The organism is Streptacidiphilus sp. PB12-B1b, from assembly GCF_014084125.1.
Taxonomy (GTDB): domain Bacteria; phylum Actinomycetota; class Actinomycetes; order Streptomycetales; family Streptomycetaceae; genus Streptacidiphilus.
The window spans coordinates 6,558,316-6,673,658 of sequence record NZ_CP048405.1 but is presented as its reverse complement, the minus strand read 5'-3'; the positions used below and the strand labels follow the sequence as shown (position 1 = coordinate 6,673,658).

Annotated in this window: 90 protein-coding genes and 2 pseudogenes (2 of these 92 only partly in view); 43 read left to right on the top strand and 49 right to left on the bottom strand. The window is 71.5% G+C overall.

Translation table 11 applies throughout. From position 1 onward, the window contains the following. From GXW83_RS28980 to mce, 3 genes are all read right to left on the bottom strand, one after another. Positions 1-176: the 5' portion of a cellulose-binding protein gene (locus GXW83_RS28980; RefSeq protein ID WP_182446001.1), read on the bottom strand. It extends 757 nt beyond the left edge of the window; only the first 176 of its 933 coding nucleotides appear in the window; its start codon is at positions 174-176; its stop codon lies off the left edge, out of view. A gap of 111 nt (positions 177-287) precedes the next feature. Beyond that, complete coding sequence (locus GXW83_RS28975; RefSeq protein ID WP_182446000.1) at positions 288-4,937, bottom strand: hypothetical protein; 4,650 nt, start codon at positions 4,935-4,937, stop codon at positions 288-290. 374 nt (positions 4,938-5,311) lie between these two features. Then, the gene (gene mce, locus GXW83_RS28970; RefSeq protein WP_182445999.1) at positions 5,312-5,752 is read right to left on the bottom strand and encodes a methylmalonyl-CoA epimerase; all 441 of its coding nucleotides are present in this window, start codon (positions 5,750-5,752) and stop codon (positions 5,312-5,314) included. A gap of 205 nt (positions 5,753-5,957) precedes the next feature. Here mce and GXW83_RS28965 point away from each other — a divergent pair, with 205 nt between their 5' ends. Beyond that, a complete protein-coding gene (locus GXW83_RS28965; protein WP_182445998.1) occupies positions 5,958-7,160 on the top strand; it encodes an acetyl-CoA C-acetyltransferase in 1,203 nt (400 codons plus the stop codon). 127 nt (positions 7,161-7,287) lie between these two features. After that, the gene (gene meaB / locus GXW83_RS28960) at positions 7,288-8,244 is read left to right on the top strand and encodes a methylmalonyl Co-A mutase-associated GTPase MeaB (protein WP_182445997.1); all 957 of its coding nucleotides are present in this window, start codon (positions 7,288-7,290) and stop codon (positions 8,242-8,244) included. A gap of 45 nt (positions 8,245-8,289) precedes the next feature. Here meaB and GXW83_RS28955 read toward each other — a convergent pair whose 3' ends face one another. Next, entirely contained in the window at positions 8,290-8,802 is a 513-nt protein-coding gene (locus tag GXW83_RS28955; RefSeq protein WP_182445996.1) for a MarR family winged helix-turn-helix transcriptional regulator, read from the bottom strand. 130 nt (positions 8,803-8,932) lie between these two features. Beyond that, a complete protein-coding gene (locus tag GXW83_RS28950; protein WP_182445995.1) occupies positions 8,933-9,724 on the bottom strand; it encodes a DUF2127 domain-containing protein in 792 nt (263 codons plus the stop codon). A 130-nt stretch (positions 9,725-9,854) separates the two neighbouring features. Here GXW83_RS28950 and GXW83_RS28945 point away from each other — a divergent pair, with 130 nt between their 5' ends. From GXW83_RS28945 to GXW83_RS28930, 4 genes are all read left to right on the top strand, one after another. Next, on the top strand, positions 9,855-10,172 hold the full coding sequence (locus GXW83_RS28945) for a DUF3817 domain-containing protein (RefSeq protein WP_182445994.1): 318 nt from the start codon (positions 9,855-9,857) through the stop codon (positions 10,170-10,172). Between the two features lie 86 nt (positions 10,173-10,258). Continuing rightward, positions 10,259-10,795, top strand: a complete 537-nt coding sequence (locus GXW83_RS28940) for a MarR family winged helix-turn-helix transcriptional regulator (RefSeq protein ID WP_182445993.1) — start codon at positions 10,259-10,261, stop codon at positions 10,793-10,795. Between the two features lie 160 nt (positions 10,796-10,955). Then, the gene (locus GXW83_RS28935; RefSeq protein ID WP_182445992.1) at positions 10,956-11,300 is read left to right on the top strand and encodes a DUF3817 domain-containing protein; all 345 of its coding nucleotides are present in this window, start codon (positions 10,956-10,958) and stop codon (positions 11,298-11,300) included. 135 nt (positions 11,301-11,435) lie between these two features. After that, positions 11,436-13,115: a methylmalonyl-CoA mutase gene (locus GXW83_RS28930; RefSeq protein WP_370466900.1), complete on the top strand. Its 1,680-nt coding sequence runs from the start codon at positions 11,436-11,438 to the stop codon at positions 13,113-13,115. A 58-nt stretch (positions 13,116-13,173) separates the two neighbouring features. Here GXW83_RS28930 and GXW83_RS28925 read toward each other — a convergent pair. Further along, positions 13,174-13,796 (bottom strand): annotated as a pseudogene (locus tag GXW83_RS28925) (TetR/AcrR family transcriptional regulator). A 326-nt stretch (positions 13,797-14,122) separates the two neighbouring features. Between GXW83_RS28925 and GXW83_RS28920 the strand changes: the two are divergent. The 4 genes from GXW83_RS28920 to GXW83_RS28905 all read left to right on the top strand — a co-directional run bounded on the left by GXW83_RS28920 (position 14,123) and on the right by GXW83_RS28905 (position 18,681). Next, positions 14,123-15,106: a tetratricopeptide repeat protein gene (locus GXW83_RS28920; RefSeq protein ID WP_182445990.1), complete on the top strand. Its 984-nt coding sequence runs from the start codon at positions 14,123-14,125 to the stop codon at positions 15,104-15,106. A 629-nt stretch (positions 15,107-15,735) separates the two neighbouring features. Then, positions 15,736-16,368, top strand: coding sequence for a DUF6230 family protein (locus GXW83_RS28915; protein WP_182445989.1), 633 nt, complete (start codon positions 15,736-15,738; stop codon positions 16,366-16,368). 134 nt (positions 16,369-16,502) lie between these two features. Beyond that, positions 16,503-17,126: a DUF6114 domain-containing protein gene (locus tag GXW83_RS28910; protein WP_182445988.1), complete on the top strand. Its 624-nt coding sequence runs from the start codon at positions 16,503-16,505 to the stop codon at positions 17,124-17,126. After that, positions 17,116-18,681, top strand: coding sequence for a hypothetical protein (locus GXW83_RS28905; protein ID WP_182445987.1), 1,566 nt, complete (start codon positions 17,116-17,118; stop codon positions 18,679-18,681). The genes GXW83_RS28910 and GXW83_RS28905 overlap by 11 nt, the downstream gene beginning before the upstream one ends. A 105-nt stretch (positions 18,682-18,786) precedes the next feature. On the opposite strand, the gene pyk is transcribed toward GXW83_RS28905, so the two are convergent. From pyk to GXW83_RS28880, 5 genes are all read right to left on the bottom strand, one after another. Next, the gene (gene pyk, locus GXW83_RS28900; RefSeq protein ID WP_182445986.1) at positions 18,787-20,214 is read right to left on the bottom strand and encodes a pyruvate kinase; all 1,428 of its coding nucleotides are present in this window, start codon (positions 20,212-20,214) and stop codon (positions 18,787-18,789) included. Between the two features lie 76 nt (positions 20,215-20,290). Then, positions 20,291-21,448 (bottom strand): acetate kinase, encoded by a 1,158-nt coding sequence (locus GXW83_RS28895; protein WP_182445985.1) that lies wholly within the window; start codon positions 21,446-21,448, stop codon positions 20,291-20,293. Further along, a complete protein-coding gene (pta, locus tag GXW83_RS28890; protein WP_182445984.1) occupies positions 21,445-23,571 on the bottom strand; it encodes a phosphate acetyltransferase in 2,127 nt (708 codons plus the stop codon). Before pta ends, GXW83_RS28895 begins: the two co-directional genes overlap by 4 nt. 80 nt (positions 23,572-23,651) lie before the next feature. Then, positions 23,652-24,626, bottom strand: a complete 975-nt coding sequence (locus tag GXW83_RS28885; RefSeq protein ID WP_182445983.1) for a hypothetical protein — start codon at positions 24,624-24,626, stop codon at positions 23,652-23,654. Between the two features lie 162 nt (positions 24,627-24,788). Continuing rightward, positions 24,789-26,216 carry an APC family permease gene (locus tag GXW83_RS28880; protein ID WP_182447625.1) on the bottom strand — a complete coding sequence of 476 codons (1,428 nt, stop codon included), beginning with the start codon at positions 26,214-26,216 and terminating at the stop codon, positions 24,789-24,791. A gap of 468 nt (positions 26,217-26,684) precedes the next feature. Between GXW83_RS28880 and GXW83_RS28875 the strand changes: the two genes are divergently transcribed. Then, positions 26,685-27,365 (top strand): pyridoxamine 5'-phosphate oxidase family protein, encoded by a 681-nt coding sequence (locus GXW83_RS28875; protein ID WP_182445982.1) that lies wholly within the window; start codon positions 26,685-26,687, stop codon positions 27,363-27,365. Positions 27,366-27,384: 19 nt separating this feature from the next. On the opposite strand, the gene aroA is transcribed toward GXW83_RS28875, so the two are convergent. The 5 genes from aroA to GXW83_RS28850 form a co-directional block, all read right to left on the bottom strand. Then, positions 27,385-28,623 carry a 3-phosphoshikimate 1-carboxyvinyltransferase gene (gene aroA, locus GXW83_RS28870; RefSeq protein WP_182445981.1) on the bottom strand — a complete coding sequence of 413 codons (1,239 nt, stop codon included), beginning with the start codon at positions 28,621-28,623 and terminating at the stop codon, positions 27,385-27,387. Between the two features lie 148 nt (positions 28,624-28,771). Then, a complete protein-coding gene (gene glgB, locus GXW83_RS28865; protein WP_225447314.1) occupies positions 28,772-31,120 on the bottom strand; it encodes a 1,4-alpha-glucan branching enzyme in 2,349 nt (782 codons plus the stop codon). A gap of 114 nt (positions 31,121-31,234) precedes the next feature. Next, positions 31,235-32,989: a maltokinase gene (locus GXW83_RS28860; protein ID WP_225447313.1), complete on the bottom strand. Its 1,755-nt coding sequence runs from the start codon at positions 32,987-32,989 to the stop codon at positions 31,235-31,237. Between the two features lie 345 nt (positions 32,990-33,334). Then, the gene (treS, locus tag GXW83_RS28855) at positions 33,335-35,047 is read right to left on the bottom strand and encodes a maltose alpha-D-glucosyltransferase (protein WP_182445980.1); all 1,713 of its coding nucleotides are present in this window, start codon (positions 35,045-35,047) and stop codon (positions 33,335-33,337) included. After that, a complete protein-coding gene (locus GXW83_RS28850; RefSeq protein WP_182447622.1) occupies positions 35,044-37,029 on the bottom strand; it encodes an alpha-1,4-glucan--maltose-1-phosphate maltosyltransferase in 1,986 nt (661 codons plus the stop codon). Before GXW83_RS28850 ends, treS begins: the two co-directional genes overlap by 4 nt. Positions 37,030-38,012: 983 nt before the next feature. Here GXW83_RS28850 and glgP point away from each other — a divergent pair. Continuing rightward, positions 38,013-40,790 (top strand): alpha-glucan family phosphorylase, encoded by a 2,778-nt coding sequence (gene glgP, locus GXW83_RS28845; protein WP_182445979.1) that lies wholly within the window; start codon positions 38,013-38,015, stop codon positions 40,788-40,790. 91 nt (positions 40,791-40,881) lie between these two features. Here glgP and GXW83_RS28840 read toward each other — a convergent pair whose 3' ends face one another. The 3 genes from GXW83_RS28840 to GXW83_RS28830 all read right to left on the bottom strand — a co-directional run bounded on the left by GXW83_RS28840 (position 40,882) and on the right by GXW83_RS28830 (position 42,694). Continuing rightward, positions 40,882-41,649, bottom strand: coding sequence for a GntR family transcriptional regulator (locus tag GXW83_RS28840; protein ID WP_182445978.1), 768 nt, complete (start codon positions 41,647-41,649; stop codon positions 40,882-40,884). A gap of 71 nt (positions 41,650-41,720) precedes the next feature. Further along, on the bottom strand, positions 41,721-41,933 hold the full coding sequence (locus GXW83_RS28835; protein WP_182445977.1) for a DUF397 domain-containing protein: 213 nt from the start codon (positions 41,931-41,933) through the stop codon (positions 41,721-41,723). Positions 41,934-41,938: 5 nt separating this feature from the next. Further along, the gene (locus GXW83_RS28830; RefSeq protein WP_182445976.1) at positions 41,939-42,694 is read right to left on the bottom strand and encodes a DUF5753 domain-containing protein; all 756 of its coding nucleotides are present in this window, start codon (positions 42,692-42,694) and stop codon (positions 41,939-41,941) included. A gap of 108 nt (positions 42,695-42,802) precedes the next feature. Between GXW83_RS28830 and GXW83_RS28825 the strand changes: the two genes are divergently transcribed. After that, entirely contained in the window at positions 42,803-43,438 is a 636-nt protein-coding gene (locus tag GXW83_RS28825; protein ID WP_182445975.1) for a hypothetical protein, read from the top strand. Positions 43,439-43,514: 76 nt separating this feature from the next. On the opposite strand, the gene GXW83_RS28820 is transcribed toward GXW83_RS28825, so the two are convergent. Beyond that, complete coding sequence (locus GXW83_RS28820) at positions 43,515-45,488, bottom strand: ABC transporter ATP-binding protein (protein ID WP_182445974.1); 1,974 nt, start codon at positions 45,486-45,488, stop codon at positions 43,515-43,517. After that, the gene (locus GXW83_RS28815) at positions 45,485-47,416 is read right to left on the bottom strand and encodes an ABC transporter ATP-binding protein (RefSeq protein WP_182445973.1); all 1,932 of its coding nucleotides are present in this window, start codon (positions 47,414-47,416) and stop codon (positions 45,485-45,487) included. The genes GXW83_RS28820 and GXW83_RS28815 overlap by 4 nt, the downstream gene beginning before the upstream one ends. Positions 47,417-47,721: 305 nt before the next feature. On the opposite strand from GXW83_RS28815, the gene GXW83_RS28810 reads away from it, so the two are divergent. Next, a complete protein-coding gene (locus GXW83_RS28810) occupies positions 47,722-49,365 on the top strand; it encodes a metallophosphoesterase family protein (protein ID WP_182445972.1) in 1,644 nt (547 codons plus the stop codon). A gap of 15 nt (positions 49,366-49,380) precedes the next feature. Here GXW83_RS28810 and GXW83_RS28805 read toward each other — a convergent pair whose 3' ends face one another. From GXW83_RS28805 to glgX, 3 genes are read right to left on the bottom strand one after another with little or no spacing between them, the layout of a single operon-like run. Then, a complete protein-coding gene (locus GXW83_RS28805; RefSeq protein WP_182445971.1) occupies positions 49,381-50,088 on the bottom strand; it encodes an anti-sigma factor in 708 nt (235 codons plus the stop codon). Then, entirely contained in the window at positions 50,085-50,606 is a 522-nt protein-coding gene (locus GXW83_RS28800; RefSeq protein WP_225447312.1) for a sigma-70 family RNA polymerase sigma factor, read from the bottom strand. The genes GXW83_RS28805 and GXW83_RS28800 overlap by 4 nt, the downstream gene beginning before the upstream one ends. A gap of 60 nt (positions 50,607-50,666) precedes the next feature. Further along, on the bottom strand, positions 50,667-53,114 hold the full coding sequence (gene glgX, locus GXW83_RS28795; protein WP_182445969.1) for a glycogen debranching protein GlgX: 2,448 nt from the start codon (positions 53,112-53,114) through the stop codon (positions 50,667-50,669). Positions 53,115-53,618: 504 nt separating this feature from the next. Between glgX and GXW83_RS28790 the strand changes: the two genes are divergently transcribed. The 7 genes from GXW83_RS28790 (at position 53,619) to GXW83_RS28760 (ending at position 59,597) form a co-directional block, all read left to right on the top strand. Beyond that, entirely contained in the window at positions 53,619-54,833 is a 1,215-nt protein-coding gene (locus GXW83_RS28790; protein WP_225447311.1) for an Ig-like domain-containing protein, read from the top strand. Positions 54,834-54,949: 116 nt separating this feature from the next. Beyond that, a complete protein-coding gene (locus GXW83_RS28785; protein ID WP_182445967.1) occupies positions 54,950-55,723 on the top strand; it encodes an enoyl-CoA hydratase/isomerase family protein in 774 nt (257 codons plus the stop codon). Positions 55,724-55,844: 121 nt separating this feature from the next. After that, the gene (locus GXW83_RS28780; RefSeq protein WP_225447310.1) at positions 55,845-56,462 is read left to right on the top strand and encodes an ATP-binding protein; all 618 of its coding nucleotides are present in this window, start codon (positions 55,845-55,847) and stop codon (positions 56,460-56,462) included. A 130-nt stretch (positions 56,463-56,592) separates the two neighbouring features. Then, on the top strand, positions 56,593-57,747 hold the full coding sequence (locus tag GXW83_RS28775) for an inorganic phosphate transporter (protein ID WP_225447309.1): 1,155 nt from the start codon (positions 56,593-56,595) through the stop codon (positions 57,745-57,747). Between the two features lie 37 nt (positions 57,748-57,784). Next, positions 57,785-58,078: a hypothetical protein gene (locus tag GXW83_RS28770; protein WP_182445966.1), complete on the top strand. Its 294-nt coding sequence runs from the start codon at positions 57,785-57,787 to the stop codon at positions 58,076-58,078. A gap of 43 nt (positions 58,079-58,121) precedes the next feature. Continuing rightward, positions 58,122-58,433: a DUF3349 domain-containing protein gene (locus GXW83_RS28765; RefSeq protein WP_182445965.1), complete on the top strand. Its 312-nt coding sequence runs from the start codon at positions 58,122-58,124 to the stop codon at positions 58,431-58,433. 168 nt (positions 58,434-58,601) lie between these two features. After that, a complete protein-coding gene (locus tag GXW83_RS28760) occupies positions 58,602-59,597 on the top strand; it encodes a DUF6528 family protein (RefSeq protein ID WP_182445964.1) in 996 nt (331 codons plus the stop codon). A 32-nt stretch (positions 59,598-59,629) separates the two neighbouring features. Here the strand turns inward: GXW83_RS28760 and GXW83_RS28755 are convergent, their stop codons facing one another. The 7 genes from GXW83_RS28755 to GXW83_RS34565 all read right to left on the bottom strand — a co-directional run bounded on the left by GXW83_RS28755 (position 59,630) and on the right by GXW83_RS34565 (position 67,406). Further along, positions 59,630-60,973 carry a lipopolysaccharide biosynthesis protein gene (locus tag GXW83_RS28755; RefSeq protein ID WP_182445963.1) on the bottom strand — a complete coding sequence of 448 codons (1,344 nt, stop codon included), beginning with the start codon at positions 60,971-60,973 and terminating at the stop codon, positions 59,630-59,632. Between the two features lie 275 nt (positions 60,974-61,248). Beyond that, positions 61,249-62,040 carry an alpha/beta fold hydrolase gene (locus tag GXW83_RS28750; protein ID WP_182445962.1) on the bottom strand — a complete coding sequence of 264 codons (792 nt, stop codon included), beginning with the start codon at positions 62,038-62,040 and terminating at the stop codon, positions 61,249-61,251. A gap of 46 nt (positions 62,041-62,086) precedes the next feature. Beyond that, positions 62,087-63,298: an ATP-grasp domain-containing protein gene (locus tag GXW83_RS28745; RefSeq protein WP_182445961.1), complete on the bottom strand. Its 1,212-nt coding sequence runs from the start codon at positions 63,296-63,298 to the stop codon at positions 62,087-62,089. Beyond that, positions 63,295-64,533 (bottom strand): MFS transporter, encoded by a 1,239-nt coding sequence (locus tag GXW83_RS28740; protein WP_182445960.1) that lies wholly within the window; start codon positions 64,531-64,533, stop codon positions 63,295-63,297. The genes GXW83_RS28745 and GXW83_RS28740 overlap by 4 nt, the downstream gene beginning before the upstream one ends. Positions 64,534-64,538: 5 nt before the next feature. Continuing rightward, positions 64,539-65,792 (bottom strand): ATP-grasp domain-containing protein, encoded by a 1,254-nt coding sequence (locus GXW83_RS28735; RefSeq protein WP_182445959.1) that lies wholly within the window; start codon positions 65,790-65,792, stop codon positions 64,539-64,541. Between the two features lie 70 nt (positions 65,793-65,862). Then, on the bottom strand, positions 65,863-66,789 hold the full coding sequence (locus tag GXW83_RS28730; RefSeq protein WP_182445958.1) for a phytanoyl-CoA dioxygenase family protein: 927 nt from the start codon (positions 66,787-66,789) through the stop codon (positions 65,863-65,865). 233 nt (positions 66,790-67,022) lie between these two features. Then, entirely contained in the window at positions 67,023-67,406 is a 384-nt protein-coding gene (locus GXW83_RS34565; protein ID WP_225447308.1) for a hypothetical protein, read from the bottom strand. On the opposite strand from GXW83_RS34565, the gene GXW83_RS28725 reads away from it, so the two are divergent. The 3 genes from GXW83_RS28725 to GXW83_RS28715 all read left to right on the top strand — a co-directional run bounded on the left by GXW83_RS28725 (position 67,290) and on the right by GXW83_RS28715 (position 70,872). Continuing rightward, a complete protein-coding gene (locus GXW83_RS28725; protein ID WP_370466899.1) occupies positions 67,290-69,170 on the top strand; it encodes a methylaspartate mutase subunit E in 1,881 nt (626 codons plus the stop codon). The two genes, GXW83_RS34565 and GXW83_RS28725, sit on opposite strands and share 117 nt — an antisense overlap. A gap of 70 nt (positions 69,171-69,240) precedes the next feature. Beyond that, positions 69,241-70,131, top strand: coding sequence for a TauD/TfdA family dioxygenase (locus tag GXW83_RS28720; protein ID WP_182445956.1), 891 nt, complete (start codon positions 69,241-69,243; stop codon positions 70,129-70,131). Positions 70,132-70,206: 75 nt separating this feature from the next. Further along, positions 70,207-70,872 carry a cyclase family protein gene (locus tag GXW83_RS28715; RefSeq protein ID WP_182445955.1) on the top strand — a complete coding sequence of 222 codons (666 nt, stop codon included), beginning with the start codon at positions 70,207-70,209 and terminating at the stop codon, positions 70,870-70,872. 79 nt (positions 70,873-70,951) lie between these two features. On the opposite strand, the gene ectB (GXW83_RS28710) is transcribed toward GXW83_RS28715, so the two are convergent. After that, a complete protein-coding gene (ectB, locus tag GXW83_RS28710) occupies positions 70,952-72,205 on the bottom strand; it encodes a diaminobutyrate--2-oxoglutarate transaminase (RefSeq protein WP_182445954.1) in 1,254 nt (417 codons plus the stop codon). Between the two features lie 213 nt (positions 72,206-72,418). Here ectB (GXW83_RS28710) and GXW83_RS28705 point away from each other — a divergent pair, with 213 nt between their 5' ends. Both GXW83_RS28705 and GXW83_RS28700 read left to right on the top strand, forming a co-directional pair. Beyond that, the gene (locus GXW83_RS28705; protein WP_182445953.1) at positions 72,419-73,453 is read left to right on the top strand and encodes a 4-hydroxy-2-oxovalerate aldolase; all 1,035 of its coding nucleotides are present in this window, start codon (positions 72,419-72,421) and stop codon (positions 73,451-73,453) included. A 58-nt stretch (positions 73,454-73,511) separates the two neighbouring features. After that, a complete protein-coding gene (locus GXW83_RS28700) occupies positions 73,512-74,789 on the top strand; it encodes an ATP-grasp domain-containing protein (protein ID WP_182445952.1) in 1,278 nt (425 codons plus the stop codon). A gap of 78 nt (positions 74,790-74,867) precedes the next feature. Here the strand turns inward: GXW83_RS28700 and GXW83_RS28695 are convergent, their stop codons facing one another. The 12 genes and pseudogenes from GXW83_RS28695 to GXW83_RS28645 all read right to left on the bottom strand — a co-directional run bounded on the left by GXW83_RS28695 (position 74,868) and on the right by GXW83_RS28645 (position 88,398). After that, on the bottom strand, positions 74,868-75,740 hold the full coding sequence (locus GXW83_RS28695) for a fumarylacetoacetate hydrolase family protein (RefSeq protein WP_182445951.1): 873 nt from the start codon (positions 75,738-75,740) through the stop codon (positions 74,868-74,870). Between the two features lie 30 nt (positions 75,741-75,770). After that, positions 75,771-77,180, bottom strand: coding sequence for a helix-turn-helix domain-containing protein (locus GXW83_RS28690; protein WP_182445950.1), 1,410 nt, complete (start codon positions 77,178-77,180; stop codon positions 75,771-75,773). A gap of 180 nt (positions 77,181-77,360) precedes the next feature. Further along, positions 77,361-77,954 (bottom strand): GTP cyclohydrolase I, encoded by a 594-nt coding sequence (gene folE / locus GXW83_RS28685; protein WP_182445949.1) that lies wholly within the window; start codon positions 77,952-77,954, stop codon positions 77,361-77,363. Positions 77,955-78,039: 85 nt separating this feature from the next. Beyond that, positions 78,040-78,402, bottom strand: coding sequence for a 6-carboxytetrahydropterin synthase (locus GXW83_RS28680; RefSeq protein ID WP_182445948.1), 363 nt, complete (start codon positions 78,400-78,402; stop codon positions 78,040-78,042). A 39-nt stretch (positions 78,403-78,441) separates the two neighbouring features. Further along, positions 78,442-79,155, bottom strand: coding sequence for a 7-carboxy-7-deazaguanine synthase QueE (locus tag GXW83_RS28675; protein WP_182445947.1), 714 nt, complete (start codon positions 79,153-79,155; stop codon positions 78,442-78,444). 52 nt (positions 79,156-79,207) lie between these two features. After that, complete coding sequence (locus tag GXW83_RS28670; protein WP_182445946.1) at positions 79,208-79,888, bottom strand: 7-cyano-7-deazaguanine synthase; 681 nt, start codon at positions 79,886-79,888, stop codon at positions 79,208-79,210. Then, the gene (locus tag GXW83_RS28665) at positions 79,885-80,886 is read right to left on the bottom strand and encodes an isopenicillin N synthase family oxygenase (protein WP_182445945.1); all 1,002 of its coding nucleotides are present in this window, start codon (positions 80,884-80,886) and stop codon (positions 79,885-79,887) included. Before GXW83_RS28665 ends, GXW83_RS28670 begins: the two co-directional genes overlap by 4 nt. Positions 80,887-80,898: 12 nt before the next feature. After that, a complete protein-coding gene (ectB, locus tag GXW83_RS28660; RefSeq protein WP_182445944.1) occupies positions 80,899-82,158 on the bottom strand; it encodes a diaminobutyrate--2-oxoglutarate transaminase in 1,260 nt (419 codons plus the stop codon). After that, complete coding sequence (locus GXW83_RS28655) at positions 82,155-82,910, bottom strand: class I SAM-dependent methyltransferase (RefSeq protein ID WP_225447571.1); 756 nt, start codon at positions 82,908-82,910, stop codon at positions 82,155-82,157. Before GXW83_RS28655 ends, ectB (GXW83_RS28660) begins: the two co-directional genes overlap by 4 nt. Positions 82,911-83,634: 724 nt before the next feature. After that, on the bottom strand, positions 83,635-85,920 hold the full coding sequence (locus GXW83_RS35150) for an Ig-like domain repeat protein (RefSeq protein WP_182445942.1): 2,286 nt from the start codon (positions 85,918-85,920) through the stop codon (positions 83,635-83,637). A 214-nt stretch (positions 85,921-86,134) separates the two neighbouring features. Next, a pseudogene (locus GXW83_RS34555) lies at positions 86,135-86,278 on the bottom strand (prevent-host-death protein); the annotation flags it as partial. A 431-nt stretch (positions 86,279-86,709) separates the two neighbouring features. Beyond that, positions 86,710-88,398 carry a DUF6119 family protein gene (locus GXW83_RS28645; RefSeq protein WP_182445941.1) on the bottom strand — a complete coding sequence of 563 codons (1,689 nt, stop codon included), beginning with the start codon at positions 88,396-88,398 and terminating at the stop codon, positions 86,710-86,712. A gap of 127 nt (positions 88,399-88,525) precedes the next feature. Here GXW83_RS28645 and GXW83_RS28640 point away from each other — a divergent pair, with 127 nt between their 5' ends. The 5 genes from GXW83_RS28640 (at position 88,526) to GXW83_RS28620 (ending at position 98,575) form a co-directional block, all read left to right on the top strand. Then, entirely contained in the window at positions 88,526-90,262 is a 1,737-nt protein-coding gene (locus GXW83_RS28640; protein ID WP_182445940.1) for an N-6 DNA methylase, read from the top strand. Next, on the top strand, positions 90,259-92,289 hold the full coding sequence (locus tag GXW83_RS28635) for a class I SAM-dependent DNA methyltransferase (protein WP_182445939.1): 2,031 nt from the start codon (positions 90,259-90,261) through the stop codon (positions 92,287-92,289). Before GXW83_RS28640 ends, GXW83_RS28635 begins: the two co-directional genes overlap by 4 nt. After that, entirely contained in the window at positions 92,282-93,619 is a 1,338-nt protein-coding gene (locus GXW83_RS28630; RefSeq protein WP_182445938.1) for a hypothetical protein, read from the top strand. The genes GXW83_RS28635 and GXW83_RS28630 overlap by 8 nt, the downstream gene beginning before the upstream one ends. Before the next feature lie 11 nt (positions 93,620-93,630). Then, the gene (locus tag GXW83_RS28625; protein WP_182445937.1) at positions 93,631-96,849 is read left to right on the top strand and encodes a type I restriction endonuclease subunit R; all 3,219 of its coding nucleotides are present in this window, start codon (positions 93,631-93,633) and stop codon (positions 96,847-96,849) included. 73 nt (positions 96,850-96,922) lie between these two features. Next, positions 96,923-98,575 carry a protein kinase gene (locus GXW83_RS28620; RefSeq protein WP_182445936.1) on the top strand — a complete coding sequence of 551 codons (1,653 nt, stop codon included), beginning with the start codon at positions 96,923-96,925 and terminating at the stop codon, positions 98,573-98,575. Between the two features lie 89 nt (positions 98,576-98,664). On the opposite strand, the gene GXW83_RS28615 is transcribed toward GXW83_RS28620, so the two are convergent. The 4 genes from GXW83_RS28615 to GXW83_RS28600 form a co-directional block, all read right to left on the bottom strand. Beyond that, positions 98,665-100,014, bottom strand: a complete 1,350-nt coding sequence (locus GXW83_RS28615; RefSeq protein WP_182445935.1) for a site-specific integrase — start codon at positions 100,012-100,014, stop codon at positions 98,665-98,667. A 102-nt stretch (positions 100,015-100,116) separates the two neighbouring features. Further along, complete coding sequence (locus GXW83_RS28610) at positions 100,117-100,398, bottom strand: AlpA family transcriptional regulator (RefSeq protein WP_182445934.1); 282 nt, start codon at positions 100,396-100,398, stop codon at positions 100,117-100,119. A 743-nt stretch (positions 100,399-101,141) separates the two neighbouring features. After that, complete coding sequence (locus GXW83_RS34550; protein ID WP_370466898.1) at positions 101,142-101,615, bottom strand: 2'-5' RNA ligase family protein; 474 nt, start codon at positions 101,613-101,615, stop codon at positions 101,142-101,144. 262 nt (positions 101,616-101,877) lie between these two features. Continuing rightward, positions 101,878-103,269, bottom strand: a complete 1,392-nt coding sequence (locus GXW83_RS28600; RefSeq protein ID WP_182445933.1) for a helix-turn-helix transcriptional regulator — start codon at positions 103,267-103,269, stop codon at positions 101,878-101,880. Positions 103,270-103,468: 199 nt separating this feature from the next. On the opposite strand from GXW83_RS28600, the gene GXW83_RS28595 reads away from it, so the two are divergent. Further along, positions 103,469-104,095: an HAD family phosphatase gene (locus GXW83_RS28595; RefSeq protein WP_182445932.1), complete on the top strand. Its 627-nt coding sequence runs from the start codon at positions 103,469-103,471 to the stop codon at positions 104,093-104,095. Here GXW83_RS28595 and GXW83_RS28590 read toward each other — a convergent pair. After that, positions 104,081-105,364, bottom strand: a complete 1,284-nt coding sequence (locus tag GXW83_RS28590; protein WP_182445931.1) for a helix-turn-helix transcriptional regulator — start codon at positions 105,362-105,364, stop codon at positions 104,081-104,083. The two genes, GXW83_RS28595 and GXW83_RS28590, sit on opposite strands and share 15 nt — an antisense overlap. 556 nt (positions 105,365-105,920) lie before the next feature. On the opposite strand from GXW83_RS28590, the gene GXW83_RS28585 reads away from it, so the two are divergent. The 11 genes from GXW83_RS28585 to GXW83_RS28535 form a co-directional block, all read left to right on the top strand. Then, a complete protein-coding gene (locus tag GXW83_RS28585; protein ID WP_182445930.1) occupies positions 105,921-106,376 on the top strand; it encodes an ATP-binding protein in 456 nt (151 codons plus the stop codon). Between the two features lie 82 nt (positions 106,377-106,458). Next, the gene (locus GXW83_RS28580; RefSeq protein WP_182445929.1) at positions 106,459-106,938 is read left to right on the top strand and encodes a hypothetical protein; all 480 of its coding nucleotides are present in this window, start codon (positions 106,459-106,461) and stop codon (positions 106,936-106,938) included. Positions 106,939-107,100: 162 nt separating this feature from the next. Beyond that, the gene (locus tag GXW83_RS28575) at positions 107,101-107,289 is read left to right on the top strand and encodes a DUF5999 family protein (RefSeq protein WP_182445928.1); all 189 of its coding nucleotides are present in this window, start codon (positions 107,101-107,103) and stop codon (positions 107,287-107,289) included. Further along, the gene (locus GXW83_RS28570; protein ID WP_182445927.1) at positions 107,286-107,945 is read left to right on the top strand and encodes a hypothetical protein; all 660 of its coding nucleotides are present in this window, start codon (positions 107,286-107,288) and stop codon (positions 107,943-107,945) included. The genes GXW83_RS28575 and GXW83_RS28570 overlap by 4 nt, the downstream gene beginning before the upstream one ends. Continuing rightward, positions 107,942-108,667, top strand: a complete 726-nt coding sequence (locus tag GXW83_RS28565; protein ID WP_182445926.1) for an HAD family hydrolase — start codon at positions 107,942-107,944, stop codon at positions 108,665-108,667. The genes GXW83_RS28570 and GXW83_RS28565 overlap by 4 nt, the downstream gene beginning before the upstream one ends. Further along, positions 108,637-110,475 (top strand): hypothetical protein, encoded by a 1,839-nt coding sequence (locus GXW83_RS28560; protein WP_182445925.1) that lies wholly within the window; start codon positions 108,637-108,639, stop codon positions 110,473-110,475. The genes GXW83_RS28565 and GXW83_RS28560 overlap by 31 nt, the downstream gene beginning before the upstream one ends. Then, positions 110,475-111,443, top strand: coding sequence for a thymidylate synthase (locus tag GXW83_RS28555; RefSeq protein ID WP_182445924.1), 969 nt, complete (start codon positions 110,475-110,477; stop codon positions 111,441-111,443). Before GXW83_RS28560 ends, GXW83_RS28555 begins: the two co-directional genes overlap by 1 nt. Continuing rightward, on the top strand, positions 111,440-113,164 hold the full coding sequence (locus GXW83_RS28550; RefSeq protein WP_225447306.1) for a carbamoyltransferase C-terminal domain-containing protein: 1,725 nt from the start codon (positions 111,440-111,442) through the stop codon (positions 113,162-113,164). The genes GXW83_RS28555 and GXW83_RS28550 overlap by 4 nt, the downstream gene beginning before the upstream one ends. Then, a complete protein-coding gene (locus GXW83_RS28545; RefSeq protein ID WP_182445923.1) occupies positions 113,161-114,228 on the top strand; it encodes a hypothetical protein in 1,068 nt (355 codons plus the stop codon). Before GXW83_RS28550 ends, GXW83_RS28545 begins: the two co-directional genes overlap by 4 nt. A gap of 90 nt (positions 114,229-114,318) precedes the next feature. Further along, positions 114,319-114,822: a topology modulation protein gene (locus GXW83_RS28540; protein ID WP_182445922.1), complete on the top strand. Its 504-nt coding sequence runs from the start codon at positions 114,319-114,321 to the stop codon at positions 114,820-114,822. A 34-nt stretch (positions 114,823-114,856) separates the two neighbouring features. After that, positions 114,857-115,343, top strand: the 5' portion of a protein-coding gene (locus GXW83_RS28535) for a phosphotransferase (RefSeq protein WP_182445921.1). Its footprint extends 272 nt past the window's final position; the window shows 487 of its 759 coding nt (coding positions 1-487); it begins with the start codon at positions 114,857-114,859; its stop codon lies off the right edge, out of view.

Genomic DNA, 115,343 nt, shown 5'->3' with positions numbered 1-115,343 from the left:
GCCTGCGCGTTCTGGGTTTCGAGGTGCAGCTCCTCGATCCGCTTCTCGAGCGCGGTGATGCGGGCGAGGGCGCTGTCCCGGTCTGCAATCAGCTTGCTGATGCGTTCGTCGACCTGAGCACGCTCGTACCCACGGCGCACGGTGTCGAAGCCGTGCGGAGAGTGTGGATCGCTCATGGGGTTCGGTTCCTGTCGTATGCCCGGTGAGGTGTGAGGTGATAGGGCGAATCCTGGCACGGATTCGGAGTGTCATCGGCCGAAAGCCGATGAAGAGTGGAGAATGACCGCTCAATCGGGTGGTGCAACGTCACTTCTTTTGCCACCCGCGCGGGTGGGGCCTGCGCCGACGCCCGCCGGGGCACTGCCCCGGCCGCCGCCCGGCCTGCCGCTCCCGTTGCCCCCGTTGCCCCCGTTGTTCTTGCCCGATGCGGTCCCTGACGGAGCCTCGAAGGACTCCAGGGCCTGCAGGACGTCCTGCACCCGGGCGATCTCGGTGTTGATGTCCTTGCGGCGGTTGACGAGCTCGTCCAGGTCACGGCGCCCCTCGTCGGTGATCCGCTGAGCCTCGTTCAGAGCCTCGTCGGTGAGCTGCTCGGCCTCCTCGCGGGCCCGGGTCAGCTCGGCCTCGGCGGCCTGCACGGCCTCCTTGCGGATGCGCTCCGCTGCTTCGGCGGCAGCCGCGCGCAGCTGCTCCGCCTCCTCCTTCGCGGTCTTCAACTGCTCCGCCGCCTCGGCCCGCAGGGCCGCCCCCTTGGCGGTGTCGTCGGCGAGCTTCTGCTCCGCCTCCTTGAGCAGCCCCTCCGCCTTCCGCACGGCGGCGATCCGGACCCGGCTCGCCTCCGTCGAAGCTTCCGACTGCGTCTGCGCAGCCTCGCGTTCGGCCGTGGAGAGCAGCTCACCGGCCTTCTCCTCGGCGTCGGCCACCAGCTTGGCCGCACGCTCCTGGGCCTCGCCCAGGGCCAGCGCGGCCTCCCGCTTGACGTCCTCGACCTGCTCGGTCGCGGCCGACACCAGCTTGTCGACGCGCTCGCCGGCCGCCTTCATCGCCTCGGCGGACTCCTTGCGGGCCCGCTCGTGCAGCGCGGTGGTCTCGACGTCGGTCCGCTCGCGCAGCTCCTCGGCGCGCTCGCGGATGGCGGTGGAGTCCCGGCGGGCCTCCACCAGCATCACGTCGGCGTCCTTGCGGGCCTGCTCGACCAGGGCCGCGCCCTCGGCCGCGCCCTCGGTGACCAGCCGGTCGGCCTCCTTGCGGGCGGCGGACACCATGGCGTCGGCCTGCTCCTCGGCGGCGGCGGTGGTCGCCAGCGCGGCGGTCTCGGCCTCGGTGGTGATCTGCTCGGCGGTCTCGGCCGCGGCGATCCGCACCGCGCCGGCCTCCTTGCGCAGCCGCGCGGCCTCGGTCTCGGCCTCGGCGCGCAGGGCGTCGGCGGCGGTCTCCGCCTCGGCGGCGATCCGCTGGGCGTCCTCGCCCGCGGCGGTCCGCACCGCCTGCGCCTCGGCGCGCAGCCGGGCGGCCTCCGCCTCGGCGTCGGCCAGCAACGCGCGGGCGGCGGCCTGGGTGTCCGCCCGCAGCCGGGCGGCGGCCTGCTCGGACTCCACCCGCAGCGCCTCGGCGGCGGCCGCGGCCTCGGCGCTGATCCGCTGGGCCTCCTCGTCGGCCGCGACCCGCACCGCCTGCGCCTCCGCCCGCAGCCGGGAGGCGGCCTGCTCGGTCTCGGCCCGCAGCGCCTCGGCGGCGGCGGTGGCCGCCGCCCGCACGGACTCCGCCTCGGCCTCGCCCTCGGCCAGCGCCCGCTCGGCCTCCGCGCGCAGCCGCGCGGCCTCGGTCGTCGCCAGGTCCCGCACCTGCCCGGCCTCGGTGGCGACGCTGTCGCGCACCTCCTGGGCGTGCTCCTCGGCCTGGCTGCGGACCAGCGCGGCCTCGCGCTCGGCGTCCGCCCGCAGCTGGGTGGTCTGCGCCTCGGCGGCCTCGTACATCCCGGCGACCGACTGGCGCACCTCGGCGGCCTCGTCCTCGGCGGCGGCGATCGAGGCGATCGCGTTCTGCTCGGCCTCGGCCCGCAGCCGCGCGGCCTCGGTCGTCGCCAGCTCGCGGACCTGCCCGGCCTCGCGCTCGGCGTCGGCGAGCAGCTTGCGGGATTCGGCCTGGGCCGTCCGCAGCTCCTCGGCGGCGTCGCCGCGCTGGCGCTGCGCCTCGGCCAGCTCGGCCTCGGCGGCGGCCTCGTCCAGGGCCCGCTGCCGCTCCAGCTCCGCGGTGACCTCGGCGGCCTCGGCCTGCGACTCGGCCCGGACCCGGGCCGCCTCCTCCGACGCCTCGGCGCGCAGCCGGGCGGCCTCCTCCCGTGCCGCGCCCAGGAGTTCGCCGCGCTCGGCCTCGGCTTCGGTGATCTGCCGGTCGAGTTCGGCGAGGCGTTCGGCGGCCCGGGCTTCGGTCTCGGTGTGCAGGCGTGCGGCTTCTTCGCGGGCGGCGTCCAGGAGTTGGACGCGTTCGGCCTCGGCCTCGGCGCTGTGCCGGTCGAGTTCGGCGAGGCGTTCGGCGGCCTGGGCTTCGGTCTCGGTGTGCAGGCGTGCGGCTTCTTCGCGGGCGGCGTCCAGGAGTTGGACGCGTTCGGCCTCGGCCTCGGCGCTCTGCCGGTCGAGTTCGGCGAGCCGCTCGGCTGCCCGGGCCTCGGCCTCGGCGCGCAGCCGGGCGGCCTCCTCCTGCGCCGCGCCCAGCAGTTGCGTGCGCTCGGCCTCGGCCCGGGCGTTCTGCCGCTCCAGCTCCAGTACGCCCTCGGCGACCTGCGCCTGCGCCTCCACCCGGGCCGCGGCCACCTCGGCGGTGACCTGCTCGCGCAGCTCCGCCGCGAACGCCTCGGCCTCGGTCCGGGCCCGGGCGGCGGCGGCCTCGTCGGCCTCGGCCAGGGCCCGACGGCGCTCCAGCTCCTCGGTGGCCCGCGCGTACGCCTGCCGGGACTCCTCGGACAGCCGCTTGGCCTCGGCCGACGCCCGCTCGCGGACCTCCCGGGCCTCGCCCTTGAGGTGCTCGGCGGTGGCCGACGCCTCCTCCACCCGGGTCGAGGCCAGCTGCTCGGCCGCCCGCAGCACCTCGTCCCGCTCGCGCGCGGCCTGGGCGCGCAGCTCGGCGCTCTCGCTCTCGGCCAGGGCCAGCCGCTCGGCCGCCGCCTGCTCCGCGGCCCCGGCCGTGGAACGCTCGATCTCGGCGACCCGCTCGCGGTGCTCGTTCTCGGCGTCCGTACGGCGCTTCCGGGCCTCGGCCACCTCGGTCTCGGCCTCGGTGCGCAGCCGCTCGGCCTCGGCGCGGGCGCGGGCCAGCACCGCCTCGGCCCTGGCCTGCACCTCGGTGGCCTGCTCGGTGGCGCGCTCCCGCAGCTTGGCCAGCTCCACGGCGGCGCCGCCGCGCAGCTCGTCCGCGTCGGCCTTGGCCCGGACCAGCAGCTCCTCAGCGGTGCGGGCGGCCTCCTCGATCTGCGTGACGGCCTGGCGGCGGGCGTCGGCCCGGACCCGCTCGGCCTCCTTCGCGGCCTCGGCGCGCTGCTCCTCGGCCTCGGCCCGCAGCCGCGCCGCCTCGTCCTGGTGCGCCTGGATCTCGTCCAGGGCGCTGCCCTGGGCGCGCTCCGCCGCCGCGCGGCTCTCCGCGCGCAGCCGTTCGACCTCGGCCCTGGCCTCGGCCCGGACCCGCTCGGCCTCCTCGGCGGCGGCGGCGCGCAGCTGCCCGGCCTCCTCGGTGGCCCGGCCGATGACGTCCTCGGCGGTGCGGGCGGCCTTGGCCAGGTGGACGGTGGCGTTGGCGGCGCCCTCGGTGCGGCCGGCCTCGACGGCCTCCACCCGCAGCTGCTCGACCTGCACCTCGGCGTCGTCCAGCAGCTGCTGGGCCTCGGCCTTGAGCTGTTCGGCGGCGGCCTTGACCTGCTCGGCCTCCTTGGTGGCGGCCGCGACCATCCGGGCGACCTCGGCCTTGGCGGTCGCCGCGCGCGCCTCACCGGCGGTCTCGGCGTCGGTCAGCCGCTTGGCGGCGGCGGCCTCGGCGTCCGCCCGCAGCTCCTCGGCGGCCTGCTCGGCGGCGGCGCGCAGCTCCTCGGCCTCACGGCGGTAGCGCTCGGCCTCGGCGACCAGCTCGGCGCGTTCGCGCTCGGCGGCGGCCTGGGTGTCGGCGGCGGCCCGGCGCAGCGCGTCGATCTCGGCCTGGGCCTGCTGCAGCTGCTCCCCGGCCTCGCTGTGGGCGCTGCTCTTGACCCGCTCGGCGCCTTCGGCGGCCTGCTGGGCCTGGGCGGCGGCGGCCGTCAGCAGCCGTTCGGCCTCGGTCCGGGCGCGCTGCAGCACCTGGTCGGCCTCGGCCCGGGTGGACTCGACGTCCGCGGCGACCTGCGAGGTGGCCTGCTCGGAGACGGCCATGGCCTCGGCCCGGGCCACGGCCAGCAGCCGCTCGGCCTCGGCCCGGGACTCGTCCAGGACGCGGCGGGCCTGCTCCTCGGTGCCCACGCGGGCCTGCTCGGCCCAGGAGACGTTCTCGTTGACGTGCCGTTCGGCGTTGCGGCGCAGCTCGGCCAGTTCGGCTTCCAGGTGGCGGCGCCGGTTGTCGGCCTCGGCCTGCCACTCGGCCTGGAGCCGGGCGCTGCGCTCGGCCGCCTCCTGCATGACCCGCTGGGTGATGTTCTGGGCTTCCAGGCGCATCCGCTCGGCGTCCGCGCGCAGCTGCTCGGCCTGCATCTCGGCGTTGCGGAGGATCTGCTCGGCCTGGCCGGCGACGGAGTCGAAGGCGCGCGGCTGGGCCAGCTGCCGCCGTGCCTCGTGCAGCTTCGCCCGAAGGACCTCGACCTGGTAGGCGAGGTCTTCGGCATGCGTGACGGCCTTCTCCCGCTCCGTTCGCAGCCGATCCATCTCGGCCTCGAACTTGGAGAGGTGATCGTCAACCTCGTAGCCGTCGTAGCCCCGCACGCCGCGGTCCCATCCGTCTCCTGGTCGGGTCGCCACTCACGTACGGAACGGGTGAGTCCCGTTCCGCCGTCCGAGTGAGCTCCATGATGAACTCGTGCTCTGCGGTTAATGGTGACAGATCACGGCGAAGCCCGACGCCGCCCCCACCTTCCCCCGGCCGTCGGACGGGGAGCCCCTCGCCGCGGCCGCCCTGACAAGGGCACGCTATCGCGTCCTGCGCAGCCGCTCCGCCGCCGAGGGCAGCGGGCAGCGGTCACGGACCGTGGCACTGGCGCATTTTCTCACGTCACGAGGCCGATGTGCAGGGGGGTGCGGCGGTTGGCTCAGGTTACCGACGGGTTCGTTCGTACGGGGTCGCACGCCGGGGGCACGGCTCAGGCGTGCTCGTGGCCGCCCGGCTCGGCCGTCACCAGCTCGGTCAGCACCCCGCCGCAGTCCTTGGGGTGCAGGAAGGTGATCCGCGAGCCCATGGAGCCGATTCGGGGCTGCTCGTAGAGGACCCGCACGCCCTTGTCCCGGATGGCCTCGGAGTCGGCGTCCACGTCGGCGGTGCCGAAGGCGATGTGGTGCACGCCCTCGCCGTTCTTGGCCAGCCACTTGCCGACGGCCGAGTCCTCCCGGGTGGGCTCCAGCAGCTGGAGGTAGGAGGCGCCGCCGTCACCGGTGTCGTTGATCTTCAGCATGGCCTCACGCACGCCCTGCTCCTCGTTGACCTCGGTGTGGTACACCTCGAAACCGTAGGTGGCGCGGTAGAACTCGACGGTGCGGTCCAGGTCGAAGCAGGCGATGCCGATGTGGTCGATGCGTGTGAGCATGTAAGCCTCCTAGGGGTGTGCCTACCAGTGCACCGTAGGCGGGCCGTTCGGGGAAACCCGTGCCGACCGTGCCCGTGATCACACCGTTCGGCCCGTGACGACCACGTTACGCATTAGTACATTGAGCGGAAAACCTCCACCTGGATCGCCGTGACCGTGGCAGCGCAGCGCCCCAGGACCGTCGCAGCAAAGGGGCTCGACCACCATGAGCAACAGGGCTAACAACGCCACCACCTCAGTGATCGTCGCCGGTGCGCGCACCCCCATGGGGCGCCTGCTCGGCTCGCTCAAGGGCTTCTCCGGCGCGGACCTCGGCGGCATCGCCATCAAGGCGGCGCTGGAGCGGGCCGGGATCACCGGCGAGCAGGTCCAGTACGTGATCATGGGGCAGGTGCTGCAGGCCGGCGCCGGTCAGATCCCGGCGCGCCAGGCCGCCGTCAAGGCCGGCATCCCGATGAACGTCCCGGCGCTGACCGTGAACAAGGTCTGCCTCTCCGGCCTGGACGCCATCGCCCTGGCCGACCAGCTGATCCGCGCGGGCGAGTTCGACGTCGTCGTCGCCGGCGGCCAGGAGTCCATGACCAACGCCCCCCACCTGCTGCCCAAGTCCCGCGAGGGCTACAAGTACGGCGCGGTGGAGCTGCTCGACGCCATGGCCTACGACGGCCTCACCGACGCCTTCGAGAACATCCCCATGGGCGAGTCCACCGAGACCCACAACGGCCGTCTCGGCATCGGCCGCGAGGAGCAGGACGCGGTGGCCGCCCGCTCGCACCAGCTGGCCGCCGCCGCCCAGAAGAACGGCGTCTTCGACCAGGAGATCGTCCCGGTCGAGATCCCGCAGCGCAAGGGCGACCCGGTGCTGTTCAGCAAGGACGAGGGCATCCGCGGCGACACCACCGTGGAGACCCTGGCCAAGCTGCGCCCCGCCTTCACCCGGGACGGCACCATCACCGCCGGCACCTCCTCGCAGATCTCCGACGGCGCGGCCGCGGTCGTGGTGATGAGCAAGGCCAAGGCCGAGGAGCTGGGCCTGGAGTGGATCGCCGAGATCGGCGCCCACGGCAACGTCGCGGGCCCGGACAACTCGCTGCAGTCGCAGCCGTCCAACGCCATCAGGCACGCCCTGCAGAAGGAGGGCATCGGCGTCGACGAGCTGGACCTGGTCGAGATCAACGAGGCGTTCGCGGCCGTGGCCGTGCAGTCGGTCAAGGACCTCGGCATCTCCTTCGACAAGGTCAACGTCAACGGCGGCGCCATCGCCCTCGGCCACCCGATCGGCATGTCCGGCGCCCGGGTCGTGCTGACCCTGGCCCTGGAACTGAAGCGGCGCGGCGGCGGCACCGGCGTGGCGGCCCTGTGCGGCGGCGGCGGCCAGGGTGACGCGCTGATCGTCCGCGTGCCGTAGCCGGTAGCGGTAGCCGGTGCCCGGGGTGGGGAGTGTGCGGACTCCCCGCCCCGGGCTGTTCCCTCCTGACCGATCCCGCTCCGAACGATCCCGCTCCGAACCGAAGCCCTCCGGGAGAATCGCGCTGATGATGGACGTCGCCACGCTGGTCGAGCAGGCGAGGCAGGGCCGGCCGCGTGCCGTGGCCCGGCTGATCTCCCTGGTCGAGGGCGCCTCCCCGCAGTTGCGCGAGGTGATGGCCGCGCTGGCCCCGCTGACCGGCAACGCCTACGTGGTCGGGCTGACCGGCTCGCCCGGCGTCGGCAAGTCCACCTCGACCTCGGCCCTGGTCACCGCCTACCGCAAGCTGGGCCTGCGGGTCGGGGTGCTCGCGGTCGACCCCTCCTCGCCGTTCTCCGGCGGCGCGCTGCTCGGCGACCGGGTGCGGATGCAGGACCACGCCACCGACCCGGAGGTGTTCATCCGCTCCATGGCCACCCGCGGCCACCTGGGCGGCCTGGCCTGGTCGGCCCCGCAGGCGATCCGGGTGCTGGACGCGGCCGGGTGCGAGGTGGTGCTGGTGGAGACGGTCGGCGTCGGGCAGTCCGAGGTGGAGATCGCGGCCCAGGCCGACACCACCGTGGTGCTGCTGGCCCCGGGCATGGGCGACGGCATCCAGGCCGCCAAGGCGGGCATCCTGGAGATCGGCGACGTCTACGTGGTCAACAAGGCCGACCGGGACGGCGCCGACGCCACCGCCCGGGAGCTGAACCACATGCTGGGGCTGGGCGAGGCGCGCGGCGCGGGGGACTGGCGTCCGCCGATCATCAAGACCGTGGCCGCGCGCGGCCAGGGCGTGGACGAGGTGGTCGAGGCGCTGGAGAAGCACCGCGCCTGGATGGCCGAGCACGGGGAGCTGGCGGTGCGCCGACGGCGCCGGGCGGCGCAGGAGGTGGAGACCATCGCGGTCACCGCGCTGCGGCAGCGCTTCGGCGACCTGCGCGGCGACCAGCGGCTGGACGCGCTGGCGGCCCGGGTCGCGGCGGGCGGGCTGGACCCGTACACCGCGGCGGACGAGCTGGTGGCCGGGGTGACCGGCGCCTGACCGATCCGGTGCCTGACCGCCTGGCTCACCAGGGCTGGGGCCCGCTCAGGCGCGGCCGCGCAGCTCGCGCAGGTGCTCGGCGATGGGGGCCAGCGCCTCGTACATGGAGGCGATCTGGTCGGCGTCCAGCCGGTCGATGAAGTGGTTGCGGACGCTGCGCACATGGGTGGGGGCGAGCCTGCGCATCATGTCCCAGCCCTGCTCGGTGAGGACGGCGTACAGCCCGCGCCGGTCGCCGGGGCAGCCCTCGCGGACGACCAGGCCGGCCGTCTCCATCCGGGTGATCTGGTGCGACAGCCTGCTCTTGGACTGGAGGGTGGCGGTCGCCAGGTCGGTCATCCGCATCCGGCGCATGGGCGCCTCGGACAGCTCGACCAGGATGGTGTAGTCGTTGGTGGCCAGCCCGTACACCTGCAGCTCGCGCTCCAGCTGGTACATCAGCAACCGGCTGACCTCCAGATGGGCACGCCACAGCCGCTGCTCCGCGGCGGTGAGCCAGGGGGCATCCGGGTCGGGCGCGTCGGAGGCTTCCGCGGGGACCGCTGCTGTGGTGTCCATGGGTCAATGATACCTATAGAAGTTGAAAGTTTGACGATATTGGTCGTGGTTGACGTGTCCACCAGCCGCCCGGCAGCCGCCCCGGTGCCGCAGGGCCACCCGATCGGGTGGCCCGTCAGGTGGACGCCGGTCAGGCGGTCGATCCGGCCCGGTCGCCCGCGGGCGCCTCCCCGGCCGAGGTCTCCACCTCCAGCAGCGAGGCCCCCTGCCGCTCCGCCTCGAACGCCGCCGCGCCCCCGCGCAGCCCGAACAGCCGCTTCGCCAGCAGGATGTAGACGACGGCCAGCAGATTGAGCGCCAGCGTGCCGACCTTCAGGTAACTGACCTTCTCGGTCAGCTCGTAAACCTCCAGCGGCAGGAAAGCGGCCGTGGCCACCACCGTCAGGTACTCCGCCCAGCGCTTGGCCGCCCACAGCCCGAAGCCCTCGACGATCTCGATCAGCGCGTACGCCAGCAGCGCGGCGGCGGTGGCCACCAGCGTGGAGCGGTGGTAGCTGAAGGTCTTCTGGATGGAGCCGACGATCGGCGAGTTGTCCAGGTCGTAGTGGAAGTGCACGGCCACCGGCCGCAGCAGCGACAGATCGTGGTTGAACAGCTGCTGCACCGCCGTCTGGCTGTTGCTGAACCGCCACACCGCGTACGCGATCAGAACGATCAGCACCCCGCGCACCAGCCGCTCCACCGCGAGCAGCCGCAGGATGAACCGGTCCCGCAGCGCCTTGCCGCGCGGCACGGACGGCGCGTCCTGGGCCCTGCCGGAGCCGCCCGGGCCGCCCAGCGCGAAGTCCCCGCAGCGCAGGCAGCGCCATGCCTCGCCCAGCGCGGTCTGCGTCCGCAGCCGCTCGTTCAGGTGCGGCTCGGTCGGCGCATAGGTCACGTGCCCCCGCCGTGAACAGGTACGTCGGTTCCAGTCCCACGCCATCGAAAGGCCCCCGTCCGTCGGAATCGTTCAGCTCGGAACGCTATGGGCGCGAGGATAGCCGGGGGTCGGTGATACTGGAGCGGGCCCGGCCGGTACGCGGGCCCGGTCCCGTGTGAGGAGAAGTCCCGTGATGAACAGCGCCGTCCACCGGCTGCGCCTGGTGTCCATGCCGGAGGGCCTGTCCTTCCTGCTGCTGCTGGTCTGCGTGGTGCTCAAGAGCACGACCAGCTTCAACGGCGTCCCGGTCCTGGGCATGGTGCACGGCATCCTGTGGACCTTCTACATGCTGTTCGCGCTGATCGCCTGGTACCGGCAGCGCTGGTCGTTCTGGCGCGCGGTCTGGGTGATGGCTCTGTCGGTGCTGCCGCTGGGCGGCTTCTACGCGGAGCGGCTGATGGCCAAGGAGGAGCTCCAGGGCTACGAGGCCGCGCCCGCCGTCCTCGCCTGAGACCTGCCCGCCCTCCGCCGTCCGGGCCGCTGCCCGGCCCGTGGACAGCGCGGCGCGCCGGTGCGGGCTGCCGGTACGGTAGGCCCGTGCCCAAGCCGCTGAGCCTCTCCTTCGACCCCATCGAGCGCGCCGACGAGCTGTGGACCCGGCGCTGGGGGGCGGTGCCCTCGATGGCGGCGATCACCTCGATCATGCGGGCCCAGCAGATCCTGCTGTCGCAGGTCGACGGCGTGCTCAAGCCGTACGGGCTGACCTTCGCCCGCTACGAGGCGCTGGTGCTGCTCACCTTCAGCCAGGCCGGTGAGCTGCCGCTGTCGAAGATCGGCGAGCGGCTGATGGTGCACCCCACCAGCGTCACCAACACCGTGGACCGGCTGGAGAAGTCCGGCCTGGTCGTCCGCCGCCCCAACCCGCTGGACGGGCGCGGGGTGCTCGCCGCCATCACCGAGCACGGTCGCAAGGCGGTCGAGGAGGCCACCCGCGAGCTGGTCGGCATGGACTTCGGCCTCGGCTGCTACGACGAGGCGGACTGCCGGGAGCTGTTCGAGGTGCTGCGCCCGCTGCGGATAGCCGCCGGCGACTTCACCCCGCCCGACGCCCAGGCCCTGACGCCTCGGCCCTGACGCTCGGCCCTGACGCCCGGCCCTGGCGCCGGCCCCGGTGCGGATGGTAAGGGCGGTCCGGGGCGGTGGCGGTGATCCACAGCCGGGCGGTTACGCTCTTTTCCCGTCGGTACCCGAGCCCGGACGTACCGTGCCGCCCACCGCACTGCGAGGCCCCGCCGTGAAGAAGTCCTCCCCCCTGCTGACCGCCTACCGCGTCCTGGCGTACGTCACCGGCGTCGGCCTGATCCTGCTCTGCGCCTCGTGCGTCGCGTACTACGGCTTCGGCAAGGCGGAGATCGCGGTGGCCATCGTCGGCACCATCCACGGCTGGGCGTACATGGTCTACGTCGTGGTGGCCTTCCTGGTCGGCAACAAGCTGGGCTGGCCGATCAAGAAGATGGTCCTGGTCATCCTCGCCGGAACCATCCCCACCTGCTCCTTCATCGCCGAGCGCAAGGTGATGAAGCAGATCGACGAGCAGCTCGAGTCGGGCGTGGACCCGGACCGGCTGGTCAAGGCCTGACCGCCGCCCCGACAGCGACCCCCGCTCCTCGCCGGGGGTCGCTGTCGACAACTACTTGGACGTCCGAGTAAATTACTAGGAAGTCCAAGTAGTTTTCTTCTCGTGGAGCGGGGCAGCACCGTGGACGCAGAGACCATGCAGGCGGCACGCGAGCGCTGGCAGCGGCGGTTCGACCGCGCTTCGCAGCGCGAGGCCGACTTCTCGACGCTCAGCGGCGACACCGTGGAGCCCGTCTACGGGCCCGCGGACGGCGAGGCCCCCGAGGGCTTCGAGCGGATCGGCTGGCCCGGCGAGTACCCCTTCACCCGCGGCCTGCACACCACCGGCTACCGGGGACGGGCCTGGACGATCCGTCAGTTCGCCGGCTTCGGCAACGCCCGGCAGACCAACGAGCGCTACCGGATGATCCTGGAGGCGGGCGGCGGCGGCCTGTCCGTCGCCTTCGACATGCCGACGCTGATGGGCCGCGACTCCGACGACGCGCGCTCGCTGGGCGAGGTCGGCCACTGCGGTGTGGCCATCGACTCCGCCGCCGACATGGAGGTCCTCTTCAAGGACCTGCCGTTGGGCGACGTCACCACCTCGATGACCATCAGCGGCCCGGCCGTCCCGGTGTTCTGCATGTACCTGGTCGCGGCCGAGCGGCAGGGCGTCGATCCCTCGGTGCTCAACGGCACGCTGCAGACCGACATCTTCAAGGAGTACATCGCGCAGAAGGAGTGGCTGTTCTCGCCCGAGCCGCACCTGCGCCTGATCGGCGACCTGATGGAGTACTGCGCCGAGAACATCCCGGCGTACAAGCCGCTGTCGGTCTCCGGCTACCACATCCGCGAGGCCGGTGCCACGGCCGCGCAGGAGCTGGCCTTCACCCTCGCCGACGGCTTCGCCTACGTCGAGCTCGGGCTCTCCCGCGGGCTGGACGTGGACGTCTTCGCCCCCGGCCTCTCCTTCTTCTTCGACGCCCACCTGGACTTCTTCGAGGAGATCGCCAAGTTCCGTGCGGCCCGCCGGATCTGGGCCCGCTGGCTGAAGGAGCGCTACGGCGCCAAGACCGACAAGGCGCAGTGGCTGCGCTTCCACACCCAGACCGCGGGCGTCTCGCTGACCGCCCAGCAGCCCTACAACAACGTGGTCCGCACCGCCGTCGAGGCGCTGTCGGCCGTGCTCGGCGGCACCAACTCACTGCACACCAACGCCCTGGACGAGACTCTGGCGCTGCCCTCGGCGCAGGCCGCGGAGATCGCCCTGCGCACCCAGCAGGTGCTGCTGGAGGAGACCGGCGTCGCCAACGTCGCCGACCCGCTGGGCGGTTCCTGGTACGTCGAGGCGCTCACCGACCGGATCGAGGCGCAGGCGGAGGCCGTCTTCGAGCGCATCCTGGGCATGGGCGCCAAGGGCGGTCCGGGCCAGGAGATCGGCCCGATGACCGCGGGCATCCTGCGCGGCATCGAGAACGGCTGGTTCACCGGCGAGATCGCCGAGGCCGCGTTCGCCTACCAGACGGCGGTGGAGAAGGGCACCAAGCGGGTGGTCGGCGTCAACTGCCACACCGGCAGCGTCACCCCGCCGCTGGAGATCCTCCGGGTCAGCCACGAGGTCGAGACCGAGCAGGTGCGCGAGCTGGCGGCGCGCCGGGCCGGACGCGACGAGGCGGCCGTCCGGGCCGGTCTGGACGCCATGCTGGCCGCCGCCCGCTCCGGCGCCAACATGCTCCCGCCGATGCTGGACGCCGTCCGCGCGGAGGCCACCCTGGGCGAGATCTGCGACGCCCTGCGCGACGAGTGGGGCACCTACACCGAGCCCGCGGGCTTCTGACGCCCCCTGCGGGCCCGGGCCCGCACCCACAGGCGCCCTGAACCGGCCGACAGCCGGGTCAGGGCGCCTTCGCGCTGGTCATGGGGGTCAGCAGCAGGGTGGTGAAGCGGCGGATCCACTCGGGGGAGGCGGGTTCGCCGCTGACCAGCATGCGGTGCTCGACCGCGCCGGCGATGGTGTCGAAGATGACGTCGACGTCCTCGCAGGCGTGCGCCGGGTCCTCGTCCGGGGGATCTCGCCGCGGGCCTGGGCGGCGGCCCGGCCCTGGCGCACCAGCTGCTTCTGCGGGTCGATGATGGCCTCGCGCACCCGCTGCCGCAGCGCCCGGTCGCGGGTGGCCTCGGCGAACAGCGCCAGCAGCGCGGACTGGCTCTCCGGCTGCGCCAGCAGCGCCGCGAACTGCTGGACGACGGCCTCGACGTCCGCCTGCAGGCTGCCCAGGTCGGCCAGGACCAGCTCGTCGAAGAGCACTGCGACGGCGGACACCACCAGCTCGTTCTTGGACGGCCAGCGCCGGTAGAGGGTGGTCTTGGCGACCCCCGCGCGGGCCGCGACATCGCCCATGGTCAGCCCGCCCCAGCCCTGCTCCGCGAGCACGGCCCTGGTCGCGGCGAGGATCGCCTGGTCCGCGTCGGGGCTGCGGGGGCGGCCTTTGCGCGGGGCGGTGGGGGCGTCGGTCAAGGGGTGTCCTTGGCTGGAGGGGCAGCCGGCGGAGTGGCGTCGGGTCTCGGGAGGTTACCTGGCAGTAGGGGGGCTGGGTGAAGGGCTGTGCGTGCAGAAGTGGTGCAGTTCACGTGCAGCGGGGTGTGACAGCCGGGCGGTCGGATATACGCTACGACTCGTAGCGAAAGAGCGACAACCACGCTGCCGCACGGATGGGGATCCGGGCACCGGCACCACAGGCACACAGACACCAGCACCGCAGACGCACAGCAGTACGACGACCGTGGCCAGGGCCATTCTCCGCCGATTCACACCAGGGCGGGCGGACAGGGGAGGATAGAGCCATGCAGCCACGGAACATGTCCATGCGCGGCGCGGTCGACCTCGCCGCGGTCAAGGCGGCCGGTGAGGCCGCCCAGAAGGCGGAGCAGGCCCGTGCCGCCCGCGCCCGCCAGATCCAGGAGGCGGAGGCCACCGGCGCGGCCCTGCCGTCCGCGGGCCCGCTGATCTTCGACGCGTCGGAGCGGGAGTTCGAGGAGCAGGTCGTCCAGCTCTCTGCCGAGGTGCCGGTCGTCCTCAACTTCTGGGCCGAGGGCTACGCCCCGGCCGAACAGTTCAAGCCGCTGATCGAGCGGCTCACCGAGGAGTACGACGGCCGCTTCGTGCTGGCCAACGTCGACCTGCGGAACAACCAGCAGCTGGCCCAGCAGCTGCAGATCCGCGACCTGCCGACGCTGCTGGCCGTGGTCGGCGGCCAGCTGCTGCCGCTGTTCGAGGGCCCGGCGTCCGAGCCCGAGGTGCGGCAGCTGCTGGACAAGCTGATCGAGGCGGCCGACACCCAACTCGGCGTCGTCGGCGAGGTCGGCGTGCGCTCCGGGCGGGGCGATGCGGAGGCCGTCGAGGCCCCGGAGCCGGTGGATCCGACGCTCGCGGCCGCGCACGAGGCGCTGGACCAGGGCGATCTGGGCGGCGCCATCCAGGCGTACCGGACCGTGCTGGCGGACCAGCCGGGCAGTGTCGAGGCCAAGCTGGGCCTGGCCCAGGCCGAACTGCTGCAGCGGGTGCAGGGACTGGACCCGCAGGCGGTGCGTACCGCCGCCGCCGAGCGCCCGGCCGATGTGGACGCCCAACTCGCCGCCGCCGACCTGGATCTGACGGGCGGTCATGTCGAGGACGCGTTCGGTCGGCTGGTGGACACCGTCGGCCGCACCTTCGGCGAGGACCGCGACCGGGTCCGCCGGCACCTGCTGGACCTCTTCGAGGTGATCGGCGCGGACGACCCGCGGGTGGTCAAGGCGCGCGGGGCGCTGGCACGCAAGCTGTTCTGAGCACGGCACCGGGTGACCGGACGGCACGCAGCGGCATCGGCGATTTGCCGACAAAGCCGCTGGTGTTCCTGAGGTTTACCAAAACTTGATATTTTGTGATGACGGTCACCCTCGGTGGCCGTCATCGACTGTTAACGGCGTGTTTCCTGGGCTTTGCCCGCGCGGCGGTCCGGACGGCGGTCACTGGCGGTGATATGCCCTGCGTCCGGCCGCCCGCAAGGGTTCACTTGTTCCTTACTCATCAGTAACGAACCACTTGTGCAGCGGCCTGTATTGGACGACGATCAGGCACGCCCGGTTCGTTGGGGTAGGCCGACAGCCAGTCGGTTGCCTCCGGCGAATCCCCACCGGGCAGGTGCCGGCCCGGCCGGTGCCTTGAGGACAGGGGGGTCTCCGCCTTCCCCGTGGAGCCTGTCCTCTCACGGCCGAGCACCCAGCTCGACCGGTGGTTGTCGCTCGGGGGTGATCGCCGATGCTGCCGATCAGCCGTCCGGACGCCTGTGTCCGTACGTGTGAACGCATACAGCCGACGCGCTCCCCTTCCCGAGGACGTAGCTCTTCTCCCCATCCCAGGCCGGGGCCCTAGCGGGGCAGGCCGAAGATGCACGTCCGAGAAGGAGGACCTCGTTATGTCCCAGACTTATGGCAAGACCCGCTGGAAGCGCTTCGCAGTCGTCATGGTCCCGACCCTCGCCGTCACGGCGGCAGTCGGTGTCAGCGTCGCGCAGGGCGCCCTCGCCGCGTCGTTCAGTGTCTCCGGCACCGACTTCAAGGTGTCCGCAGACTCGCTCAGCGGCCAGGGCTTCGTGCAGTACGGCACGGTCGACACGCAGGAAGGCAACAAGTACGTCCCCGTTGCCGTCTCCGGCTTCAAGACGGCCACCATCAACAAGCTCTGCCAGTCCGTGCAGCTGCCGCTGGGCCCGCTCGGCACCTACGTGCTGAAGATCACCGCAGGCGACGACGCCAAGCACCCGGTGACCGCCAGCAACCTGTACATCGACATGACCGATCTGCAGGCCACGACGGCGACCTTCAACAACATCAACATCGGTGTTGCCGAGGGTGCTGTCAGCAAGGGCAGCGTCAGCGCGGGCGACTCCAGCAACCCGCAGTTCTACAACCCCGCCGGGTTCGCCCAGGAGGCCGACTCGGCCAACCTGACCGGCGTGCAGCAGACGGCGTGGGCCACCTCGGCCGGCACCTTCTCGCTGAACGGGATGCACCTCAGCGTCAACAACAGCAACGCTGAGTGCTTCTGACGCGCAAGCGCCTCCAGTCGGCCCGACAGCCGACCTGCCGATGGACGACGTACTGATCCATCACGCGTGGTGGGGAGGGGCCCCGGTCCCTCCCCACCGTGTTCCACCACTGATCACCATCTGGGAGTTGCCACGTGACGAGCGCGACCGCGCAGGCGCGGCCCGAGCCCGAGACCGGCTTCAGCAAGGCCCGCCGAGCGTTCCGAAACTGGCGCCGCACCCGCCCGTTCTGGGGGGGACTGCTGGTTCTCCTGGCCGGACTGCCGATCCTCTACTTCCCGTACGCCAACCTCAGCATCGGCACCCTGAGCATCCACCTCGCCACCTCGGCCGGAGCCGCCTCGCTGCTGATCGGCCTGCTGCTGATCGCGCTCGGCGTCTCCGTCTGGTTCCAGCCGCTCATCCGCATCTTCGCGGGCATCGCCGCACTGGTGCTGGTCCTGGTGTCCATCCCGATGTCGAACCTGGGCGGCTTCGGCCTGGGCCTGCTGCCGGGCCTGCTCGGCGGCGTCATGGTCTGCTCCTGGGCCCCGCTCAAGCAGCCGAAGGCGGCCGAGCCGGTCAGCGACCCGCAGGACGCCGAGGCGGCCGAGGCGGAGTACGCCGGGACCGGCGAGCTGACCGCCGCCCCCCGGTTCCCCGAACTCCCGCAGCAGACCGGGCCGGCCGGGGAGGCCCCCACCGCCGCGCAGGCGTACCTGCCCGAGCCGCAGTCGGCGGAGGGCGTGCACGAGGGGGAGTACCGCCATGGCGAGTGACTCCGACCCGGCCCGCGCCGCCGGTCCGCAGGCCCCCGGGCCGCGGGTCTCGGGGCGGCATGCCGCGCCCCGGCGCACCGTCCGCGGTCGGCTGCAGCTGCCGGTCGGCCGCGCCCTGGCGCTGACGGCCGTGCCCACGGCGCTGCTGATGGGCACCATCGCGCCGAAGTTCGCCCTCGCCGCCGACGCCCGTTCGGCTTCCGCCACGGCCTCCACCGGCGCGGCGGCGTCCACCCCCGAGGGCGACACCTGCACCAAGACCACGCTGAAGGCGCTGGAGACGGGCAAGGCGGCGACCGCGACCGCCAGCCCCTCCGCGGCGTCCACCGGCGCCCCCTCGGCGGCCAAGACGTCCAAGTCGGCCAAGGAGTCCGGCCGCGCGGCCACGCCGACGGGCGGCTCGTCCACTGCGGCCTCCACCGGTACCGGTGCCTCCGGCGGCTCCGCCGGGCAGGGCGCTCCGGCCACCCACGCGCCCGCGCCCACCGCCTCGGCGAGCACCGCGCCGAGCGCGCCGCAGCCGTCCTCGCGGCCGTCCGGCGAGCCCACGGCCAGCCCCTCCAAGCCCGCCCACCACAACCAGCCGGGCGATCCGCTCGGCGGGATCCTCAGCGGCCTCGGCGGCCTGCTCGGCCTGGACGCGTCGTCCACCGCCACCCCGACGGGCTCTGCCCCGACGGCCTCCGCCTCCACGGTCGCCGCCTCCACGGTTGCCGCCTCGACGCCCGCGCCGTCGGCCTCCGCCCCGGCCGCGCGCGTCGCCGCCGCTGCCGCCGCCGCGACCACCCCGGTGCCCGGCACCACCCCCTCCGCCGCCACCCCGTCCACGCCGACCGCGGCCGCGACCGCCTCCGCCGGTGCCACCCCCGCCGCCACCGCGACGGGCACCGGCTCCGGGACGACGGCGCCCACCGGCTCCGCCCCGGCCAAGGCCACCGGCGCGCCCACCACCGCGCCGACCACCGCGCCGACCACCGCGCCGTCGGCCGCGCCCGGCTCCGCCGCCGAGGCGAACAAGCTCTGCGACATCAGCCACCTGGCCGCGCCGCTGGACACCAGCATGGCCGACAGCGGCATCACCGAGATGCCGGCCGTGCCGTGGACGCTCAAGAGCAACAACCTGGAGCTGATCAACACCCAGTTCTTCGGCGTGGTGACCGTGCCCACGGCCGCCGGGGACGTCCGGGCGCTGAAGTTCACCGCGCAGGCGGTCAACATCGGCAATCTCGACATGTCGACCCAGCAGATCGGCCAACAGCTGCACGTCCAGGGCGGGTCCGGCACCACCTCCACCATGACCGGCGGGACGGTGACCATGTACGTCACCAGCCTCTCCGGCACGCTGGCCTCGGCCGAGGGCATCCCGCTGTCCTGGCTGGGCATCAATCTCACGCTGACGCCGGACACCCTGCCGCAATGGCTGTACGACCTCATCGGCGACGTCCCGATCCCGCTGACGCTCGATCTGACCAACGCGGTCGCGGTCCAGACCGGCCAGTTCGGCGGCAATCTGACGATCCCGGGGATGCACCTGTACTACACGCCGCTGAGCTGAACAGCAGCCGGCCGGCGTCCGAGCGGACCACCGAAAGGGGCCGCCCCCTCCTCGTGACGAGGCGGGAGCGGCCCCTTTCCGGCGTACGGAGGGCGGCGGGCCCGGTCAGCCGGTGCGGTCGCCCAGGTGGTGCACCCGGACCATGTTGGTGGTGCCGACCACGCCGGGGGGCGAGCCGGCCGTGACGATGAGGGTGTCGCCGGTCCGGTAGCGGCCCAGGTGCCGGACGGCGTCGTCGACCTGGTTGACCATCGCGTCGGTGGTCTGCACCTGCGGGGTCACGAAGGTCTCCACGCCCCAGCTGAGGGTCAGCTGGTTGCGGGTGGCGGCGTCCGGGGTGAAGGCCAGGACCGGGATCGGCGAGCGGTAGCGGGAGAGCCGCCGCGCGGTGTCGCCGGACTTGGTGAAGGCGACCAGGGCCTGCGCCCCGAGGAAGTCGCCCAGCTCGCAGGCGGCGCGGGCGACCGCCCCGCCCTGGGTGCGCGGCTTGCGGCCCGGGTTGAGCGGCTGCAGGCCGTGCGACAGCAGCTCCTCCTCGGCCGCCTCGATGATCCGCGACATGGTCTGCACAGTCTCGATCGGGAACTTGCCGACGCTGGACTCGGCCGAGAGCATGACGGCGTCCGCGCCGTCCAGGATGGCGTTGGCGCAGTCCGAGGCCTCGGCGCGGGTCGGCCGGGAGGCGGTGATCATCGACTCCATCATCTGGGTGGCGACGATGACCGGCTTGGCGTTCCGGCGGCACAGCGTGATCAGCCGCTTCTGCACCAGCGGCACCCGCTCCAGCGGGTACTCCACGGCGAGGTCGCCGCGGGCGACCATGACCGCGTCGAAGGCCAGGACGATCTCCTCCATGGCCTCGACCGCCTGCGGCTTCTCCACCTTGGCGATGACCGGCACCCGGCGGCCGACCTCGTCCATCACCTGGTGGACGTCCTCGATGTCGGCGGCGTTGCGGACGAAGGACAGCGCGACCATGTCGACGCCGAGGTCCAGCGCGAAGCGCAGGTCCTCCTTGTCCTTCTCGGAGAGGGCGGGGACGTTGACGGCGGCGCCGGGCAGGTTGATGCCCTTGTTGTTGGACAGCACACCGCCCTCGACCACCCGGGTGACCACGCGGGGGCCGTCGACGCTGACGACCTCCAGGGCGATCACGCCGTCGTTGATCAGGACCGGGTCGCCGGGCTTCACATCGCCGGGCAGGCCCTTGTAGGTGGTACCGCAGATGTGCTGGTCACCGGGGACGTCCTCGGTGGTGATGGTGAAGGTGTCGCCGTTCTCGACGGTCACCGGGCCGTCGGCGAAGGTCGCCAGGCGGATCTTGGGACCTTGCAGGTCGGCGAGGACGCCCACGGGACGGCCGGTCGCCTCGGAGGCGGCGCGGACGTTGCGGTAGCGCTCCTCGTGGTCGGCGTGAACGCCGTGACTCATGTTCAGACGGGCGACGTTCATTCCAGCTTCGATCAGGGCTTTCAGCTGTTCGAAGTTGTCCGTCGCGGGACCAAGGGTACAGACGATCTTTGCTCGGCGCATATCACTCATTCTATCGGGTTACCTTTCGGTTGCGTTTTCGAGCGGAATGCACCCGATACGCCCGAACGGCCGGTGGTCAGCGGTCGCCGGAGGAGATGACGGAGAAGGTCTGCCGGGCGATCTCCAGCTCCTCGTCGGTGGGCACCACGGCCACCGCCACGCGTGAGAGCGGCGAGGACACCAGCCTCGGCGCCTTCGACCGCAGCGCGTTCAGCGCCGGATCGAGGTCGATGCCGAAGGCGTCCAGCCCGGCCGTGGCCGCCGCCCGCACCTCGGCGGAGTTCTCGCCCACCCCGGCGGTGAAGACCACCGCGTCCACCCGGCCCAGCACCGCCGTGTATCCGCCGAGGTACTTCCGCAGCCGGTGCACATAGATGTCGAAGGCCAGCTGCGCCCGCTCGTCACCGGCCTGGACGCGCCGGGTCACCTCGCGCATGTCGTTGTCGCCGCACAGGCCCAGCATGCCGCTGCGCCGGTTCAGCAGGTCGTCGATCTCGTCGGCGGACATCCCGCCGACCCGGTGCAGGTGCAGCAGGACGGCCGGGTCCAGATCGCCCGAGCGGGTGCCCATGACCAGGCCCTCCAGCGGGGTCAGCCCCATCGAGGTGTCCACGCACACCCCGCCCGCGACGGCCGCGGCGCTGGCGCCGTTGCCCAGGTGAAAGACAATCACATTCACCGATTCGGGTGATTTGCCGAGGAGTTCGGCGGTACGGCGGGACACGTACTGATGTGATGTGCCGTGGAAGCCGTACCGGCGGACGGAGAACCGGTCCGCCGTCTCGGAGTCGATCGCATAGCGGGCGGCGTACTCCGGGATGGTGGCGTGGAAGGCGGTGTCGAACACCGCGACCTGCGGCAGGTCGGGCCGCAGTTTGCGGGCGATCTCGATGCCGGTGATGTTGGCCGGGTTGTGCAGTGGCGCGAGCGGCACCAGCTCGCGGACGGTGTCCAGGACCTGGTCGGTGATCAGGGTGGGGGCGGTGAAGCGCGTACCGCCGTGGACGACGCGGTGCCCGATGGCTGCGAGCGCCGGGGAGTCCAGGCCCACCCCCTTGCCGGCCAGCTCGTCGGCGATGGCGGCGAGCGCGGTGGCGTGGTCGGGGAAGGACTGTTCCCCGATCCGCTCCACCATGCCGGAGGCCGGGCGGCTGCCGTCGGCCATGTCGATCAGCTGGTACTTGACCGAGGAGGAGCCGGAGTTGAGCACGAGCACCCGGGTGGCGGCGGTCACGACCGGTCCCCTTCCGCGTCCTCGGCGGCCTGCTGCGCCTGGACGGCGGTGATGGCCACGGTGTTGACGATGTCCTGGACCAGGGCGCCCCGGGACAGGTCGTTCACCGGTTTGCGCAGGCCCTGGAGGACCGGGCCGACGGCTACCGCCCCGGCCGAACGCTGCACGGCCTTGTAGGTGTTGTTGCCGGTGTTCAGGTCCGGGAAGATCAGCACGGTGGCCCGCCCGGCCACCGGCGAGCCCGGCAGCTTGGTGGCGGCCACCGCGGGCTCCACCGCCGCGTCGTACTGGATCGGGCCCTCGACCAGCAGCTCCGGCCGCATGGCGCGGACCAGCTCGGTGGCCTTGCGGACCTTGTCCACGTCGGCGCCGCTGCCGGAGTCCCCGGTCGAGTACGACAGCATGGCCACCCGGGGCTCCACCCCGAAGCGGGCGGCGGTGTCGGCGGACTGCACGGCGATGTCGGCCAGCTGCTCGGCGTCCGGATCGCGGTTGACCGCGCAGTCGCCGTAGACCAGCACCTGGTCGGCCAGGCACATGAAGAAGACCGAGGAGACCACGGCCGCGCCGGGCGAGGTCCGAATGATCTCGAAGGCCGGGCGGATGGTCGCGGCGGTGGAGTGCACCGCCCCGCTGACCATGCCGTCGGCGATGCCCTCCTGCACCATCATGGTGCCGAAGTAGCTGGCGTCCGCGACCACGTCGTGCGCGGCCTCCAGGGTCATGCCCTTGTGCCTGCGGATCTCCGCGTACAGCTCGGCGAAGCGGTCCCGCAGCGGGGAGGCGGCCGGGTCCACCACCCGGGCGCGGGCCCGGCCGGTCTCCGGGGCGTCCAGGCCGAGGTCCAGGCCCAGCTCGGCGACCCGCCGCCGCACCGCGGCCTCGTCGCCGAGCAGGGTGAGGTGGCAGACGTTGCGGCGCAGCAGCACCTCCGCCGCCCGCAGCACCCGCTCCTCGGTGCCCTCCGGCAGCACCACCTCCCGCAGCGCCGAGCCCCGGGCGCGTTCCAGCAGCTCGTGCTCGAACATCATCGGGGTCACCCGCTCCGAGCGGCTGAGCTCGATCCGGCTGGTCAGCTCGGCGGTGTCGACGTGCAGCTCGAACAGGCCGAGCGCGGTCTCGGCCTTGCGCGGCCCGGCGGCGGTGAGCCGGCCCTCCAGGGTGGACAGCGCGGTGGCGGTGGGGAAGCTGCCCGCCGGGACGACGGCCACCGGCGTCCCCGGGGCGAGCCGGGAGGCCAGCCGCATCACGTCCGGGCCGGGGGTCTCGCCCATGGTCAGCAGCACGCCGGCGATCGGCGGCGAGCCGGCCGCGTGCGCCGCCAGCGAGCCGATCAGCAGGTCGGCCCGGTCGCCGGGGGTGATCACCAGGGCGCCCTCCTCGATCGCGCCGAGGAAGTTGGGCAGCATGGCCCCGCCGAAGATGAACTGGCGCACGTCCCGGGCCAGCCCGGCGGCGTCGCCGAGCAGCACCTCGGCGCCGGTCGTCTCGACCACCTGGGTGACGGTGGGCGCGGACAGCGCGGGCTCGTCCGGGATCACGTACACGGGTACGTCCGGACGGGTGGCCAGTCGCCGCTGGACCTCCTGCTTGTCCCGGCCCGGAACCCGGTTGGCGATCATGGCCAGGATGTTGCAGCCCAGGTCGCTGTAGGCGCGGTGGGCGTTGCGGACCTCGGCGACGACGGTGTCGGCGCCCTCCCGGTGGCCGCCGACGACCGGCAGCACCCAGGCGCCGAACTCGTTGGCCAGCCGGGCGTTGACCGCCAGCTCGTCCGGGATGTTGGTGCCGGCGAAGTCGGTGCCGAGCACCAGGACCGCCTGGCACTGCTGCTCCAGCTGCCGGAAGCGGTCCACCAGCAGGCCGATCAGCTCGTCCGGGCCGCGCTCCGCCTGCAGGGCGGCGGCCTCCTCGTAGTCCAGCCCGTACAGCTCCTCGGCGGGCAGCTCCAGGCGGTAGCGGCCGCGCAGCAGCTCCACCACGTGGTCGGTGCGGTGGTGCGTCAGCGGGCGGAACACCCCCACCCGGTCGACCTGCCGGGTCAGCAACTCCATGACGCCGAGTTCGACGGCCTGCCGGCCGTCCCCCCGGCCTATCCCGGTCACGTACACGCTGCGCGCCACGGGGGCACTCCGTTCCTTGCCAGGCCAGTGGTGGGGCGGACCGGCGCGGAGACGGTCCCGCTCCACGAGCCTACCCGCGCTCAGCCGCTGAGCTGCGACCGCCAGTGGTCGAAGAGGCCCTCCGGATCGCCCGAGTAGGACCAGGGCACCCGGGTGGGCCGGTCGCCCAGTTGGCGGTTGACCTCGCGGGCTTCGTCCCGCATGCCCGCGAAGATCAGGGCGTGCAGCACCGTGTTGAGGTCGGCGACGTCCTGGGCGTACTCCATGCCGTTGCGGTGGGCTATCCAGTCGCGCATGGTGGAGTGCAGCGCCTGGACGGCGACCTCGTGCGTCCAGTGGTAGGTCAGGCCGACGGCGGTGGGGCCCTCGACGGTGACCCGGTGCCGGTAGTGCTCGGACCGGGCGGTCTGGGTGAGCGCGGCCAGCGGCGAGCCGACCGGGGCGAAGGCGGCGCTGTCGCGGGCGAAGTTGTACATCTCGCCGTGCGAGCCGTGCCAGCGCGCGGAGAGGTGGCGCAGCACCTGGTGGTGGCCCTCGCGGCTGTAGGCGTCGCGGGCCTGGAGCTCGCGCCACCAGTGCCAGACGTGCGGGTGCCCGTGGCCGTAGAGCCGGGCCAGGGTCATCAGCGACACCCAGGGCACCGGGTCGGCGGGGTGCTTCTCGGCGGCCTGCAGGCAGATCCGGGCGGCCCGGTCCAGGTGCGTCCGGTCGACGGCGTCCTGGGAGGGGGCGGGCGGGGCGCCGTTGGTCCGGGTCTGCTCGCTGACGGCGGCGAAGATCCGCATGACCTCGGTCTCGGCGCGCAGGACCAGGGCGTCCGGGTTGCCGGGGTCGGCGGCCTGCCAGGTCTCCACGGTGCGGATCCCGGCGGCGGTGTCGGCGAGCAGGCGCATCCGGTGGGTGCGCCGGTCCCAGTCCCGGCCGGTGTCGCGGAGCAGGTCGCGGGCGCCCTGCCAGCGACCCACGACGAGGTCCTGCCGGGCGGTGGCGAGGGCGTGGTCGCCGAAGGTGGGGTCGAACCGTGGGGCGGTGACGCGTCGTCGTGCTCTGGCCATGAGGGTGACCACTCTCGGTCTGGGGCGGGAGAGTCGGCGGAGTGGTGGGCGTCCGCGCGGACGCCCACCGGCTGTTCATCCCTGCGGTGAACGGAACGGGCGGATGCCGGACCGGTTCACGAGGAACCGACCGGCATCCGCGGCAAGGGAGTTGTCGATCAGTCAGATATCCGTTGCGAGGGTATCGGCCGGACCTGTGGAGGCGGTGGCCAGGGTGCTCTCGCCGTAGAGGGCGTCCACCTCGTCGGACGAGGTCGCGTCCAGCCGGACGGTCCCGGTGCGGTAGTACTCGCTGCCGCTGGCCCAGTACCAGGCCATCGGGATCAGGCCCAGCGCGAGCGCGCCCAGGCCGATGGCGATGGTGGTGGCGTCCAGGGACATGCAGTTCTCGACGAACAGGAAGGCCATGAAGACGGCGCCGGCCAGCGGCCACAGCCCGACGAAGATCGCGTTGGAGAAGGACTTGAGCACCAGCTTGCGGTAGGCGACCACGACGGCGATGCCGGCCAGCGCGTAGTAGACCGCGATCTGCAGGCCGATGGCGTCGATCGCGTCGGTCATGATGTTGCCGACCGAGCCCAGCTTCTGCGAGGTGACGAAGAGGACCAGGGAGACCGCCACGACCACGGCGATGGCGAACCACGGGGTCTGCCAACGGGAGTGGGACTTGCCGAAGATGGCCGGGATGGTCCGGTCGCGGCCCATGGCGAACAGCGAGCGGGAGACCTGGATCAGCGTGGTCTCCAGGGTGGCGATGGTGGAGAGCACCACCGCGAGCACCATGATCTTGCCGCCCGCGCCCGGCCACACGGTGTTGCCCAGGGTGGTCAGCAGCGGCGCGGAGTTGGGGTCGGCGATGTCCTTCTGGCTGATGATCAGGTTCACCGCGATGGTGACGATCTCGAACAGCGCGAAGACGCCGATGACGCCGACCAGGCCGCCGAGGCCGGAGTTGCGCTTGCTGTTGCTGGTCTCCTCGCTGAGGTTGGCGGTGACGTCCCAGCCCCAGAAGTAGAAGGCGGCGACCAGCGCGGCGGTGGCGAAGCCGCTGACGCCGCCGAAGTGGCCGAAGCCCCACAGCCAGGACCAGGAGAAGACCGCCGCGCTGCCGCCGTGGATCAGCGCGCCGATGCCGAAGACCACCAGGATGACGACCTCGACCCCGGTCATGATCCACTGGGCGTGGGTGGTGATCCGGATGCCGATCAGCACCAGCAGCGCCATGATCAGGAAGGCGACGGCGCCGACGCCGATCGAGGCCCAGGTGTTGTCGGCCCAGCCGCTGTTGAACAGCGAGAGGGTGTACTGCCCGGCGGGCAGCGAGCCGGCCACCATGAAGATGGTCGCGGAGACCACCAGGGACCAGCCGGCCAGGAAGCCCAGTGAGGGGTGCAGCGCCCGGCCGACCCAGGAGTAGCTGGCGCCGGCGTTGACGTCCAGGCGGCCCAGGTAGTTGAAGGCCCAGGCGATGCCGAGCATGGGGATCGCGCACCACAGCAGGGCGGCGGGGCTGACCAGTCCGGCGGCGCCGACCAGGACGGCGGTGGTGGAGGCCAGTGAGTATGCGGGGGCGCTGCCCGCCAGGGCCATGACGACGGTGTCGAAGCCGCCGAGGGCATTGGCCCGCAGGCCGGACGTCCGGCCTTCGACAGGTATGTCGTTGCTCAAGGTGGTGCCTCTCCGGGGGCCACCGCCGGGGGTGCAGCGCGTGGGGCGCGACAGGGGAGCCCTCGGGGCGGGGTGCGTGCGGGGACGTGCGGGTGCATCGTGGTGCGGGAGCGTGCGGGAATGTTCAGGCGCGCGAATGTTTGCTTATCTGAATATTCGCTCACGTGAATGATTCACGGGCAGTCATGCAACGGGCATGTGACATAAGGGTTTCGGGAGACGGGATCGCCGCTTCGGCACCACTGGTGTCAATGTGTGCCACATAGTGCCGTCTGACCGCACTGCTGGCAATGGCTTGGCGGAATTCGTCGGATAGTCTGTTAATTCCACGGATTCCATGCCACGATCGTTGATCAGCAACTGATTTCGTTGAAGTCTAAGGACGAGAAGATGGACACAACCCAGGGCGAACCGGCCCGACTCGCGGTCACCGAACGGACCGCGCACCGCCGGATGCGCGAGAACGGCAGCATCGAGCGGGCCGATCTGGACGCGGTCCTCGCCGCCGGCTTCATCTGCCACCTGGGCGTGGTCGTCGACGGCGTGCCGATGGTCGTCCCGACCGTGTACGGAGCCACCGCCGACACCCTCTACCTGCACGGGTCGGTCGCCAGCCGCAGCCTGGCCGCCGACCCGGGGGCCACCGTCTGCGTCACCGTCACCCATGTCGACGGCCTGGTCCTGGCCCGCTCGGTGTTCGAACACGGGGTCAACTACCGCTGCGCGATGGTCTACGGCGTCCCGCGGGTGGTGACCGACCCGGAGGAGAAGCTGGAGGGGCTGCGGGTGCTGTCCGAGCAGGCCGCCCCCGGGCAGTGGGGCTACGCCCGGCAGCCCAACCGCAAGGAGCTGGCCGCGACCGTGCTGCTGGCGCTCACCCTGGACGAGGCGTCGGTCAAGGCAAGTGCCGGGCCGCCGGAGGACGGTGACGGCCCGGACGGCGAGCTGGGGCTGTGGGCCGGGGAGTTGCCGCTGGTCAGCAGCTGGGGCGCGCCCGTCCCCGACCCGGTGCTGCCGCCCGGGGCGGCCGTCCCCGGCCACATCGCCCGGCGCGCGGGCACGCCCGCCTGACGCGCCGCGTCCGGCCCGGTCAGACGCCCCAGTCGGCGCGCAGCGCGGCCAGCGCCCGATGGAAGCCGGGGAAGGTCTTTCGCACGCAGCCCGGGTCGTCCAGGGTCACCCCGCCCTCGGTGCGCAGCCCGGCGATGCTGAAGGACATGGCGATCCGGTGGTCGCCGTGGCAGGCGATGTGCGCCGGGCGCGGCCGGGCCGGCCGGATCTCGATCCAGTCGCGCCCGGTGGCCACCGGCACGCCCATGGCCCGCAGGTTCTTCTCGCAGGCCGCCAGCCGGTCGCACTCCTTGACCCGGGTGTTGTAGACGTCCTCGATCCGCACCGGGCCGTCCGCGAACGGCGCGATGGCGGCCAGCGTCGGGACGGTGTCGGAGATGTCGCGCATGTTCACGGTGATGCCGCGCAGCCGCTCCGGGCCGGTGACGGTCACCGAGTCCGGCGTGAGGCTGACCTCGGCGCCCATCCGCCGCAGCACCTCGGCGAAGCGCAGGTCGCCCTGGAGCGACTCCGAGCCCAGGCCCGGCACCGTGACCGTGCGCCCGGTCAGCGCGGCGGCGGCCAGTACGTAGCCGGCGGTGGAGGCGTCCGGCTCGACCAGGTACTCCACCGCCCGGTACGGCGTGGCCGGTACGTGGAAGGTGTCGCCGGTGCGGCGGGCGTCGTTGCCGAAGCGCCGCATCATGGCCAGCGTCATCTCCACGTACGGCACGGAGACCAGGTCGGAGACGGTGATCTCCAGGCCCTCGGCGGTGAGCGGGCCCAGCAGCAGCAGCGCGGTCAGGAACTGCGAGGACAGCCCGGCGTCCAGGGTCAGCGCCCCGCCCTTGACGCCGTCGGCGCGCACCGTCAGCGGGTGGTGCCCCTCGGCCCGGTCATGGGTGAGGTCCACGCCCAGCCCGCGCAGGGCCGTGGTGAGCGGGCCGAGCGGACGCCGGCGCATCTGCTCGGAGGCGTCGAAGCGGAAGGTGCCGTGCCCGGCGGCGGCCAGAGCGGGCAGGAACCGGGCGGTGGTGGCGCCGTCCCGGCAGAAGACGTCGGCCTCGGCGACGGCCGGGCCGCCGGGCCGCCCCTCGACGGTCCAGACGCCGGGCTGCCGGTCCAGCCGGTAGCCGAGGGTGGTCAGCCCCTCGGCGAACCCCTCGCTGTCATCGGAGAGCAGGGGCCGGTGCAGCACGGTGGTGCCCTCGGCGGCGGCCGCGAGGAACAGCGCCCGCGCGGTGATGGACTTCGAGCCGGGAATCTCGACGACGGTCATGCGGCCGAGTCTAGGCAGCGGCCGGACGCCCGCGACGGCCCGTCCGTGGGCTGGACGCGGGCCGGGCGCGGGGTCCGGAATGCAGGCCGGGCGCCGGGCCGGACGGGCCCCGGTGCGCCGTCGCGGGGGCGGCGCACCGGACGCCGGGTCAGGCGGGCGTGAGCCAGATGGTGGCCAGCGGCGGAAGGGTCAGCTCGGTGCTGGTGGGCTGCCCGTTCCAGGGCGTCGGATCGGCCTTGACCGGGTCCGGGTTGCCCACGCCGCTGCCGCCGTACGCCTCGGCGTCGGTGTTCAGCACCTCCAGCCAGCGGGCGTCCGGGCCGGTCGGCGGCAGGCCGACCCTGTAGTCCGTGCGGACCACGGGGGAGAGGTTGCTGACGCACACCAGCGGCCGCCCGGCGCGGTCGTAGCGGACGAAGGAGAACAGGTTGTCCTCGGCGGCGTGGCCGTCCAGCCAGCTGAAGCCGGTCGGGTCGGTGTCCCGCTGCCACAGCGCCGGGCAGTCCTGGTACACCCGGTTCAGGTCGCGGACCAGGTCCTGCACGCCCCGGTGGTCGGCGGCGGCGGGCCACTCGGGCTCCAGCAGCCACCACTGCGGGCCGGTCTCGTGGTCCCACTCGGCGCCCTGGGCGAACTCCTGCCCCATGAACAGCAGCTGCTTGCCCGGGTGGGCCCACATGTAGCCCAGGTAGGCGCGGACATTGGCGCGCTGCTGCCACCAGTCGCCGGGCATCTTGGAGACCAGCGAGCCCTTGCCGTGCACCACCTCGTCGTGGGAGATCGGCAGCACGTAGTTCTCGGAGTAGGCGTACACCATCGAGAAGGTCATCTCGTCGTGGTGGTACTTGCGGTGGATCGGCTCGTGCTGGATGTACTCCAGCGAGTCGTGCATCCAGCCCATGTTCCACTTGAGCCCGAAGCCCAGCCCGCCGCGCCCGTGGTTGTCCACGTCGGTGGCGCGGGTGACGCCGTCCCAGGCGGTGGACTCCTCGGCGACGGTGACCACGCCCGGGCAGCGCCGGTAGACGGTCGCGTTCATCTCCTGGAGGAACCGCACCGCGTCCCAGTTCTCCCGGCCGCCGTGCTCGTTGGGCGACCACTGGCCGTGCTCGCGGGAGTAGTCCAGGTAGAGCATGGAGGCCACCGCGTCCACCCGCAGCCCGTCGACGTGGAACTCCTCGGCCCAGTAGACGGCGTTGGCGACCAGGAAGTTGCGCACCTCGGTCCGGCCGTAGTCGAACTCCAGCGTGCCCCAGTCGGGGTGCTCGGCCCGGTTCGGGTCGGCCGGCTCGTACAGCGGCTCGCCGTCGAAGCGGGCCAGCGCGAAGTCGTCCTTGGGGAAGTGCGCCGGAACCCAGTCGACGATGACGCCGATCCCGTGCTGATGCAGCGCGTCCACCAGGTGCCGGAAGTCGTCCGGGGAGCCCAGCCGGGCGGTCGGGGCGTAGAAGCCGGAGACCTGGTAGCCCCACGATCCGCCGAACGGGTGCTCCATCACCGGCATCAGCTCCACATGGGTGAAGCCCAGGTCGCGGACGTATCCGGGCAGCTCGGCGGCGAGCTCGCGGTAGGTCAGTCCGGGCCGCCAGGACGCCAGGTGCACCTCGTAGACCGACATCGGATGGTCGTGGGCGGTCAGCCCGGCGCGGCGCTCCAGCCACTCCTGGTCGTGCCAGGTGTGGCTGGAGACGTGCACGACCGAGGCGGTGGCCGGCGGGATCTCCGCGGAGCGCGCCAGCGGGTCGGCCTTCTGCAGCATCCGGCCGTCGCGGGTGGCGATCTCGTACTTGTAGAGCGCGCCCTCGCCGACGCCGGGCACGAACAGCTCCCACACCCCGCTCGAACCCAGCGAGCGCATGGGGTGCGCGATGCCGTTCCAGCCGTTGAAGTCGGCGATCACCCGGACCCCGGAGGCGTTCGGCGCCCAGACCGCGAAGCCGGTGCCGGCCACCCCGTCCACGGTCCGCACCTGCGAGCCCAGGGCCCGCCACAGCTGCTCGTGCCGGCCTTCGCCGATCAGGTGCAGGTCCTGCTCGGTGAGGGTGGGCAGGAAGCGGTAGCCGTCCTCCTGGACGTGCTCGGTGCCGTCGTAGGACACCCGCAGCCGGTAGCCGGTGCTCCCGGCGGCGTCGCCGGGGAGCGGCAGCAGGCCGGTGAACAGGCCGTCCTGCAGATGGCTCAGCTGGAACCGCCCCGCCGGGGTCTCCACCACCACCCGCTCGGCCAGCGGGCGCAGCACCCGTACGGCCAGGCCCTCGGGGGTCGGGTGCGCCCCCAGCACGCCGTGCGGGTCGTGGTGCCAGCCGCCGACCAGGCGCTCCACCTCGCCGGGGGCGGGAGCGGCGGACGGCACCCGGTGCGGGGCGGCCGTCGCCCCGACCGGCGTCGCCTCGGGGCGGGGTCGGCCCAGCCCGGCGTGCGCACCCGCTCTGCCGGTGCCCGGCGACGGCTCGCCGTTCGAGGGGGTGGACGGGCGGGTCGGATCGAACTGGTTCACGGCCGGGGCCTCCCTGGCTGTTGTCGTACGCGCGGACGGCGCTGCGCGGATGTGGGGCGGGTCGGTGGTGCGGGCGGTCGGTGGAGCGGTGGTGCGGGTGCGTCCGGCCGCCGGTCAGGCACTGCGGGCCAGCCGGGCGATGGCGGAGAGCGGGATGGGCAGCCAGTCGGGGCGGTTGCGGGCCTCGTACACCACCTCGTAGACCGCCTTGTCGGTCTCCAGCGCGTGCAGCAGCAGCGGATCGGCCGTGGGGTCGTCCGCTCCCGCCGCCGCGTACCCGGCCAGGAAGGCCTCGCGGTTGCGCCCGGCCCAGGTCGCGGCCAGCCCGGCCAGCCGGGGGCGCTGCGCGTCGTCCGGCGCGACCTCGGTGAGCAGGTGCGCGGCCGCGTAGTCGAAGGAGCGCAGCATGGCCGCGACGTCCCGGACGGCGGGCTGCGGGCGTCGGCGCTCGGCGAGCGACTTGGCCGGTTCGCCCTCGAAGTCCAGCAGCATCCAGCCGCGCGCGGTCCGCATCGACTGCCCCAGGTGCAGGTCGCCGTGGATGCGCTGGGCCCGCAGCAGCCGGCCCTCGCGGGCGGAGTCGGCCAGCGCCCGGAAGATCCGGTGCAGCGGCTCCCGGTACGGCACCAGGGCCGGGGCGACCAGCGCGGCGGCGTCCAGACGCAGCGCCATGGAGCTCGCCAGCGCCTCCACATCGGCCCGGCCGAGGACGCTGACCGGCAGCGCCCGGGCCAGCGCCAGGTGGATCTCGGCGGTGGAACGGCCCAGCAGAAACGACTCTGCCGAAAAGTTGCCGGTCAGCTGCTCGGCCTTCTCCGGGTCCGCCCGCAGCTCGCGGACATGGCCGAGGGCGAACTCCCAGCCGTCCCGGCCGCCGCTGAGGAAGCGCTGCAGCAGGCCCAGGGTGGCCAGCTGTCCGGCCGAGCCGGGCCCGGTGGCCGGGTCGGGCTGCTCGGAGGCGGCCGGCAGCTCGCTCTCGAACCAGGCCAGAGTGGAGGGCACCCGGGTGGAGCCGGCCCGGCTCAGCGCCAGCGACAGCTCCAGGTCGGGGTTGAGCCCCGGGGCCACCCGCCGGAACAGCTTCAGGATGGAGGTGTCGCCGAAGACGATGGAGGTGTTGCTCTGCTCGGCGGTGCCGACTCTGGCCGGCGCGCCGCCGGCCGGTCCGGGCAGGCCGCGCCCGGCGCCCTCGCCGAGCCCGCCGAGGCTGCTGAAGCGCAGCGGCCCGACCTGCGCGGCCTGCGGCGCCTGGGCCTCCGAGCGCTCCTGGGCCTCCGTCCGGCCCTGAGCCTCCGTCCGGTTCTCCGGCTCCGTCCGGCCCTGCTCCGGTCGGCCGCCCTGGGCGGTCAGCAGGCTCAGCAGCCGGAGTGTCAGTACCTCGTCGTAGGCTGCGTCGTAGGTCAGCAGGCCGTCGTGGGGACCGCCGCTGATCCGGCCGATCACGGCTGCCTGCGCGGCGTCCGAGGTCAGCCGAGCGGGGGCGGGGCCGGGCCGGGCGCCGAGCAGCAGCTGGTAGAGCTCGCTGCCGGGCGTGCCGTCCTGTCCGGCCTGCTCCACCCGCAGCAGCAGGTGCAGCAGCAGCGGATCGCCGGGCCGGCCACCGGGGAGGAGGGTGATGGCCGCCGGGACGATGGCCGTGACCGGGTGCCCCTTGCCCGCGAACCAGCGCTGCCGGGGCAGCCAGTCGCAGAGCATCGGCAGGGTGTCCTGAACCAGCCGGCCGAGGTCGGCGGTGTGCGGCGCGGGTCGGGTCGCCGGCGGGGGCGCGGTCGCGGGCGGCTGCGCCGGTTGCTGCGCGGAGTGGGTCGGGGGCTTGGCCGTGGGCTGGTTCGCGGCCTGGACGGCGGGCGGTGCGGCGGTCTTGGTCATGGGTCGGGCCGAGGGTTGGGGTGCCGGCGTCTCCGTCGGCTGGGGCGCGGGCGGTCGCGCGGTCTGACTGCCGGCGCGCTGGCTGCCCGCGTGCTGGGCTGTGGCGGAGCGTGATCGGGAGGTGTCGGACATGTCTCCCTTTCCCCGGGGACGCGGCAAGCCCGGCAGCGGGTCGTACGCGCGCTGCTGCCGGGTCTACCAGTCTTCCGGATATCGATGACGCGATAGTTACGGCGCGCGGTGGCTGACCGTGCGTCACGCCAAGAAAATTAGAAGTGGATGGCGCTGCTCCTGGGCGGTGGCTGGTTGACGGGGCGGTGGACGGTGGCCGGTTCCGGCCCGGTACTACTCCGGGCGGCGGAGCCTGAACCAGTAGAAGCCGTGGCCTGCCAGGGTCAGCAGGTACGGCAGCTCGCCGATGGCGGGGAAGCGGACCCCGCCGATCAGCTCCACCGGGTGGCGCCCCAGGTACGGGGCCAGGTCCAGCTCGGTGGGCTGGGCAAAGCGCGAGAAGTTGTTCACGCACATGACCAGGTCGTCTCCGCCGTCGGGAAGGGACACGGTCCGGACGAAGGCCAGTACGGCGGGGTTGCTGGAGGGCAGCTCCGCGTACGACCCCAGCCCGAACGCCGGGTTGAGCTTGCGGATCTCGATCATGCGGCGGGTCCAGTGCAACAGGGAGCTGCTGCTGCTCGTCTGTGCCTCGACGTTGGTCACCTGGTAGCCGTAGACCGGGTCCATGATGGTCGGCAGGTTGAGCCTGCCCGGGTCCGCCGTGGAGAAACCGGCGTTTCGATCAGGTGTCCACTGCATCGGGGTGCGCACCCCGTCGCGGTCGCCCAGCCAGATGTTGTCGCCCATGCCGATCTCGTCCCCGTAGTACAGGACCGGTGAGCCGGGCAGCGACAGCAGCAGGGCGGTGAACAGCTCGATCTGCTTGCGGTCGTTGTCGAGCAGCGGTGCGAGCCGGCGGCGGATGCCCACGTTGGCCCGCATCCGCGGGTCCTTCGCGTACTCCGCGTACATGTAGTCGCGTTCCTCGTCGGTGACCATTTCCAGCGTCAGCTCGTCGTGGTTGCGCAGGAAGATGCCCCACTGGCAGCCGGAGGGGATGGTGGGGGTCTTCGCCAGGATCTCCGCGACCGGGTAGCGGGACTCCCGGCGCACCGCCATGAAGATCCGCGGCATCACCGGGAAGTGGAAGGCCATGTGGCACTCGTCGCCGCCGCGGCTGAAGTCGCCGAAGTAGTCGACCACGTCCTCCGGCCACTGGTTGGCCTCGGCCAGGAGCACCGTGTCCGGGTAGTCGGCGTCGATCTCGGCCCGGACCCGCCGCAGGAAGGCGTGCGTGGCCGGGAGGTTCTCGCAGTTGGTGCCCTCCTCGGCGTAGAGGTAGGGCACGGCGTCCAGCCGGAAGCCGTCGATGCCCAGGTCCAGCCAGAAGCGCAGGGCCGCGATGATCTCCTCCTGCACGGCCGGGTTCTCGAAGTTGAGGTCCGGCTGGTGCGAGAAGAAGCGGTGCCAGAAGTACTGCTTGCGGACCGGGTCGAAGGTCCAGTTGCTGGTCTCGGTGTCGACGAAGATGACCCGGGCGTCCGGGTACTGCTTGTCGTCGTCGGCCCACATGTAGTAGTCCCCGTACGGGCCCTCGGGGTCGTTCCGGGACGCCTGGAACCAGGGGTGCTGGTCGCTGGTGTGGTTCATCACGAAGTCGATGACCACGCGCATGCCGCGCTGGTGGGCGGAGTCCACGAACTCCACGAAGTCGGCCAGGTCGCCGAACTCGGGGAGCACCGAGGTGTAGTCGGCGACGTCGTAGCCGCCGTCGCGCAGCGGGGAGGCGAAGAACGGCGGCAGCCAGAGGCAGTCCACGCCCAGCCACTGGAGGTAGTCCAGCTTGGAGGTGAGGCCGCGCAGGTCGCCGACCCCGTCCCCGTTGCTGTCCTGGAACGACCGGACGAGGACCTCGTAGAACACCGCGCGCTTGAACCAGTCGGGGTCGCGGTCCTGCTGCGGGGTGTCGGTGAAGGTGTCGGGAACTGGCTCGTTGACGATCACTGGGCGGCCCTCCGGACCGAGAAGATGTGAGCCGGCTGCTGGTGCGGGTCCAGCCGGACGTAGTTGTGGCGGCCCCAGCGGTACTGGGCCCCGGTGAGCTGGTCGTGGACGTCGAAGCTGTCGTCCGCGACCTGCGCTGCGGCATCCACGGCACTGGTGTCCAGGGCGGTGACGTCCAGGGACACGGTCGCCTCGTGGGCATGGTGGGGGTCCAGGTTCACCACCGTCAGGACGGTGTCCGGGCCGCTGCTCTTGGAGTAGGCCAGGATCTGGTCGTTGTCGGTGTGGTGGAACCGCAGATTGCGCAGCAGTTGCAGGGAGGGGTGCTCGCGGCGCAGCTTGTTCAGGGTGGTGAGCAGCGGCGCGAGGCTGTCGGACCGGTTCCAGTCCCGTGGCCTGAGCTGGTACTTCTCCGAGTCGAGGTACTCCTCGGAGCCGGGGTGGACCGCGGCGTTCTCGCACAGTTCATAACCTGCGTAGACGCCGAAGCTGGGGGCGAGGGTCGCGGCGAGGATCGCGCGGATCGCAAAGGCGGGGCGGCCGCCGTGCTGCAGGTAGGCATGCAGGATGTCGGGGGTGTTGGTGAAGAAGTTGGGCCGCATCCAGGCGGCCGCCTCCCCGGACAGCTCGGTCAGGTACTCGGTCAGCTCCTGCTTGCCGTTGCGCCAGGTGAAGTACGTGTAGGACTGGTGGAAGCCGATCTTCCCCAGGGTGTGCATCATCGCCGGGCGGGTGAACGCCTCGGCCAGGAAGAGCACGTCCGGATCGGTGCGGGCGATCTCGCCGAGCACCTTCTCCCAGAAGACCACCGGTTTGGTGTGCGGGTTGTCGACCCGGAAGATCCGCACGCCGTGGTCCATCCAGTGCCGCAGCAGCCGCAGCGTCTCGGCGACCAGCCCGTCGAAGTCGTTGTCGAAGTTGACCGGGTAGATGTCCTGGTACTTCTTGGGCGGGTTCTCGGCGTAGGCGATGGAGCCGTCGGCGCGGGCGGTGAACCACTCGGGGTGCTTGCCGACCCACGGGTGGTCCGGCGAGCACTGCAGCGCGAAGTCCAGCGCCACCTCCAGCTCCAGCTCGCGGGCGCGGGCGACGAACGCGTCGAAGTCCTCCAGGGTGCCCAGGTCGGGGTGGACGGCGTCGTGGCCGCCCTCGGGGGAGCCGATCGCCCAGGGCGAGCCCACGTCGTCCGGACCGGCCTCCAGGCTGTTGTTGGGGCCCTTGCGGTAGGCGCGGCCGATCGGGTGGATCGGCGGCAGGTAGACCACGTCGAAGCCCATGGCGGCGACGGCCGGCAGCCGCAGCGCCGCGCTGCGCAGGGTGCCCGACTGCGGCGGGCGCACCCCCTCGGGGTCGACCACCGCTCCCTCGGAGCGGGGGAAGAACTCGTACCAGGAGCCGTACAGCGCCCGGGGCCGGTCCACCTGCAGCGCGGCCGGACGAGAGGCGGACACCAGTTCGCGTAGCGGATACCGCGTCAGCACCCGGAGCAGCTCGTCGCTCAGCGCCCGCCCGAGCCGGACGGCCGGGGGCAGCTCGGGGTCGCGCAGCTGTGCGGCGGCGGCCAGCACGGCGGCGCGGCCGGAGCGCTTGGGCACCCCCTCGGCAGCCCGCTCCAGCAGCAGCGCGCCCTCCTCCAGCACCAGCGCGGTGTCGATCCCGGCCGGGATCTTGATCCCGGCGGTGTGCCGCCAGGTCGCCACCGGGTCGCTCCACGCCTCGACCGTGTACGTCCAGCGGCCGGGGGCGGTCGCCACCACCTCGGCGCCCCAGCGGTCGGTGCCGGGGGCCAGCTCGCGCATGGGCGTCCACGGGCCGCTGCGGCCCCTGGGGTCGCGCAGCACCACATTGGCGCCGATCGCGTCATGGCCCTCGCGGAAGACCGTGGCGCTGACCTGGAACGGCTCGTCGACGACGGACTTGGCGGGGTGCCCGCCGCAGCCCACTCGGGGGCTGACGTCAAGCACGGGGATTCGGCCGATCATCTGCTGCTCGCCCTCTGCCGCTGTGGTCGCTGCTGTCCTCGCCGTCCTGCCCGGCTTCGCCCGCCGGGCGGCCTGGGGCCGGGCGGCCCGGGCCGGGGCGTCCGGGGCCGCCCCGGCTCCGCGGCCGGTCCTCGCCGCCCGGGCGGCGGGCGCCCCGGCCGCGGGTGTGCCGGTGTCAGGTGTGCTGGTGTCAGTGTCGTTGCCGGGGCCCGGGTTGTCGCGGGCAGGACTGCGGACAGGGGCGGCCTTGGGCAAGGCGCGCCGGGGCGATCCGGTGATCGGCTGCTGCTCCGTCTGTGTGTCCTGCTGGTGCATTCCCGCTCCTGACCACGTTCGGCGGCCGCCTGCTCGGAACGCGCGCACGCCGCAGCGGCAGGGGCGTCCGGCAAGCCGACCGGAGGACTGCGTTGGATGGGCCGTCGGCATCTCGGCGCCACTGGTGGGTGACGCCGGGAGCCTTCCCCGACCTCGCCGCCGACCAACCCGTCCGTCTGCCCGCATTCCGCGCACGCCGGAGCGCGCGATCGTACCTGGCGCGATTCGGAGGGGTGCTGCACGGTGCTGCCCGCTGGATACAACGAGCACGGGAGGAACGGAGACACGCTGGACAACAGTTCGGATGGTGCATCAGCTTGCGAACACGAAGGGCTCGCTAGACCCTGCCGCCGGAGCCGCCGTACGCGGACCAGGCGGCCTCGTCGCGCCGCAAGGAGGTTTTTGACCTGCGCCGATCCTCGCACTGATCGGAACGCTCACAGACCAGTATCCACTTGTTTCGGCCAACAGAACGGAAGTCTCGACTGTGTCACCGGAATGCGCGGGTCGTCCATACGGCGGTCGCACGACGGCCGCGTACCGGGGGCGTGAACACTCGGCGCCAATGCGCCGCCGCGCACCGGCGTGCGCCCGACTATCAGTTAATTCCCGCGCCTGCCCGCAGGAGTTCCTACGCAGTGTCGCAGCAGCACGCTATCTTCCATGAGGTGAAGGCAATTCGACGTTTTACGGTCCGTACCGTCCTGCCCGAACCCCTCCGAGCCCTCAGTGAGCTGGCGCTCAACCTGCGCTGGTCCTGGCATCCGGAGACGCGCGAGCTGTTCCGCGCGGTCGATCCGGAGGTCTGGGAGAGCGCCGGCCGTGATCCGGTCCGACTGCTGGGCGCGGTCGCCCCGCAGCGGCTGGCCGCGCTCGCCGTCGACCGACGCTTCCTGCGCCGCCTCGGCGACGCCGCCGACGACCTGCACGACTACCTCGACGGGCCGCGCTGGTACCAGTCCGGCGACCCGTCCGACCACCTGCTCTCCGGCCACCTGCCGTCCGACCGCCCGTCCTCCGACCAGCCCCCCGCGTCCGCCCTGCCCGAGCGGCCCCACGGCCGTCCCGCCGCCATCGCCTACTTCTCGCCCGAGTTCGGCATCACCGCGACCCTGCCCCAGTACTCCGGCGGCCTCGGCATCCTCGCCGGGGACCACCTCAAGGCCGCCAGCGACCTCGGCGCGCCGGTCATCGGCGTCGGCCTGCTCTACCGCCACGGCTACTTCCGGCAGTCGCTCTCCCGCGACGGCTGGCAGCAGGAGCGCTACCCGCTGCTCGACCCGCACGAGCTGGCCGTCAGCCAGCTGCGCGAGCCGGACGGCAGCCCGAGCAGCGTCGTGCTGTCGCTGCCCGGCGGCCGCCGGCTGCACGCCCGGATCTGGAAGGCCCAGGTCGGACGCGTTCCGCTGCTGATGCTCGACTCCGACATCGAGGAGAACGCCCCCTCCGAACGCGATGTCACCGACCGCCTCTACGGCGGCGGCAGCGAGCACCGGCTGCTCCAGGAGATGCTGCTGGGCATCGGCGGGGTGCGGGCGGTCCGCAGCTACTGCCGGCTGTCCGGGCACCCCGAGCCCGAGGTCTTCCACACCAACGAGGGCCACGCCGGCTTCCTCGGCGTCGAGCGCATCCGCGAGCTGGTCTCCGGGGCGGGCGCCCCGGGCGGGCTGGACTTCGACGCCGCGCTGGAGGCGGTCCGCGCCGGAACGGTGTTCACCACGCACACCCCGGTCCCGGCCGGGATCGACCGCTTCGACCGCGAGCTGGTCCGTCGTCACTTCTCCGGCGACGCCGCCCTGGACGGCGTGCCCGCCGACCGGGTGCTCGCGCTGGGCGCGGAGAGCTGGACGGACGGCGATCCGGCCCTGTTCAACATGGCCGCCATGGGCCTGCGGCTGGCCCAGCGGGCCAACGGCGTGAGCCTGCTGCACGGCCAGGTCAGCCGTGGCATGTTCAACGGACTCTGGCCGGGTTTCGACGCCGAGGAGGTGCCGATCACCTCCATCACCAACGGCGTCCACGCCCCCACCTGGATCGACCCGGAGGTGGTCCGGCTCGGAGCCCGCCACCTCGGCGCGGAGCGCACCGACGACGCCATGGTCATCGGCGAGGACCGCCGCTGGTCCGGCATCGAGGCCATCGGCGACCAGGAGATCTGGGAGCTGCGCCGCCGGCTGCGCACCCAGCTGGTGGACGACGCCCGCGAGCGGGTCCGGGCCTCCTGGCGGCAGCGCGGCGCCAGCGAGGCCGAGCTGGGCTGGGTCGCCGACATACTGGACCCGGACGTCCTCACCATCGGCTTCGCCCGCCGGGTGCCCTCGTACAAGCGGCTGACGCTGATGCTGCGCGACCCGGAACGGCTGCGCGCCCTGCTGCTGCACCCGACCCGGCCGATCCAGATCGTCGTCGCCGGAAAGGCCCACCCCGCCGACGACGGCGGCAAGCGGCTGATCCAGGAGATGGTGAAGTTCGCGGACGACCCGGCGGTGCGGCACCGCATCATCTTCCTGCCCGACTACGACATGGACATGGCCGCCACCCTCTATCCCGGGTGTGACGTCTGGCTGAACAACCCGCTGCGCCCGCTGGAGGCCTGCGGCACCTCCGGGATGAAGGCCGCGCTGAACGGCGCGCTGAACCTCTCGGTGCTCGACGGCTGGTGGGACGAGTGGTTCGACGGCAACAACGGCTGGGCCATCCCGACCGCCGAGGGCATCAGCACCGAGCCCGAGGGCCCGGACGCCGAGCGCCGCGACGACGTCGAGGCCGCGGCCCTGTACGACCTGCTGGAGCACCAGGTCGCCCAGCGGTTCTACGACCGGGGCGCGGACGACCTGCCCCGGCGCTGGATCGGGATGGTCCGGCACACCCTGGTCACGCTCGGCCCCAAGGTCCTGGCCGGGCGCATGGTCCGGGAGTACATCGAACGGCTGTACACCCCGGCGGCGGAGGCGCACCGCACCCTCGCCCACGGCGAGGCCGGGGCCGGGGCCGGCGGCGCCGAGGCCGTTCCCTACGCCGGAGCCCGGGAGCTGGCGGACTGGAAGCGCCGCGTCCGCGGTGCCTGGTCGCAGGTCAGGGTCGAACACGTCGAGGTCGGCGGCGCGGCGGACGCCCCCGAGCTGGGCAGCACCCTGGCGCTGCGGGTCCACGTCTCGCTGGACGGGCTCGACCCGGCCGACGTGGACGTGCAGGTGGTCTCCGGCCGGGTGGACGACGCGGACCGGATCACCGACGCCAGTGCCGTCTCCCTCAAGGCCGCCGACCGCGCCGACCTGGACGGCCGCTGGCGCTACGAGGGCCCGCTGGAACTGGGCCGCACCGGCCCCTTCGGCTACACCGTCCGCATCCTCCCGGCGCACCGCCTGCTCGCGTCCGGCACCGAGACCGGCCTGATCGCCGTGCCCCCGGAAACCCCCGGCATGGACTCCGGCCTCCTGCGCTGACCCGGCCGACGCCCCGAACGAGTCCCCGGAGGGCACCCGCCCCCCGGGGACTCGCCCGTCCGGCCCGGCGAACCCGCCGGTGCCCCCGCTGTCAGTCGAACTCGTACTGCAGCTCGTACAGATGGCTCGCCTTCACCATCACGGTGACCTCGATCGGCCGATCGCCCACGCTGTACACCACCCGCAGCGTCCGTAGCACCGGCAGATCGCTGGGCAGCCGCAGCGCCTCGTACTGCTGCTGGGTGGGAACCCGAGCGGACACCCGGTCCACCGTGCGCAGCGGCGGGTAGCCCAGCCCGGCCAGCAGCACCGGTGTGCCGCCGGGAACCCTCCGGGCCTCGGCCAGGGCGGTCCCTTGGGCCAGGTCGAGCGGGTAGTACGAGGTGACCATCTCCATCGGATCGCCGTCGTGGGAGAGGATCTGGCGCCTCATCACCGCGGTTCCGTCATCGGCCAGCCCCAGCGCCACCGCCGCGTCCCGCGACGGCCTGGCCTCGGCGACCTCCACCAGCCGGATGCTCGGACGCCTGCCCTGCCTCTCCGCCTCGGTCAGCCACCGGTACGGCTCGCCCGGCCCGGCCGGCCGCCCGAAGTCGGCAGGCCGCACGGTCTGCTGCCGGTGCGCCCGGACCGTCACCGCCGCCCCCGCGCGCCCGACCACCAGCCGTTCGTCCTTGAGCACCTGCACGGCCTTCTGCACGGTGGCGTTGGACGCCCGGAACCGCTCCGTCAGCCGCGCCGTCGACGGCAGACTGGCACCGGGCTCCAACTCCCCGCCCAGGATCTCGTCCCGCAACTCCGCAGCGATCCGCTCGTGCAGCGGACGCCGGTCGAAGCCGTCCTCGTCGTCCCCCGGCATCTCAGTCGATCCTCACCTCTCGGTGGCCCGGCGCACCCGTGGGCGGCGCCGGGCCGCTGCATGGCAGGTCCCTAGGGCTGCGGGCGGTCGAACTCGCCCTTCCGCGCACCGTCGAGGAACGCGTCCCACTCCTGTGCGGTGTAGACGTGGGGCGCCAGTGCCCGGTCCTTCGAGTCGCGGAGCGCGACGCCTCCGTCCGCGAGGTGCGCGATCTCGACGCAGGCGCCGTTCTGGCCGCTGGCGGTGGCCTTGAACCAGTTCAGCGAGTCGAAGTTGATGCTCATGGTGGCTATTTCTCCTTTGCGGCATGCCGCAGCAGGGCCGCTGATTCCAGGGGATCGAGCGCTGCGGCCTGTAGCGAACTGTAGGTCCCGACGAACCGACGGACCTGGGCGTCCCGTTCGACGAACAGATTGCCCGACGGCCCCTCCACGTAGACGACACGCGGATCGGAAGGGCCGAACTCCAGGATGGTGAACGGTCCCAGCAGACCAAGATGCGCCCCCTTGGCCAAAGGGCACACCTGGACATTCACTGTGGGCAGTTCCGCCATGTCGAGCAGGTGGGCGATCTGCTCGCGCATGACCTTCACGCCGCCGATGGGCCGCAGGAACACGGACTCGTCGACCACGGCCCAGAGTTCCAGGGGGTCTTTGGCGGCAGTGAGGCGCTGCTGTCGCCGGGCACGGGCTTCCGCGAGCTGTTCGACCTCGTCGGGTCGGCCGAGCCGACTGCTGCTCAGCACCGCGCGTGAGTAGGCCTCGGTCTGGAGCAGTCCGGGGACGTAGGCGATCTCCCAGCTCTGGACCAGTCTGGCGTCGTATTCCAGACCGACGTACACGCCCAGCCCCGAGGGGAACACCGCCTCGAACTCGTCCTGCTCCCACCAGCCCGTCTCGGCTGCCCGGCGGTGGATGTCCATGATGGTGGCCACGGCGCCTTGATCGCTCACCCGGTAGAGGTCGAGCATCTTCTCGATCTCCATGCGCTTGGCGAGGCCCTGGCCGGTTTCGATGCGCGAGATCTTCGACGTGGAGCATTCCAACTCCTAGCCGATTGGAAGCAGTCTGTCCGCAACCGGCGAGTGCCGGTGAGCTAGGAGGTATCCGTGGCCCGTACGCCGATCCGGTCCGATGGGCAGTCACATGTGCCCATGGCACGGCCCGACGTCGTTCCTTACATCGCCGCGTGGCAGTCGGAGGAGAGGACCGGCACGCCGCTGCTGGCGTTACCCGGTCGGGGCATCGCCTTTCCCGACGAAGTGCCCGGCGACCGCGACGCCCACGGGGTGCTCTGGCCTCGGACCGGCATCAGCCCCGGCCGGGGTCGGCCCGTCTACAACCGGGTGCACGCGCGGAGGCAGCGGCGGGTGATGGAGCGTCTGCTGTGCCAGGTCTGTGCCGGTCCCGCGTCGCGGACCGCTGAGGGGTGGCTGTGGCTGCTGCACGACGACCGCGCCGTCGAAGGGCGCGGCTGGCCCGAGAGCGTCGGTGCGACGCATCCGCCGCTGTGCCTGCCGTGCGCGGAAATCGCCGGCCGAATGTGCCCGCACCTGAGCGGGTCGTTCATCGCCATCCGGGTCGCGGACCCACGCCCCTGGGGCGTCTACGGCGCCTGCTACGGCCCCTCACCGACCGGCCCCTACGCACAGGTGAGAGGCGCCGCGATGGTCGGCTACCACGACCCCTCGGCAGCCTGGGTCCTCGCCTCCCAGATGGTCAGACTCCTCCGCGGCTGCACCGTCGTCCCCTTGGAGCGGGAACTCGCTGCAGCCCGGAGCGTTGCATGAAACACACCTCCCAGGCCGCCCCCGGCGAGCGTAATGATCACGCCGGGGGGCGGCGTCCTGTCGCGGGCCAGTGGGCCTAGACCAGGCTGTCGCGCCAGGCTTCGTGGAGGCGGCTGAAGCGGCCGGTGCCGGTGATGAGGTCGGCGGGGGTGCCGTCCTCGACGATGCGGCCCTGTTCCATGACCAGGACCCGGTCGGCGATCTCCACGGTGGAGAGCCGGTGGGCGATGATCACGGCGGTGCGGCCGGCCAGGACGGTGCGCATGGCCTCCTGGACCGCGCGCTCGCCCGGGACGTCCAGGGAGGAGGTGGCCTCGTCCAGGATCAGCACCGACGGGTCGGCCAGCAGCGCCCGGGCGAAGGCGACCAGCTGGCGCTGCCCGGCCGAGATCCGGCCGCCGCGCTTGCGGACGTCGGTGTCGTAGCCGTCCGGCAGCTCGCTGATGAAGCCGTGCGCGCCGATGGCCTTGGCAGCGGCCTCGACCTCCTCCCGGGCGGCCCCAGGGCGGCCGATGGCGATGTTGTCGGCGACCGTCCCGGAGAACAGGAAGGACTCCTGGGTGACCATCACCACGCCCGCGCGCAGATCCGGGGTGCTCAGCTCGCGCAGGTCCACGCCGTCCAGCAGCACCCGGCCGCCGGACGGGTCGTAGAACCGGGCCAGCAGCTTGGCCAGGGTGGACTTGCCCGCGCCGGTGGCGCCGACCACGGCCACGCTCTGGCCGGCGGGGATCCGCAGGTCGAAGCGGGGCAGCACCTGCTTGCCGGTGCGGTAGGTGAAGTCCACGTCCGCGAAGAGGATCTCGCGGCCGGCCTGCGCACCCTCGGGCCGGACGGGCAGCCGCGTCGGCTCGCTCGCCTCCGGCACGGAGGGCTCGTGGGCCAGCAGCCCGGCGATCTTCTCCAGGGCGGCGGCGGCCGACTGGTAGCTGTTGACGAACATCGCCAGCTGGTCGATCGGGTCGTACAGGCGGCGCAGGTAGAGCACGAAGGCCGCCAGCACGCCCAGCTCCAGCGAGCGGGTCGAGACCAGGTAGGCGCTCCAGAGCACCATGCCGGTGATCCAGACGTTGGCGGTGGCCCGCGAGCCGGCCACGAACCGCGCCATGGACAGCATGCTGTCCGCGTTGGACTTGGTGTAGGCGGCGTTGACCTCGCCGAAGGCGGCCTCGTTGGCCTCCTCGCGGCGGAACGCCTGCACCGGGCGGATGCCGTTCATGGTCTCGGTGAAGCGCACGATGACGGTGGCCGCCGCCGTCCGCGAGAGCCGGTAGATGCCCTGGGAGCGGCGCCGGTAGGCGCGCTGCAGCAGCATCACTGGGATGAACGAGGCGATGGAGACCAGTCCGAGCCGCCAGTCCAGGTAGATCAGCAGGGCGCTGATGTACAGGATCTGCAGGGCCATGGACAGCAGCTCCTCCATGCCCTCGTTCAGCAGCTCGCGCACCGCGTCGACGTCGCTGGTGGCGCGGGAGATGATCCGGCCGGAGGTGTACCGCTCGTGGAAGTCCAGGCTGAGCAGCTGCGCGTGACGGAAGATCCGCTGCCGCATGTCGAGCAGGATGTCCTGGTTGATCCGGCCGGACAGCCGGATGTACGCGCGCTGCAGCAGCGTCGCCAGCGCGGCGCAGCCCAGGTACGCCGAGGTGAGCGCGATCAGCGGGCCCCAGTCGTGGGCGCGCAGGGCCGGGATGGCCCGGTCGATGGCGACCGACACCAGCAATGGGCCGACCTGGAGCGCGGCCTGCTGGAGGCCGATCATGAGGACGGCGATGATCACCCGGGTGCGGTGCGGGCCCAGCAGCGAGCCCAGCAGCGCCCTCGGCGCGCCGGGCGGGACCGGGATGTCCTCGCCCTCGGCCGGCGGGGCATTCTCGGGCGCGGCTGCGGGCACGGCTGCGGCTGCGGCGGGCGCGGTCGGGTCCTCGGTCCGGGCGTCCCCGGCGGTGGGACTCCCGGGGTCGGCGGCGACGGTGTCCAGCGTTTCCGCGTCCACGTCGGTCTCCTTCTGGCTCGGGTGTCGGTCGGTCAGGGTGGCTCGGTCGCTCATGCGTCGCCGCCGTGCGTGCCGGCGGCGGCGAGGTCCCCGGACATCAGCTCGCGGTAGGCCGGGCAGCTGTCGAGCAGCGCGTGGTGCTCGCCCACGGCCTCGATCCTGCCGTCCACCAGCAGCGCGACCCGGTCGGCGAGCAGCACCGTGCTGGGCCGGTGGGCCACGATCAGCGCGGTGGTGTCGGCGAGGACGCGCCGCAGCGCCTGCTCGACCAGGGCCTCGGTGTGGACGTCCAGCGCGGACAGCGGGTCGTCCAGGACCAGGAACTCGGGGGAGCCGACGACGGCGCGGGCCAGCGCCAGGCGCTGCCGCTGGCCGCCGGACAGGCTCAGGCCCTGCTCGCCGACCTGCGTGTCCGGGCCCTGCGGCAGGGAGCGGACGAAATCGGCCTGCGCGGTGTCCAGCGCCTGCTGGAGCGCGCCCTCGTCCGCGTCCGGGGCGCCCATCAGCACGTTCTCCCGGACCGAGGCGGAGAACAGGGTGGGCTCCTCGAAGGCCACCGACACCAGGCGGCGCAGCTCGCTCCGGGGCAGGTCGGTGATGTCGGCGCCGTCCAGGGTGATCCGGCCGGAGGTGCTGTCGTACAGCCGGGGGAGCAGCGCGGTGAGGGTGGTCTTGCCGCTGCCGGTGGTGCCGACCAGGGCCATGGTCTCGCCGGGCCTGATGTGCAGGTCCACTCCGCGCAGCAGGTCCGGGGAGTCGTCCGGGGCGTCCGGGTAGCGGAAGCGCACGTCCTGGAAGCGGATGCCGTCGCGGGACGCGCCCGGTGCGGCGGCTGCGGCCTCGAGGGCCTCAAGCGCCTCGGGGGCCTTGTCCGCCTCGACGGCGGGGGTGTCCATCACCTCGAAGAAGCGGTCGGTAGCGGTCGCCGCCTCGTTGCTGTAGGCCAGCAGCCAGCCCAGCGACTCCACCGGCCAGCGCAGCGCCAGCGCGGTGGACAGGAAGGCCACCAGCGTCCCGGCGGTGGTGTGGTCGTGGGCGACCTGCACCACGCCGACCGCCAGCGAGCAGGCCAGGGCGACCTCGGGCAGGCCGACGATGATCGCCCAGAGGTTGCCCAGCAGCCGGGCCTTGTGCAGCTCCGTGCCGCGCAGCAGCACCGCCTGGTCGTGGAAGCGCCGGGCCATGGTCCGGTGCCGCCCGAACGCCTTCAGGATGCGGATGCCCAGCACGGACTCCTCGACGATGGTGGCCAGGTCGCCGTTCTGGTCCTGGGCCAGCCGGGCGGCGACCGAATAGCGGCGCTCGAAGTAGGCGCACAGCATGATCAGCGGCATCGCCGGGACGACCGCGATCAGGCCGAGCTGCCAGTCCAGCGCGAACATGATGCCTATCCCGACCACGAACACCATCGAGTTGACGATCAGGAAGACCAGCGGGAAGGCGAGGAACAGCCGGATGGTGTACATGTCCGACGTCGCCCTGGACAGCAGCTGCCCGGAGGCCCAGCGGTCGTGGAAGCTCACCGGGAGCCGCTGCAGCCGGGCGTACAGGTCGGCGCGCATGGTGCGTTCGACGTTCGACAACGGGCGGGCCACGGACAGCCGCCGCAGCCCGAAGAACAGCGCCTCGGCCAGGCCCAGCAGGAGCAGCAGCGCGGACGGCCACCACAGCCCGGCGACGTCGTGGTGCCCGATCGGGCCGTCCACGATCTGCTTCAGGACCAGCGGGATGACCAGCCCGGCGAGCGAGGCGACCAGCGCGCAGAGGGTGGACGCGACCAGGTACCAGCGGACCGGCCGGGCGTAGGGCCAGATGCGCAGCAGCGAGCGCACGGTGGAGTGCCCGCGCTCGTCGGCGGCGGGCGCGGCGGCCGGGGAACCGTCCGCAGCAAGGTCAGCGGGAGCGTCCGCGGAGGCTTCGGCGGCGTCCGGGCGGGGGGAGTCGGCGTCGGGGGTGTCGGGCAGGGCGAGCGGCTCAGTCATGGCGGTTACGTCCGGTTCTGTCGCATCCGGGGTCTCCGGAGCTATTGGTTCCGGTATGGACGGTGTCGGCGGCACGGGTCGGCCCCCGGGCTGTGGCCCGGAAGCAGGCGGCGGGTTGTCGGGCATCGTCTGTGAGCGTACGGCGGACCACCGACAGCCCTCATCTGGTTTTCCGGCCGCAGCTCTCCATCCGGCGTCCACATGGCCGCGCAGTGGTTCAAGTTGACGTCAGTTCCCGTTCATCCGAGGGGAGTCGACGACCCCTAGCGTGTCCCGCACCAGTGCCGACACCTCGGGAGACCCCCATGAGCGACCAGACCGGCAGTTCGACCCCGGATGCCCCGCAGGGCGTGGACCGCCGCTCCGCGCTCCGGCTCGCGGGCGTCGGAGGGGCGCTCAGCCTGGCCGCGCCCGCCCTGCTGGGCAATGCGCAGGCCGCCTCCGCCGCGCCGACCGCCGCCCCGGGCGCCACCGCGCCCGCCGGCTCGCCGCTGCTGCTGACCCGCCCCGAGGTGCTCGGCGCGCCCGCCGTCGAGGGCCTGCACCTGACCTTCGGCGCCGACCCGACCAGCCAGATGTCGGTCTCCTGGACCACCGACGGCGACGTCCGCAACCCGCGCGTCCGCTACGGCACCGCCGAGGGCGGCCACGGCCGCACCGTCGCCGCCGAGACCGTCACCTACACCGACGGCGAGAGCAACCGCGTGGTGTACGTCCACCACGCCCGGCTGACCAGGCTCGACCCGGACACCTACTACACCTACGCCGCCATGCACGACGGCGCCCGCCCCGACGCCGGGACCTTCCGCACCGCGCCGCGCGGCCGCACCGCCTTCACCTTCACCAGCTTCGGCGACCAGGCCGTGCCGATCACCACCTGGCAGCCCAACGGCAGCGGCGGCTACACCGCCGTCCCCTCCGGCATCGCCTCCCCGGCCTCCGCCGACATCGTCGCCGGGATCGAGCAGGTGGACCCGCTGTTCCACCTGCTCAACGGCGACCTGTGCTACGCCAACATCAGCCCGGACCGGCTGCGGACCTGGCAGGGCTTCCACGCCAACAACACCCGCTCGGCCCGCTACCGGCCGTGGATGCCCGCCGCCGGCAACCACGAGAACGAGCTGAAGAACGGCCCGATCGGCTTCACCGGCTACCAGACCCGCTTCGCGCTGCCCGGCAACGGCTCGACCGACCCCGAGCTGCAGGGCCTGTGGTACACCTTCGCGGTCGGCTCGGTGCAGGTCGTGGTCCTGCAGAACGACGACGTGGCACTCCAGGACGCGGGCGACGCCTACGTCTCCGGCTACAGCGGCGGCGCGCAGCGGATCTGGCTGGAGAAGACCCTGCGCCAGGCCCGCGCCGACACGGACATCGACTGGATCGTCGTCTGCATGCACCAGGTGGTCATCAGCTCCAGCAACGCCAACGGCGCCGACCTCGGCGTCCGCGAGCAGTGGGGCCCGCTGTTCGACCGCTACGGCGTCGACCTGGTGGTCTGCGGCCACGAGCACGACTACGAGCGCTCGCTGGCGGTGCGCGGCACGGTCTCCGGCAGCGAGACGCTGACGCCCAACCCGGTCTCCAGCGCCACCGACGTCATCGACACCTCCGCCGGGACGGTGCACATGGTGCTCGGCGGCGGCGGCAACTCCTCGCCGTCCAACGAGGAGTTCTTCGTCCCCGCGCAGGCCAAGGTGATCACCGCCGTCGGCGCGGTCGGCAGCAACGGCAAGAAGACGCCCACGTACGTGTACGAGAGCGCGCCCTGGGTCGGCGTGCGCGACCTGGACCACTCCTACGGCTTCGCCGCCTTCACCGTGGACCCGGGCACCCACCCCGGCGCCACCACCCGGATCCACGTCACGTACTACACGGTCAGCCAGCCGGACGGGGCGATCGCGCCGCTGGAGACCTTCGTGCTGCAGCGCCCCCGCAGCGACAAGCGCTGACCGCGCCCGCCGGGCTCAGCCCGGCGGCACCTGCACCAGCACCGTGCCGGTCCCCGAGACGATGTCCAGATCGGTGATCTGCGAGGGGCTGATCGAGGTGGACGCGGGGACCGAGGCCGAGGCCGAGTAGCCGGAGCCCCAGGTCCCCGCCGTCTCGCTGCGCCCGTCGCTGCCGTGCACCACCAGCCGGCAGGTGATGCCGGACGGCAGCCCGGTCAGCTTCAGCTGGAACTGGGTGCCCCACACCTCCGGGGTCACCGCGGCCGTCGCCGACACGTGCGTGGCCGAGTCGGTGGCGTGCCAGGTCGCAGCGGCCACCGCCCGGCCGGGCGACTGGTCCCGGGCGACCGCGGCGTACACCGCCACCCCGGCGACGGCCGCCGCCAGCCCGAGCCCCGCGGCGACCAGGCGGCCCCGGCCCGGCCTGCGGTGCCGCAGCGGCGCCGGGTCGGCGGGGAGCGGCTCGGCCCGCTGCCGGACCGGCTGCTCGTCCCGGGGCTCCGCACGGACGGGGCTGAGCGACTCGGCGGCGGCCGCGCTCTCCGGCAGCTCCTCGAAGGCGGTGTGCCGCAGCAGCCCCGGCAGCGGGGCCAGCTCCAGCAGCTCCGCGCGGCAGTGCGGGCAGTCGGCGAGGTGCACCTGCACCGCCCTGCGCTCCTCGGGGTCCAGGGCCCCGAGCAGGTAGGCGCCCAGCGCCACACTCTCCCGGCACGGTGTCGTCATGGGGATGTCACCCCTTTCTCCTCGAGAACGTTGCGCAGTGCCCGCAGGCCGTAGTAGCAGCGGGATTTCACCGTGCCCGGGGGCACGCCCAGGTGCTCCGCGGTCTCCGCGACGGTACGCCGCAGGTAGTACACCTCGATCAGCGCCTCGCGGTGCTCCGGGCGGAGCACCCGCATCGCCTCCACCAGCTGCCAGCGCTCCAGCATCCGGTCCAGCTCCGCCTCGCTGCCGTCCGGCAGGCCGTCGTCCGGCAGCGGCGCCTCCGGCGGCCTGGCCTGCGCCCGGCGGTAGGAGGACACCACCAGGTTGTGCGCGACGGTGTGCAGCCAGGGCCCGGCCCGGTCGGCGTCCAGCGAGTCCCGGTGCTGCCAGGCGCGCAGGAAGGTCTCCTGCACGATGTCCTCCGACCGCTGGTAGTCCCCGTTGACCAGGCGCAGCACCCGCCCGAGCACGGAGCGTCCGTACCGTGCGTAGAGGGTCCGCACGAACTCCGCGTCGTGCGCCGGTGACTGGTCCACGCCTCCAGTACGCACCACCCTCGCGGAAAGTTCACGCCGGGCCGGCATCCGGCCCGCGGCTCACCCCGGCCCGTCGCAGGCGCGCAGCAGCAGCAGCGAACGGCCGGCCACGGTGACGGCCTGGCCTGCGGGGGAGCGGGTCCCCGGGGCTCGGCTCTGGTCCTCCAGGGCGGTGTCCACGACCGTCTCGTACTCCTGTGCCCAGGGGCTGCCGGGCAGCACGAAGCGGGTGGAGCGGTGGTGCGCGTGCAGCACCAGCAGGAAGCTCTCGTCGCTCAGCTCGCGCCCCATCGGATCGCGTTCCGACATCTCCTTGCCGGACAGGAACATGCCCAGGGTCGCGCCCGGGGCGTACCAGTCGGCCTCGGTCATCTCCCGGCCGCGCGCGTTGAACCAGGCCAGGTCGCGCAGGCCGCCGCCGGGGTGGACCGGGCGGCCGGAGAAGAACGCGCGCTGGCGCAGCACCGGGTGCTCGCGGCGGAGCCGGATCAGCCGCGCGGTCAGCTGGAGCAGCGAGCGCCAGCGCGGGTCGTCCCGCAGCGACCAGTCGATCCAGCCGACCTGGTTGTCCTGGCAGTACGCGTTGTTGTTGCCGCCCTGGGTGCGGCCCATCTCGTCGCCCGCGACCAGCATCGGCACGCCGGTGGAGAGCAGCAGGGTCGCGGTCAGGTTGCGCAGCTGCCGCCGCCGCAGCGCGTTCACCGGCGCGGAGTCGGTCTCGCCCTCGGCGCCGCAGTTCCAGGAGCGGTTGTCGTTGCTGCCGTCCCGGTTGTCCTCGCCGTTGTCCTCGTTGTGCTTGGAGTTGTAGGAGACCAGGTCGCGCAGGGTGAAGCCGTCGTGCGCGGTGACGAAGTTGACCGACGCGTAGGGCCGCCGCCCGCCGCGCCGGTACAGGTCGGAGGAGCCCGCCAGCCGGTCGCCGAGCTCCCGCACGTCCGGTTTGGCGCCGCGCCAGAAGTCCCGGACGGTGTCCCGGTAGCGGTCGTTCCACTCGGTCCACAGCGGCGGGAAGTTGCCGACCTGGTAGCCGCCGAGGCCCACGTCCCAGGGCTCGGCGATCAGCTTGACCCGGCTCAGCAGCGGGTCCTGGGAGACCGCCGACAGGAACGGCGAGACCATGGACACCTCGTGCGGGGAGCGGGCCAGGGCCGCCGCCAGGTCGAACCGGAAGCCGTCCACGCCCATCTCGCTGACCCAGTACCGCAGCGAGTCCAGGACCAGCCGCAGCACCTGCGGCTGGGTGGTGTCCAGGGTGTTGCCGCAGCCGGTGTAGTCGGCGTAGGCGCGCCGGTTGTGCGGCTGCAGCCGGTAGTAGCCGGCGTTGTCGATGCCGCGCAGCGACAGCGTCGGCCCGCACTCGCCGCCCTCGGCGGTGTGGTTGTAGACCACGTCCAGGATGACCTCGATCCCGGCCGCGTGCAGCGCCCGCACCATCTGCTTGAACTCGGTGACCTGCTGGCCCCGGGTGCCGGTGGCGGCGTAGCCGCCGTGCGGGGCGAAGAAGGCGATGGTGTTGTAGCCCCAGTAGTTCGACAGGCCCCGCTGCTGCAGGTGCTCCTCGTCGGCGAACTGGTGCACCGGCAGCAGCTCCACCGCGGTCACCCCCAGCCGGACCAGGTGGGCCACGGCGGCCGGGTGCGCCAGCCCGGCGTAGGTGCCCCGGAGCTGCTCGGGCACGCCGGGCATCCGTCTGGTGAAGCCCTTGACGTGCAGCTCGTACAGGACGGTGTCGGCCCACGGGGTCTTCGGCCGCCGGTCGTCGGACCAGTCGTCCTCGTCGTGCACCACCACCGCCTTGGGCGCGTACGGGGCGGAGTCGCGGTTGTCGCGGACGGTGTCGGCGACGTCCCGCTCCGGCCAGCCCCGGACGTGCCCGTAGGCCGCGTCGTGCAGGACGAAGCCGCCGTCCACGGCCCGGGCGTACGGGTCGAGCAGCAGCTTGGCCGGGTTCCAGCGCGCGCCGGTCCACGGATCCCAGCGGCCGTGCACCCGGAAGCCGTAGCGCTGCCCGGGCAGCACGCCCGGCAGGTGGCCGTGCCAGGTCTGGAAGTGCTGCTCCGCCAGCGGATGGCGGCTCTCCTGGCCGTCCTCGTCGAACAGGCACAGCTCGACGGCCTCCGCGCCCGCCGCCCACAGCGCGAAGTTGGTGCCCGGGCGGCCGTCCGGGCCGAGGTGGAAGCGCGCGCCCAGCGGCTGCCAGCTGCCCGGCCAGACCGGCGGCGCCGGTGCGGGGCGCACGGCCGGGGCGCCGGGCACGCCGGGGGCCAGGCCGGGGTCGAGGCCGGGGACCGGGTCCAGGGCGGGGCCGGAGCGTGCGTCCGGGTCGTCCTCGGGCAGCGGATCCGCCGCCGGGACCAGGTGCAGCCCGCTGCGGTCGCGCGGGCCGCGCCTCGGATCGGCCGGGCCGGGCCCGTCCGGCCGACCGGGCCCCGGCCGTGCCGGGTCGGGCTCCGGGGCGTCCGCGCGGCGGCCCTCCCCGTCGGGCTCCGCCCCCTGCCAAGCAGCCATCGCCGTACCTCCCCGCCGCGGGGAGTCCCGTTCCCCGACTGGAATGTACGTTCCCTCCCCTGGTACGAAAGTCACGTAGCAGGGGTGATGTTCCTGTCCCGGAGGTGTCGCCGAGGTGTCCCGGCCGTGTCCGGGCCCGGCTGGGGGACGGCTGCCGCCACCCGTTCGTGGGACGCTGCCGGATCCCGAGGGGATCGGCCGGGCGGCGCGGCTAGGCTCGCCCGGTTCCACCGCGTGCGACACGCCGAACGCGCATCGGGCGATGCAGCGTTTCGGGGGCGCGGAGCGTTGAAGAGGGTGCACGCTTCGGGAGGGGAGAGTCGGTTGAAGCTGACACGGGCGCGCTGCGCCTTGGACGAAGCCGTTTCCGACGGCAGGGGTTCTGCCAGCAGGGTTTTCGACGGCAGGGGTTCTGACGGTACGGCAGGGCTGCGGCCCGGCGGTGGGGTGCGCCGCCGGGGCGGCCGGTTCCGCGCGGGGTGGACGGCGGCGGCTGCCGGGGCGGTGTTACTGCTGGCCTCGGCCTGCGCCGGGGGCGCGGCCGCGCACCCCTCCAGCGACGCGGCCGGCGGCTCCGGCTCCGGCTCCAGTCCCGGCACGGGTTCGGCGGCGCGGTCGGTGCCCGCGCCCGCGTCCACGGTCTCGGCCGCCGCGCTGACCATCCTGCCCAGAAGCGGCGCGGCCGATGTGGGCACCACCGGGGCCCTGACGGTCCGGGTCGGCTCCGGCCGGCTGACCTCGGTCACCGTCACCGATGCCGAGGGGGCCCGGGCGGCAGGCTCGCTCGCCGCCGACGGCAGCTCCTGGACGCCGAGCGGCGCGCTGCGCACCGGCACCCGCTACACGGTCTCCGCCACGGCGGTGGACGCCCGGGGCCGCAGCACCACCCGCACCTCGACGTTCACCACGCTGACCCCGCGTACGGCCAATGCCGGGGTCTTCAACGTCTCCCCGGGGGCCGTCTACGGCGTCGGCATGGAGGTGTCGATCACCTTCCTGCGCCCGGTGGCCGCCGCCGACCGGGCCGCGGTGCAGCGGGCCATAACCGTCACCGCCGACCCGGGCGTCCCGGTGGCGGGCCACTGGTTCGGCAGCAGCCGCATCGACTTCCGCCCGCAGGCGTACTGGGCGGCGGGTACCCGGGTCACGCTGCACCTGGGCCTGGACGGCACTCAGACCTCGCCCGGGGTCTACGACACCCAGGAGAAGGACGTCCCCTTCAGCATCGGCCGCAACCAGACCAGCGTCGCCGACAACACCACCCACCGGCTCACCGTCTACCGCGACGGCGCGGTCTACCGCACCCTCCCGGCCACGCTCGGCCAGCCCGGGGACGAGACCTGGAACGGCATCATGGTGATCTCGCAGAAGTACCCGAGCATCGACATGAACGCCGAGACGGTCGGCCTCGGCGACGCCTACGACATCCCGGACGTCCCGCACGCCATGCGGCTGACCACCTCGGGGACCTTCGTCCACGGCAACTACTGGCGGCCGGTGTCGACGTTCGGCAGCGCCAACACCAGCCACGGCTGCATCGGCCTGCACGACGTCGAGGGCGGCAGCGACCCGTCCACCCCGGCCGCCTGGTTCTACGACAACTCCCTGGTCGGCGACGTGGTCACGGTCGTCGGCTCGCCCTCCGCCCCGGTCCGGCCGGACAACGGGCTGAACGGTTGGAACCTGTCCTGGGCCGAGTGGACGGCGGGGGCCGGCTGAGGGCCGGGCCCGGGCGCCGCCCGAGGGGCGGGGCGGTCGGCGGTGTGTCGGCGGGTCGGCGCGGCCCGTTAGCATGCGTTCACATCACCGTCCGCCCCCACCCCTAGGAGATCGTCATGGACCGCTTCGTCGAGTTCGAGGTGGAGGACGCCGTCGGCACGATCCTCCTGTCCAGGCCGCCGATGAACGCGCTGGACGTCGCCATGCAGGACCAGCTCAAGGAGGTCGCCGAGGAGGCCGCCGCCCGCAGCGACGTCCGCGCGGTGGTGGTGTACGGCGGCGAGCGGGTGTTCGCGGCCGGGGCCGACATCAAGGAGATGCAGCGCATGTCGTACACCGACATGCTGGAGCGGGGCGCGGCGCTGCAGGCGTCCTTCACCGCCGTGGCCCGGATTCCCAAGCCGGTGGTGGCCGCCGTCACCGGCTACGCCCTGGGCGGGGGCTGTGAGCTGGCGCTGTGCGCGGACATCCGGATCGCCGCCGACAATGCCAAGTTCGGCCAGCCGGAGATCCTGCTCGGGCTGATCCCCGGGGCCGGGGGCACCCAGCGGCTGTCCCGGCTGGTGGGCCCCTCCCGGGCCAAGGAGCTGATCTTCACCGGCCGCCAGGTCCGCGCCGACGAGGCGCTGCGGATCGGCCTCGCCGACCAGGTCGTCCCGGCGGAGGAGGTCTACCCGACCGCCCGCGCCTGGGCCCTGAAGCTGGCGGCCGGACCGGCCTACGCGCTGCGCGCCGCCAAGGAGGCGGTGGACCGGGGGCTGGACACCGACCTGGAGACCGGGCTCGCCATCGAGCGGCAGTTGTTCGCCGGGTTGTTCGCCACCGAGGACCGGGAAATCGGTATGCGGAGTTTCATCGAGGACGGCCCGGGGAAGGCCACGTTCCGCTGACCGGACGGCTGATCGACGCTCGATCCTGCGACCTCGGGAAACAGGGCATATGCCAGAAGCACTGATGATTCTTTACGCATAGTGCTCCCGTGATCACGCAACAGCGGTCATCATGAAGGGCATGGCAGCACGCGGCGACATGCAGCAGCAGTATCCGGCCATGGGTGGCGGTGCCACCCGCACCGCCTGGCCTGAGCCCGAACCAGGTTCCCGACCTGCGGTTCCACCGGTGGTCGAAGGGGATTCCAGGGCTGCTGCGAGAACCGTCGAGCCGCCGGCGGACGATCAGCGCGCGGCTCTGTCCTGTGCCTCCTCGGAGGAGCTGGAACGGGCGCTGTTCGGCCAGCTCATCGACCCGGCCAACGACGAGGTCCGGTTATCCGCCGGACCGGGTTCGGCGGCGCGGGCCCGCCGCCTCACCATGTCCGCCCTGGAGTCCTGGGGTCTGGGCGGCCATGGTGACGTGGCGGTCCAACTGGTCGCCGAGCTGATCGCCAACGCGGTCCGGCACACCGGGGGGCGCACCTTCGGCCTGCGGCTGGTGCGCCGCCAGGGCTGCGTCCGCTTCGAGGTGAGGGATCCCTCCCGGGCGCTGCCCTGCCTGATCATGGGCGAGGTGGACGACGAGGGCGGGCGCGGCCTGCAACTGGTCAACACCCTCGCCCAGCGCTGGGGTGCGGACCTGCTGTCGCACGGCAAGTCGGTCTGGTTCGAGCTGCGGGTGCGGGAGGCCGCCTGACGCCCCCGGCCCCACGGGCGGTGACCCCCGGACAACTCCCGGTGTACGCCGGATGTCGGCTTGAGAGCAGATGGCCCAACTGTTGCCCGCACCGGTCGACAGCAGCCGCTGACCTCGGGACGCTGGCTGGGTGGGAAACGACTTCTTGTTGGTTCTTGTCGTCGTCACGGCTCTCGCCTTCGACTTCACGAACGGTTTTCACGACACCGGGAACGCGATGGCCACGTCCATCGCAACGGGCGCACTCGGCCCCCGCACTGCCGTCGCCCTGTCCGGCCTGCTGAACCTGGTCGGGGCCTTCCTCTCGCTGAGCGTCGCTGCGACCATCGCCAGCGGCCTGGTGGACACCAAGCTCGTGACCCTGACCGTGGTCTTCGCCGGTCTTGCCGGCGGGATCATCTGGAACCTGCTGACCTGGTACTTCGGCATACCCTCCAGTTCCTCGCACGCGCTGATCGGGGGGGTCGTCGGCTCCACCCTGGCCGCGGCCGGGGGCAGCGCGGTGAAGTGGCACGGGCTGGTCGAGAAGGTGATCATCCCGGCCGGCCTGTCCCCGGTCATCGCCGGTCTGATCGCCGCGACCGGGACCTACCTGGTGTACCGGATCAGCCGGGGCGTCTCCGACGGGGCACGGAGCCACGGCTTCCGGATCGGCCAGATCGGTTCGGCGTCCATGGTCTCGCTGGCCCACGGCACCAATGACGCGCAGAAGACCATGGGCGTGATCACCCTGGCGCTGATCGCCAACGGCAGCGTCCCCGCCGACGCCAAGGCACCCTTCTGGGTGATTCTCTCCTGCGGCCTGGCGATCAGCATCGGCACCTACACCGGCGGCTGGCGGGTGATCCGCACGCTCGGCAAGGGCCTGGTGGAGATCGAGGCCCCGCAGGGCATGGCCGCCGAGTCCTCCTCCGCCGCCGTCATCCTGCTCTCCAGCCACTTCGGCTACTCGCTGTCCACCACCCACGTCGCCACCGGCTCGATCCTGGGCACCGGCGTCGCCAAGAAGGGCGCCGTCGTCCGCTGGGGGGTCGCCGGGCGGATGGCCACGGCCTGGCTGTTCACCCTTCCGGCCGCCGGGCTGGTGGGCGCGGGCGCCTATGCGCTGGCCGACGCCATCGGAGGCGACGCGGGCGCCGTGGTCGACCTGGTGATCCTGCTCGCGGTCGGCTGCCTGATCTACCTGAAGTCGCGGTCCAGCGCCGTCAGCCACTCCAACGTCAACGCCGAATGGACGGGCACGGTCGCCCCGCCCGTTCCGGCCAAGGAGGCCACACCGGTATGACCGGCCTCACCGCCATCGCAGCCGAGGGGGAGCAGCCGTGAACTCCTGGATCGACCTGCACGCCCTGTGGCAGATCGTCGTCGTCGGCCTGATCGCCGGGGCGGGCCTGCCCGCGTTGTTCGCCGTGGGCCTGCGCGCCCTCGGCATGTCCGGCGGCCACAGCAGCCCCCGCCCGGCCCCGGCCCCGGCCCGGGCCGGGACCGCCACCGCCCAGCAGGACGAGCGGATCGTCGGCGGCAGCCCGCTGGGGATCGCCCTCGCCGCGCTCTGCTTCGCCGTGGTCCTGGGCGGAGTGGCCTGGGGCATCTACTTCATCGTCGCGGGCAGCTGATGGCCACGGACGAGCGGAATCCACACCGAGAGGTTCGCAAGCCATGGCCCTGCCGCCCCTTCTCTCCTCGGTCATAGGCTGGCTCCGGGCCGGCTACCCCGAGGGCGTTCCCACCTACGACTACATCCCGCTGTTCGCGTTGCTCTCCCGCCGCCTCAGCGACGCCGACGTGGCGGCCCTGGCCGAGGAGCTGGCCTCGACCGGAGACCCGGCCTCGGCGCAGGCCGTCCGCGACGCCATCGCCGGCGTCACCAACGCCCGGCCGCTGGAGTCGGACGTGGCCCGGGTCAGCGCCCGGCTCGCCGCCGGGGGCTGGCCGCTGGCCGGGCCCGGCGAGTTGGCGCCCCGCGACTGACGGCAGGCCCCGCAGCGCGGTCGCGCTGCACTGCGCCGTCCGGTCCGTGCCGGTACGGACCGTGTGGTGTCGTTTCGTGTCGGTTCTTGGTTTCGCCGGGGCGGCTGCCGAGTATGGGCGGTGCCGGGGGTTGCCCTGCACCGAGCCGCCGTGGAGAGATGAGACCCTGTGCGCCTGGCTTCTGCCTACCGTCCGGACCGTCGTGCCCTGCTGCGCGGCGGGGTGGCCGCCGCCGCGGGCCTGGCGGCGACGGCGGCCCGGCCCGCCCGCGCCGAGGCCGCGCCGAGGAGCGCCGGGGGCACCCTGGTCATCGCCGCCGACCAGGCGTCCCGCAGCGTGGTGCTGCTGGAGCCCGAGGCCGTGGCGCGGCGCTCGCTGGCCGGTGCGCAGTGGGTCTGGACGCCCGGCGGTTCGCTGGACGACCTGCGCCCCGAGGAGAGCTGGCACCTCGTCAGCGAGGCCAAGTGGACGCGACTGTACGGCTCCCCGGCGGTGGCTGCCTGCGCCTCGGAGGGGCTGGTCGTGGTGGCGGGCTTCCCGGACGGCGAGGTGTACTGGGCCACCGTCGTCCCCGGGGCCAACCCGCACTCGGTGGAGCTGCTGCCGGACGGCGGTGTGGCGGTGGCCGCGAGCGACGGCGGCTGGGTGCGGCTGTACGCGGCGGCGCTGGGCCCGCGCAGCACCCGCTGCGCCGAGTACCTGCTGCCGGGCGCGCACGGGGTGCACTGGGACGCCGGCACCGGGCTGCTGTGGGCGGTGGGCGGGTCCGTGCTGGTGGCCCTGGCCTGCAACCGCAGCCGGCTGTACCCGCAGCTGAGCGAGGTCGCCCGGTTTCCGCTGCCGGGCTACGGCGGCGGCCACGACCTGGGCCCGGTGGCGGGCGATCCCGACCGGCTGTGGGTCACCACGGACGGGCACGTCCTGCAGTTCAGCGTGCCGGACGCGGCCTTCGTGCCATTCCCGGAGCAGGCGCGGGTGGACCACCCGTCGGTGAAGAGCATCGGCGACGATCCGGCGACCGGGCAGATCCTGCTGGTGACGCCGAGCCTCGACAACCCCTGCGTCTGGTGCACCTCCACCGTCGAACTGGTCGATCCCGACGGGGTGGAGACCTTCCCGGGGGCGGCCCTGTACAAGGCGCGCTGGGCGATCGGCCGGGCCTGACCGCGTCCGCCCGGACCCGCAGGCCGCTGACGTCACTCCGTGGCTTCGCCCCACGGCTGGAGCGGGCTCCGCGCCCAGGGCCGGTCCGGATCGGAGGTGTCCCAGACCACGGCGAGCTGCAGCGTCGGCTGGTCCAGCGCCGTCGGCTGCTCCGGCGCGGGGGCGGTCCGCCGGCGCCGCCGGGTGACCAGGGCGACCAGGGCGACCAGCCCGGAGGCGACGTTGCCGGCCGCCCAGGCCCAGCCCAGCCAGACCAGCCCGTGCGGGGCCCAGAGCACGGACAGGGCGATGGTCACCACCGCGTAGACGACATTGCTGAGGATCAGCGCGCGCATCAGCCGGACCAGCTTGAGGATGTAGCCCGCCCAGGTGTTCAGCGCGACCGCGAGCGCGCCCATGGCGAAGACCTGGAGCAGCGGGTGCGCCTGGGTGGCGTAGCCGCCGCCGAAGAGTGTCAGCAGCAGCCCGCTGCCGAACGCGACCGTCGCCGCGGCCGGTATCTGCACGCCGATGATGATCACCACCGAGCGCCGCAGCAGCACCCCGAAGCGGGAGGGGTCGTAGGAGACCTCGGCGAAGACCGCCTCGCTCACCGCGTACGACACCGAGTTGAGCAGGTTGGCTATCTGGAAGGCGACGAAGTAGTAGCCGGCCGCGGCCGCTCCCAGCTGCTGCAGCACGATCAGCGGCACGACCATCAGCGGGGCGAGGTTGAGCAGGCTGGAGACGTAGCTGGCCACGGAGAAGCGCAGCTGCTCGCGCAGCCGCGTCCCCCGGGAGAGCAGGTCGAAGCGGAAGCCGAGCCTGCGGCTCATCAGCACCAGCGAGGCCAGCACCGCCACGACGTAGCCGCCGCCGACCGAGTCGAGGATGCCGGCCACGCCGCTGCCGACCAGCAGGGCCGGCAGCGCCAGCTTGGCCAGGCCCTGCAGAACGCCGTCCACCAGCACGTTGTACTGCGGCACCCGGGCGCTGATGAAGACCGAGTCGGTCAGCAGGTTCAGCGCGGCGCAGGCGCAGAAGACCACGAAGGCCGCCGACAGCAGCAGGTGGTCGCGGACGAAGAGGAGCCGCTGCCCGTACCACGGCAGCCCGGCCAGGTAGCCGATCCCCACCGCGCACGAGGTGGCCGCCACCACCACCAGCGACTGGGTGATCTGGCCGTTGCGGGAGACCCCGGCGGCGGGGAAGCGGATCAGCGTGCTGTTGAGGCCGAACAGGCTCAGGTAGGAGATCAGCGAGGTCGCGGAGATCAGCGAGGTGGCCAGCCCGACCTGCGAGGGGCTGTAGAAGCGCGCGACGACCACCCAGAACAGGAAGCCGAGGCCGGAGGTGACGACGGTCGCGGCGAGCAGGAAGAAGGAGCTGCGGTACACCTGGTCCGGTGGACGCGCGTGCTTGGGGCTGCGCCTGCCGGCCCGGCTCACGGGCGGCCCGCCGGTACCGCGCGCGCCAGCCCGGCCCGGCGGGGCGGGTGGTTCGGGGCTATCTGCACGAAGGGGCGCATCAGGGTTCCAGGCCGGGCTCGTCGTCGTGGGGGCGGGCGCTCCGCGGGAAGACTCTAGCCGTACTGCGCCCGCCCCCACGTGGGTCCGCCCGCCGTCGGTTCAGGCGGCGGACCCGCCGGAGACCAGCGCCTTCGGCGGTGCGGCTACGGCCTGCTCGGGGCGGTGGTCAGGAAGTCCAGGACCAGCGGCCCGGCCAGGGCGCGGAACTCCTCGAAGTAGGCGTGCCGGGCCTGCGGGATCAGCTCCAGCCGGGCGCCGGGGATGCGGTCGGCGAGCAGCGGGGCGTTGGCGGCGGGGTTGAGCAGGTCGTCGGCCCCGTGGATCACCAGGGTGGGTGCGGCGATGTCCGGCAGCAGCTCCCAGGCGTCGTGCCGGTTGCTGGCCGCCAGGTGGTGGCGCCGGGCGTGGGCGGGCATGCCCGGATCGCCGAGGGTGTGGTGCGGGCCCGGATGGGAGTCGAGCCACCGGGGCGTGTACATCAGCTCCAGCAGGGCCTGCCGCGCGGCCTCGGGCCGGGGCTGCGCCAGGGCCTTGCGGACGTCGTTGCTGCGCTCGACGCCGTGCGGGCCGCCGGGGGAGGTGCAGCCGAGCACCAGCGCGGCCACCCGGTGCGGGTGGCGGGCCGCCAGCTGCTGGGCCACCCGCCCGCCCATGGAGGTGCCGTAGACGTCGGCCCGGTCGATGCCGAGCCGGTCCAGGACGGCGATGACGTCCTCGGCGAACAGCTCGGTGCTGTACGGGGCGTCGGGCTTGTCGCTGTCGCCGGTGCCGCGGTAGTCGAGGGTGAGGGTGCTGCGGGCGGGATGGAAGTCGGCCCGGACCTGGTCCCACCAGTGGTGGTTGTTGGCCTGGCCGGCCAGCAGGACCAGCGGCGCGCCCTGGCCCTGGAGCTGGTAGGCGATGCGGACACCGTCCGTGGTGGTCGCGTGCGTCATCGGCTCCTCGCTTCCGTGTCGGCGGCAGCATACGCGGTGGGGCGGATCACTCCGGGGTGATGGTGACGCCGATCCCGCGCTTGACCTCGGCCAGCCGGTCGACCACCTCGGCCGCGTCCCGGCCGCAGACGGCCGCGACCGCGAGGGCGTCCGTGGACCGCCTGGGCGGCCGCACCGGGTCGCCGGGGCGGTAGGGCGTGGTGAGCTGGAGCAGCCAGTCGGCCTTGGGCAGCGCGTCGTAGCCGCGGAAACGGCCCAGCCGGGGCGGGTAGACCATCGACCAGCCGGTCGCCGGTCGGTCCGGGCGCGCCCGCGGGCCGCCGTCCGCGACCTGGCGCCCGAGCTGCGGCAGGATGCTGGAGTGGAGCAGCGAGATCCCGTGGCGGTGCCGGAACGCGGTCTCGATCCCGGCGCCGCCGGGGCGTCCGCCCAACTCGCAGAACACCGGACTGCCGTGGGTGTCGAGGAACGCCTCCAGGTGCGCGGCGCCGCTGAACCAGCCGATGCAGCCGAGCACCGCGCGGTTGAACTCCAGCAGGAGTTCGAGGTCGGGCCCGTCGTCCAGGGTGTGCGAGCGGATCTGCCCGTCCAGCGGGAAGGTCTCGTGCGAGTCCAGGTACTGCGAGACGGAGGCGGCGACCGGCACGCCGTTGCTGACGGCGCTGTCGATGTGGAACTGCCGACCGGTGATGAACTCCTCGGCCTCGTAACGGTCCTGACCGGCGAATCCCTGCCGCTGCAGGCGCATCAGCTGGTCGTGGTCGCGGACCATGTGCACATCGAAGGAGCCGGCGCCGTGGACCGGCTTGACGACGATCTGGCCGAACCGGTCCAGCAGCCCTGCCGCCTGGGCGGGTTCGGAGACCTCCAGGAACTCCGGGACCCGGATGCCGTGCGCCGAGAAGTGGCGCTTCATGGCCACCTTGTCGCGGAGCAGCAGCGTCTGCTCCGTTCCCTGCCCGGCCACGCCCAGGGCCTCGCGCAGCCGCGCCGCCGGAAGCAGCAGCCGCTCCTGGGTCGCCACCACCCAGTCGAACGCGGCGTCACCGACCAGCTCCGGCAGGGCGAGCCCGGCCGGGGCGTCGATGTCCACCGGTATGCAGCGGCCCACCTGCCCGGGAGACACCTGGGCGAGGTGCCGGGGCCGGGCCAGCAGCGTGACGTCGTACTCGTCCGGGGGGAAGAAGAGGCTGCCGTCGGGGTGCCGGTAGGTGTCGTAGCCGACGTGGCTCACCAGGGCCACCCGCTGGCGCGTCACGGCTCTCCCGCCTTCACGGCCTGGTGGACGTCGACGCCCGGCAGCTGATCCGCCGCCGGCCTGGCCGCGATGGCCAGGTGCGCCAGCCAGGACGCGGTGGCCAGGGCCACGGCCGAGACCACCAGCAGCGACGCCGGACCGGCGGCCGCGGCGACCACACTGCCGACCGCCGCGCCGACGGACCCGCCCAGCGACATGCACGAACTGATCCACGACAGGGTCTCCGCGGACATGTCCGCCGGGGACAGGTCGCTCGCCATCACCCACAGGGCCACGAAGCTGGGCCCCAGCGCGATGCCCATGACCGCCGCAGCCGCGATCAGGACCGCCGTCCAGCTGAAGCTGGCCGCCGCCACCAGCAGGGTGCCCAGGCACAGCACGACCAGCGTCACCGGCAGGGTGGCCTTGGCAGACCAACGCTCCGGCAGGGCGCCCCGGATGAGCCCGCCGCCCACGCTGCCCACCGACATGCAGCTCAGCAGCACCCCGCTCATCAGCGGCGCGTGGTGCTGCTGCGCCCAGGCGGGGAAGGCCAGCTCGATGGCGCGGACCCCGAGGAAGAAGGAGACCGCCGCCGCCATCGTCCGGCGCAGCACCTGGTTGCCCAGCGGGCCCAGCCAGTGGCGCTTCTCGGACGACTCCCGTTTCGGCGGCTTTGGCGGTCTGCGGGAGAGCAGCAGCAGGGTCGAGCAGGCGCACAGCAGCGCGGAGGCGGCCAGACCGGCCCACGGCGCCACGACCACCACCAGGAAGGCCGCGATGGTCGGACCGACGATGAAGCCCACGTCGGTCAGCATGGCGTCCAGCGACAGGACGGTCGTCCGGAGCGTGCCCGTGGTCAGCGTGCCCCACATCAGCCGGGTCACGATCTGGATCGGGGGAGCCGACAGCCCGGAGAGGAACGCGCTGACGAGGGTGACGGCGAACGGTCCGCGGGTGCTCTCGTTCAGCACCAGGACGGCCAGCGTCACCAGGTACGCCACCAGCGCCGGAGCCAGCACCAGCGGGTAGCCGTAGCGGTCCACCAGCCTGCCGCGCAGCGGGAGGGTGGCCCCGGCCAGCGCCGACACCGAGACGACGACGGCCGCCTGGTCGAAGCCCCGGTAGTGCGCGACCTCCAGCAGGAGGGCGAGCGAGGAGATACCCGGCCTGAGCTTGGCTGCGACAGCCGCGAACAGGGACGAGCCGAATCTCGGCAGGGAGAACAGCTCCCGGTACGGGGACAAGAACCTCATCGAGATCAGCGGACCGGTTCCAGCACGATGTCCACGGCCTCGCGGACCGCGGTGAGCCGCTCGACCAGGGTCGGGTGGTCCGGCGCCGAGACGCTCACCCGCACCGGAATGGTCTTGATGCTGCCGGTCGTGGGCACCGTGTCGCCCGGCCGGGGGCCCACCACCAGCTTGTCCACGCCGGGCAGTTGCTCCACCTTGTCCAGTCCGCGGATCTCCACCAGCCGACCGGCCGGACCGTCGTTGCGGATGGCGTTGGCGCCGCAGAAGCTGTGGTGCCGCACCGGCGCGGCCGCGATCTTCGGCACCTCGCCCAGCCGGCAGGCCAGGGTCTGGCCGTGCGGGTCGAGGTCGCTGTGCGCGATCCACGCGTCGATCATGGGGTAGGCGGGCAGCCGGGCGCCCAGCTCGATGAGGTAGGCGTCGCCGTCCGAGACCTTGATCTCGGTGTGGCTGGGGCCCAGGCGCACGCCGAACGCGTCCAGCACCGGCCGCACGTAGTCGACGGCCGTCTGCCAGTCGGGGTCGTCCTGCGGGATCTGCGCCCAGTCCCAGTAGGGGAACGCGTAGTCCCGGTCGTCGGGCTGCCGGTACTCCCAGATGTCCACGATGTGGTGCTCGCCGTTGTGCGACAAGAAGTTGACGCCCAGTTCACGGCCGCGCACGTACTGCTCGACCAGCCAGCCCTGGACCGGCCGGCCGAAGTGGTCGGTCTGGTGCAGGGTCGAGAGGTCCTCGACGTCCTCGGGGCCGCTCAGCAGCCGGACGCCGTGCGACGAGCCCCCGGTCGTCTGCTTGAGGAAGGCGGGGAAGCCGACGGCGCGCGCGGCATCGGGGATGTCGGCCGCGTCCTCGACCAGCGCGTACCGGGGGATGCGGATCCCCGCCCGCGCGGCCGTCTCCCGCATCACCGACTTGTCCCGGCGGGCGACGGCGAGCCGGGCGCCGTTGCCGGGCAGCCCGAACTCCTCGGCCAGCGTGTCCGCCTGGTCCACGGACACGTCGGAGGCGGGCACCACCGCGCGGATGTCGGCGCCCAGCTCGGCGAGTTCGGCCCGGATCCGGTCCGGCTCCGCCGCGTAGATGCTGACCGTGTCGCCCGTGGTGTGGTCCGGCCAACGGCTCTGGACGTGCTCACGGGGCATGGTGTAGACGGAGATCACGGCCAACCCGCGCTCGGCGGCCTGGGGTTTGAAACCCATGCTCGGCCCGCAGGGGTCCATGAGCACGACAGCGGGCTTGCCGCTCAGCGGGCTGGTCATGATGCTCCTTGTTGCTTCTCGTCCCCGGCGCGGGGCTTGTTCGGGCCCTGCGCCGGGGCTCCGTTCATGTTCACATCGAGGCGCCGGTACCGGCGTTGGTGCTGGTGTCGGTGTCGGTTTCGTGGGCGAAGTAGCCGGTGGGGGTCTTGGTCCCGTTGCCCAGGTGGGAGCCTTCCTGGACCTGGTAGAGGGAGTTGAACTCGGCTGCGGCGATGGGGAGCTGCCACTGGCCGGGTTCGCTGCGGACGGTCCTGGGGGTGGTGCCGCGGACGAGTTTGGCGGTGGGCTCGTTGTGGGCGGCGTGCGGGCCGTAGTAGATGGGCAGGGCGTCGGCCGCGCGGTAGGAGGGGATGAAGACGCGGCGGTACATGTCCGAGAGGTTCTTCTCCGAGCTGTGCAGGAGCAGGGGGTGGATGAAGACCACCGATCCTGCCGGTCCCTCGCAGTCGGTGACGGTGGCGTCGTCCAGTCCGGCGTCGGCGGGGGAGGCGACCTTGCCGACGAAGTGGCCGTCGGCCTCGTGCTTGAACAGGCCGTGCCGGTGGGAGCCGGGGACCACGCGCAGGCAGGCGTTCTCGCGGGTGGCGTCGTCCAGGTAGATGAGGGTGGCGACCAGGTCGGTGTTGGTGTGCGGGTAGTACGCGAAGTCCTGGTGCCATTCCACGACGCTGCCCACGCGCGGGGGTTTGACGTTGAGCTTGGAGTACTGCAGGACGATGTCGGGGCCGATCAGCTGCTCGACGGCGTCCAGGAGTCGGGTGTCCTCGGCGATGCCGGCGAAGAGCTTGTCCCGTGAGGTGGGTGCCCAGATGCGGCGGGCCCGGGAGCCGTCCTCCGGCTCGGCCTCGGCCACACTGGCCAGGTCCGCGGAGGAGAGCAGGCCGTCCACAACGGCTCGCGCCTGCTCGATCACCGCGGCGTCGAAAATCCCCTCGGCGACACAGAACCCGTTCTCGCGGTAGAAATCGACCTGCCCCTGGCTGAGGGCGTTTCCCATTGATTAACCCTTTCGCACAGTCACCTTGTAGCTCCCGCAGATTCTTGCCAGCCAATTCATACACGGCAACCGGCGCCGCACGCAAGGCAGTCCCCGCCGCAGGGGCAGTCGGACCGGTCAATGGGCGTGCTTCTGCCGCACTTCTGCCGCACTTCTGCCGCTGGTGGATGTGCACTTCTTGGCTAGTGTCGACACAACGCTGTCCCGCACTCCCCCGCTCGAGGTATTCAATGTCAGAGACATCGCCGATGGCCGCGTTCTCCCGCGCCGCCGAGCCGGCCTCGCGGATCCTCGTACAGCGCCTCGCGGAACACCGTGCCGCCGGTGAATGACCAGTCGTACCACAGGTGTTCGGTCCGGGGCGGCGGGCAACTCCAGCCACAGCGGCGTCCGGGGGACTCGGTGTCGACGCGATCCTGAACCGGGGTCACTGCGGTACCAAAAGGTAATGGAGAAAAACCATGGGATTGCCGACGCCAAGGTCGATCGTGCTCGGCGGGATCGGCGCCGACGCTCATTCGGTCGGGCTCACTCTGCTGAAACACGCCATCACTGAGGCAGGCCATGCGGTCGACTTCATGGGCACGCAGAACAACCTCGACGACTTCTTCAGGCACGCGGCCGACGCGGACGTGGTGATGATCTCCTGCATGGACGGTCACCTGCGCCACTATCTGAAGCAATTCCCGGACCTGATGCTCAAGTACCCGGACACCGACGCGCTCTGGTACGCCGGTGGAAACCTCGACGTGGGCAGCGCCGAGCGGATCCGCGGCGAGGCCCGGCGCCTGGGGTTCCGGCGGGTCTTCCCGACGTACGTCGACATTCCCACCGTCCTCGCGGTCCTGGCCGAGGACCTGGCCACCAGGAGCCCGGCGGTCCGCGGCAGGCCCGCCGTCGCCTCCTGGCCGCCGCACCCGGGCACGGCGCCGCCGGACCAGCGGCTCACCGTGGAGGACGTGCAGCGGCAGCGGCCCGAGGTGCTGGAGTCCTGGCCGACCGGTGCCCGCGCAAGGGACTTGGCGGACAATGCGGCGTTCCTGCTCCGGCAGCCGTCGTTCGCGCACGCGCACCTGCCGCGCCCCCGGGTGGAGCGGCCGTTCCTGGTGCAGCCGCGCTCGGGCGTGGCGCTCGCCGTCCAGCAGCGCACGGCGTTCGTGGGCCTGCGCCGGGCCGGTGCGGACGTGCTGTCCTACCAGATCGACTCGCTCACCCGGAACAACGAGTACCAGAAGGCCGGCGACGCCATCGCGGAGAGCCGGGAGCGCGGCGCCTCCACGCTCAACGGGTTCCCCATGGTGAACCACGGGGTCGACGTCCTGCGGCAGATGATCTCCGAGGTGCGGACGCCGCTGCAGACCCGGCACAGCACCCGCGATCCCCGGCTGCTCGCCGAGATATCGAGCGCCGGCGGCGTCACCGGCTTCGAGGGCGGTGCGATCACCTACAACATCCCCTATTTCAAGGAATACGCGCCGGCCCAGTCGCTCCGGCGGTGGCAGTACGTCGACCGGCTGGTCGGCCTCTACCGCGAGAAGTTCGGCGTGGTCATCGACCGTGAATTCTTCGGTACGCTCACCGCCGTCCTGATCCCGCCGAGCCTGGCCATCGTGGTGAATGTGATCGAGGCCATGCTGGCGGCCGCCCAGGGCGTGGGCTCGGTTTCCCTCGGATATGCCGAACAGGGAAACCGCTCCCAGGACATCGCCGCCATCAGGGTCATGCGCGAACTGGGCCAGAAATACCTGGCCAACCTGGGATATCCCGGGGTCCAGGTCAACACCGTCTTCCACCAGCACATGGCGGCGTTCCCGCAGGACCGGGCGCGGGCGACGCAGCTGATCGTGGCCTCGGCCTCCACCGGCCGGCTGTCCGGGGCGTCCCGGATGATCGTCAAGACACCGGTCGAGGCCACCACCATCCCGTCGGTGGCCGACAACCAGGAGGGGCTGCGCCTGAGCCGGCTTGGCTCGATCGAGGCGGACGGTATCGAGGTGGACGAGCAGACGGTCCGTGAGGAGGCCACCGTCCTGCGGGCGGAGGTGGACCAGATCCTCGAGAGCGTCCTGCTGGCCGGCGGCGGAAGCCTCACGGAGGGCGTGGTGAAGGCATTCGCCCTCGGTTATCTGGACGTCCCCTTCTCGCCCAGCGTCTACAACCGCGGTGAGGTGCTGACAGCCCGGGACGTCAATGGCGCGGTGCGCTATCTGAACACCGGTCGGCTCAGGTTCAGCGCCGATGTCATCGAATTCCACCGGAGCCGGATGAGCGAACGCCGCAGGACCGAGAACCCGCCGGTGCGCAGCGATTGGCAGCTTGTCGAACGAGATGTGCTGCGCATACCATCGGGCCATTATCGGCAGTGGCCGCTCGATGCCTGAACGACAGTAGATCCGACCACGTCGTAAAAAACTTCGGACCTGATCCCGTCATAGAAATGGAAAGTGCACGATGGCAAAGGAATTCACGATCCCGGAGTTCACGATCCCCGGCGCGGCCGTCCCGGCGCTGCTGGAGCGGGGCATCGAAGCGGACACCCCCCTGGACAAATGGCCGACCGAGGCGTTCCGGACGACCAGCACGGAGATCCAGGAGCTGGCCGACGGGATACTCGCGGCCGTCCGCGGGCAGGCGGGCGGCGTCGTCGTGCGGGTCGCCCCCGAGGGGCTCAGCGACCACGACCTCTCCACCCTCTACTGGAACTTCTTCGGGGCGCTCTTCCGCGCGGTCCCGCAGTACAGCTCCGGCGAGCTGATCTACCCGGTCGAGGTCCAGGCGTCGGCCGCGGAGACCAGCCACTACTCGAACTCCAACAAGGCGGGCAACTACCACACCGACGGCACCCTGTTGCCGCAACTGCCCGACGTCGCCTTCCTGTTCGGCCTGTCCGCGGCGACCGGCGGGGGAGAGACGCTGCTGATGGACGTCGACGGCCTGGTCGAGCAGCTCGCCCGGATCGACCCGGCGCACGTCGCCGAGCTGAGCCGGCCGGTGCCGTTCGACGTGAAGGACCAGATGGCGGGTGTCAGGATCAAGCGGCAGCCGGTGCTCACCAGCACGCCCGACGGCTACGAGCTGCGCTACGTCCGCCTGTACATCGAACAGGCGTTCGCCGCCGAGAACACCCCGGTGCCGACGGAACTCCAGGCCGCCATGGACGCGTTCGACGAGGTCTCCGCCGCCGCGGCGGTCACCGCGGAGGCCGTGCTGCTGGAACGCGGCGTCGGCCTGCTGTGGGACAACCGGCGGATGCTGCACGGCCGTCGGCCGTTCCAGGAGACCCACTCCAGCCGCCGGCTGCGCCGGGTCTACGGCGTGCTGGGCGAGGGACGAGCCGAGTGAATCGGGGCGGGCCCAGGCGCCGCCGGGAGCCCGAACCGCGTTGTCAGACCGTCACGTTCGAACAGGGAGCACCGCATGCCACGTACCGTTGACCTCTCACGCCCGCTGGAAACGGGTATGCCGCACGCGCGCGGCGTCCCGGCCCCCGAGTTCAAGCCCACCAGCACCTGGGCGGAGCACCGGATGCGGGTCATGCGCCTGGACATGCCGACCCACATCGGCACCCATGTGGACGCCCCCTCGCACTTCGTCGAGGACGGCGCCACGGTCGACCAGCTGCCGCTGTCGGCGCTGGTCGGTCGGGCGTACTGCGTCCAGGTACTGCGGGACGGCCCCGACGCGATCACGGCGGCCGAGCTGAAGGCCGCCGTGGAGGAGTCCGGCGCCGTCCTGGAACCCGGTGACGCGCTGCTGATCCGCACCGGCTGGGACGACCGCTACACCGACCCGGCCTATGTGGACCTGCACCCGTACCTCGCGGTCGACGCCGCCGAATGGGTCGTGGCCACCGGACTGCGGCTGGTCGGCATGGACACCATCAGCCCGGACCTGCCGATGGCGCTGCGCCCGGAGGACTTCCCCTACGACGTGCACCGCGCGCTGCTGGGCGGCGGCCTGCCGATCCTGGAGAACCTGGTGCTGCGGGAGGTCCCGGACCAGTGGTGCACGCTGTTCGTGGGCGTGCTCAACGTCCTCGGCGGCGACGGCGCACCGGCCCGGGCGCTGGCCGTGCTGGACTGACAGCCCGAATAGCATCGAGGCGCGCAGGGACCGGCCGGCCGGTCCCTGCGCGCCGTCGTCGGTCCGCGCCCGGCGCCCGCTACCTGGCCCGCGCGAGCACGGCGTCCACCGAGGCCCGGATGATGTCCAGCCCCTCGTCCAGTTCGTCGTCGCCGAGGGTCAGCGGGGGCAGCAGCTTCACCACGTCGCTCTGCGCGCCGGAGGTCTCCACCAGCAGCCCGCGTTCGAACGCCGCGACGCACACCTGGTGCGCCAGGCCCGGGGTGCGCAGCCGCAGCCCGGCCGCCAGGCCCCGACCGCGCACCTCGAACTCCGGGTCGGAGCCCGCCAGTTCGGTCAGCGCCGCGGTGACCCGCTCGCCGCGCTCGCGGGTGGACTTCTCCAGCGTGCCGTCGCTCCAGTAGGAGCGCAGCGCCTGCGCCCCGGTGACGAAGGACGAACTCACGCCGCGGAAGGTACCGCTGTGCTCGCCCGGCTTCCAGACGTCCAGCTCCGGCCGGATGAGGGTGAGGGCCAGCGGGAGGCCGTAGCCGCCGATGGACTTGGACAGGCAGACCATGTCGGGGGTGATCCCGGCGTCCTCGAAGCTGAAGAACGGCCCGGTGCGGCCGCAGCCCATCTGCACGTCGTCCACGATGAGCAGCACCTCGTGCCGCTTGCAGACCTCGGCGAGGTCGCGCAGCCACTGCGGACCGGCCGCGTGCAGCCCGCCCTCGCCCTGCACGGTCTCCACGACGACGGCCGCGGGCCGGTCCAGCCCGCTGCCCGCATCGGACAGCAGCCGGTCCAGATAGCGCGGGCCCGGCTCGGCGCCGTCCTGGTACCCGTCATACGGCAGCGGATGGGCGTAGGTCAGCGGCACCCCGGCGGCGGCGCGCTTGGCCGCGTTGCCGCTGACCGCCAGCGCCCCCAGGGTCATCCCGTGGAAGGAGTCGGTGAAGCTCACCACCGTCTGGCGGCCGGTGACCCGGCGGGCGAGCTTCAGCGCCGCCTCGATCGCGTTGGCGCCGCCCGGGCCGGGGAGCACCACCTTGTAGTCCAGCCCGCGCGGGACGAGCACGAGGTCGTTCAACGTCTGCAGGAAGTCCTGCCGCGCCACGGTGAACATGTCCAGCGCGTGCGAGACCCCGTCCCGCCGGATGTAGTCCAGCAGCACCTGTTTGAGCAGCGGGTTGTTGTGCCCGTAGTTGAGGGCGCCCGCACCGGCGAAGAAATCGAGGTAGGCCGTGCCGTCCTCGGCGTACAGCCGGCTGCCTTGGGCCCGGTCGAACACCACCGGCCACAGCCGGCTGTAGCCGCGCACCTCGGATTCCAGCTCGGTGAAAATCGTCATCTCGCATGTCCTTTCTTCCGAGCCTGGGCTCACGCGTCACGGCCATTCGTATCTTCCACGGTTGCCCGCCGCAAGGCGTTCCCCCTTGCCCGGAGAGGCAGTTGGGCCCGTCGTTGGGCGCCCTTCTGCCGGGTTTCTGCCGCTCTCGGACGTGCGGTTCTCGGCTAGTGTCGACGCAGCGCTTTCCCCACCCTTCTCTGCTTGAGGTGTTCAATGTCAGAGACATCGCCGACGGTCGCCGAGGACGGGCGATCGTCCACCGTCGAAATCCTGGACTGCACGCTTCGTGACGGTAGTTATGCCGTGGACTTCAAGTTCACCGAAGGCACCATCAAGAGCGTCCTGACCGGTCTTGAAGAAGCAGGTGTCCGATTCGTCGAGCTGGGCCACGGGTTGGGCCTCAACGCCGCCGAGCGCACGCCCCACCCCACCCGGGTCTCCGACGCGCAGTGCTTCCGCATTGCCTCCGAGGCTCTGGCGAAGGCGAGTTGGGGGATGTTCTGCATCCCGGGAATCGCCGAGCTGGACCACCTCAGGCAGGCCGTGGACGCCGGCATGCAGTTCGTCCGGATCGGCGTGGACATCTCCGCCGTCGCACCGGCCGAGGCTTTCATCGCCCTCGCCAAGGACCTCGGCATCACCGCGTTCACCAACCTGATGAAGACCAATGTGCTGGGCGTCGACGGTGTCACGGACGCGGTCCGCCAGTGCGCGGAGTACGGCGCCGACACGGTCTACCTGGTCGACTCGGTGGGCGGCTACCTGCCGTCGGACGTCGCCGAACTGTTCGAGCAGGTCGGCCGGGCGGTGACGGTTCCGCTCGGCTTCCACGGCCACGACAACCTGAGCCTGGCCAACGCCAACTCGCTTGCGGCGGCCACGAACGGGGCACGGTTCGTGGACACCACGCTCGACGGCATCGGCCGCGGGGCCGGCAACACCGTCACGGAGACGTTCGCGGCGACCCTGCACGCCCAGGGCAACGGCACCGGGTACGACTTCCGCGCCCTCGCCGAGCTGAGCGAGTCCGTCGTGCGCCCGTTGGAGCGGCTGCACGACGACCGCACCTACCAGCTCGTCGGCGGCATCACCCGGACGCACTCCAGCTTCTTCCCGCTGATCAGCCGGTGCGCGAAGACCGCGAACGTCGACGTCTTCGAGCTGATGGCGGCGGTCGCGGAGATCGACCGGGTGAACCCCGCGGAGGACGTGGTGCTGAAGGCCGCCAACGCCATGGCCGCGCGCTAGGGCCTGCCGCCGCCACCCGCCCCTGACCATTCGCACGCCTGGTACGAGAAGAGTTTCCGTGGAACCGAACGACCCTGTGATCCTGCTGATCGACCCGACCACCACCGGGAACGGACGCGACTACAAGATCGCCGTACGCGATCTCGGTTTCGCCGCGCTCTCGCTGTTCACGGGTCTGTCCACGGTGGCGAACCAGCAGGCCGACCCCGACGACCCGATGTCGCTGCACGCCGCCGACGTGGACGACGCCGTCCGGCAGGTCCGCGCGACCGGGTTCGACGTACGGGCCGTCGTCCCCGCCAACGGGTCAAGCCTGCACGTGGCCGACGAGATCGCGGCCCGGCTCGGCCTGCCCGGCAACGACCCGGCCCAGGGCTGGGCGCGGCGCAACAAGGCGGCGATGCGGGTCAGGGCCGAGCAGACCGGGGTCCGGGTGCCGGAGTTCCGGCTGGTCCGCTCGCTCGACGAAGTCGCGCAGGCCGCACGGGAGATCGGCTTCCCGGTGATCGTGAAGCAGACCATGGGGACGGGCTCCTACGGCGTCTCGGTCGTCGGCGGCGAGGCGGAGCTGGAGCGGGCGGTCACCGGCCTGGCCGAGGACAGGTACGGCCAGCCGGTCACCGAGTGGCTGGTGGAGCGCTACGTGCGCGGGCGCGAGTACGCGGTGAACTTCTTCAGCGCCGACGGCGCGCACCGGCTGGTCGACATCTGGGAGTACCGCCGGCCCGACGACCGCGACTACGACTTCCCGCTGTGGGACATCATCCAGATCGACGCCGACCACCCCGACTACGCCCGGGTGGAGCGGTTCTGCACGCAGGTGCTCGACGCGTTCGGCATCCGCCGGGGGCCGGGCCACATCGAGGTCAAGTGCGGCGACGGCGAGGACGACGTCTTCCTGATCGAGCTCGCCGCCCGGTTCTCGGGCGGCCCCGCGGTGCCGCTGTGGGCGATCCACTCCGAGCTGCGGCCGTTCCACGACGCCGTGGAGTGCTACCTGGGCCGCCGTCCGCGCATGATCGACGGCGACCACGGGTTCACGTCCGTCCTCGGTTCCGTCGTCATCCGCAACGACGACGCCCCCGGCACGCTGGTGGCCGTGCACGGCCTGGACGAGCTGAGCGCCCTGCCCGGCGTCGCCGACGTGCTCGCGGAGTTCAAGCCCGGGGACCACGTGCCGGTCACCAACCACAGCATGTGCATCCCGGTCAGCGCCTCGGTGCACGGCCCGGACCGGGCCACCGTGCTCCGCACCATGGCCGCCGCGCGGCAGGCGGTCAGGCTGGAGATCACCCCCGACCCGGTCCCGGCGGCTTCGGGCGCCGACCGCGCCTGACCGCCGGTGCGGCGGCAGGGCGAGGCGACGGACCGGTGCGGCCCGCCCCCTCGCCCTGCCGCAGGTCGGGGCGGCTGCTCAGCGCCCGCTGGCCGGGCCGGACTTGAGCCTGACCGTGTTGCGCAGCTCGCCGACGCCCTCGACCAGGGCCTCGACCGTGTCCCCGTCGTGGATGACACCGGCGCCGGGGGTGCCGGTGGCGATGACGGTGCCGGCTTCGAGGACCATGCCGCCGGAGAAGTAGCCGACCAGCCAGTGCGGGTCGTACATCATCGCGGACACCTGGTTGGACGCGATCGTCGTGCCGTTGACGACGGTGGAGATCCGCACGGCGGAGAGGTCCGGGATCTCGTCCGGGGTGACCACCCACGGGCCGAGGCTGCAGAAGGTGTCGAACGCCTTCGCCCACGGGATGTGGCGGGGGTTGACCCGGATCACGTCCTCGGCGGTCATGTCCAGGACGCTGGTGTAGCCGAAGATGACCGACGGGGCGTCCTCGGGCGACACGTCGCTGCAGGTGGTGCCGATGACCACGCCGAGTTCGGCCTCGGCGGTGACCCGCTGCGACTGGCTGGGCAGCAGGATGTCGTCGCCGTACCCGATCACCGTGGAGGACGGCCGCAGGTAGGAGCCCGGGGCGTCGGTCGGCTGCCGCACGCCCAGGTCGTCCGCGTGGCGCAGGTAGTTCAGGCCCACGCCCCACAGCTTCGGCGGGTGGCGGTAGATCGGCCCGAACTCCGGCGCGCCCGGCGCGGTCGGCAGGGCGGTGGCGGGCAGGGCGGCGACCGTGGCCGCGAGCGCGGCGCCCTCGCCCTTCTGGATGAGGTCCAGCATGGTGGGGCCGTAGCCGGTGCCCGCGGCCGCGTTGACGGCGCTCAGCGAGGCGATCCCGCCGGGTACCGACACGCCGACGTCCTCACCGGTGTCGGTGCGGAGAGTGCAGAGTCGCACGGTTCATCCTTCTTCCTGGTAGTGCCCGGATCATGCGGCTGTGTGCTGCCCGGCGATGGCGCTCCGCCCGGCGATGCCGACGATGTTGAGAACGCTGAACATCGCCACGTCGTGGTGGTCGATGCGGCGGAGCATGCCGAGGATGAGCAGGTGGTAGATGTCGTCGGCGCACTCCGCCGCCGTCAGGCCCATGGTGTCCGCCACCTCCGGCACCGACCAGTAGCCGTCCAGGTCGCGCGAGGCCCGGTGCGGCGCCGGCTGCGGCGTGCCGTGGGCCATGGCCGACAGCAGGTCGCGCTGACGGCTGCTCAGGGTGGTGATGGTGTGCTGGACCGACGCGTAGGCGTCCGCCTGCTGACGGCCGCCGTGCGGTCGGCGTGCGACCGTGAGCGGCTCGGTGGTGAGCTGGTGGGAGAGCTGCCGCAGGGAGTAGATCAGGCTCCAGTGGGCGGCGGATTCGAGCGCGGCCGGAAGGCCGTCGAGGGTGCGGCAGATCCGGGCGACGTCCGCGAGCGTGTGCGGGTCGGGACGGAACGCCGGCTGGATCCGCTTCGCCTGGGCGAGCAGCAGCGCCACCGACGCCACCTGCTCCAGCTCGGCCGGTTCAGTGTCGGACAGCGGCACCGGCAGCGGCGCGAGCGGGAAGAGCGAGTCCAGCGGCATGTCCACGGGGTTCCTGGTGGTGACCAGGATGCGCAGCCGGGGGCAGGCGGCCACCAGGCCGGCGGTGATGTCCGCCAGCCCGTCCTGCGGCCCGGCGCCGTCGAGGACCAGCAGGCCGTTGGACTCCCCGATGGCCTCGATCAGGCGTCGGCGGCTGTCGGGCCCGGAGTGCACGATCTCCCGCAGCCAGCTGGGCGGTTCCGGGGCCCCCGCGGTCGCCCGTCCGCTGCGGAGCGGGTCGTCGAGGGGCAGCCAGAGCACCGTCGCCTGTTCGGCCGCCTCCAGCGCGCGGGCCACCTCCCGGGCGAGCCGGGTCTTGCCGACGCCCTCGATGCCGGTGATGGTGACCAGGCGGTGGTGCTCGGCGCCGAGCATCGTCGTCAGCACCGCCACCTCCTGCTCCCGGCCGATGAACGGGCCGCTCATGGCCGGTCCGGCCGCCCCCGCGGGGAAGCCCGGCGCGTGGTCGTTGGTCAGCCGGTTCATCTGCGGGGCGCTCAGGCCGAGGGCGTCGGCGAGCAGGCGCAGCGAGTCCGCCCGGGGCTGGCGCACCCTCCCGTTCTCCAGATCGCGGATGGCCCGGACGCTGAGCGTGCTGGAGCGCGCCAGCTGCTTCTGGGACAGCCCGTTCTGCAGGCGCAGGTTGCGCAGCTGCCGGCCGAAGGGCGTGGCCCCCGGCCCGCTGTTGGCGCAGCCCTGGCGGAATCCGATCGGAGTGTTCTGCTTGGTCGACTCACCGGCGGCGACGGCCGGTTCGCGGTGCAGGGTCGTCGGCATCTCCCGCCCCGAAGGCCGAGTGGAGATCCGGCCGATTCCTGACACCGATGGTGTTTCCATGGCACATGCTCCTCGGGGCCGCGGCAGCGACCCGGTACAGGGCCGCGGCAGCGGCCCCGGATCGGTGTACAGGGCCGTGGCAGCGGCCCCGGAGAGAGGTTTCAGGGGTGCGGATCCGGCTCAGGGACGCAGCAGGTTGAACAGCTCGGCCCGCAGCCCGGCGTCCTCGCCGAACGCCCCGCGGTAGGCCGTCGAGGTCATCTGGGCCGCGGCCTTGATGCCGCGCATCGTCATGCACAGGTGCTCGCCCTTGGCGATGACGGCCACGTCCTCCGTCCCGCTGAGCGCGGCGATGTCCTCGGCGATCTCGGAGACCAGCCGCTCCTGGACCTGGAGCTTGTGCGCGTGCCGGTGGGCGATCCGGGCGAACTTCGACAGGCCCAGCAGCCGTTCGGTGGGCCGGTAGGCGATCGTCACCGAGCAGTTGAACGGCAGCAGGTGGTGCTCGCAGAGGGACCAGACCTCGATGTCCGAGACCACCACCAGCTGCTGGGTGCCGTTCGACTCGAAGAGGGTGCCGACCGAGCCGGGCTCGTAGTTGATGAACTCGCGCCACCAGCGGGCGAAGCGCGCCGGGGTGTCCCGCAGCCCGTCGCGGTCGGGGTCCTCCCCGATCTCCTTCAGCAGCTGCCGGGCGAGTCCGACCAGGGGGTCCTCCTCCTGCGGCTTCTCCGCGTCGATGTCATCCTCCTGCACCAGCGTGGTCACAGACATTGGGGCACCTTTCCAGTCCGACCGGCACGGCCGTTGCTCGATTTCCGATGAACGGGCGGCTGGCTCCCGCCAGCCGGCCGGCGTTTCAGGGCCGGTACTCGGCCCACGTCTTGGGGGTCTCGGAGATACGCACGGAGGTCAGCTCCGGGAACTCCTTCGACCAGTGCTCGTAGAGCCACACCGCCAGGTTCTCGGCGGTGGGGTTGTCGTCCACCAGGTCGTTGAGGTGGCGGTGGTCGAGCGTCTGGTCGAGCCAGGTCTTGAAGGGGGCCAACTCGCCGTAGTCACGGACGAACCCCGTCGGCGTCAGCTGCGTCAGATCGGCGCTCAGCTCCAGCTCGACCACGTAGTTGTGGCCGTGCAGCCGGGCACACTGGTGTCCCTCGGCCAGGCCGGAGAGCTGATGGCTGGCAGAGAACTCGAACTTCTTCGTGATGCGCAGCGTCATGTCTCCGATTCACCTTTCTTGCTTGATTGAGCCACGCGCTCAGACACCTCGCGTGTCGCCCCACAACAAGGTGTGCAGGCGTGTGGTGAGATTCCAGCCCCGTGCGATCACCGCGTCGGCCAGTTCGGCCATGTGCCGGTTGACCTCGGCGCCGGTCTGTCCCTTCGGCATGATCCAGACCGAGTCCAGGTCGAACTCCTCGACCAGTCCGGCCACTTCGTCCAGATCGTCGCCGTTGCGGCAGACGAACTTGAAGGTGGTGCCCGGCGTCACCGCGAGGCTCCGCAGCGCGCCCGGCACGATCCGCCGGTCGACCGGATCGCCCGAGTGGGCCAGTTTGGGCGAGACGTTGAAGCGCACCCCGGCGGCCACCAGGGCCGGGTCCGCGGCGTGCGTGCCGTTGGTCTCGATCTCGATCTCCAGGCCCCGTGCGGTGAGCAGTTCGACCAGCGGGACCAGTCGGTTCTGCTGGCCGAGCGGCTCGCCGCCGGAGATGACGATCAGCTCGACGCCGAACGCGAGCAGCTCCTCGGCCACCTCGCGGACGGTCCGGCGGTGCAGCTCCTTGCGGGGGTCGTACTTGACCCCGGAGTCGCCGATGCCGGTCCAGTCCCAGGTGTAGGGCGTGTCGCACCAGGTGCACGACAAGTTGCAGCCGCCCAGCCGCAGGAACGCGCACCTGCGGCCCATGGAACGGCCCTCACCCTGGACGGTCGGGCCGAAGATCTCGTTGACTACGAGTTCCGGTTCCACGCGGTACCGCCTCCTTCCGTGTCGGGGCCGCCGGTCAGGCGGCCGGCACCGGTCACTGCGGTATCAGTGCTTCGCGGTAGTCCGTCGGGTCCGTGATGCCCAGATCGGCGAAGGCCCCGCGCCGCTCCACGCACGCCGCGCAGGCGCCGCAGTGGATCTCCTCGCCGCGGAAGCACGTCCAGGTCCTGTCCCAGGGCACGCCGAGCTTCTCGCCGAGGGCGACGACTCCGGTCTTGGGCAGTTCGATCAACGGAGCGAGCAGTTCGACCCCGGGCGCGAGCGACCCCTTGGTCGCCACCCGCTCCATGTCCAGGAACAGCCGCAGGAACTCCGGCGAGGTGTCGGACGGGCCGACGTCCTCGGCCATGACGCCGAAGGCCACGGCGTCCGCCTGCACCGTGACCGCCAGCGCGAAGGCCACCGACAGCAGCACGGCGTTGCGGTTGGGCACGATGTTGGGGTTCCCGCCGACCGACTGGCCCGGGCGGGGCACGGCCACGGTGGGGTCGGTCAGCGACGATCCGCGCATGACGCCCCGCAGTGAGCGCAGGTCGACCTCCTCGTACGGCGCGCCGAGCCGTTCCGCGGCGGCGGCGGCGAACTCCAGCTCCTTGCGGTGCCGCTGGCCGTAGTCGACGGCCATGACGTGCAACTCGTGGCCCTCGGCGGCCAAGTGGTGCGCCATGGTGACGGAGTCGATCCCGCCGGACACGACGGCGACGATTCTGCTCATGCTTCAGCCTCCGGGATGGATTCGGGCGGGACACCGAGCTTCTCCAGGACTGTTCGCCGCGCGTACGCCGGCGACAGCCCCCGTCCGCCGCCGACCGGGGCGGCCAACGGCTCGATCAGCGTGTCCGGGTCGGTCTCGAAGAAGAAGACCAGCGACAGCAGCTCCTCGTCCGGGGCCGCCGGGCTGGGCGGCAGCACGCGGTGCTTCAGCGACCGCCAGCGCCCGTCGGTCCACAGCTCCATCAGGTCACCGAGGTTGACGATGAGCGAGTCCGGGCTGTACGGCGGCGAGAACCAGTCGTCCTGCTCGGTCCACGCCTGCAGCCCGCCCACGCCCCGCTGACGGCTGAGCAGCGTGACGGTGCCCAGGTCGGTGTGCGGCCCGTTGCGGAACTGGCCGCGGGCGACCTCGCCGATGCTCGCGTACGACGGGTACCAGCTGGCGTTCTGCGTCCAGGTCGCCTTCTGCGCCCGCGAGGTGAAGAAGTCCTCCGGCAGGCCCAGCGTGACGGCGAGCACCTCGTTGACCGCCTGCACCACCCGCACCATGTGCGTCGTGTACGCGTCCGCCGCCGCCCGCAGCTCGGGCAGCTCGGCCGGCCAGCGGTTCGCCGGGTAGTTGAACCGGTCCCGCCGCTCGTCGCCGGTACGGTGCCCGGGCCCGGAGTAGAAGGACTCGTGCAGGTCCGGCGCGCTCGGGGCCTCCTCGCCCTCGTTCAGCGGCACCCCGACCCCGCCGGGGGGATGCATCTCGAGCCAGCCGCCGTCGTACGCGGCCTCGATGGCGTACTGCGCCTTGACCTCCCTGCGCAGGGCGAAGAAGCGCTTGGCGGTGGCCCGGTAGTCGTCGATCACGGCCTGCGGCACGCCGTGCCCGGACACCAGGAACATGCCGGTGCTGCGCAGCGCGGCGTCCAACTCCGCGGCGATCGGGGCGCGTTCGGCGTCGGACGCCTTGTGCCACAGCTCAAGGTCGATCTCAGGAATCTTGCCTGGCACAGCGGTGACTCCTCACTTGCCCCGCGCGAGTACCCGGCCCACGCAGGTACGGATGATGGCGAGACCCTCGTCCAGGTCGTCGTCGCCGATGGTCAGCGGGGGCAGCAGCTTCACCACGTCGCCCGCGGCCCCGGAGGTCTCCATGAGCAGGCCGTTCTCGAAGGCCGCGGCGCACACCGCGCGGGCCGCGCCGGGCTCGGGGATGCGCAGTCCGGCCGCGAAGCCGCGGCCCCGGACCTCCAGCTCGGCCCCGGAGTGCTCGGCGGCGACGGCGCCCAGCGCCGCCGCGATCCGCTCGCCGCGCTCGCGGGTGGACTTCTCCAGCGTGCCGTCGCTCCAGTAGGAGCGCAGCGCCTGCGCCCCGGTGACGAAGGACGAACTCACGCCGCGGAAGGTGCCGTTGTGGTCGCCGGGCTTCCAGACGTCCAGTTCCGGCCGGATGAGGGTGAGGGCCAGCGGGAGGCCGTAGCCGCCGATGGACTTGGACAGGCAGACCATGTCGGGGGTGATCCCGGCGTCCTCGAAGCTGAAGAACGAGCCGGTGCGGCCGCAGCCCATCTGCACGTCGTCCACGATGAGCAGCACCTCGTGCCGCTTGCACACGGCGGCGAGTTCGCGCAGCCAGTCCGCGCCGGCGGTGCGCAGCCCGCCCTCGCCCTGGACGGTCTCCACGATGACGGCGGCGGGCCGGTCCAGGCCGCTGCCCGGGTCCGACAGCAGCTGGTCGAGGTAGCGCGGGCCGCTCTCCCCGATGCCCGGGTAGCCGTCGTAGGGCAGCGCGGTCGTCGAGGTCAGCGGCACTCCGGCGGCGGCGCGCTTGGCCAGGTTGCCGCTGACCGCGAGTGCCCCCATCGTCATCCCGTGGAAGCCGCTGGTGAAGCTCACCACCGACTGCCGCCCGGTGACCCGCCGGGCGAGCTTCAGCGCCGCCTCGACCGCGTTGGCGCCGCCCGGGCCGGGGAAGACCACCTTGTACTCGAGCCCCCGCGGCGCCAGCAGGACGTCCTGGACGGCTTCGAGGAAGTCGCGCCGCGCCACGGTGAACATGTCCAGCGCGTGCGCGACGCCGTCCCGGGCGATGTAGTCCAGCAGCGCCTGCTTGAGGAAGGGGTTGTTGTGCCCGTAGTTGAGCGCGCCCGCACCGGCGAAGAAGTCCAGGTAGGGGCGGCCGTCCTCGGAGAACAGCCGGCTGCCCTCGGCCCGGTCGAACACGACCGGCCACTGCCGGCTGTAGCTGCGCACCTCGGAGTCGAGCTGGTCGAAGATCGTCATGCCGTCACCCGCGCCTGGACGACGAACCAGTGCCGGTCGAGCCGGACACCGCGGTCGCCTGCGGCCGAGGCGACATAGCGCTCGAACAGCGGCCGGTCCGCCTCCGTGTCGTAGTCCTCGAAGATCGGCACCTGGCGCAGGAACGTGTCGAGCTCGACCGGCGAGTGGTAGAACTCCTCGGTCCGGAACGCCTTCTCCAGCACCACCGTGAAACCGGCCGCGGTGAGCTCCTCCACCACCTCGTCCATCACCGGCCTGCCGTCCCAGCGGCCATACAGCTGGCCCCGGCCGAAGACCTCCTTCAGCTCACGGGCGTCCGTCTCGCCGATGCCCATGTAGACCAGGTGGCCGCCGGGCTTGAGCACCCTGCGGAACTCCTCCGGGAACAGCGGCCCGCGCCGGGAGGTGAGCACGTCGGCCTCCCCGTCCGGAAGGCCGGTACGGGAGGCGTCGCGCTGCTCGAAGCTGACGCCGTCCAGCCCCACCGCCTCGCGCTTGCGCTCGGCGGACTCCAGCATCGACGCCGACATGTCGATGCCGAGCACGCTGCCGAACGCCGGGGCGATCCTCAGCAGGCTGCGCCCGTCGGCGCAGCCGATGTCGACCAGCCGGGCGTCCGGGCCGCCCAGGCCCCTCGCCAGCTCGTCGAAGGCGGCCTCCGGGTCGCCGTCCGGAAAGACATCGGTACGCAGCCCCCCGCTGGTGTATTCGCCGAACTCGTCGGCGACCCGCGAGTAGAAATCCGGGTCCATCGTCACCTACCTGGGTTTAATCGATCCGGCAGAGCCATTGCGGGAAATCCGCTCGGCACACGGAACGTCTGCGTCCGGCCGCCTACGGAAATGAATTCTCGTTAACGTTAACAGCCACGCGCTGTTATCCCTCTTCAGCGATTCTTGCTCGGACCGCCATCGCCAACAATGTCCGTCCGGGCAACCTTTCGGGCAACGCTGGGCGCAGGCCGCGCAGGTACGCCGTCCCGCGGGGGCAACACAGCCGGTCGCAGGCATATTCGCTCCGGCCGCCCCGCAGACCGGGGTACGGACAACGCACCAGGTGAGCCGCGATGGCCCGGCCCGGGCGCGGGCGCGTCCGTGCCCGGCGCGTCAACTGCCCGCTCGGGTAAGCGCATCCGCACCGATCCCAGGGGTTGGACCGCACGCCCCCGGGGAACCCTGCCGGCGGCTCCGGCGCCCGGAAGCACGGAAGCCGCAGCCTGTCACTGAGCGTGACGGACTGCGGCTTCCGGTGATGCCCTGCGGCCCGGCCCGGGCCGGGCGGCCCCTGAAAAGAAAAACATCTTTCGGCCATAAACTGCCGCCGCGCCGCCGGGCCCCGGGCAGGATTTCCGCCTGAAATTTCCTGGCCACCGCCCGGCCCCCCGGCATTCACAAACCCCGCGGCCCCCCGACGCCGACAAGGGCGCCACCCGCCCTGCGGCCGAATCCGGCCACATTCCGCCGCGGGGCCGCCGGATCAGCGTCCCGGGTCGGGGTACGTGGTGAAGTACTGCCAGCTGCCCCAGCTGTCGAGGCTGGTGGTGTCGCTGCTGTTGTGGGTGTACTCGGCGATGACGCGGTACCGGGCGTAGTCGGGCATGGCCTTCCAGGGGAGGTACGCCTGGTAGACGCTGTAGCTGCCGAGGTACCCGGTGCTCGTGCTGGTGGTGTGCCAGGCCCCGGAGGAGTACCGCTGGAGGGTGACGACCAGGGGCTGCCCGGAGTGGTCCGGGGAGACGGTGGTCTCGAAGAGCGGGGCCATCGCCGGGGCGTCGCGGTAGTAGACCTGGTACCGGGTGCCGCCGATGGTGGCGGTGGACGAGCTGAGCCGCATGATGTCGTCGACCTGGGCGGAGTCCCAGACCGTGCGGGAGGCGGCCGCCGGGGCGTAGCGGTAGTCGCCGCCGAACGCGGCGGTGAAGGTGGTGTTGCGGATGACCTTGTACCAGGCGGAGAGGTTGCCATGGGCGTCCACGGTCGCCGTCCTGATGGCTGACCTGGCTCCGCCGTAGGGCTGGGCGTAGAGCGTGACCTGGCGGTTGTTGTAGGTGGTGCCCAGATGGGCGGTGACCTGGGCCCAGGTGTTGTAGGCGTAGCTGCCGGCATTGGTGGACACCGTGACCGCGGTGGTGGCGCGGGAGACCTGGACCGTGCTGCTGGCAGTGGCGGGGAGGTAGGAGGCGCCACCGGTGTAGCTGACGGTGTAGGTGTTGGCGCCGCCGGTGCTGGGGGTGTCATGGAAGGTGAAGCTGCCGTCGGCCGCAACGGTCACGGTGCCCAGGGGCGTGCCGTGGGGGTCGGCTGCGTCGGTGCGGGTGACCTGGACCCGGCCGGTGTCCAGGTGCGGGTGGGGCCAGGTGAGTTGGCCGGTGAGGGTGAGCTGTGCCGTGCGGGGGCTCGCCGTGGGGGCGCGGAGCGTGAGGCCGGGGGCGTACTTGGCGACTGGGACGGTGAAGGTGACGCTGGCCGGCTGGTGGTCGGCATCGCCGGGGTAGTCGATGCGGTAGCTGAGGGGACCGCTGGCGGGTGCGGTGTCGGTGAGCGTGAACTGGTCCCAGCCCGCGGGTTCCACCAGGTCGGGCAGCGGGGTTCCGCCCGGGTGGGCCGCGTCGAAGCGGGTGACCTGCAGACGGGTGCTGACCTCGGGGTTGACCCCCGAATCGAGCCAGACGGTGGTGCTGAAGGTCTCGCCGGGTGCCAGCGGGGAGGGCACGCCGGCGTGGAGTTGGGTGGCCGCGAGGTCGGGCTGGAGTTGGACCTGGAGGGTGGGTGTGCCGCCTGTGGGGTCGGTGGCCACGGCGAACAGTCGGCTCTCGTCCGGAGCCCATGCCAGTCCGTTGGGCGCCAGCCGGTCGGGGTCCTGGATGCGGAAGTAGTTGTAGAGGCCCGAGCCGTCGGCGGCCTGGGTCTCGTACTGGAATCCGGTGCAATTGCATCCAGCGACGGTGCCATCGGGGGCGACGGCCAGCGTCGGGTTGGCCAGCCCCGGGGTGTAGTCGCCGTCCGGGGCCAGGTCCGACATGCGGAAGCGCCCGCTCTGGGTTCCGGACCAGGAGCCCGCGACGACGTCCTGACCGTTGGGGGTGAGGGCGATGTCGCCGAGGTCGGGGATGGCCAGGGGGGCGGTGGCGAGGCGGTCCAGGGCGCCGCCGGTGGTGGTGTAGCTGGAGAAGGTGGCGGTGGCGCCGTTCTGGGCAGCGGCCGCGAGAGCGTCGCCGGGGGCGGGCGTGGTGCCCAGAGTCGGCGGTGCGGGCCAGGGGTTGGGGTCCTGGTCGAGGGTGACGGTGCCGGTGGGGGTGAGGGAGCCGATGTTGCCGTTGCCGGTGGTGCCGTAGCCGAACCAGAGGTCGCTGCCGGCGTAGGCGAGGGAGTCGGGGTGGGTGCCGGTGCCGGTGGGGATGGCGGCGGTCTGGGTGAGGGTGGTGGTGTCGATGGTGGCGATGGCGTCGCTGTCGGGCAGGGCCGCGTACAGGGTGGTGCCGTCGGGGGACAGGGCCAGGCCGGTGGCGCCGGAGGGTTCGGCGAGGGTGGTCACGGTGGCGCCGGTCAGGTCGGTGACCAGGATGCCGCTGGTGCCTGCCCCTCCGCTGACGAACAGGTGCCCGTGCGTCTGGTCGACCACCAGGTGCGAGAAGTGCGCGATCGCCAGCGCAACACCGGCGGTGGGGGCGGGGGCGGCGGCTATGGCGTTCGGCGTGGCAGCGGTGATGCTCAGCACGAGCGCGGTGGCCGCGGCGGCGAGCGGAAGACGAGCGGACTTCATCTGGAATGGACCCTCTGAACTGGACGGCGGTGGCTGCACCGTAGCGCACGCCCCCAGCTGTACCGACAGCTCCCGCCCACCACCCAGCCTTGCAGGAGGCAACGGCGGTCAGGCCGCCGCCGCAGCACCCCGGCCTCCACCGGCCCGGCCAGCTGGGCGCGGCCATCCTGGACGCAGGATCATGATGTCGGTGTCGAGCGGATCCCGCTCGTGCTCAGCGGGCACAGGGATCGTCCACTTCCGGGGCAGCTGTGGCGTCCTGATCCGTCCGGAAGGCATCCAGGGAGATGCCGGGTGCGCTGCGTGACATCGCGGCGAACTCTGCCCGGGAAACGAAGCGCCTGCGGCGCTTGAGCGGCCCGCTGCGCTGTCATGCCGCCAGGCTACGACGCGTGCCACCTGGTGCTGCAGGGCAGCACACCCTGTGCCCACGGAAACCGCTCCGACCCTGCGCTGCCATCACCCCGATGCGCTTGCACAGATCCGGGACATCGTGGAGGCCGTCAGCACTCGATGACGTTGACCGCGAGGCCGCCGCGCGAGGTCTCCTTGTACTTGACCTTCATGGCAGCCGCGTGGGCGATGGGGCCCCTGACCTGCACCTTCTTGACGTACTAGGCGATCCATGGGGCTGCTGGGGACTTCTCGGGGACTTTTTGCTCCGGGGTGCTGTCCGGCCACAGGTCCATGGCCGAGGAGCCGCGCCTCCCGGCGGAGCGGCTGGGCCGCCCCTCGTCCGATGGTTCGCCGCAGCGGGCTTTTTGGCGCCCCAGGGGCCGCTCACTCTACTCAGCGCCGGATGGCGATGACCTCGACCTCCGCGTTCATCGCGCGCAGCCGACGGGCTGACTGGAGCAGTGAGACCTGGGCGAAGGCGAAGAGTGAGTCGACGGTGATCTCCTTCCCGTCCTTGAGGAGGATCGCGAGAACGACCCTCAGCGTGCCGAAGTCGCCGAGGAGGCGGTGGCCGGGGGCGCGCTTCGCGACCTGCCGGAGGAAGTCGCTGCGGATGGTCTCGTCGCTGCGCAGGGTTTCGACGGCGGTCACGGCCTGGGCGAAGAGGTGGTTCAGTGGCGCGGTGCCGTCGCTGCTGCTGGCCTTCTTCACGCAGATCAGCTGGTTGTCCGGGCCCAGGACATCGCAGATCTCGAGTCCGCCGCCGTTGAACTTGTCGGTGACGACGTTCTTCTTGTCGAAGAGGAGGTAGCCATCCTGGCTGGCTGCTCGCTTGTTGTACCAGTCCTCGTCGTGGGAGTCCTTCCGCTTGCTACTGGGAGCACCCTTCGGCCACGTCGGCAGCTGCACACTGGAAGGCTTGTCGAGCAACTGCCGCAGCTCGTCTTCGAGCGTCTCAAGGAATCCGGCGCCCACCTCGTACCACTTCCCGTGGCCGTAGAAGTACCGCGTGGTTCCGACCGGGACGTCCGCGATCAGCCACTCCTTGCCACTGGTGGCCGCGCCGGCGGGCGTCTGCAGGTCGTCGTCGCTGAACATGACGATGCGCACCCGATTGAGTGCCTTCATGCGATCGCCTTCGGGCTCGTCCGAGACGAACTGGAGCAGGACCGGAAGATCGAGGTCGAAGACGTCGATGCTTCGGCTACCCAGGGCGATGCGGAACGCCTGGGCAGAGCCGAAGCCCTCCTGGCAGGCATCGGGAACCCCCAACGTCATCCGGGGGTGGCTGGCATCCGCCAGCATGGTCTCCAGGGCGGTCTGGGCATCCACCGCCTTTCGGCTGCGGTTGTCCAGGGTGTGCAGCCGGTCCACGAAGCGCAGCTCGGGCAGCGGGTCCACTCGGGCGCAGACCTCCTCGATCGCGCGCAGGTCGCTGAGGAACTCCTCCGGCGTGGTGGCCAGCGGCAGCTTGATGGTCGATTCCGAGCACTCGACCCGGACGTGCTTCGAGGTCCCGGCGGACAGCGATGTCAGCGCAACATTGCTGACCGTTCCGCAGATGCGGCGGACGACCGCGCCGAAGCGGTCGAGCCCGAAGCCGTCTATGCGTTCGCCGCGGGCGACGGAGTATTCGTCAACGCGGCCTCGGCCGTCCATGATCTGATTGCGGACCTTGATAATGCCGTCCTCGTCCAGGCATCGGGTGGCGAACTCCAGGCCGAACTCGTCGTCCCGGTAGTAGGGGTCGAGCATGTGCTGGCCGACGCCGTAGCTCAGCGCGTACAGGCCCCGCTCGGTGCGCATCAAGACCAGGCCCGCGGCTGAGTGGTTCCGCTCGTTGACCTCCAGGCCGGTGATCCGTTCGACCGCCGGGCACCAGTCGGCCCGGTCCCGGGGGATCCCCCCGTTCACGAGCAGCCCGGTGACGCCCTCCCGGGAGAAGTCGCGCACCTGATAGCCCGGACGGCTGAGGTAGCGGGGGCGCACGAGGGCGCGGAGATCTACTGGCTGCCCGTCCGGAACGGTCAGCCTGTGCAGGGTCGACTTCCGGGTTCCCGTGTTCTGCTGCTTGGCATCCACGTCGTGCTCCTCGTCTCTTCGCCTTCAGTGGGCAGAGCGTGTCAACGGATAACGCTAAGCCGATTCAGTTGGCACTGTCAACGGAATGTAACTCCACATGATGTCGCGTCTGGTGTACGGTGATGCCATGCTTGAAGACGAGGCAACCGCCCCTACCGCCACCGCTGCGGAGATCGCCCGGTTGGCCGGCGTGACGCGCGCTGCGGTCTCCAACTGGCGCAGGCGTCGCCCGGACTTCCCGGTGCCGGTCGGCGGCACGGCAGCCAGCCCGCTGTACTCGCTCGCCGAGGTGCAGCGGTGGCTGGACGGACAGCGCGAAGGCCGGGAGGTCAACAGCGAGGTCCGGTTGTGGCAGGCGCTGCGTGGTGCCTTCGGGGCACAGATGGTCGAGGCGCTGGCGGCAGTCGGCGAGCACCTGCTCGGGCGGGGGGCTGAACTGCGCGACCCAGCTGTACGCGAGGCGCTGGAGAAGCTACTCGCGGAGCGAACTCCTGCCGAGGTGATGGGCGGACTGATCGCCCGCCTGCTGGAATCCAGTGCACGTGCTGCCCTGGACGGGTCGTCGACGCCGCAACTGGCCCGAGCTGTGGGGGAGCTCGCGGGCGAGACGACCGGAGTCGTCTTCGACCCGGCCTGCGGTATCGGATCCCTCTTGATGGCAATCGGTGGCGACGAAGTACGCAGCAGGCTGGGCCAAGACATGCAGGCGGATGCGGTTCGCCTGGCACAGGCGCGAGCGAGCCTGCTGGTCGGCACGGGAGGCACTGCTTCCCCGCGACTGGCAGCGGGCGACTCGCTTCGGGCTGACGCCTTTCCGGACCTCCGGGTGGACCTGGTGGTGTGCGAGCCGCCGACCGCTGTGGCCGACTGGGGCCGCGAGCAGTTGCTCGTCGATCCGCGCTGGGAAGCCGGAGTGCCCTCGCGCGGGGAGAGTGAACTCGCCTGGCTCCAGCACTGCTACTACCACACGGCCCCTGGGGGAAGGGCCGTGGTCGTCCTGCCGGCGTCGGTCGCCCACCGCCGGTCGGGTCGGCGGATTCGCGCGGAACTGGTGCGCCGCGGCTGTGTCACCTCGGTGGTGGCTCTGCCGCCGGGCCTCGCGGCCAGCCATGCTCTGCCGCTGCACGTGTGGATACTCGGCCGGCCTGCGGCTCCCGGAAAGGGCGCGACGACGGTACGCATGGTGGACCTCAGCGCCAGCAGCTCTGACGGACCGTGGCAGCCGAAGCCGCACCAGGAGGCGGAGGTGCCGCTGATCGACCTGCTGGACGATGACGTGGACCTCACGCCCAGCCGCTACGTCCGTGAGCCGGAGCCCGACTACGTGGCGGCGTACGTCGCGCTGCGGGGCGAACTCGACCTGCACCTGCGCAGGCTGCGGGACCTACTGCCGGAACTGTCGGCGCGGCCCGGGGCCTTCGACCTGGACGAGGGCGCCCCGATGGCGGTGAGCGACCTGCTGGCTGCTGGCCTGGTCACCCTCGACGGCGAGGAACTCGCCTCCGCCAGCGACCAGCTGGACCCAGACTTTGTGCGGGGCTTTGTGGCCAGTCCTGCGAACACCCGTCGCGGCACCTCGTCCTCGGGTACGTTCCGAGCGGACCTTCGCTCAGCACGCTTGCCACGTATGGACCTTGAAGCGCAACAGCGCTACGGGAATGCCTTCCGCGCATTGGGCGCGTTCCAGCGTGAACTCGCCGAACTCGCCAAGATGGGGGACCGAGCGGCGCGCCTCGCACGCGACGGTCTCACCAGCGGTGCGCTCGACCCAGAACCCGGGCGTGGTGGGGGCGGCACCGAGCAGCAGATTACGAAGACCGACGGAGTCGACGCAGTGCGGCAGGAAGAGGGCAGGACGCTTTGAGTAAGAACCAGGAACTGGCCGACTTCATTTGGTCGGTGGCCGACCTGCTGCGCGGCGACTACAAGCGCTCCGAGTACGGGAAGGTTATCCTCCCGCTGACTGTGCTGCGCCGGCTGGACTGCGTCATGGAGCCGACCCGGCAGGCCGTATGGGACCGCGCTGCCTCCTACACCGGGGAGAACAAGGACGGGCTGCTGCTGGCTGCGTCCAAGCTCAAGTTCTACAACCTCTCCGAGCAGACCTTCGCCACCATCAGCAACGATGCAGCCAACGTGGCGAAGAACCTCAAGGACTACATTCGGGGCTTCTCCTCCGAGGCCACCGAGATCATCAACCGCTACGAGTTCCACCTCCAGATCGATCGGCTGGACAACGCCGACCTGCTCTACCAGGTGGTGCGGAAGTTCGCCGGCCTGGACCTGAGCTTCGAGGCTGTGGACAACCACGACATGGGCTACGTCTTCGAGGAGCTCATCCGCAAGTTCGCCGATGCCTCCAACGAGACCGCCGGTGAGCACTTCACTCCACGCGAGGTCATCGAGCTGATGGTCGAGCTGCTGCTCGCCCCGGACGACGCCCGGCTGACGGGCGAGGGGCAGGTCGTCGACATCCTCGACCCGGCATGCGGCACCGGCGGCATGCTCTCGGCCGCTGAGGAGCACATCCGCAGGCTCAACCCGCGCGTGCGCGTCAACCTGTTCGGGCAGGAGCTCAACGCCGAGTCCTACGCGATCTGCCGCTCGGACATGCTCCTCAAGGGCCACACCGCCAAGAACATCCGCTTCGGCAACTCCTTCAGCCAGGACGGCCACGAGGGCAAGACCTTCAACTACATGCTCGCCAACCCGCCCTTCGGAGTGGAGTGGAAGAAGGTCGAGACGGCCGTCCGCGAGGAGGCTGAGAGGGGGCACGACGGCCGGTTCGGTGCCGGTCTGCCCCGGATCAACGACGGCTCGCTGCTGTTCCTGCAGCACATGATGAGCAAGATGCAGCCGCTGAAGAAGGACAAAGCTGGCGACGAGGTCGGTGGCACCCGGCTGGCCATCGTCTTCAACGGCTCCCCGCTGTTCACCGGCGGCGCGGGGTCGGGGGAGTCAGAGATCCGCAAATGGATCATCGAGCATGATTACCTGGAAGCAGTGGTCGCTCTCCCCGACCAGCTCTTCTACAACACCGATATCTCCACGTACGTCTGGATCGTGACCAACCGTAAGCCGGCTGACCGCAAGGGCCGCGTCATCCTGCTCGACGCTCGCGATCAGTCGACCAAGATGCGTAAGTCGCTTGGCAAGAAGCGCAAGAAGATCACCCGTGCGCAGATCGGGCGGATCTGCGCGATCTATCGCGATGCGCTCAGCATCGCCGACGCGAAGACACATCCGGACCACCCCCGGGTGAAGGTCTGCGCCAACCAGGACTTCGGCTACCAGCGAATCACCGTGGACCGGCCGCTCAAGCTCCGATTCGAGCTCACGGAGGACAGCCTCACCCAGCTCCGTGCGTCAGCTGCCGTTAAGAAGGCGGTCGGGGGCGAGGCTGTGGTCGAGTTGCTGCTCGCCGCGCTCAAGCCGTTGCTCGGATCGCGCTGGACCACCAAGGCGGAGGCATGGGACGCCTTGCGAACCGGGATGGTGGCCGGGGGCGTGTCGTGGCCCTCGGCCGCGCCGTTCCAGAAGGCAATGCGCGACGCAGTGGGCGTGACTGATCCGGAGGGTGAAGTCCAAGTTATCAACGGCAAACCCGAGCCTGACCCTGACCTCCGCGACAACGAGAACGTCCCGCTCAGCGAGAATATCGACGCGTACTTCATCCGCGAGGTGCTGCCTCACGTCCCGGACGCCTGGATTGCGGAGATTCGTAACCCGAAGACGAAGGAAGTTGAGCGCTGCAAGGTGGGGTACGAGATCGCTTTCACGCGCCTCTTCTACGTCTCCACGCCGCCGAGGCCGCTCTTGGAGATCGACATGGAGTTGAAGTCGCTTGAGGTTGAGATCCAGGCATTGCTCGGCGAGGTGACCCATGGATAAGAAGTTGGCGAATGAGAATCGACAACTCGTTCGTCTTGGGTATCTGTGTCGCTTGCAGACAGGCTTGACGGTTGATGGAACGCGGGACCTCGATGGCGACGTGGTGACGCGGCCGTATCTGAGGGTCGCGAATGTGCAAGCCGGTCATCTGGCCCTTGACTCGGTTACAGAAATTACCGTTCCGCGCGCGATGGCAGAACGAAGCAGCCTTCGCTCGGGTGATGTTCTCATGACCGAGGGTGGTGATCTCGACAAGCTAGGTCGCGGGACCGTTTGGCGTGGAGAGCTGGAAGATTGCTTGCACCAGAACCACGTTTTTGCGTTGCGGACTAACCCACATCAGCTTGACGCCGGATATTTGGCGTGGGTTACTCAATCGGCTTATGGTAGGGATTATTTCGAGAGTACCGGAGTAAAGACAACAAACTTGGCCTCCACGAACAGCAGTAAGATTCTTGACTTTAGGATCCCGCTGCCCGATTTGAGTGAGCAGTGTCGGATCGCCGACTTCCTCGATGTCGAGACCGCTCGGATTGACCGATTGGCGTCAGCGCGTGAGAAGCAAGCCGAAGTTCTCGATGAGTTGGAGTATGCCGAGGTATCTGATGGACTGATTCCTGGATCCCTAGCCTCTGCCTCGGGTGAGTGGCCCTGGATTTGGCTGCCTGCTCACCTTGAGGCTGCCCCGTTGGTGCGCCTTGGCTACGTCGCTAGGATCCAAAGCGGGCTGACTGTCGATGGGAAGCGAGACGTATCGGGTGACGTTGTGACTCGTCCGTATCTGAGTGTGGCCAACGTTCAAGCTGACCGAATTCGTGTCGATAACGTCAGCGAAATCACTGTGCCAATCGGAATTGCCAGGCGAAGCACGCTCCTGTCGGGTGACGTCCTGATGACTGAGGGTGGTGATCTCGACAAGCTGGGAAGAGGTACGTTGTGGCGTGGAGAATTGGAGGGATGCCTCCATCAGAATCACGTATTTGCTGTCCGCCCTGAAATTTCGCGACTAGATGCTGATTATCTTGCGCTCATGACCCGCACGTTTCATGGGCGCTGCTATTTCGAGAGTACGGGCGTAAAGACAACAAATCTGGCCTCCACGAACAGCAGTAAGATCTTGGGTTTTCCAATTCCATTGCCGCAGCTCGCTATTCAGCGCAGGAGAGTCCTGGCCGTCCAGCGAAAGCTCGACCAGATCTCGCGTGCCAGGCAGCGACTGCGGGTGCAGCTCGATGTTCTCGCCGAGCGCCGCCAAGCGTTGATCACTGCCGCCGTCACCGGCCAGCTCGACATCACCACCGCCCGCCCCATGCACGACCGCGACCTCTGAGGGGGATTCAGATGAACGACGCCCGCGTGTACACCGAGAAAGCATTCGAGAACGCCGTCGAAGCGGCGTTGCTGCGCAGCGGTTGGCAGCGCGGGCTGTCGAACACCTACGACCACGCACTCGGTATCGATACCTCCGAACTGGCCGCGTTCCTCGGTGCCTCGCAGAACGACGCGTGGCTTGCGCTCCAGGCCGCGTACGGCGAGGAGGAGCAGCAGGCAATCGGCCGGTTCGCGAAGCGGGTCGCGCGGGAGATCGACTCGCGCGGGCTGCTCGACGTCTTGCGGCAGGGGGTGAACGACCGGAACGTGAAGATCCAGCTCGCGTACTTCCGTCCCGCGCACACCCTTGCCGCCGACGCCCTCGCGGAGTACGACGCCAACCGGCTCACCTTCGTGCGCCAATTCCACTACTCCGCTTCACGCCCGGCCGACTCCCTCGACGTGGCGTTCTTCCTCAACGGACTGCCCGTCGCCTCGGTGGAGCTGAAGAACAACACGACCCGCCAGACCGTCGAGGACGCCAAGCGGCAGTACCGCCGCGACCGCGATCCGAAGGAACTGTTCTTCTCCAAGCGCAGCCTGGTCCACTTCGCGGTCGATCCGACGCTCGCCTTCCTGACGACCCGTCTGGCCGGAGACACGACGCGCTTCCTGCCCTTCAACACCGGCTCTGGTGGCCCTGGCCAGATCGGCGGGGCGGGCAACGTCCCGGCGACCACCGACGGCTCGTACCCCACCTCCTATCTCTTCGATGAGGTCTGGGCGCGTGACAACTGGCTGGACCTGCTGCAGCGGTTCCTGCACGTGGAGGACGCCGCCGCGAAGGCCGGCCGGGCGCCGTCCCACAAGCCCGGCAGCGCGCACACGCAGCCGCTGATCTTCCCCCGGTTCCACCAGTGGGACGCGGTGCGCAAGCTCACCGCGCACGCGGCTCGCCACGGCGCGGGGGAGAACTACCTGATCCAGCACTCCGCGGGCTCGGGCAAGTCCAACACGATCGCCTGGCTCGCGCACCGCCTGTCCAGCCTGCACACCCCGCAGGACCCCGCGCTGCTTGCGCCGGCCGCGCTCGCGTCCGGCCTGGGGGTGAACCAGCTGGTCTTCGACAAGGTCATCGTCATCACCGACCGCCGCCTCCTGGACAAGCAGCTGCAGGACACTATCTACCAGTTCGACCACAAGGCCGGCGTGGTCGTGCGGATCGACGAGAGCTCCCAGCAGCTCGCAGACGCGTTGGCCGGGCCGACCGCCCGGATCGTGATCACGACAGTGCAGAAGTTCCCCTTCGTGCTGGACAAGGTCGCCGGACTGGGCGGCCAGCGCTACGCGGTGATCATCGACGAGGCGCACTCCTCGCAGGGCGGCGAGAGCGCAGCGGCGCTGAAGAGGGCGCTGGGCCGTCTCGGCTCGGACGCCGTGGACGAGGACAGTGACCCCCTGACGGCCGCGGCACTGGCCCGGGGCAGGCAGCCCAATCTGTCCTTCTTTGCGTTCACGGCCACTCCCAAGGCGAAGACGATCGACCTCTTCGGCACCCCTCTCGCCAACCCCGCCTCGGGAGAGCAGGAGAAGGGGCCGTTCCACGTCTACTCGATGCGGCAGGCCGTCGAGGAGGGCTTCATCCTCGACGTACTCGGCAACTACGTCACCTACGCCACCTACTTCAAGCTCCAGGAGGCCGCCGCGGACGAGGCCGAGCAGCAGGTGGACCCGCGCAAGGCCCGTTCGAAGCTGGTGCGGGCCGCGCTGCTGTCGGAGGCGTCGATGGCCTCCCGTGCGAAGATCATCGTGGACCACTTCCGCTCGCACTCCAGCCCGCGTCTCCGTGGTCAGGCCAAGGCCATGGTGGTCACCTCCAGCCGCGAGCACGCCGTGCGGCTTTACCAAGCCATGCGCGCCTACATCGACCAGCGCGGCTTCACCGACTGCGGCACCCTCGTCGCCTTCTCCGGGGCGCTGACCCACGACGGGATCGAGTACACCGAGCCCAAGCTCAACGGCTTTCCCGAGCGCGAACTGCCCGCCCGCTTCGGTTACACCCGCGCGGACGACCCGAACCCGCCCTCCGTGCCCAAGCCCGAGTACCGCATCCTCGTTGTCGCCGAGAAGTACCAGACCGGCTTCGACCAGCCGCTGCTGACCACCATGTACGTGGACAAGATCCTGGTGAAGCTGGCCGCCGTCCAGACACTCTCCCGGCTCAACCGCACCCACCCTCTTAAGGCCACCGAGGACCTGTTCATCCTCGACTTCGCCAACCGCCCCGAGGACATCGAGCAGGCGTTCCAGCAGTACTACGAGGCGTCGATCACCGAACCCACCGACCCCAACCTGCTGTTCGACCGCGAACGCGAGGTGATGGCCTACCAGCTCCTGGTCGAAGCCGAGATGGACGCCTTCGTCACCGCCTACTTCACCGCCTTCCAGAACGGAGCGACCGACACCGCCGTCCTGAAGGCGCACGCCCGGCTCTATGGATACCTCCAGCCCGCCCTGGACCGCTTCAACGGCCTCAACGCCACCGAGCCCGACACCGCCGCCGAGTTCCGCCGCGCCCTGGAGTCGTACACCAAGGCATACGGCTGGCTCTCCCACGTGATCGGCTTCGAGAACACGGAACTGGAGCGGCTCTACCAGTACGGACGCTTCCTGCTCCGCCGCCTGCCCGCACCGCTCCGCAGCGCCGGCGCGGACATCGGGGCGGTCGTCCCTAGCCACATGCGCATCACCCAGACCGGTGCTCCCGAACTGCACCTGGAAGCCGCCGGCGCGCAACTCCTGCCGGGCCTGGTGCCCGAAGCCGGCGCAGGGGCGGCCGAGGCCGAGGAGATGTCGCTGGCCGAGGTCATCCAGTCCGTCAACGAGGAGTACGGCACCGGACTCTCCACCACCGACCAGATCCTCCTCGGCCAGTTGGTGGTCGCCGTCAGCGAGGATCCCGAGCTGCGCGCCATCGCACTGCACCAGGACCAGGATGTCTTCGGTGGGGAGCTGGAGAAGGATCTGGACCGGATCGTCATCGACCAGGCCGCGTCCAACGACGCGCTGATGGTCCGCTACTTCGACGACGCGGCCGTCAATCGCCTGTTCAAGCAGGTCGCGACCCAGCAGGCGTACCAGCTCATCCGCCGCCCGGTCCGGCGCGAGGCCGAGCGCAGGGCCACCGAGCAGAGGGCCGCCGAACTGAAGTCCAGCGGAACCCGGCGAGCAGAACCCCCGACGCCCTAGCCTTGATCCGAAAGCACCGCAAGTACACGACAGGCGAGGGCTGTTGGCTCCGCCCATGCAGAGGAGACCACGGATGGTGCACGGCGCACCGACCTTCGACGCCGGTGAACCGGCCCGTGTGATCGCGGGTCGGTACCGCTTGCACACCCCCATCGGGGCGGGCGGCATGGGCGAGGTCTGGCAGGCGTACGACGAACGCCTGGACCGGCGCGTCGCCGTGAAGATGATGCTGGCCGAGAGCCCTGTCCCGCCCGGATTCCAGGGCGCGGCCTTCCAGGAGACCCTGCAGACCCGCCGCGCACGCTTCCTGCGCGAGGTCCAGATTACGGCCGGTATCGAACACCTCGGCGTGCCCGCCGTCTTCGACACTGGCACGGACGAGAGCAGCGGACGCCTCTACGTCGTCATGCAGCTCCTAAAGGGCCGCGAACTCCAGACCTTCATCGACGAGACCGACTACGATACCGAACTGGTCCCCGTCTCCTGGGCCGCCGCCGTCGGCGCCCAGATCGCCTCCGTCCTCGACACGGTGCACCACCACGATGTCGTCCACCGCGACATCAAGCCCTCCAACCTCATGCTGACGCCGGGCGGCGTGGTCAAGGTCCTCGACTTCGGCGTCGCAGCCCTGCGCGGAGTCGGCACCCTGCCCCGGCTTACCCAGGTCGGCATGACCGTGGGCACCCCGCCCTACATGTCGCCCGAGCAGAGCCTGGCCAATGCTGTCGGCCCCGCCGCAGACGTCTACGCCCTCGCCTGCGTGCTCTACGAACTCCTCACCGGTAAGCCGCCGTTCACCCCCGACGACAGTCGCTCCCACATGTGGCATCACGTCCACACCCAGCCCCCACCTCTCCGCACCCTGCGTGCCGACATTCCGGCGGACATTGAGAAGCTGCTGCTCGCGATGCTCACCAAGGAGTCCGAGCAGCGCATGGACGCGATGGAGGTCTACGACGCCCTCCTCCCCTTCGTCCACGCGGCAACCGGGACGCCAACCGCCGCTCCCGACGACGGCACTCTCGATCCGCGCCTGCCGTTCTTGCGGCCCTTCGGGGGTCGCACACGCGCAGCTGGCTCCGCCTCCGAGTACACGCCGACGACTGTTGTCCCCTCGTCGCCTCCGCCAGTGCCGGCCGAAGGGTCGGGCCTAGCTCCGGCCCCCTCACCCCTGAGCGAGCAGGAAGCGGATGTGGTGTCCGACCTCGCCGCGCGCCTCGCCCAAGAGGGCCAGTTCACCCAGGCCGCGGACGCCCTCAGTGAGGCCATCGCGAGAGCGCAGGATCCCGAGCTTCGGGAAGACATGGAGTTCAGCCTTGCCCAGGTCAAGTTCCTGGGCGGAAGCCACTCCGAAGCGCTCGCGCTTTTCGAGCCGCTCGCCGGCGACTACACCGAGCGCTACGGCGACCAGGACGAGCAGGCGCAGCTCTGCTGGTACTACGTCGCGCAGTGCCGGATGGAACTCGGCGAAGCCACCGCCGCCATCCGTGCCTTCGACCGTATCAGCGGGACCGCGCCGGACCCCGACGACGAGGATGCGGTCAGCCGCCACCTTGACGCGCTGTCCCGACTGATGAGCCTTTACGCGGCGACCGAGAACCTCTCGAAGGCGCTGGAGATCGGCCAGCAGCTCCGAGCGGAGACCTCTACTCTGCGCGGCACTGACTGGCCCGGGCTGGCCCAGATCGACGCGTACCTCCGCCGCCTTCGCCTTGACCTCGGCTGAGGTTATAGGAGTTACCGCACCTCCATGCGCCGTTAGGGATCGGGACGGTTGTCGCCCGCGCCCTGCAGCGACCCAGGCCAGAGCTGGTCTCACCCGAGATTGCGCCAGGGACTTTCGGAGACTTGCTCCGTCAGGGGGGACTGCTCGGGGCCATTTTGCTCCGGTGCATCGTCCAGCCAGTCATCCATGGCGGCGAGACCCCGACGACCGGCGGAGGGCATGAAGTGAGCATAGTGGTCGAGCGTGATGTTGGGGGAGGCGTGACCGAGCCACTCGGAGAGGCTGACGATCGACTCCCCGGCTTCGAGCTGGACGCTGGCGTAGGTGTGCCGCAGCACGTGGAACATGTCCTTGCGGGACAGCTCGTACACCGGCACGGTGCGTAGCCGAGCTCCGCTCTTCTTGATCGCCTCGCCGACCACCTTGATCACGCCGGCGGCGACCAAGGCAGGCTTCCAGGACTTCTCGTTCCAGGTCCGAAAGAGGATGCGGTTGCCCTGGGAGGAGGTGAGGATCAGGTTGACGGTTATGGGCTTCCGCTGACGTTCCTCCAGCTTGTTAGTCGGGGGCTCCAGGTTGCGCCACGGAAGGGTGCACTCCGTCGACGGGAACTTGCGGACGTGCGCCTTCGCCCTGCGGGCGAGGTTGGGTGACATCGGCACCGTGCGGGTCTTCTGCCCCTTGGGAAGGCAGAAGTATGGCCGTGACCGGTGGTCCCAGCGGAGCTGGCGGCGCACGTTGACGACCATGGCCTCGAAGTCGAAGTCCTCCTCTGCGAGCCCGAAGGCTTCGCCTTGGCGCAGGCCGAGACCGACGCCGATGTCGACGGCGAAGCGGTAGCGCTCCTGGAGGCCGGCGCGCACTGTGGCCACCCGCTCGCGGGTCCACGCCTGGGCCTTGGACTTGATCCGCCTCGGCGGCTTGACGGTCCGGTGTGCCTTGCACGGGTTCTTCGTCAGGCGCCCGTCCTCGACGGCAGCGGCGAGGATCGTGGCCAGATGGATCCAGATGACCTCGGCGGTCGAGCTGTCCACCCGCTCCAGCAGCCCGGCCTTGAAGAGACGGAGAGCGGCAGCGTCTATGTCCCGCAGCGCGTACGAACCGAGAAGCGGAAGGAGGTGCCGCCAGATCCGGCTCCGCATGGGGGCAGCGGTGGACGGCTCGTCGGTGCGGCTCGGCCACCAGTGCTGCTCGACATAGTCGAAGAGCAGGATGGCTCCGTCGCGCGGATCGACGAACTCGCTGCGCGAGGTGTCCGTCTTGGCGGTGGCGAGCCAAGTCTTCGCGTCCTCGCTCGAGTCGAAGGAGCGGTCCTTGACGCCCGGGATGCCCTTCACCCGGTAGCGCGCACCCGTGCCCCACCGGGCGGTGCGCTCGCGCTTCCCCGTCTGGCTGTTCGGGCGCTTCTTGAGCCATCGGTCTTCGATGTAGCCGGACATGGTGGTTCTCCCGCATGGGCAGCTCGAAGCGGACGAACGGGCCTGCGGCTGCCGTCCGCTGGGGCCGGGGATCCGGCATCCAATGGGTGTGCTGCGCGAGAGCTACTGCTGATGGCGCTGAGAGCTGCGCCGTTCGGGCCTCCGGTTGAGGGGGTTGAGAGCGGGATTCGAGCGGGAGTCGGCCTTCTCCTGGTCGGCGACCCAGGCGTCAAGGGCGGTGATGCGGTACATCACCCGCCGCCCCATGAGAAAGCTCGGCGGCCCCTGGCGTCGGTGCCGCCAAACGTAGAGCGTGTTGGCGGAGAGGCCGAGGTATTCGGCCGCCTGGGGGAGTGTGACGAAGGCGGTGGGGCGTGGGAAGGAATTGGCGGTAGAGCTGGACATATTCGACTCCGGCGGCTGAGGAACGATCAGTCCCCATCGTGCGGAGAATCAGGAGCTTGGCCGAGCCGGGGAGATGTGGTAGGCGTGGTGGCCACTGGTATCTGACCAGCGCAGATACACGTTACGATCATGAAAGGCGCTTGGGCAACGGTGTTCCGCTGCTGGAACTTCGGCGAAGGTGTGAGTCGGCTTGGCCGATGCTGCGCCCTGAGCTTGGGAAACCTATGGGGATCCACTCTCCATAAGCACTTGACCTGTGGTTTTATCCCCATCGCGGTCCATCTCCCGCCGATGGACAGCACTTGTGCAGACCCCTGTGGACCCATGCTTGGGGCACGAAGTGGGCACGGGGTTCGCCAGCGCTGCGGCGGCGGCCTCGGAGTGCCTTGAACGGTGCTGATCCGCAGCTGGTGGGCCGGCCTCAACCCCCCCGGCCGACTTGGCGGCCCTTCCGGAGCGGGAGCCGGTGGGACAGCGCGCCTCGGGGAGGGGATTGCAGTCGAGGGCGACCGGGTCAAGGGGGCGGCCACTTTCCGTCACCAGGGCCTGTTGTTCACTCGGCGGTTTGCTGGGGTGTCTGGAGGTTAGCGGTCCACTAGTCTTGGATGCGGCGACACGCCAGAAGATGAGGGCGAAGGCCCAGGTGGCGATGAAGAGGCCGACGATGACGAAGCCGACGGTGTTGAGCTCGAAGGTGGAGAGCCTGCCTCTCGGCGACGCAGCCTAGGACCGGCTCCGGCCCCTCAGCCCTCCGTCGTTCCTGTCTGTGCCAACGGCACGCGGTGCAGCAGATCCCAGGCGTACCGGCCAGGTTCACGCCTCAGCTCGACCAAGTCGACGTGTGCGATCGTGAGGTCGACCGGAGGCAACGCGCGAAGGGTGGCCACGGTGTCGATCACTGGCTGTGCCGCACGCTCGCCTCGGCTATAGGCCACGCCGAGGTGGGGTCGAAAGCGCTCGGTCGACTTTCCCCCGGGAAGACCCAGTTCGTCGTGCACGGTGCTGAGAGTCGCGTGCAGGGCGATGACCGGTGTCCAGGGTGTGACGGAGTATCGGACAGCACCCGCAGAGCCGGCCAGGGGGTGAGCAGTCAGCTCGAAAATCGGGCCAAGGCGGTCGGCAGCGATGCTGGTGAGCGTGTCGATCTCGGAGTCGGTGATCTGGTCTCGTGATCCGGCGCGGGTCAGGGTGAGGTGCAGATCCGCAGCGTCGATCAGGTCGTAGTCGAGTGGCGCGAGCGCGCTCTGGATGTCGGCCGCGGACTTCGTCAGCGCCGGGTCCTCATCGAACGTCAGCAGCCAGTAGATGATCCTGGTCTTGTCGGACCAGCCGGGGCGGTTCCAATGATCCTTGGTCCGCGTGAGCTGGTCGAAGGCGTGCTGGTCCGAGGCGATGATCGCGGCGGGGGAGTCGCTGTCCGAGGGAGGGCTCGGGGGAAGGCGGCCGGGTGGTAGGCGAGATCGGGCATCGGGGTCCTCGTCATGTGGTGAGCAGGCCGGCGGCGGGGGAGGAACGCCAGGTGGTGAGGGCGGCGGCGTAGTCGTGTACTGCTGAGTGGGTGGACCACGGGGCAGCTGCCTGGTGAAGCTCTTGCGCTCGTTGTAGAACGGAGCGGATCGGAGTGGCCTCTCCTGCCCTGAGCGCTTGCCTGCCCAACTCCATGGCCCGGTCGACGTCGGGGGATTTCCCGACCAGGCAGGCGGTCGCCTGGTCGAGCCGGACCAGCGCCCGGCTCCAGGCTGAGTCGGAGGAGTCCACTAGGCCCTCGATCTGCGACGCGAGTTGGTTCACCTGTCCGGCGTCGCCGAGCGAGAGCCGGGCCGTGACGGCGTTGGCCAGCAGCCGGGCGTGTGAGTACGGCTCGTCGAGTGCGATGCAAGAGGTCAGGCCGCTGGGGAGTTCGTGCTGCGCGGCGAGGTCGAGGGCCTGCTGTATCGCCTTCTCTGCGCCGTATCGGTTGTGCAGCCGCCCAAGTGCCCGAGCCCGGCCGTTGACCAGGAGCCGGATGCTCTGAGCGCTGTCCGGCGAGCGTGCGATGCCAGCCGCCGCAATCGCGTCCGCCTGGGCGTAGCTGCCCGCGTAGTACAGGGCGAGCGACCGAGTGCCCGCCACCCAGACCGCGAGGTTCGTGTCGCCGATCTCGTTGGCAAGCGCTGCGGCTTCGACCGCATACGCCTGGCTGGTCAACAGAGGAGCACCCGCGTTGACGGCCATGTAGGCGAGCAGCGCTGAGACGCGCCCGGCCAGGTGAAGAATTTCGCGCCGGTCGTTGGCGCCGAGGCCGCGATCGGCGAGCAGTTGGTGGGAGAGCGCTCGGAGGCTCCGCGCTTCAGGGGCTAGCGCCTGGGGGCCGCGGGCCTCGTAGGACTCGACCAGGGCGATGATCGAGGAGTCCAGGATCTCCGCGGCACCCATGACGGTTGCACCGGTCAGGGCACGTACCTGGGAGAAGACCTGTTGAGGATCATCCCAGCCACCCTCTGGCGGAGATGCAGCGAAGGCATGGGCCTCCAAGGTCGCCTCCCTGGTCGGCTGCTTACCGTCCAGCTTGCCGCGAGGCCGGGGAGGCGGGCTGACGATTCTCCGTCTGTCCGCTTCGATTCTCCGTTTGTCCGCTTCGGCCTTGGCGAAGGGCCGGAACCGGGCCAGAACGCCGCCGGTGCGCAGTTCCTGGTCCATCTTGGCGGCGTGCTCGGCTGAGAGCAGTCGGTCGCCCTTCTCGATCTTCTCGACGGCGTCTGCACTGAGGCCGACTAAATCCCCCAGTTGCTTCGGGGTCAGGCCGCGCAGCTCGCGCCAGTACCTGATCTCGGCGCCGAACCAGTCCACCGCCGACCGGTTGGGTTGAAGCGGTCGTCTCGGCTGCGGCACGATCCCCGTCCTTCGTATGCAGGCTGAGGCGCCAGAGCCGACTGGTCAGCAGCCTCGACACCATTAGACCGTGCTGGCGGGAGGCAGGGAGCCACTTCGGACTTATGCGATCGGGTCCAATCCCCACCACGCAATGAGGGTCTCGGTGAGACGCACCAGAGAGCGGTTGGCAGTTGCTGCGCCTGGATAGGCTTGCAGGATGGCGACGGCTTCAAGGTTCCGCGGTGTGGTCTTCGACTTCTTCGGGGTCCTGACCTTCAACATGGTTGAGGTGATCTCGGGGTTCGAGGACCGGGAGAAGATCCGGCGGGGCACCTTCCTGCGGGCCTGGGCAGATCCGCTGGGGCAGGAGCTGTTCCGCCGCCTGGAGCTGGGAGAGATCAGCCAGGCGGACTGGAATTCCGGGTTCGCTGCCCTGATGGGGGTGCCCTCGGAGAACCTCCTCGCCCGGTATCTGCACGACGCGTTCCCTGCCCACCTCGTCCTGAAGGTGGCGAAGGAGGCCCGCGCCGCGGGGGTGAGGACGGCCGTGGTGTCGAACAGCCTTGGCCGGCAGCCGTACGACCCGTACGCAGGCTTCGACCTCACCGGCACCTTCGACGAGGTCGTTCTCTCGGCAGAGCATGGAGTACGGAAGCCGGATGCGGCGATCTTCCAGCTGGTCCTCGACAAGCTCGGCCTGGACGCCGAGGAGTGCCTGTTCGTTGACGACAGCGAGGAGAACCTCGTGGCAGCGCAGCGTCTAGGCTTCAGCACCCTGCACGCCCTGGACGAGCGAGTCGCCGCCGCGCAGCTCCGGGCCGCCCTCGGGCTACCCGATCTCTAGGAACTCGCGCACTCCTCGGTGCCCGGCGTGGGCGGCGAGCAGGGAGCGCAGGCCGGCGAGTTCGGAGGCCGAACGGGCGGAGTCCACGACCCCGAGGCACCGGGCGGCGTGCCGGGCGCTGGCGACGGCGGCGTCCAGGTCGTGCCTGGCGAGGTGGGCCTCGGCCGCGCGGGCGAGGTAGATCGCGTGGCTGCGCGGGTACTCGTCGTCCCCGGGGTAGGCGGCGCCCATGGCCGCTTCGAAGCAGCGCAGTGCCTCGTCGGGGTCGCCGAGCTGTAGTGCGGAGGAGCCGGCGATCATCTCGATCTCGCCGTAGTCGACCCAGTACAGGGTCTTGGGATCGTCGTCGTGGACTCCCCGGTCCAGGGCTGCTCGGGCGATGGCGAGCTGGCGGGCGCACTCCTTGCCTTCGCCGGCCTTCGACAGGGCACGGGCGGTGCGGGCGGCGAGCATGGCCTCCATCCGCGGGGTGGCTGTGTGCTTGACCTTCTCCCGAGCGGTCTCCAGCAGCGAGACGGCGCGCTGTGCCTGGTGCGGGGTGGAGTAGCACTGGATGGCGGCGAAGGAGAGCGCGTAGGCGCCGCTGAGCGGGTCGCCGGCGATGGCGGAGGCGCGCAGGGAGCCGTCGAAGTACCGCTGGGCCGTGCCGGGTCGGCCCTGGTCGAACGCGCTCCACGCCACCTGGCGTGCCGCCTCTGCGGCCATGCTGAACAACCGGTCCAGGGAGGTGCCGGAGTAGCGGCCCGTCTTGATCAGAGTGACGGCGTAGAGGAGTTCTCCGCGCGCGAGCCGGTGGACTTCTCCGCTGCCGAGTTCGTCGTCCAGACGGCGGAGATCATCCAGGCGTCCCTCGATCCGTGCGAGCTGCGCGGGATCGTCCGACGGGGATGGGAGCGGCGTGCCCGTGGCGAGGGCCTTCTCCCAGTTGACCGCTGACAGCGATAGTGCGATCCCGGATGTGAGGAAGCTCCGACGGTCCACATTGCTCCCGTTCACCAAGTCGGTCAGTACGGCGATGCCTCCGTCCCTGTTCCACGCCGTTTCCTTCGCGCTGGCGGCGGGCGTCGCCGCCAGCTCGGCGGCGAAAGTGCCGCCGGTGTGGAGGACGCGGTCGTAGGCGGCCACCACTTCCGGTGTGATCTTCCTGTTCCCGTTCTCCACGTTGCGCAGGTACGGCGCGGCGAAGCCGGCTTCGCGGGCGAAGGCCGACCAGGGCAGGCCCGAGGCCCGTCGGCGGTCGCGCATATCCTCGCGCAGTTGATCAGGCACAGGCGCCCTCCTCCAGCCATGGGATCGGTCCTGGATCGCCCTAAGTCATTGTTCCCCGGCCGGTACCGGTGTGTGATCGGTTCAAGCCAGAACGTGCAGGAACGCGGCCGAAGGCCGCAGCCGACACAACCGAGGGGGCCGACCCATGGGATTCGCCTGCGGCCCTTCGGTGGTGATGCGGCTGCTGCTCAGCGGCACTCGGCACACGGTGAGGCGCCAGCGTGCCATTCCGGGTGCTGTCCGCTTCGCACTGGCTCCTGTCCGCTTCCAGCGCGAGCCCGATGCGGGTTTCCGCTGGTGGCGCGGGTCTGGCCGTGCGCCGCCTAGCTGCTGAAGCGGACTGCTCGATCCGTCCGCTTGGGTACCGCCACTTTCGGCCTCGCCAGGCGCTTAATGAGACGGAGCCGCTGGCGGAGCCTTCCCGGCCCCAGCATCGGCAACCCCGGAGAGGAGGAGCGAAGTGGGGACATCCACAGCACTACTTGTCGAGAACATGACCATTGCGGCGAGTCGGCCACCGTCACTGCCTATCCGCGACCACCAGCATCTGAGGCTGGTGGCCAACGAGACGGCCCCGCGCCTCACCCGGGCGCTGGCGGATCAGGCCCTCCAGCACTGGGGGGTGCCGCGCAGTGTCCGGCCGGATGTGCGCCTGGTGGTCATGGAATTGGTGACGAACGTCCTCCGGCATGCCAAGGGCGAGGCGGACCGCATCCCAGTGTTCGACATCGCGCTCGACCTGCTTGCCGATTCCACAGACGACGCCGTGGTGCGGGTGCTGGTGTTCGACGCGAGTGCGCAGATGCCGATCCGCCGGACGCCCGCACCCGGCGCGGAGGACAGCCGGGGGTTGCTCGTGGTGAGCGGCTTGACCAGGGACTGGGGCGCCTTCCCACTGCCCGTTGCCGGTAAGGCGGTTTGGGCGGACATCGCTGTGGCCGCCGAGCCGCCGAGGAGCGGCACGGACGTCCGGATCGTGGCCCGGGTGCTCGGGGCGGTGAGGGACCTGTGACCGAACTCGCGGCGCGCACGGCGACCAGGTTCCCCGAGGCCGGCGGCTTACCTACGTGCAACTCCGCTGGAGGAGAACGGTGATGATGCAGATCCAGACGTGGTTCTTCCCCGCCGACCGGACGAGCAGGCAGATCTCCGATGCGGTCGACCGCCAACTGCTGCAATGGGGAGCCGCGCTGACCGTGGAGCAGATGGAACGCCTCGCCGTGGTGATCGCGCTCCTTCGTCGCGCGGTCGTGGTGGGCGCGCGCTTCGTTCAGATCGAGGTCACCGTCTCCTTGAATGCGGGCAACGCCGTCACCGTGGAGATGGTGGACCGCGCCGGTAACGAGCTGCTTTCCCAGCTGCTGGCGTCCCTCGACAGCAACACGTGCCGGTGGGGGATGGAGTCGAGGCCGAACGGTCCCGGCCGCGTGCTCTGGGCGGCCGTCGAGCTGCGCGGACCGTCACGCGTCTCCGAAGCCGCGGTGCGACTGGCCCGCACCAGCCGCGGGCGGGCGCTGCGCAGAGCGCTGCCCGCCCCGCTGGAGCGCACCGCGCGGCGCTGGCTTGCCGCTTGAACTTCCCCGCGGCCGGTGAGATCTGCTCCCGGCCGCGGGGAGCTGCACCTCGGTCGGCCCCGAACTTCTGTCCTGGGCTCCCCCAGCCCGATCCGGGGCCGGCCGAGCACCCCCTGTCCGGGCCAGCTTCCGCCCGCCTCCTCACGTCCTCGGAGTCTGATGATGTGCCAGCACAAGACTGATTGCCCGTCGGCCGGAAGCCCCGACCAGCAGGCCGCCATCGCGGTCGCCAGCTACCCCGAGCAGGGGTGGGCGCTGCTGTGCAACGGGGTCCTGGTCTTCGAGGACACCGGCGCGGTACTGCCCGACGGACGCTGCCTGGACCCGGTCGGCCGCGGGGCTGCGGGATGAGCAGCAAGCCGACTGCGGTGCCGTTCATCACCGCCCGTGCGGGCGAGGACCCCAGCTGTGCACGCCTCGTGGCGCTTTCGGCGGGGCGCGGCATCGGCTACCAGGACGAGCGCCCGGAGGACCGCGACGAGCGAGGCGTGCTCTGGGGCCGCGTCCCTCAACTGCCGGTAGGCCGCCCGCGCTGGAAGGACGTACACCCCCAGCGCCAGCGGATCTGCATGGAGCGACTGCTGTGCCAGGTGTGCACAAGGCCGGCCGACCACAACCACCAGGGCTGGCTCTTCCTGCGCGGGTCCTTCGAGAACACGGTCAGCGAAGGGGTTCTGACCGCGCAGCCGCCCCTGTGCCTGGCCCACGCGCTGCTCTCCGCAGAGCAGTGCCGCTACCTGGCCGACGGCTTCCAGGCGATGCGGGTACAGCACCCGCTGCTGTTCGGAGTACTGGGGACCTCCTACATCCTCGACCGCTTCGCTGAGCCGATGGCGCTGCCGCCGGGCGATCCCGTCCCGTACACGCACCCGCGAGTGCCATGGGTGCTGGCCAGCCAACTGGTCCGTTGCCTGCTCGGCGTCACCGACGTCGACCTGGAGCAGGAGTCCGCCCGCCCTCGCGTAGGGCTTCGCCACCCGGGTGCCGCAGAAGGAGCCCTCTCATGATCGACGCCACGAACATCCGCGTCACCATACCGACGGCTCGGCACGGCGACGGCCGACCAGTGAGCTGCCCGATCCCCGGTGCCAAGGTGCTGCTCCTGGACCTGGACGGCACCCTGGTGGACACCCTGCCGGTCATGCAAAGAGCCTGGTCGGCAGTACAGCAACGGCACGGCGTCGCAGTGCCCTTCGCGCACTACCGCCAGCACCTGGGACGCCCGTTCGAGGAGATCCTCGACCTGCTGGAGGTCGGGCCGGCACCGGAGATCCACGCCACCTACGACGAGGCCGCCCTGGAGAACGCGGAGCTGGCCACCGTCTTCGACGGCGTGGAGGAGGTGCTGCGGGCTTTCGCCTCGGCGGGGTGGGTGCTGGGGGTGGTGACGTCCAAGCCGCTCCACCGGGCCGTGCCGCTGCTGGGGCGGCTCGGCACGCCGTTCGCCGTGGTGCGGGCGCTGGGGGACGGGCGCGGCAAGCCGGCCCCTGATCCACTTCTGCGTGCGGTGCTGGAGCTGGGGGTCGACCCCGCCCAGGCGGTGTACGTCGGGGACATGGCGGTGGACCAGGAGGCAGCCGAGCGGGCGGGGATGCACTTCGTCCTGGCGGCCTGGGGCTACGGCGATCCGGGGGCGGTCCCGCCGCTGACCGCGCGCACTCCGGCCGACCTGCTGCACCTGCTGGAGCAGGCGGCCCCGTGCCCGACGGCCGCGGGGAGGCCGAGGTGAGCGCGGCGAGCGAGCTGTTCTGGCTCGGCGAAGCCGGTCATTCGGCGGGGCGTTGGGTGCTGGCCCGCCCGGGGGTCAGCCGGCGCAGGGGGGCAGTGAGCACGGCGGCGCTGGAGCAGCGCGGGGTGGACCGGGCGCTGGTGCGGCAGGTGACCGCCGACCTGATGGGCCGCATGGAGGCGACGGGCGCGCAGTGGCGCACTCCGGGCGGGGTGGGCTGGCTGGACGTGCACCATGTGCCGGTGCGGCGACTGATCGCCCAAGTGGTCCGCAAGCTGTTGCAGTTGGGGACGCACCCGGCGTTCGCGGCGGTCCCGGGGGCCATACGGCCGGTCGCCGGGGAGGCGCTGGTGACGACCCGGCGCGGCAGCGCGCGCGAGTACCGGTACTACACCGTCACCTGGTCCGCCGTGGCCTACCTGCTGGGGGGTTCGCTCCACCGGAACCACGCCTACGACGTCGGCCTGTCGAGATCCGACGCCATCGTCCCGGCGAGCAGCCCGGCGCAGGAGCGGGCAGCGGGGCCGGCGGAGGTGGTGGGTGTCTCGTGGTCGTCGCGTCACGCGGCGACGCTGGAGCCGGTGCTCGCCGAGGTGCGCCGCCGCGGCCACAGCACGGTGCTGCTGGACCTGGCGAGCGACCCGGCCCAGCAGGTCCGGGCCGAGGCCGCTGGGCGAGTAGCGGCGGTGCCGGGTTGGAGGCTTCGACTGCACGGCGGGCCTGATGCCTGCCCCGAGGCGCCGACGGCCTGGGGCCGGGTTGCGACGGTGGCCGGCGTGCAGGTGTCGCTGGAGCGCCTGGAGTTCCTGGCGTCGCTGGTGGTCGGGCTGAGCGCCGGGTGCACGCAGCCGTCCTGGCGCGCGAGCGGTGAGGTCGAGGGCTGGCTGGAGCAGCAGCTCGCCGCCGCTAAGCCATCGGCGGTGGTCGTCGCCAGCGACATCAACCCGTTGGGTGTGCTGGCTGTCCGGGCCGCCGAGCGTGCCGGGGTGGCGGCGTTCAATGTCCAGCATGGCGCGTGGCTGCCCGGCAGCGTCTCGCGGCCGGCGCTGCTGGCCCGCTACCAGGTGGTGATGGGCGAGCGCGACGCCGTCCTCGCCAGGCAGTGGGTGGAGCGCCCGGACGCCGAGGTGAACGTCCTGGGCCAGCCGCGGTTCGACTCCTTGTCCGGAGCCGACCGCGAGGGGCAGCGGGCCTACCTCCTGGAGCTGCTGCTGAGGGCGGGCTGGTTCGGGGTGCGGAGGGTGCTGATGTTCGCCGCGCAACCGGTCTCCCCGGGCCAGCTCCGGGAGCAGATCCAGGTGCTGGCGTCCGGTGTGCGGGCCGCGGGCGGCGGCTGGGGGCTGGTGGTGGCCCCGCATCCGGCGCAGGACGCGGACCTGGTGGAGCTTGCCGCCGCGGCCGGAGGGGTGCCGCTGGCGGTCGCGGACGCGGAGATCGGGGCGCGCGGCTGCCTGGCCGGCGCGGACGCGGTGGCCACGCTCGCCTCCACCTGCGGCCTGGAAGCGGTGCTGCTGAACCTCCCGGTGCTGGAACTCGCGTTGCCCGGGGCGGAAACCCTCGCCCTGGCCGAACAGGGCGCTGCCACGGCCTGCTCCACCGCGCAGCAGGTCACGGCCGCGCTGAACGCCGTCGAAGGCGGTGCGGGTGGTCCTGGCCGGGAAGCGCGCGAGGCGGTGTGCCGCTGGAGCGGCACCAGCGCCGCCGACATCGCCGAACTGATCATCGACCGCGCAACCCCCGGGGCGGCGACCACCGCCCCGGGCGAGTGCAGCCCGCACGCGCGGGCTGCGGAAGGAGTCCGTCCCTGATGACCACGATGACCGCGGAGAGCGTCGCCGACCTGTTCGAGCAGGCGATCACCCTCTCCCAAGACGGCGACAAGGCCAGCCCGCGCGGCCTGCCCACCCGCGAGGCCCTGGGCGTGACGCTGCGGCTGACCCGGCCGCGCGCACGCCTGCTGCTGCCCGCCGCCGCAGGCGGCCGGGTCCTGAACACCGCGTTCGCCGCCGCCGAGTGCGTGTGGATTCTGTCCGGGTCGAACGACCCGTGGATCTACGACTACAACTCCCGTCTGCGCCAGTACGCCGACGAGGGGGTGCTGCGCGGCGCCTACGGTCCGCGGCTGCGCTCCTGGCGCGGTGAGGTCGACCAGCTCGAACACGTGGTGGAGCTGCTGCGCCGAGACCCCGACTCGCGCCAGGCCGTGATCCAGCTCTACGACCCGCAGGCCGACGCGCCCGGACACAAGGACATCCCCTGCACCCTGGGCTGGCGCTTCCAGTTGCGCCAGGGGCGGCTGCACATGGCCACCACCATGCGCAGCCAGGACGTCTGGACCGGGCTGCCGTACGACTTGTTTACCTTCACCGTGCTGCACGAGCTGGTGGCAGGCTGGCTCGGCGTGGAGCTGGGCGAGTACCGGCACCACGTGGACTCGCTGCACCTGTACGAGACCGATCTGGACCTGGCCGATGCCGCGCTGGGCAAGGTGGCCAGCCCGGAGATGGACTCGCTGGCCACCCCGTGGTCCGGCTTCGACGCGATGCTGGACCGAGTCCGCGGCTTCGAGCCCACCGTCCACCCGGCCTGGGACTCCTTCACCGCCGTGATGGCCGGCTACCGCTGCTGGAAGGAGGGCCGGTACGACAAGGCCCGCACCTTCGCCGCGCTGGCCACCGGGCCGATGCGGCAGGGGCTGGAGGCGTGGTTCGAGGAGCTGGAGCACCGCCGACACCGCGGCACCCAGTCGGCGACCGCCGGGGCGGTGACGCGGTGAAGCCCCCGAACGTGGTCCTGGGCCTGTGCTCCTTCACCCACGACTCCTCCGCCGCGCTGCTGGTCGACGGGCACCTGGTCGGGTTCGTGGAGGAGGAGCGGCTGGTCGAGCGCAAGCACACCAAGGAGTTCCCGCAGCGCGCCGTCGAGTGGCTGCTGGCCGAGGCCGGCCTGACGGCGGGCGAGGTGACGGCGGTCGGCTACAACTTCCGCCCCGGCGACTACCTGGCCGAACTGCCCCGGACCTTGGCCATGGCCGCCGACCCGGTGCGCCGGGACCGGGCGGTGGCGCGGGCCGCCGGGTTCGCCAAAGTCGCCGCCCGCACCCGCTACCGGCTGAGGGAGATCGGGCAGCGGTTCCCGGCCGCGCGGGTGGTGGCGGTCAAGCACCACCGGGCACACCAGTTGGCGGCGTTCACCGCCTCCGGCTGGTCGGAGTCGGCGGTGCTGGTGGTGGACAGCCTGGGCGAGCGACAGACCACCACCATCGCCCACGCCCGCAACGCCAAACAGCCCAGGTTGCGCCAGGTGCAGGCGGTCGACGACCCCGCCTCGCTGGGCTACGTCTACGGCGCGGTCACCGAGCACCTGGGCTGGCGGCGCGGCGACGAGGAGGGCACCGTGATGGCCCTGGCGGCGCTCGGCGACCCCGCCCGCTTCCGCTCCCTGTTCGCGCAGGCGGTGCCGCTGACCGACACCGGCTTCGCCGTGGACCCGGCGCTGTTCCCGGTGCGCGTGCTCACCTCCGGCTGGTCGCGGACCTCGCCGGCGTTCCGGCAGGCCACCTGCACCCCTCGCCGCGACCGGGAGCCGATCGAGCAGGTCCACCAGGACCTGGCCGCTGCCCTCCAGGAGCGCACCGAGCAGGTGATGCTCCACCTGGCCCACCGGGCGAAGGAGCTGACCGGGTCGCGCAGGCTGTGCCTGGGCGGCGGGGTGGCCACCAACTGCGTAGCCGTGGGCCGGATCATCGACTCCGGCCTGTTCGAGGAGGTGTTCGTGCCGCCCGCCCCGGGCGACGCCGGCACCGCCCTCGGCGCTGCGGCAGCCGTCCACACCCGTGTGGACACCGCGCACCCGCTGACCGGGATTCACGGTGCCTGCTACCTCGGCCCCTCCTACGGCGAGCAGGACATCGACCAGGCCCTGGCCGCCCACCCGCTGCTGGACGGCAAGGCCCTGGAGGAGGGCGACCTCGCCCGGTTCCTGGCAGAGCGACTGGCCGCCGGGATGGTGATCGGGGTCTTCCGGGGCCGGGTCGAGGCCGGGCCGCGGGCGCTGGGCAACCGCTCCATCCTGGCCTCGCCGCTGCTGCCGAACGTGGTGGAGCGGCTGAACAAGGTGGTCAAGTTCCGCGAGCCGTTCCGCCCGTTCGCGCCGATGGTCACCGCCGAGCGCGCCGAGGAGTTCTTCGCGCTGGGCCAGCAGGCGCCGTTCATGTCGATGGCCGCCCGAGCCACGCAGGCCGCCCGCACCCTGGTGCCCGCCGTCGTCCACGCCAACGGCACCGCCCGCCTCCAGACCGTCACCGCGGACCAGAACCCCTTCATCCACGCGCTGCTGGAAGCGTTCGCCGAGATCACCGGCGTGCCGGTGCTGATCAACACCTCGCTCAACATCAAGGGCAAGCCGATGTGCGGCACCCCGCAGATGGCCCTGAACTGCCTGACCGAGTCCGGCCTGGACGCGCTGCTGCTCGAAGACCGGTGGGTGGTCCGATGAGGATCGGATACAGCTGCTGGGGCTTCCTGGGCAACGGCATCACCGACACCCCCGACGGCGGACGCAGCCACCGCCGCCCCCTCCTCGACGCCCTCGCCGGCCACGGCCACGACCTGGTGCTGCTCCAGGCCGACCGCGACCGCGCCGAGGCCCACGACCCCGCGCCCGGGGAGGCGTTCCGCTTTGACCCGGCCGGGTTCCCGGCGCTGGACGCGCTGGTGCTGGAGTGGCGCTGGCCGATCCCCGGCCGCAACACCACCGTGTGCGGTTCGCCGGGCCACACCTGCGACCTGCAACGGCAGGACGACCTCCTCGCCCACTACACCGCCGACCGACAACTGCCCACCATCATCTGGGACAAGGACCGCAAGCTGCCCGCCGACAGCCACTGGCGCCGGGCACGGGCCGTCACCGTCTGCGAAGCCTCCCTGACCGTGACCCCCGGCGCGCACCGCCTCCTCTTCCCCGCCGACGACCGTCTGCTGGACGCCGCCGACCCGCAGGCCCTGGCAGCCCTGCCGCGCCCCATCACCCTGACCTACGCCGGAAACCAGTACGAGCGCGACGCCGCGTTCTCCCGCTACTTCGCGCCCGCCGCGGCCGACGTCCACCACCAGGTCGCCGGGAAGTGGACCGACACCGACCGCTGGCCCGGCCTGCGCTTCACCGGCCGAATGCCGTTCAGCGAGGTCGACTCCCTGCACCGGCGCTCGCTGGCCACCGTGCTGCTGCTGCCCGAGCGCTACGCCACGGCCGGGCAGATGACGCAGCGGATCTTCGAGGCGGTGCTGGCCGGCTGCCTTCCGCTGGCCCCGGCGGACATCTCCGGCGCGCACCTGTTCGTGCCCCGCCCGCTGATCGTCCACTCCGGCGCCCACGTGCGGGACAAGCTGGCGTGGCTGCGAAAGATCGAAGGCACCGACGAGCACGCCGAGCTGATCAGCGCCTGCCTGGACCGGCTGGAGCTGTTCCGCCTGAGCACCCAGGCCGCCACCCTCGACCGGCTGCTGCGCCGGCCCGCCGGGAGCGCCGCCACACCGAGCCTTTGGCGGGTGACGGCATGAGGCCCCCGAACCAGCAGGCTCCGACCGCAGTTGTGCACAACGGGGCGAGCAGCCCTGCCGCCCCGTCCCACCCCGCTACCGTGGAGAATCGTGAACAAGGTCTCGATCGTCGGCTGCTCCGGCTCCGGCAAGTCCCACCTCGCCCGGCTGCTCGCCGAACGGCTGAACGCGCCGGTCACGCACCTGGACGCGGTGTTCTACGACGACGACTGGAACGAGCTGCCGAAGGAGAAGTTCGCCCAGCGGCAGCAGGAGCTGGTCGCCCAGCCGCGCTGGGTGATCGACGGGAACTACAACTCCACCCTGCCGATCCGGCTCGCGGCCTGCGACACCGTGGTGCTGATGGACGTCTCCACCCTGGCGTGCCTGCGCGGCCTGCTCGGACGCCAGCTCCGCCACGGCAGCGGCCACAAGGGCAACGGGGTGCACAACCGCATCCACTGGGGGCTGATCAAGTACGTCCTGGGCTACCGCCGCAGCATGCGGCCCCGGGTACTGGCCAAGGTCCACGAGCACGCGCCGCACGCTCAGGTGGTGGTGCTGACCAGCCGCCGAGGCGCCCAGCGCTGGCTGGCCCAGGTCACCCCCGGCTGACCCTTCGCCCTGCCGCCGGGACAGAGGCGGGCCGGTGAACCAGGTGCCGTTCACCAAGCAGTACACCAGCAGGGCACAGCGCGAGACGGCGGTGCGCAACTACTTCTGGCTCTGGAAGAAGGCCCCGGAGCTGGGGCTGCCTCTGCTGCTGGACGTACGTAACACCAGCCTGGACTTCGAGCCCCTGCCAGGGCGTCACGCGCACCCCAGCGACCTGCCGCAGTTGGCCGCCCTGCTCGGCGGCGTTCACGGCCGGGCGTGGGCGGTCGAGCTGCGCGGCGCCCGACTCGACCAGCCCTGGCGGGCCGGTGACAGCCGGATGCCGGACTACCTCCACACCCGGCAGGAGGCGCTGCGCCGCCGGGCCGAGAGCGGGTACCTGCCCGCCGACGGCTCGCTGCTGCGGCTCCTGCGCACGCTGGAGGCCACCGCCACCGGACCGGCGGCGTTCTACAAGGACAGCAACCCCCGCAACTTCCTGCTGACCGCCGCCGGCGAGGTGCGCACCGTCGACTTCGACG

Coding starts and splice junctions, on each gene's coding strand:
- mce (WP_182445999.1), bottom strand. CDS start 5,752: ATGCTCACACGCATCGACCACATCGGCATCGCCTGCTTCGACCTGGAC.
- GXW83_RS28915 (WP_182445989.1), top strand. CDS start 15,736: ATGTCCCAGACTTATGGCAAGACCCGCTGGAAGCGCTTCGCAGTCGTC.
- GXW83_RS28625 (WP_182445937.1), top strand. CDS start 93,631: ATGAACGACGCCCGCGTGTACACCGAGAAAGCATTCGAGAACGCCGTC.
- GXW83_RS28735 (WP_182445959.1), bottom strand. CDS start 65,792: ATGACCAGCCCGCTGAGCGGCAAGCCCGCTGTCGTGCTCATGGACCCC.
- GXW83_RS28680 (WP_182445948.1), bottom strand. CDS start 78,402: ATGACGCTGCGCATCACGAAGAAGTTCGAGTTCTCTGCCAGCCATCAG.
- GXW83_RS28950 (WP_182445995.1), bottom strand. CDS start 9,724: ATGGCGTGGGACTGGAACCGACGTACCTGTTCACGGCGGGGGCACGTG.
- GXW83_RS28965 (WP_182445998.1), top strand. CDS start 5,958: ATGAGCAACAGGGCTAACAACGCCACCACCTCAGTGATCGTCGCCGGT.
- GXW83_RS28825 (WP_182445975.1), top strand. CDS start 42,803: ATGGCACGGCCCGACGTCGTTCCTTACATCGCCGCGTGGCAGTCGGAG.
- GXW83_RS28580 (WP_182445929.1), top strand. CDS start 106,459: ATGATGCAGATCCAGACGTGGTTCTTCCCCGCCGACCGGACGAGCAGG.
- GXW83_RS28820 (WP_182445974.1), bottom strand. CDS start 45,488: ATGAGCGACCGAGCCACCCTGACCGACCGACACCCGAGCCAGAAGGAG.
- pyk (WP_182445986.1), bottom strand. CDS start 20,214: ATGCGCCGAGCAAAGATCGTCTGTACCCTTGGTCCCGCGACGGACAAC.
- GXW83_RS28750 (WP_182445962.1), bottom strand. CDS start 62,040: ATGACGCACGCGACCACCACGGACGGTGTCCGCATCGCCTACCAGCTC.
- GXW83_RS28850 (WP_182447622.1), bottom strand. CDS start 37,029: ATGATCGGCCGAATCCCCGTGCTTGACGTCAGCCCCCGAGTGGGCTGC.
- GXW83_RS28575 (WP_182445928.1), top strand. CDS start 107,101: ATGTGCCAGCACAAGACTGATTGCCCGTCGGCCGGAAGCCCCGACCAG.
- GXW83_RS28610 (WP_182445934.1), bottom strand. CDS start 100,398: ATGTCCAGCTCTACCGCCAATTCCTTCCCACGCCCCACCGCCTTCGTC.
- GXW83_RS28860 (WP_225447313.1), bottom strand. CDS start 32,989: ATGACCAAGACCGCCGCACCGCCCGCCGTCCAGGCCGCGAACCAGCCC.
- GXW83_RS28640 (WP_182445940.1), top strand. CDS start 88,526: ATGCTTGAAGACGAGGCAACCGCCCCTACCGCCACCGCTGCGGAGATC.
- GXW83_RS28920 (WP_182445990.1), top strand. CDS start 14,123: ATGCAGCCACGGAACATGTCCATGCGCGGCGCGGTCGACCTCGCCGCG.
- GXW83_RS28905 (WP_182445987.1), top strand. CDS start 17,116: ATGGCGAGTGACTCCGACCCGGCCCGCGCCGCCGGTCCGCAGGCCCCC.
- GXW83_RS28740 (WP_182445960.1), bottom strand. CDS start 64,533: ATGAGGTTCTTGTCCCCGTACCGGGAGCTGTTCTCCCTGCCGAGATTC.
- ectB (WP_182445954.1), bottom strand. CDS start 72,205: ATGACGATTTTCACCGAGCTGGAATCCGAGGTGCGCGGCTACAGCCGG.
- GXW83_RS28835 (WP_182445977.1), bottom strand. CDS start 41,933: ATGAGCATCAACTTCGACTCGCTGAACTGGTTCAAGGCCACCGCCAGC.
- GXW83_RS28765 (WP_182445965.1), top strand. CDS start 58,122: ATGGCCCTGCCGCCCCTTCTCTCCTCGGTCATAGGCTGGCTCCGGGCC.
- GXW83_RS28570 (WP_182445927.1), top strand. CDS start 107,286: ATGAGCAGCAAGCCGACTGCGGTGCCGTTCATCACCGCCCGTGCGGGC.
- GXW83_RS28615 (WP_182445935.1), bottom strand. CDS start 100,014: ATGTCCGGCTACATCGAAGACCGATGGCTCAAGAAGCGCCCGAACAGC.
- GXW83_RS28730 (WP_182445958.1), bottom strand. CDS start 66,789: ATGGGAAACGCCCTCAGCCAGGGGCAGGTCGATTTCTACCGCGAGAAC.
- folE (WP_182445949.1), bottom strand. CDS start 77,954: ATGTCTGTGACCACGCTGGTGCAGGAGGATGACATCGACGCGGAGAAG.
- GXW83_RS28655 (WP_225447571.1), bottom strand. CDS start 82,910: ATGGACCCGGATTTCTACTCGCGGGTCGCCGACGAGTTCGGCGAATAC.
- GXW83_RS28885 (WP_182445983.1), bottom strand. CDS start 24,626: ATGGCCAGAGCACGACGACGCGTCACCGCCCCACGGTTCGACCCCACC.
- meaB (WP_182445997.1), top strand. CDS start 7,288: ATGATGGACGTCGCCACGCTGGTCGAGCAGGCGAGGCAGGGCCGGCCG.
- GXW83_RS28805 (WP_182445971.1), bottom strand. CDS start 50,088: ATGACGACACCGTGCCGGGAGAGTGTGGCGCTGGGCGCCTACCTGCTC.
- GXW83_RS28620 (WP_182445936.1), top strand. CDS start 96,923: ATGGTGCACGGCGCACCGACCTTCGACGCCGGTGAACCGGCCCGTGTG.
- GXW83_RS28595 (WP_182445932.1), top strand. CDS start 103,469: ATGGCGACGGCTTCAAGGTTCCGCGGTGTGGTCTTCGACTTCTTCGGG.
- glgX (WP_182445969.1), bottom strand. CDS start 53,114: ATGGCTGCTTGGCAGGGGGCGGAGCCCGACGGGGAGGGCCGCCGCGCG.
- GXW83_RS28555 (WP_182445924.1), top strand. CDS start 110,475: ATGACCACGATGACCGCGGAGAGCGTCGCCGACCTGTTCGAGCAGGCG.
- aroA (WP_182445981.1), bottom strand. CDS start 28,623: ATGACCGTCGTCGAGATTCCCGGCTCGAAGTCCATCACCGCGCGGGCG.
- GXW83_RS28715 (WP_182445955.1), top strand. CDS start 70,207: ATGCCACGTACCGTTGACCTCTCACGCCCGCTGGAAACGGGTATGCCG.
- GXW83_RS28815 (WP_182445973.1), bottom strand. CDS start 47,416: ATGACTGAGCCGCTCGCCCTGCCCGACACCCCCGACGCCGACTCCCCC.
- GXW83_RS28880 (WP_182447625.1), bottom strand. CDS start 26,216: ATGGCCCTGGCGGGCAGCGCCCCCGCATACTCACTGGCCTCCACCACC.
- GXW83_RS28785 (WP_182445967.1), top strand. CDS start 54,950: ATGGACCGCTTCGTCGAGTTCGAGGTGGAGGACGCCGTCGGCACGATC.
- GXW83_RS28670 (WP_182445946.1), bottom strand. CDS start 79,888: ATGAGCAGAATCGTCGCCGTCGTGTCCGGCGGGATCGACTCCGTCACC.
- GXW83_RS28930 (WP_370466900.1), top strand. CDS start 11,436: ATGCAGGCGGCACGCGAGCGCTGGCAGCGGCGGTTCGACCGCGCTTCG.
- GXW83_RS28840 (WP_182445978.1), bottom strand. CDS start 41,649: ATGCCGGGGGACGACGAGGACGGCTTCGACCGGCGTCCGCTGCACGAG.
- GXW83_RS28810 (WP_182445972.1), top strand. CDS start 47,722: ATGAGCGACCAGACCGGCAGTTCGACCCCGGATGCCCCGCAGGGCGTG.
- GXW83_RS28630 (WP_182445938.1), top strand. CDS start 92,282: ATGGATAAGAAGTTGGCGAATGAGAATCGACAACTCGTTCGTCTTGGG.
- GXW83_RS28945 (WP_182445994.1), top strand. CDS start 9,855: ATGAACAGCGCCGTCCACCGGCTGCGCCTGGTGTCCATGCCGGAGGGC.
- GXW83_RS28720 (WP_182445956.1), top strand. CDS start 69,241: ATGGCAAAGGAATTCACGATCCCGGAGTTCACGATCCCCGGCGCGGCC.
- GXW83_RS28875 (WP_182445982.1), top strand. CDS start 26,685: ATGGACACAACCCAGGGCGAACCGGCCCGACTCGCGGTCACCGAACGG.
- GXW83_RS28955 (WP_182445996.1), bottom strand. CDS start 8,802: ATGGACACCACAGCAGCGGTCCCCGCGGAAGCCTCCGACGCGCCCGAC.
- GXW83_RS28705 (WP_182445953.1), top strand. CDS start 72,419: ATGTCAGAGACATCGCCGACGGTCGCCGAGGACGGGCGATCGTCCACC.
- GXW83_RS28565 (WP_182445926.1), top strand. CDS start 107,942: ATGATCGACGCCACGAACATCCGCGTCACCATACCGACGGCTCGGCAC.
- GXW83_RS35150 (WP_182445942.1), bottom strand. CDS start 85,920: ATGAAGTCCGCTCGTCTTCCGCTCGCCGCCGCGGCCACCGCGCTCGTG.
- GXW83_RS28780 (WP_225447310.1), top strand. CDS start 55,845: ATGGCAGCACGCGGCGACATGCAGCAGCAGTATCCGGCCATGGGTGGC.
- ectB (WP_182445944.1), bottom strand. CDS start 82,158: ATGACGATCTTCGACCAGCTCGACTCCGAGGTGCGCAGCTACAGCCGG.
- GXW83_RS28690 (WP_182445950.1), bottom strand. CDS start 77,180: ATGCCGACGACCCTGCACCGCGAACCGGCCGTCGCCGCCGGTGAGTCG.
- GXW83_RS28545 (WP_182445923.1), top strand. CDS start 113,161: ATGAGGATCGGATACAGCTGCTGGGGCTTCCTGGGCAACGGCATCACC.